At 71.5% G+C, this 109,445-nt stretch carries 111 protein-coding genes, 1 tRNA gene, 1 pseudogene and 1 riboswitch (1 of these 114 only partly in view); of the genes and pseudogenes, 53 read left to right on the forward strand and 60 right to left on the reverse strand.

From position 1 onward, the window contains the following. The 3 genes and pseudogenes from DI272_RS45415 to DI272_RS20845 all read left to right on the forward strand — a co-directional run. Positions 1–267, forward strand: a pseudogene (locus DI272_RS45415) (calcium-binding protein); the annotation flags it as partial. 558 nt (positions 268–825) lie between these two features. Next, positions 826–1,533: a helix-turn-helix domain-containing protein gene (locus tag DI272_RS20840; protein WP_109496826.1), complete on the forward strand. Its 708-nt coding sequence runs from the start codon at positions 826–828 to the stop codon at positions 1,531–1,533. 52 nt (positions 1,534–1,585) lie between these two features. Continuing rightward, positions 1,586–2,179, forward strand: a complete 594-nt coding sequence (locus tag DI272_RS20845) for a Uma2 family endonuclease (RefSeq protein ID WP_109496827.1) — start codon at positions 1,586–1,588, stop codon at positions 2,177–2,179. 10 nt (positions 2,180–2,189) lie between these two features. Here the strand turns inward: DI272_RS20845 and DI272_RS20850 are convergent, their stop codons facing one another. Beyond that, a complete protein-coding gene (locus DI272_RS20850; protein ID WP_109496828.1) occupies positions 2,190–3,116 on the reverse strand; it encodes a DUF3027 domain-containing protein in 927 nt (308 codons plus the stop codon). 304 nt (positions 3,117–3,420) lie between these two features. On the opposite strand from DI272_RS20850, the gene DI272_RS20855 reads away from it, so the two are divergent. The 4 genes from DI272_RS20855 to DI272_RS20870 all read left to right on the forward strand — a co-directional run bounded on the left by DI272_RS20855 (position 3,421) and on the right by DI272_RS20870 (position 6,875). Beyond that, complete coding sequence (locus tag DI272_RS20855) at positions 3,421–4,818, forward strand: MFS transporter (RefSeq protein ID WP_258314616.1); 1,398 nt, start codon at positions 3,421–3,423, stop codon at positions 4,816–4,818. Between the two features lie 62 nt (positions 4,819–4,880). Next, positions 4,881–5,384, forward strand: a complete 504-nt coding sequence (locus DI272_RS20860; protein ID WP_109496830.1) for a hypothetical protein — start codon at positions 4,881–4,883, stop codon at positions 5,382–5,384. 10 nt (positions 5,385–5,394) lie between these two features. Further along, positions 5,395–6,039, forward strand: a complete 645-nt coding sequence (locus DI272_RS20865) for a futalosine hydrolase (protein WP_109496831.1) — start codon at positions 5,395–5,397, stop codon at positions 6,037–6,039. After that, the gene (locus DI272_RS20870) at positions 6,036–6,875 is read left to right on the forward strand and encodes a 1,4-dihydroxy-6-naphthoate synthase (RefSeq protein WP_109496832.1); all 840 of its coding nucleotides are present in this window, start codon (positions 6,036–6,038) and stop codon (positions 6,873–6,875) included. Before DI272_RS20865 ends, DI272_RS20870 begins: the two co-directional genes overlap by 4 nt. Before the next feature lie 64 nt (positions 6,876–6,939). Here DI272_RS20870 and DI272_RS46010 read toward each other — a convergent pair whose 3' ends face one another. After that, a complete protein-coding gene (locus DI272_RS46010; protein ID WP_109496833.1) occupies positions 6,940–7,323 on the reverse strand; it encodes a cold-shock protein in 384 nt (127 codons plus the stop codon). A 164-nt stretch (positions 7,324–7,487) separates the two neighbouring features. On the opposite strand from DI272_RS46010, the gene DI272_RS20880 reads away from it, so the two are divergent. Further along, on the forward strand, positions 7,488–7,739 hold the full coding sequence (locus DI272_RS20880) for a hypothetical protein (RefSeq protein WP_109496834.1): 252 nt from the start codon (positions 7,488–7,490) through the stop codon (positions 7,737–7,739). Here DI272_RS20880 and DI272_RS20885 read toward each other — a convergent pair. Further along, positions 7,715–8,350, reverse strand: a complete 636-nt coding sequence (locus DI272_RS20885) for an HAD family hydrolase (protein ID WP_109496835.1) — start codon at positions 8,348–8,350, stop codon at positions 7,715–7,717. The two genes, DI272_RS20880 and DI272_RS20885, sit on opposite strands and share 25 nt — an antisense overlap. Positions 8,351–8,388: 38 nt before the next feature. Next, positions 8,389–9,366, reverse strand: coding sequence for a hypothetical protein (locus tag DI272_RS20890; RefSeq protein WP_109496836.1), 978 nt, complete (start codon positions 9,364–9,366; stop codon positions 8,389–8,391). Positions 9,367–9,520: 154 nt separating this feature from the next. On the opposite strand from DI272_RS20890, the gene DI272_RS20895 reads away from it, so the two are divergent. Beyond that, on the forward strand, positions 9,521–12,049 hold the full coding sequence (locus DI272_RS20895; protein ID WP_109496837.1) for a helicase C-terminal domain-containing protein: 2,529 nt from the start codon (positions 9,521–9,523) through the stop codon (positions 12,047–12,049). Between the two features lie 15 nt (positions 12,050–12,064). Here the strand turns inward: DI272_RS20895 and DI272_RS20900 are convergent, their stop codons facing one another. Beyond that, positions 12,065–12,610, reverse strand: coding sequence for a hypothetical protein (locus tag DI272_RS20900; RefSeq protein WP_109496838.1), 546 nt, complete (start codon positions 12,608–12,610; stop codon positions 12,065–12,067). 136 nt (positions 12,611–12,746) lie between these two features. On the opposite strand from DI272_RS20900, the gene DI272_RS20905 reads away from it, so the two are divergent. Next, a complete protein-coding gene (locus tag DI272_RS20905; RefSeq protein WP_109496839.1) occupies positions 12,747–14,390 on the forward strand; it encodes a DNA repair helicase XPB in 1,644 nt (547 codons plus the stop codon). A gap of 16 nt (positions 14,391–14,406) precedes the next feature. Here the strand turns inward: DI272_RS20905 and DI272_RS20910 are convergent, their stop codons facing one another. Continuing rightward, positions 14,407–14,592 carry a hypothetical protein gene (locus DI272_RS20910; protein WP_181387262.1) on the reverse strand — a complete coding sequence of 62 codons (186 nt, stop codon included), beginning with the start codon at positions 14,590–14,592 and terminating at the stop codon, positions 14,407–14,409. Positions 14,593–14,935: 343 nt separating this feature from the next. On the opposite strand from DI272_RS20910, the gene DI272_RS20915 reads away from it, so the two are divergent. Then, positions 14,936–16,996: an ATP-binding domain-containing protein gene (locus DI272_RS20915; protein WP_109496841.1), complete on the forward strand. Its 2,061-nt coding sequence runs from the start codon at positions 14,936–14,938 to the stop codon at positions 16,994–16,996. Positions 16,997–17,032: 36 nt separating this feature from the next. Here the strand turns inward: DI272_RS20915 and DI272_RS20920 are convergent, their stop codons facing one another. Further along, complete coding sequence (locus tag DI272_RS20920; RefSeq protein WP_109496842.1) at positions 17,033–17,758, reverse strand: copper homeostasis protein CutC; 726 nt, start codon at positions 17,756–17,758, stop codon at positions 17,033–17,035. Positions 17,759–17,894: 136 nt separating this feature from the next. After that, positions 17,895–18,560: a maleylpyruvate isomerase family mycothiol-dependent enzyme gene (locus DI272_RS20925; RefSeq protein ID WP_109496843.1), complete on the reverse strand. Its 666-nt coding sequence runs from the start codon at positions 18,558–18,560 to the stop codon at positions 17,895–17,897. Between the two features lie 34 nt (positions 18,561–18,594). On the opposite strand from DI272_RS20925, the gene DI272_RS20930 reads away from it, so the two are divergent. Then, positions 18,595–19,239, forward strand: coding sequence for a hypothetical protein (locus DI272_RS20930; RefSeq protein WP_109496844.1), 645 nt, complete (start codon positions 18,595–18,597; stop codon positions 19,237–19,239). Positions 19,240–19,274: 35 nt separating this feature from the next. After that, positions 19,275–20,405 (forward strand): GNAT family N-acetyltransferase, encoded by a 1,131-nt coding sequence (locus DI272_RS20935; protein WP_109496845.1) that lies wholly within the window; start codon positions 19,275–19,277, stop codon positions 20,403–20,405. Positions 20,406–20,471: 66 nt separating this feature from the next. On the opposite strand, the gene DI272_RS20940 is transcribed toward DI272_RS20935, so the two are convergent. Then, positions 20,472–20,741: a DUF4031 domain-containing protein gene (locus DI272_RS20940; protein ID WP_109496846.1), complete on the reverse strand. Its 270-nt coding sequence runs from the start codon at positions 20,739–20,741 to the stop codon at positions 20,472–20,474. Next, the gene (locus tag DI272_RS20945) at positions 20,738–21,133 is read right to left on the reverse strand and encodes a hypothetical protein (RefSeq protein ID WP_109496847.1); all 396 of its coding nucleotides are present in this window, start codon (positions 21,131–21,133) and stop codon (positions 20,738–20,740) included. The genes DI272_RS20940 and DI272_RS20945 overlap by 4 nt, the downstream gene beginning before the upstream one ends. A gap of 55 nt (positions 21,134–21,188) precedes the next feature. Between DI272_RS20945 and DI272_RS20950 the strand changes: the two genes are divergently transcribed. From DI272_RS20950 to DI272_RS20975, 6 genes are all read left to right on the forward strand, one after another. Then, positions 21,189–22,118 (forward strand): MurR/RpiR family transcriptional regulator, encoded by a 930-nt coding sequence (locus tag DI272_RS20950; RefSeq protein ID WP_109496848.1) that lies wholly within the window; start codon positions 21,189–21,191, stop codon positions 22,116–22,118. Positions 22,119–22,178: 60 nt separating this feature from the next. After that, a complete protein-coding gene (gene murQ, locus DI272_RS20955) occupies positions 22,179–23,114 on the forward strand; it encodes an N-acetylmuramic acid 6-phosphate etherase (RefSeq protein WP_109496849.1) in 936 nt (311 codons plus the stop codon). A 16-nt stretch (positions 23,115–23,130) separates the two neighbouring features. Further along, positions 23,131–24,453, forward strand: coding sequence for a PTS transporter subunit EIIC (locus DI272_RS20960; RefSeq protein ID WP_109500951.1), 1,323 nt, complete (start codon positions 23,131–23,133; stop codon positions 24,451–24,453). A gap of 29 nt (positions 24,454–24,482) precedes the next feature. Continuing rightward, the gene (locus DI272_RS20965) at positions 24,483–24,680 is read left to right on the forward strand and encodes a hypothetical protein (RefSeq protein ID WP_146238373.1); all 198 of its coding nucleotides are present in this window, start codon (positions 24,483–24,485) and stop codon (positions 24,678–24,680) included. 110 nt (positions 24,681–24,790) lie between these two features. Continuing rightward, on the forward strand, positions 24,791–25,321 hold the full coding sequence (locus tag DI272_RS20970) for a DinB family protein (RefSeq protein WP_109496851.1): 531 nt from the start codon (positions 24,791–24,793) through the stop codon (positions 25,319–25,321). 196 nt (positions 25,322–25,517) lie between these two features. Further along, positions 25,518–26,084 carry a hypothetical protein gene (locus tag DI272_RS20975; protein ID WP_109496852.1) on the forward strand — a complete coding sequence of 189 codons (567 nt, stop codon included), beginning with the start codon at positions 25,518–25,520 and terminating at the stop codon, positions 26,082–26,084. Positions 26,085–26,120: 36 nt separating this feature from the next. Here the strand turns inward: DI272_RS20975 and DI272_RS20980 are convergent, their stop codons facing one another. The 6 genes from DI272_RS20980 to thrC form a co-directional block, all read right to left on the reverse strand. Continuing rightward, positions 26,121–27,575, reverse strand: coding sequence for an MFS transporter (locus tag DI272_RS20980; protein ID WP_109496853.1), 1,455 nt, complete (start codon positions 27,573–27,575; stop codon positions 26,121–26,123). Positions 27,576–27,701: 126 nt separating this feature from the next. Beyond that, complete coding sequence (locus DI272_RS20985) at positions 27,702–28,826, reverse strand: NADH:flavin oxidoreductase (protein WP_109496854.1); 1,125 nt, start codon at positions 28,824–28,826, stop codon at positions 27,702–27,704. 189 nt (positions 28,827–29,015) lie between these two features. Continuing rightward, positions 29,016–30,638 (reverse strand): chaperonin GroEL, encoded by a 1,623-nt coding sequence (groL, locus tag DI272_RS20990; protein ID WP_059195844.1) that lies wholly within the window; start codon positions 30,636–30,638, stop codon positions 29,016–29,018. A 332-nt stretch (positions 30,639–30,970) separates the two neighbouring features. Beyond that, on the reverse strand, positions 30,971–31,174 hold the full coding sequence (locus DI272_RS20995; protein ID WP_004986573.1) for a cold-shock protein: 204 nt from the start codon (positions 31,172–31,174) through the stop codon (positions 30,971–30,973). A 452-nt stretch (positions 31,175–31,626) separates the two neighbouring features. Beyond that, the gene (locus DI272_RS21000) at positions 31,627–31,902 is read right to left on the reverse strand and encodes a ubiquitin-like small modifier protein 1 (protein ID WP_109496855.1); all 276 of its coding nucleotides are present in this window, start codon (positions 31,900–31,902) and stop codon (positions 31,627–31,629) included. Beyond that, positions 31,899–33,182: a threonine synthase gene (thrC, locus tag DI272_RS21005; RefSeq protein ID WP_109496856.1), complete on the reverse strand. Its 1,284-nt coding sequence runs from the start codon at positions 33,180–33,182 to the stop codon at positions 31,899–31,901. Before thrC ends, DI272_RS21000 begins: the two co-directional genes overlap by 4 nt. Positions 33,183–33,199: 17 nt before the next feature. Next, a riboswitch (SAM riboswitch) is annotated at positions 33,200–33,338 on the reverse strand. A gap of 135 nt (positions 33,339–33,473) precedes the next feature. On the opposite strand from thrC, the gene DI272_RS21010 reads away from it, so the two are divergent. Beyond that, positions 33,474–34,418 carry a glucosyl-3-phosphoglycerate synthase gene (locus DI272_RS21010; protein WP_109496857.1) on the forward strand — a complete coding sequence of 315 codons (945 nt, stop codon included), beginning with the start codon at positions 33,474–33,476 and terminating at the stop codon, positions 34,416–34,418. Between the two features lie 275 nt (positions 34,419–34,693). Then, positions 34,694–36,082 carry a trehalose-6-phosphate synthase gene (locus DI272_RS21015; protein WP_109496858.1) on the forward strand — a complete coding sequence of 463 codons (1,389 nt, stop codon included), beginning with the start codon at positions 34,694–34,696 and terminating at the stop codon, positions 36,080–36,082. Here the strand turns inward: DI272_RS21015 and otsB are convergent. The 3 genes from otsB to DI272_RS21030 form a co-directional block, all read right to left on the reverse strand. Further along, a complete protein-coding gene (gene otsB / locus DI272_RS21020) occupies positions 36,058–36,963 on the reverse strand; it encodes a trehalose-phosphatase (protein WP_109496859.1) in 906 nt (301 codons plus the stop codon). The two genes, DI272_RS21015 and otsB, sit on opposite strands and share 25 nt — an antisense overlap. A 73-nt stretch (positions 36,964–37,036) precedes the next feature. Further along, complete coding sequence (locus tag DI272_RS21025) at positions 37,037–37,264, reverse strand: DUF3263 domain-containing protein (protein ID WP_109496860.1); 228 nt, start codon at positions 37,262–37,264, stop codon at positions 37,037–37,039. 54 nt (positions 37,265–37,318) lie between these two features. Continuing rightward, the gene (locus DI272_RS21030; protein WP_375138116.1) at positions 37,319–38,536 is read right to left on the reverse strand and encodes an extracellular solute-binding protein; all 1,218 of its coding nucleotides are present in this window, start codon (positions 38,534–38,536) and stop codon (positions 37,319–37,321) included. A 171-nt stretch (positions 38,537–38,707) separates the two neighbouring features. Here DI272_RS21030 and DI272_RS21035 point away from each other — a divergent pair, with 171 nt between their 5' ends. From DI272_RS21035 to DI272_RS21045, 3 genes are all read left to right on the forward strand, one after another. Further along, a complete protein-coding gene (locus DI272_RS21035) occupies positions 38,708–39,652 on the forward strand; it encodes an ROK family protein (RefSeq protein ID WP_109496861.1) in 945 nt (314 codons plus the stop codon). Continuing rightward, complete coding sequence (gene nagA / locus DI272_RS21040) at positions 39,652–40,863, forward strand: N-acetylglucosamine-6-phosphate deacetylase (protein WP_109496862.1); 1,212 nt, start codon at positions 39,652–39,654, stop codon at positions 40,861–40,863. The genes DI272_RS21035 and nagA overlap by 1 nt, the downstream gene beginning before the upstream one ends. Before the next feature lie 116 nt (positions 40,864–40,979). Next, positions 40,980–41,909, forward strand: a complete 930-nt coding sequence (locus tag DI272_RS21045; protein ID WP_109496863.1) for a 1-phosphofructokinase family hexose kinase — start codon at positions 40,980–40,982, stop codon at positions 41,907–41,909. 7 nt (positions 41,910–41,916) lie between these two features. On the opposite strand, the gene DI272_RS21050 is transcribed toward DI272_RS21045, so the two are convergent. Both DI272_RS21050 and cdgB read right to left on the reverse strand, forming a co-directional pair. After that, on the reverse strand, positions 41,917–42,867 hold the full coding sequence (locus tag DI272_RS21050) for a CBM35 domain-containing protein (protein WP_109496864.1): 951 nt from the start codon (positions 42,865–42,867) through the stop codon (positions 41,917–41,919). Positions 42,868–42,985: 118 nt separating this feature from the next. Further along, positions 42,986–44,638: a diguanylate cyclase CdgB gene (gene cdgB, locus DI272_RS21055; protein ID WP_109496865.1), complete on the reverse strand. Its 1,653-nt coding sequence runs from the start codon at positions 44,636–44,638 to the stop codon at positions 42,986–42,988. 431 nt (positions 44,639–45,069) lie between these two features. On the opposite strand from cdgB, the gene DI272_RS21060 reads away from it, so the two are divergent. Further along, on the forward strand, positions 45,070–45,552 hold the full coding sequence (locus tag DI272_RS21060) for a flavin reductase family protein (RefSeq protein WP_309221696.1): 483 nt from the start codon (positions 45,070–45,072) through the stop codon (positions 45,550–45,552). A 78-nt stretch (positions 45,553–45,630) separates the two neighbouring features. Beyond that, on the forward strand, positions 45,631–46,104 hold the full coding sequence (locus DI272_RS21065) for a GNAT family N-acetyltransferase (protein ID WP_109496867.1): 474 nt from the start codon (positions 45,631–45,633) through the stop codon (positions 46,102–46,104). Positions 46,105–46,110: 6 nt separating this feature from the next. On the opposite strand, the gene DI272_RS21070 is transcribed toward DI272_RS21065, so the two are convergent. Together DI272_RS21070 and arfB are read right to left on the reverse strand one after the other, a co-directional pair. Beyond that, positions 46,111–46,959, reverse strand: a complete 849-nt coding sequence (locus DI272_RS21070) for a sigma-70 family RNA polymerase sigma factor (RefSeq protein ID WP_109496868.1) — start codon at positions 46,957–46,959, stop codon at positions 46,111–46,113. Between the two features lie 311 nt (positions 46,960–47,270). Next, the gene (gene arfB, locus DI272_RS21075) at positions 47,271–47,708 is read right to left on the reverse strand and encodes an alternative ribosome rescue aminoacyl-tRNA hydrolase ArfB (protein ID WP_109496869.1); all 438 of its coding nucleotides are present in this window, start codon (positions 47,706–47,708) and stop codon (positions 47,271–47,273) included. Positions 47,709–47,865: 157 nt separating this feature from the next. Between arfB and DI272_RS21080 the strand changes: the two genes are divergently transcribed. From DI272_RS21080 to DI272_RS21090, 3 genes are all read left to right on the forward strand, one after another. Continuing rightward, positions 47,866–48,441, forward strand: coding sequence for a TerD family protein (locus tag DI272_RS21080; protein WP_030829245.1), 576 nt, complete (start codon positions 47,866–47,868; stop codon positions 48,439–48,441). Positions 48,442–48,516: 75 nt separating this feature from the next. After that, positions 48,517–49,035: a GNAT family N-acetyltransferase gene (locus tag DI272_RS21085; RefSeq protein ID WP_109496870.1), complete on the forward strand. Its 519-nt coding sequence runs from the start codon at positions 48,517–48,519 to the stop codon at positions 49,033–49,035. A gap of 327 nt (positions 49,036–49,362) precedes the next feature. Continuing rightward, positions 49,363–50,913 (forward strand): M4 family metallopeptidase, encoded by a 1,551-nt coding sequence (locus DI272_RS21090; RefSeq protein WP_109500953.1) that lies wholly within the window; start codon positions 49,363–49,365, stop codon positions 50,911–50,913. A 275-nt stretch (positions 50,914–51,188) separates the two neighbouring features. Here DI272_RS21090 and DI272_RS21095 read toward each other — a convergent pair whose 3' ends face one another. Beyond that, on the reverse strand, positions 51,189–53,576 hold the full coding sequence (locus DI272_RS21095) for a LuxR C-terminal-related transcriptional regulator (protein WP_109496871.1): 2,388 nt from the start codon (positions 53,574–53,576) through the stop codon (positions 51,189–51,191). 143 nt (positions 53,577–53,719) lie between these two features. Continuing rightward, a complete protein-coding gene (locus DI272_RS21100; RefSeq protein WP_109496872.1) occupies positions 53,720–55,117 on the reverse strand; it encodes a M1 family metallopeptidase in 1,398 nt (465 codons plus the stop codon). A 59-nt stretch (positions 55,118–55,176) separates the two neighbouring features. On the opposite strand from DI272_RS21100, the gene DI272_RS21105 reads away from it, so the two are divergent. Then, positions 55,177–55,677, forward strand: a complete 501-nt coding sequence (locus DI272_RS21105; protein WP_109496873.1) for a hypothetical protein — start codon at positions 55,177–55,179, stop codon at positions 55,675–55,677. 65 nt (positions 55,678–55,742) lie between these two features. Then, entirely contained in the window at positions 55,743–56,204 is a 462-nt protein-coding gene (locus DI272_RS21110) for a hypothetical protein (RefSeq protein ID WP_109496874.1), read from the forward strand. A 54-nt stretch (positions 56,205–56,258) separates the two neighbouring features. On the opposite strand, the gene DI272_RS21115 is transcribed toward DI272_RS21110, so the two are convergent. After that, positions 56,259–56,954, reverse strand: a complete 696-nt coding sequence (locus DI272_RS21115) for a pentapeptide repeat-containing protein (protein WP_181387263.1) — start codon at positions 56,952–56,954, stop codon at positions 56,259–56,261. Positions 56,955–57,102: 148 nt separating this feature from the next. On the opposite strand from DI272_RS21115, the gene DI272_RS21120 reads away from it, so the two are divergent. Next, the gene (locus DI272_RS21120) at positions 57,103–58,263 is read left to right on the forward strand and encodes an NAD(P)-binding protein (RefSeq protein WP_109496876.1); all 1,161 of its coding nucleotides are present in this window, start codon (positions 57,103–57,105) and stop codon (positions 58,261–58,263) included. Positions 58,264–58,342: 79 nt separating this feature from the next. Further along, positions 58,343–59,323, forward strand: a complete 981-nt coding sequence (locus tag DI272_RS21125) for a zinc-binding dehydrogenase (protein WP_109496877.1) — start codon at positions 58,343–58,345, stop codon at positions 59,321–59,323. A 220-nt stretch (positions 59,324–59,543) separates the two neighbouring features. Here DI272_RS21125 and DI272_RS21130 read toward each other — a convergent pair whose 3' ends face one another. Both DI272_RS21130 and DI272_RS21135 read right to left on the reverse strand, forming a co-directional pair. After that, positions 59,544–60,032, reverse strand: a complete 489-nt coding sequence (locus DI272_RS21130; RefSeq protein ID WP_109496878.1) for a GNAT family N-acetyltransferase — start codon at positions 60,030–60,032, stop codon at positions 59,544–59,546. Continuing rightward, entirely contained in the window at positions 60,029–60,919 is an 891-nt protein-coding gene (locus DI272_RS21135) for an aminoglycoside phosphotransferase family protein (RefSeq protein ID WP_181387264.1), read from the reverse strand. Before DI272_RS21135 ends, DI272_RS21130 begins: the two co-directional genes overlap by 4 nt. A gap of 33 nt (positions 60,920–60,952) precedes the next feature. Here DI272_RS21135 and DI272_RS21140 point away from each other — a divergent pair, with 33 nt between their 5' ends. Both DI272_RS21140 and DI272_RS21145 read left to right on the forward strand, forming a co-directional pair. Further along, positions 60,953–61,606: a rhomboid-like protein gene (locus DI272_RS21140; RefSeq protein WP_109496879.1), complete on the forward strand. Its 654-nt coding sequence runs from the start codon at positions 60,953–60,955 to the stop codon at positions 61,604–61,606. A 9-nt stretch (positions 61,607–61,615) separates the two neighbouring features. Next, on the forward strand, positions 61,616–63,022 hold the full coding sequence (locus DI272_RS21145; protein ID WP_181387265.1) for an FAD-binding oxidoreductase: 1,407 nt from the start codon (positions 61,616–61,618) through the stop codon (positions 63,020–63,022). A 53-nt stretch (positions 63,023–63,075) separates the two neighbouring features. On the opposite strand, the gene DI272_RS21150 is transcribed toward DI272_RS21145, so the two are convergent. After that, positions 63,076–63,149: transfer RNA gene (locus DI272_RS21150), tRNA-Thr, on the reverse strand. A 220-nt stretch (positions 63,150–63,369) separates the two neighbouring features. Here DI272_RS21150 and DI272_RS21155 point away from each other — a divergent pair. The 3 genes from DI272_RS21155 (at position 63,370) to DI272_RS21165 (ending at position 65,927) form a co-directional block, all read left to right on the forward strand. Then, a complete protein-coding gene (locus tag DI272_RS21155) occupies positions 63,370–64,458 on the forward strand; it encodes an ABC transporter ATP-binding protein (RefSeq protein ID WP_109496880.1) in 1,089 nt (362 codons plus the stop codon). Positions 64,459–64,689: 231 nt separating this feature from the next. Next, entirely contained in the window at positions 64,690–65,133 is a 444-nt protein-coding gene (locus DI272_RS21160; protein ID WP_109496881.1) for a hypothetical protein, read from the forward strand. Positions 65,134–65,195: 62 nt separating this feature from the next. Continuing rightward, positions 65,196–65,927, forward strand: coding sequence for a nucleotidyltransferase family protein (locus DI272_RS21165; RefSeq protein ID WP_109496882.1), 732 nt, complete (start codon positions 65,196–65,198; stop codon positions 65,925–65,927). A gap of 107 nt (positions 65,928–66,034) precedes the next feature. Here DI272_RS21165 and DI272_RS21170 read toward each other — a convergent pair whose 3' ends face one another. The 6 genes from DI272_RS21170 to DI272_RS21195 all read right to left on the reverse strand — a co-directional run bounded on the left by DI272_RS21170 (position 66,035) and on the right by DI272_RS21195 (position 72,307). Continuing rightward, positions 66,035–67,660 (reverse strand): DoxX family protein, encoded by a 1,626-nt coding sequence (locus tag DI272_RS21170; RefSeq protein ID WP_181387266.1) that lies wholly within the window; start codon positions 67,658–67,660, stop codon positions 66,035–66,037. Positions 67,661–67,777: 117 nt separating this feature from the next. Then, positions 67,778–68,719 carry a 23S rRNA (guanosine(2251)-2'-O)-methyltransferase RlmB gene (rlmB, locus tag DI272_RS21175; protein ID WP_109496884.1) on the reverse strand — a complete coding sequence of 314 codons (942 nt, stop codon included), beginning with the start codon at positions 68,717–68,719 and terminating at the stop codon, positions 67,778–67,780. A 98-nt stretch (positions 68,720–68,817) separates the two neighbouring features. Beyond that, positions 68,818–70,215, reverse strand: coding sequence for a cysteine--tRNA ligase (gene cysS, locus DI272_RS21180; protein WP_109496885.1), 1,398 nt, complete (start codon positions 70,213–70,215; stop codon positions 68,818–68,820). A 52-nt stretch (positions 70,216–70,267) separates the two neighbouring features. Beyond that, positions 70,268–70,768, reverse strand: a complete 501-nt coding sequence (gene ispF, locus DI272_RS21185; RefSeq protein WP_109496886.1) for a 2-C-methyl-D-erythritol 2,4-cyclodiphosphate synthase — start codon at positions 70,766–70,768, stop codon at positions 70,268–70,270. Continuing rightward, on the reverse strand, positions 70,758–71,522 hold the full coding sequence (gene ispD / locus DI272_RS21190) for a 2-C-methyl-D-erythritol 4-phosphate cytidylyltransferase (RefSeq protein ID WP_109496887.1): 765 nt from the start codon (positions 71,520–71,522) through the stop codon (positions 70,758–70,760). Before ispD ends, ispF begins: the two co-directional genes overlap by 11 nt. A gap of 302 nt (positions 71,523–71,824) precedes the next feature. After that, positions 71,825–72,307: a CarD family transcriptional regulator gene (locus tag DI272_RS21195; RefSeq protein WP_003953493.1), complete on the reverse strand. Its 483-nt coding sequence runs from the start codon at positions 72,305–72,307 to the stop codon at positions 71,825–71,827. 649 nt (positions 72,308–72,956) lie between these two features. Here DI272_RS21195 and DI272_RS21205 point away from each other — a divergent pair. Next, on the forward strand, positions 72,957–73,586 hold the full coding sequence (locus DI272_RS21205; protein WP_109496889.1) for a copper chaperone PCu(A)C: 630 nt from the start codon (positions 72,957–72,959) through the stop codon (positions 73,584–73,586). Positions 73,587–73,674: 88 nt separating this feature from the next. On the opposite strand, the gene DI272_RS21210 is transcribed toward DI272_RS21205, so the two are convergent. Together DI272_RS21210 and DI272_RS21215 are read right to left on the reverse strand one after the other, a co-directional pair. Then, a complete protein-coding gene (locus DI272_RS21210) occupies positions 73,675–74,355 on the reverse strand; it encodes a response regulator transcription factor (protein ID WP_109496890.1) in 681 nt (226 codons plus the stop codon). After that, positions 74,352–75,605, reverse strand: coding sequence for a cell wall metabolism sensor histidine kinase WalK (locus tag DI272_RS21215; RefSeq protein ID WP_109496891.1), 1,254 nt, complete (start codon positions 75,603–75,605; stop codon positions 74,352–74,354). Before DI272_RS21215 ends, DI272_RS21210 begins: the two co-directional genes overlap by 4 nt. 247 nt (positions 75,606–75,852) lie before the next feature. On the opposite strand from DI272_RS21215, the gene phoU reads away from it, so the two are divergent. The 4 genes from phoU to DI272_RS21235 all read left to right on the forward strand — a co-directional run bounded on the left by phoU (position 75,853) and on the right by DI272_RS21235 (position 78,820). Then, the gene (gene phoU / locus DI272_RS21220; protein WP_109496892.1) at positions 75,853–76,542 is read left to right on the forward strand and encodes a phosphate signaling complex protein PhoU; all 690 of its coding nucleotides are present in this window, start codon (positions 75,853–75,855) and stop codon (positions 76,540–76,542) included. Between the two features lie 688 nt (positions 76,543–77,230). Next, entirely contained in the window at positions 77,231–77,779 is a 549-nt protein-coding gene (locus tag DI272_RS21225) for a SigE family RNA polymerase sigma factor (protein ID WP_109496893.1), read from the forward strand. Then, positions 77,776–78,486, forward strand: coding sequence for a hypothetical protein (locus DI272_RS21230; protein ID WP_109496894.1), 711 nt, complete (start codon positions 77,776–77,778; stop codon positions 78,484–78,486). Before DI272_RS21225 ends, DI272_RS21230 begins: the two co-directional genes overlap by 4 nt. Before the next feature lie 136 nt (positions 78,487–78,622). After that, positions 78,623–78,820: a hypothetical protein gene (locus tag DI272_RS21235; RefSeq protein ID WP_181387267.1), complete on the forward strand. Its 198-nt coding sequence runs from the start codon at positions 78,623–78,625 to the stop codon at positions 78,818–78,820. A 66-nt stretch (positions 78,821–78,886) separates the two neighbouring features. On the opposite strand, the gene DI272_RS21240 is transcribed toward DI272_RS21235, so the two are convergent. Beyond that, on the reverse strand, positions 78,887–79,648 hold the full coding sequence (locus DI272_RS21240; RefSeq protein WP_109496895.1) for a phosphoglyceromutase: 762 nt from the start codon (positions 79,646–79,648) through the stop codon (positions 78,887–78,889). A 188-nt stretch (positions 79,649–79,836) separates the two neighbouring features. On the opposite strand from DI272_RS21240, the gene DI272_RS21245 reads away from it, so the two are divergent. Further along, positions 79,837–81,096 carry an MFS transporter gene (locus tag DI272_RS21245; protein WP_109496896.1) on the forward strand — a complete coding sequence of 420 codons (1,260 nt, stop codon included), beginning with the start codon at positions 79,837–79,839 and terminating at the stop codon, positions 81,094–81,096. Between the two features lie 70 nt (positions 81,097–81,166). On the opposite strand, the gene DI272_RS21250 is transcribed toward DI272_RS21245, so the two are convergent. Next, the gene (locus DI272_RS21250; RefSeq protein WP_109496897.1) at positions 81,167–81,391 is read right to left on the reverse strand and encodes a hypothetical protein; all 225 of its coding nucleotides are present in this window, start codon (positions 81,389–81,391) and stop codon (positions 81,167–81,169) included. A 308-nt stretch (positions 81,392–81,699) separates the two neighbouring features. Further along, positions 81,700–82,125: a DUF2000 domain-containing protein gene (locus DI272_RS21255; protein ID WP_109500956.1), complete on the reverse strand. Its 426-nt coding sequence runs from the start codon at positions 82,123–82,125 to the stop codon at positions 81,700–81,702. A gap of 49 nt (positions 82,126–82,174) precedes the next feature. Here DI272_RS21255 and DI272_RS21260 point away from each other — a divergent pair, with 49 nt between their 5' ends. After that, on the forward strand, positions 82,175–82,969 hold the full coding sequence (locus tag DI272_RS21260; RefSeq protein ID WP_109496898.1) for an AraC family transcriptional regulator: 795 nt from the start codon (positions 82,175–82,177) through the stop codon (positions 82,967–82,969). A 167-nt stretch (positions 82,970–83,136) separates the two neighbouring features. Here DI272_RS21260 and DI272_RS21265 read toward each other — a convergent pair whose 3' ends face one another. Together DI272_RS21265 and mshA are read right to left on the reverse strand one after the other, a co-directional pair. Continuing rightward, positions 83,137–83,628: a YbjN domain-containing protein gene (locus tag DI272_RS21265; RefSeq protein WP_109496899.1), complete on the reverse strand. Its 492-nt coding sequence runs from the start codon at positions 83,626–83,628 to the stop codon at positions 83,137–83,139. Then, the gene (mshA, locus tag DI272_RS21270; protein ID WP_109496900.1) at positions 83,621–84,958 is read right to left on the reverse strand and encodes a D-inositol-3-phosphate glycosyltransferase; all 1,338 of its coding nucleotides are present in this window, start codon (positions 84,956–84,958) and stop codon (positions 83,621–83,623) included. The genes DI272_RS21265 and mshA overlap by 8 nt, the downstream gene beginning before the upstream one ends. A gap of 216 nt (positions 84,959–85,174) precedes the next feature. Between mshA and DI272_RS21275 the strand changes: the two genes are divergently transcribed. The 3 genes from DI272_RS21275 to DI272_RS21285 all read left to right on the forward strand — a co-directional run bounded on the left by DI272_RS21275 (position 85,175) and on the right by DI272_RS21285 (position 88,829). Further along, complete coding sequence (locus DI272_RS21275) at positions 85,175–85,972, forward strand: class I SAM-dependent methyltransferase (protein WP_109496901.1); 798 nt, start codon at positions 85,175–85,177, stop codon at positions 85,970–85,972. Between the two features lie 190 nt (positions 85,973–86,162). Further along, positions 86,163–87,236 carry a C40 family peptidase gene (locus tag DI272_RS21280; RefSeq protein ID WP_109496902.1) on the forward strand — a complete coding sequence of 358 codons (1,074 nt, stop codon included), beginning with the start codon at positions 86,163–86,165 and terminating at the stop codon, positions 87,234–87,236. Between the two features lie 276 nt (positions 87,237–87,512). Next, on the forward strand, positions 87,513–88,829 hold the full coding sequence (locus DI272_RS21285; protein ID WP_181387268.1) for a PP2C family protein-serine/threonine phosphatase: 1,317 nt from the start codon (positions 87,513–87,515) through the stop codon (positions 88,827–88,829). A 5-nt stretch (positions 88,830–88,834) separates the two neighbouring features. Here DI272_RS21285 and DI272_RS21290 read toward each other — a convergent pair whose 3' ends face one another. From DI272_RS21290 to DI272_RS21300, 3 genes are all read right to left on the reverse strand, one after another. Further along, on the reverse strand, positions 88,835–89,167 hold the full coding sequence (locus DI272_RS21290; RefSeq protein WP_375138054.1) for a DUF2516 family protein: 333 nt from the start codon (positions 89,165–89,167) through the stop codon (positions 88,835–88,837). 172 nt (positions 89,168–89,339) lie between these two features. Further along, positions 89,340–89,978 carry a hypothetical protein gene (locus DI272_RS21295; protein ID WP_109496903.1) on the reverse strand — a complete coding sequence of 213 codons (639 nt, stop codon included), beginning with the start codon at positions 89,976–89,978 and terminating at the stop codon, positions 89,340–89,342. 182 nt (positions 89,979–90,160) lie between these two features. Continuing rightward, a complete protein-coding gene (locus DI272_RS21300) occupies positions 90,161–90,685 on the reverse strand; it encodes a helix-turn-helix domain-containing protein (protein WP_109496904.1) in 525 nt (174 codons plus the stop codon). A 303-nt stretch (positions 90,686–90,988) separates the two neighbouring features. Here DI272_RS21300 and DI272_RS21305 point away from each other — a divergent pair, with 303 nt between their 5' ends. Continuing rightward, positions 90,989–91,828 (forward strand): nitroreductase/quinone reductase family protein, encoded by an 840-nt coding sequence (locus DI272_RS21305; RefSeq protein WP_109496905.1) that lies wholly within the window; start codon positions 90,989–90,991, stop codon positions 91,826–91,828. Between the two features lie 14 nt (positions 91,829–91,842). On the opposite strand, the gene DI272_RS21310 is transcribed toward DI272_RS21305, so the two are convergent. The 6 genes from DI272_RS21310 to DI272_RS21335 form a co-directional block, all read right to left on the reverse strand. Further along, entirely contained in the window at positions 91,843–93,864 is a 2,022-nt protein-coding gene (locus tag DI272_RS21310) for an AAA family ATPase (protein ID WP_109496906.1), read from the reverse strand. Positions 93,865–93,927: 63 nt separating this feature from the next. Continuing rightward, a complete protein-coding gene (locus DI272_RS21315; RefSeq protein ID WP_109496907.1) occupies positions 93,928–94,542 on the reverse strand; it encodes a TetR/AcrR family transcriptional regulator in 615 nt (204 codons plus the stop codon). After that, entirely contained in the window at positions 94,539–96,668 is a 2,130-nt protein-coding gene (locus tag DI272_RS21320) for a phosphotransferase family protein (RefSeq protein WP_375138055.1), read from the reverse strand. Before DI272_RS21320 ends, DI272_RS21315 begins: the two co-directional genes overlap by 4 nt. A gap of 295 nt (positions 96,669–96,963) precedes the next feature. Further along, entirely contained in the window at positions 96,964–97,839 is an 876-nt protein-coding gene (locus tag DI272_RS21325) for a GntR family transcriptional regulator (RefSeq protein WP_258314617.1), read from the reverse strand. 199 nt (positions 97,840–98,038) lie between these two features. Further along, complete coding sequence (locus DI272_RS21330) at positions 98,039–98,767, reverse strand: HAD family hydrolase (RefSeq protein ID WP_258314618.1); 729 nt, start codon at positions 98,765–98,767, stop codon at positions 98,039–98,041. A 29-nt stretch (positions 98,768–98,796) separates the two neighbouring features. Next, positions 98,797–99,675: a GntR family transcriptional regulator gene (locus DI272_RS21335; RefSeq protein WP_109496909.1), complete on the reverse strand. Its 879-nt coding sequence runs from the start codon at positions 99,673–99,675 to the stop codon at positions 98,797–98,799. A 190-nt stretch (positions 99,676–99,865) separates the two neighbouring features. Between DI272_RS21335 and DI272_RS21340 the strand changes: the two genes are divergently transcribed. Next, positions 99,866–100,054 carry a hypothetical protein gene (locus DI272_RS21340; RefSeq protein ID WP_109496910.1) on the forward strand — a complete coding sequence of 63 codons (189 nt, stop codon included), beginning with the start codon at positions 99,866–99,868 and terminating at the stop codon, positions 100,052–100,054. A gap of 35 nt (positions 100,055–100,089) precedes the next feature. Here DI272_RS21340 and DI272_RS21345 read toward each other — a convergent pair whose 3' ends face one another. Further along, positions 100,090–100,998, reverse strand: a complete 909-nt coding sequence (locus DI272_RS21345; RefSeq protein WP_109496911.1) for a GntR family transcriptional regulator — start codon at positions 100,996–100,998, stop codon at positions 100,090–100,092. 173 nt (positions 100,999–101,171) lie between these two features. On the opposite strand from DI272_RS21345, the gene DI272_RS21350 reads away from it, so the two are divergent. After that, entirely contained in the window at positions 101,172–101,354 is a 183-nt protein-coding gene (locus DI272_RS21350) for a hypothetical protein (RefSeq protein ID WP_109500961.1), read from the forward strand. Between the two features lie 189 nt (positions 101,355–101,543). Here the strand turns inward: DI272_RS21350 and DI272_RS21355 are convergent, their stop codons facing one another. Continuing rightward, positions 101,544–102,812 (reverse strand): GNAT family N-acetyltransferase, encoded by a 1,269-nt coding sequence (locus DI272_RS21355; RefSeq protein WP_109496912.1) that lies wholly within the window; start codon positions 102,810–102,812, stop codon positions 101,544–101,546. A 111-nt stretch (positions 102,813–102,923) separates the two neighbouring features. Next, entirely contained in the window at positions 102,924–103,472 is a 549-nt protein-coding gene (locus tag DI272_RS21360; protein WP_109496913.1) for an aerial mycelium formation protein, read from the reverse strand. Positions 103,473–103,654: 182 nt separating this feature from the next. Here DI272_RS21360 and dtd point away from each other — a divergent pair, with 182 nt between their 5' ends. After that, positions 103,655–104,080, forward strand: a complete 426-nt coding sequence (dtd, locus tag DI272_RS21365; protein ID WP_109496914.1) for a D-aminoacyl-tRNA deacylase — start codon at positions 103,655–103,657, stop codon at positions 104,078–104,080. Positions 104,081–104,554: 474 nt separating this feature from the next. Beyond that, on the forward strand, positions 104,555–104,776 hold the full coding sequence (locus tag DI272_RS44210; protein ID WP_146238374.1) for a hypothetical protein: 222 nt from the start codon (positions 104,555–104,557) through the stop codon (positions 104,774–104,776). 30 nt (positions 104,777–104,806) lie between these two features. Here DI272_RS44210 and DI272_RS21370 read toward each other — a convergent pair whose 3' ends face one another. The 6 genes from DI272_RS21370 to DI272_RS21400 all read right to left on the reverse strand — a co-directional run. Then, positions 104,807–105,772 (reverse strand): folate-binding protein YgfZ, encoded by a 966-nt coding sequence (locus DI272_RS21370; RefSeq protein WP_109496915.1) that lies wholly within the window; start codon positions 105,770–105,772, stop codon positions 104,807–104,809. 10 nt (positions 105,773–105,782) lie between these two features. Next, positions 105,783–106,220, reverse strand: coding sequence for a Fur family transcriptional regulator (locus DI272_RS21375; RefSeq protein WP_109496916.1), 438 nt, complete (start codon positions 106,218–106,220; stop codon positions 105,783–105,785). 16 nt (positions 106,221–106,236) lie between these two features. Further along, positions 106,237–106,812, reverse strand: coding sequence for an FABP family protein (locus DI272_RS21380; protein WP_109496917.1), 576 nt, complete (start codon positions 106,810–106,812; stop codon positions 106,237–106,239). 252 nt (positions 106,813–107,064) lie between these two features. Continuing rightward, a complete protein-coding gene (locus tag DI272_RS21390) occupies positions 107,065–107,922 on the reverse strand; it encodes a hypothetical protein (protein WP_375138056.1) in 858 nt (285 codons plus the stop codon). Beyond that, a complete protein-coding gene (locus DI272_RS21395) occupies positions 107,919–108,785 on the reverse strand; it encodes a hypothetical protein (protein WP_258314619.1) in 867 nt (288 codons plus the stop codon). The genes DI272_RS21390 and DI272_RS21395 overlap by 4 nt, the downstream gene beginning before the upstream one ends. Then, positions 108,782–109,445, reverse strand: partial view of a hypothetical protein gene (locus DI272_RS21400; RefSeq protein ID WP_181387269.1) — the 3' portion only. The gene runs 107 nt beyond the window's last position; the window shows 664 of its 771 coding nt (coding positions 108–771); its start codon lies beyond the right edge, outside the window; it ends in the stop codon at positions 108,782–108,784. The genes DI272_RS21395 and DI272_RS21400 overlap by 4 nt, the downstream gene beginning before the upstream one ends.

Genomic DNA, 109,445 nt, shown 5'->3' on the forward strand with positions numbered 1-109,445 from the left:
AAGACCATCACCGTCACCGGCAAGCTCTCCCGCGCCAACTGGGAGGACAACCAGTACCACGGGTACACCAACCAGCCGGTGAAGCTGCAGTTCCGCAAGAAGGGCTCCACCACCTACACCACGGTGAAGACGATCAAGACCAACTCGACGGGCAACCTCAAGACCACCGTCACCGCCGCCACCGACGGCTACTTCCGCTACGCCTTCGCGGGCACCACGACCACCCCGGCCGTCAACGCCGCGGGTGACTTCGTCGACGTGCAGTAAGCCCCACCAAGCACCATCCGTACGCCGGTCCCAGATGCCATCTGGGACCGGCGTTCGCGTTATCGCTCTTGACCGTCGAGGGCGAGGATCCATGCGAAAGCTTCTGCACTGCCCAACCCGCGCATCGAAGAATTCAACACGCCTTCCGGGAAGGCCCGTTGGCTCGAAGACCAGCATCCAGCCATCCATCACGACGTGGGCAAAACGACCAAGCAGCCCGACTCCATCGGAACACTTGATCGCCTCAAAGCCCACAAAGGTCACATAACTTCCCCCGCTCGTACCGGAACCCGGTTTCCCGCGCTGCGGTGAAAGGGGCGCCCTTTCCGAAGGACCACGACGGTGAAAGGACCCCACCAAGCCCCACCCCTCCCGCCCGCGGCAGCCGCTCACCCGCTCGGGTGAACATCACCAACTGGGCTGGATTTCGGGCCGGTTGCTTGCTCTACGCTCGCCGCAGCAGCACAGGGCAACACAACCGCAGACATGCAACGGCCCTCGCCGGGACTGGCATCCCGATGCGAGGGCCTGACCACCAAGGAAGAAGAGACCTTCCCGATGGACACCCGAAACCCTAGCGCGCCCTCCCGCGCCCAGTCCCGTACCACGGGCAAAAATCACCCCCATTCCGGCGGTCTCATCCACGAGAACACCCGCCACACCGCCCGCTTCACCGTGATCGGCAACCCCCTCGCCCAGCACCCGGACCTGTCACTGGTCGCGATCGGACTCGCCACCCACATCCAGTCGCTGCCCAAGGGCGCGCAGGTGTGCATCAAGAGCCTCACGGCCCGCTTCAAGGAGGGGTCGACCCGGATCGCCGGCGCGATGCGGGAGTTGAAGACCCACGGCTATCTGCGCCGCGAGGTGGAACGCGTCTCCGGCGGCCGGGTCATCAGCCGCACGATCTCCTGCAACCAGCCCGGTGCCCGACGCGACCGCACCCACACCGAGCCCGCCCCGCCGAAAAAGCCCCACCTGGCCCCGGGAGTCGCCGCCTGGCTGGAGCGTGAGGTCCCCGCCACGCTCGTACGGGAAGCCCTGACCCGGGACCTCCCACCCGAGCCCCTGCACCGCCCCGCGGCTCTCCTGGCGCACCGCCTGGCGGCCCAGCTACCGCCCCTGCCACCGCCGTACCGCGCCCCCGCACCGAAACCGGCCGGCCCGCACCCATGGCAGGAGTGCCCCGGCTGCCACCACCCGTTCCGCGCCCCCGCCCCAGGCCGCTGCCGCGGCTGCCGAACCGATCTCCCGGAAGCCACTTAGCATGAGAGCGACGATCCTTGCCCCTGGGCACAGACGACGAGGAGCGAGCGCCATGACCATCGCCCCGGACCACGCGCGGCAGGGCGCTTCCCACCTGTACCGGGCCATGCGGAACTTCCTACAGTCCGTGGACGACACGCTGCCCGGGAAGTTCGAGATCACCAAGGAAGGGATCGTCCACGACATGATGTCGCCGGGAGGGCCTCACGAGGTCACGGCTGCCCACATCAGCCGCCGCCTGGAAAAGATCATGCCGGACGAGCTGCTGGCCCACACCGGCGCACCTGACGTCGAGGACGAGCCCGAGGGCATCATGCGCCATCCCGACGTGATGGTGCTCGCATGGGCCGACCTGAACGTCCAGGGTTCGATCGACCCTCACACGCTCATCGCCGCCATCGAAGTGGTCTCCAAGTCCAACCCGAACAACGACTGGGTCACCAAGATGCGCGACTACCCCCTCATGGGCGTCCCCATCTACGTGATCTTCGACCCTCGTACGGGCGAGGGCGCCGTCCTCACCGACATCCACTCCACCCCCGACGGCCCGCGCTACGCGACCCGCAAGGACTTCGTCTACGGCGAGGACGTCACCATCGGCGACTGGACGATCCCGACCGAGGGCCTGCCCCGCTACGAGAGCTGAACCGACCTCCCTACGAGTGGCCCAGGTCCGCCGACGCCTCGTCGGAGACGTCCGGTACCGAGCCCGAGTCGGGCGCCGGGCGGAGCGGGAACGTGTCCACCTTCGTCTCGTCGATCACCGGGGGCGCCGGGCGGGGCGGCTTCGGCATGACCGCCGCCTCCGAGTGGCCGCCGCAGCCGTAGGCGAGGGACACCACCCTGCCGTCCGCGGGTGCGAACTCGTTGGCGCAGACGCCGAAGGCCTGGCCGAGGGAGCCGCCGATGGGGGTCAGGAAGCCGCAGCTGACGCAGGTCGCGGGGGCCGCCTGGGCCATGGGGGTCTTGGAGCCGAACGCCTCCTCCCAGCGGTCCGCGGCGCTGTGCAGGCCGTAGCGGGACAGGACCCGGGCGCGGCGCAGGCCCAGTTCCTCCGCGACCGCGGCGATCGTGCCGCGCGACGGGGCCATCGGGAGGTTCGACGGGGTGCCCGCGGTCATCTCCGCGTCCTCCGCCTCCACCAGCTCCGCCATCTCCTCGGAGACCGCCGAGCTCGGGACCGGCTCGTCCTCGCCCGAGTAGCCGGGCTCCAGGCGGAGGTCGTCGGCGTCGGTCGGGAGCAGGTCGCCCGGGCCCATGTCACCGGGGCGCAGGCGCTCGCTCCACGGGACCCACTCGGGGGCGAGGAGCGCGTCCGGACCGGGGAGCAGGACCACCTCGTCGAGGGTGACGATCTTCGCGCGTGACGCCCGCGCCACCGTGACCGCCCAGCGCCAGCCCCGGTAGCCGAGTTCCTTGCACTCGAAGAAGTGCGTCACGACGCGGTCGCCCTCGGAGACCATGCCCGCGTGCTCCCCGACCACGCCGGGAGCCGCCGCCTCCTCGGCTGCGGTGCGGGCGAGGTCGACGGCCTCGGCGCACAGGCGGTCGGGGGTGCGGCTTCGCGTGGTCGCTGCGCTCACAGGTATCGCTTCTCTCCTACGCCGTCTCTCTGGTGCGCCTGCCTGAAAGCGCGGTGGGGCGGACGGAGCGGACCAGGGGGCCGCGTCGACGTCCGCGCCCGCTCGCACTCGGGCGCACCTGTCCATCCATTCTGCGGGATGGCTGAGATACGCACGCTACCTGCTCGCGTGCGTCCGGCCTACACCGACGGGACGTTTACCCCCACCCGTCCGACTCGGCACACCGGGAAAGCACCTCACGAAAGCACGGACATACGCGCGGTAACCGCACTACGAGGGCCTCAGTCGGGGCACTATGAACGTCGTGGCAGCCGCTAAGACGCCCCAAGGGGCCACCGGGATCAAGGGCACCGGCAGAACGCGGGGTTCCCTGCGTTCCGTCGGGCGTGCCCTGCACTTCCCGGTGTCCGGTCCCGCCCGCGGTATCCGCAAGGCCACGCACGCGCACGGCGCCGGCGAGTCCGGCCTCGGCAAACTGATCGAGCTGCACGGCGTCAACGGCGCGGGCGATGTGATGATCACCGTCGCGCTCGCCTCCACCGTCTTCTTCTCCGTCCCCACCGACGAGGCCCGCGGCCGGGTCGCCCTCTACCTCGCCATCACGATGGCGCCCTTCACCGTCCTCGCCCCCGTCATCGGCCCCCTTCTCGACCGCCTGCCGCACGGCCGCCGCGCCGCGATGGCCGGCGCCATGCTCGCCCGGGCGCTCCTGGCCCTGGTGCTGTCCGGGGCCGTCGCCTCCGGCAGCCTGGAGATGTACCCGGCGGCGCTCGGCGTGCTCGTCGCCTCCAAGGCGTACGGGGTGGTGCGAAGCGCCGTCGTGCCCCGGCTGCTGCCGCCCCGGTTCTCCCTGGTCAAGGCCAACTCGCGGGTCACGCTCGGCGGGCTCCTGGCCACCGGTGTCGCCGCGCCGGTCGGCGCCGGGCTCCAGGCGATAGGGCCCCGCTGGCCGCTCTACGGCGCCTTTGTGATCTTCATCGCGGGCACCTTCCTGTCCTTCACGCTGCCGCCGAAGGTCGACTCCGCCAAGGGCGAGGACGTGGCGCTGCTCGCCGCCGACGAGGAGCACCTGCACGGCCCGCACCTCCGGCCGGTCAAGCGCCCGGGGCTGCGGACCGTCGGCATCGCCGTCACCCACGCCCTCGGCGCCAACGCCGCCCTGCGCTGGCTGTCGGGCTTCCTGACCTTCTTCCTCGCCTTCCTGCTGCGCGAGCACCCGCTGACCGGGGAGAGCGCGGCCGTCTCGCTGGGGATCGTGGCCGTCTCGGCCGGTGCGGGCAACGCGCTCGGCACGGCGGTCGGCGCCGGCCTGCGCTCCCGCGCGCCGGAGATCATCATCGTGACGGTGCTCGCGGTCGTGCTGGGCACGGCGGTCACGGCGGCTATCTTCTTCGGCGCGTTCCTCGTCGCCGTGCTCACCGCGATCGCCGGGTTCTCCCTGGCCCTCGCCAAGCTGTCCCTGGACGCGCTGATCCAGCGGGACGTGCCCGAACAAGTGCGCACCTCGGCGTTCGCCCGCTCGGAGACGATGCTCCAGATGTCCTGGGTGTTCGGCGGCGCGGTCGGCATCGTGATGCCCCTCAACGGCACGCTGGGCCTGGCGGTGGCCGCCGCGGTCATCGCCGTGGGGTGGCTGACGACGGTGAAGGGGCTCCTCGGGTCGGCCCGCCACGGGGGCGCTCCGCGCACGCGCGTGGCGTAACGAACAGGGCACGCCGTACCCCGCATAAAGAGACTGCTGCACCTGCCCGATAGCCTTCGGCCATGACCACGATGCAAGCCGCTGTGCGACGCCGCCGCGCCGTCGCTGTCGCCGGCGCCGTTTCCGCCGGACTGCTCGTCCTGTCGGCCTGTGACAAGCCGACGCCGCGCGCGACCGTGACGGTCGGCAAGAACTCCATCAGCGCCGAGGCCACCTGCTACGAGGACGGAGACAACCTCGGCCAGCAGAAGGCCACCAAGTGCGCCCTGAAGAAGGCGTCCGACTCGATCGACGTCGCCCAGAGCGAGACCCTCCGCATCGGCGTCGACCCGGAGATCGCGGACACCGGCTGGGCGCTGTGGATCAACGGCCAGCAGGTCACGACGGTCTACAAGAAGACGTACTACTCCTTCCAGGGCGTCGACCTCTTCGCCGACCAGCAGGGCCAGGCCGCGCCGAAGACGCTGTACATCAGCATCGTCGAGCAGGACAAGCCCGGGGCCGCGGGCACCAGCAAGGAGTTCAACGGCGTCTGGAACTTCAAGCTCGTCAACGCCGACGCGTGACGCTCCGCCGATGCGCATCCTCGTAGCCACCGCGGTCCCGGTCGAACGGGACGCGGTGGCTCGCGCGTTGTCGGGGACGGGCGTCGAGGCGGAGGTGATCGCCGCCGGGGTGGGCCCCGCCCTCGCCGCCGCGGCCACGGCCACGGCCCTCGCCGCGGCCCCGTACGGCCTCGTCGTCTCCGCGGGGATCGCCGGCGGGTTCCAGCCGGACGCGCCCGTGGGCTCGCTCGTCGTCGCCGACGAGATCACCGCGGCCGATCTGGGCGCCGAGACGGCCGACGGGTTCCTGCCGGTCACCGAGCTCGGCTTCGGGACCGTCACCCACCGTCCGCCGGAAACACTCGTACGAGATGCCGTCGGCGCCACCGGCGCCCGCGCCGGAGCGGTGCTCACCGTCTCGACCGTGACCGGCACCGCCGCCCGCGCCGCCCTCCTGAAGGGCCGTCACCCCACCGCGCTCGCCGAGGCAATGGAGGGCTTCGGGGTCGCCGAGGCCGCCGCGCTGCACGGGGTGCCCGTGCTGGAGGTCCGGGCCGTCTCCAATCCCGTCGGCCCGCGTGACCGTGCCGCCTGGCGGATCGGTGAGGCGCTGGCGGCCCTGACCGAGGGCTTCGGGAAGCTCGCACCCGTTCTGGAAGGCTGGAAGCCGGCATGAGGCTCGACATCGCTTACTCCCCCTGCCCCAACGACACCTTCGTCTTCGACGCCCTGGCGCACGGCCGGGTCGCGGACGCGCCCGAGCTCGACGTCACCTTCGCGGACATCGACCTCACCAACGGCATGGCCGAGCGCGGTGAGCTGGATGTCCTGAAAGTGTCGTACGCCGTGCTGCCGTACGTCCTCGACACGTATGCGCTGCTGCCCTGCGGGGGTGCGCTGGGGCGGGGCTGCGGGCCGCTGGTGCTGACCCGGGAGGCGGGGGCCGACCTCACGGGCCGGACCGTCGCCGTGCCCAGCGAGCGGTCGACGGCGTATCTGCTGTTCCGGCTGTGGGCGGCGGACGTCGTCCCGGGCGGGGTCGGCGAGATCGTCGTCATGCCGTTCCACGAGATCATGCCGGCCGTGCGGGACGGGAAGGTCGACGCCGGACTCGTCATCCACGAGGCGCGCTTCACGTACCAGAACTACGGGCTGCACAAGCTCGCCGACATGGGCGAGCACTGGGAGGACACCACCGGGCTGCCCATTCCGCTGGGCGCGATCATCGCCAAGCGGTCGCTGGGGGCGGAGACGCTGACGCGGCTCGCCGACTCCATCCGTGCCTCCGTGCGGGCCGCCTGGGACGAGCCCGAGGTGTCCCGTCCGTACGTCATGGAGCACGCCCAGGAGATGGACCCGGCCGTCGCCGACCAGCACATCGGGCTGTACGTCAACGAGTTCACGGCGGATCTCGGCGCGGACGGCTACGCCGCGGTCAGGGGCCTGCTGACCCGCGCGGCGGCCGAGGGACTGGTGCCGCCCCTCGGCCCGGGCGCGCTGGAATTCCCCTAGAAATCCAGGAGTTCTCTACAGGTTCCCGAACGCCCGGTTCCCGAACGCCCGGTTCCCGAACGTCCTAAACGTCGAGCTGGTCGGCGACCGCCCGCAGCAGACCGGCGATCTTCTTGCCGGCGGCCTTGTCGGGGTAACGGCCCCTTTCCAGCATCGGCGTGATGTTCTCCAGGAGGGTCGTCAAATCCTGGACGATGGAGGCCAGTTCGTCCGGCTTCTTCCGGGTGGCCGCCGCGACCGACGGGGTCGGATCGAGGACGACGACCGAAAGGGCCTGGTCACCGCGTTGTCCGGCGACCACTCCGAACTCCACTCGCTGGCCCGGCTTCAGTGTCTCGACTCCGGCGGGGAGGACCGAGGAATGGACGAAGACGTCACCGCCGTCGTCGCGGGAGAGGAAGCCGAAGCCCTTCTCGCTGTTGAACCACTTGACCTTGCCGGTAGGCACGTCTGTTCCTCGTCCTCGTACTCGTCGGAAAACTGCTTCTGAAACGGCTCTTGATAGCACTGGGGCGGGTCGTCGGGACCCGCCGGTACCAAGGCTAATGGTCTTCAGGCCGGTGACAAGACGTCGCCCGGTTGTTCCTTCGGGCAGGGAACTACCCTGGTCCGGTGCGTGACAAAACCCAAACGAATTCCGCCGCGCCCGGTGACCGACTGATCCGTGCCGGTGCCATCGTGTTCTTCGTCGGCGCGGTGGCCACACTCGTCACCGTGGCCCCGCTGTTTTTCGGTACGACGCCCTTTCCGACGTACATGTTCGGACTGAGCATGCTCATGGGCGTCGGCTTCCTGATCGCCGGGGCGGGCGTGCTCCAGTCGGTCGCGGCGGGGCGGCGTCAGGCGCGGGCGGCCGAGAGGTAACCGGCCAGCCACTCCGGGAACTCCGTGAGGTCGGCCAGGACCACGTCCGCACCGGCCGCGGTCAGCTCCGCCGCGCTGCACGGGCCCGTCGGCACCGCCACCGACAGCGCCTCGGCGGTACGGGCTCCGCGCACGTCCCCGACGTGGTCACCGACGTACACGCTCGCCCCGTGCTCGCGCAGGGCCACCGCCTTCTGCTCGGCCCACAGGTTGCCGATGACCGCGTCGGGCGCCATGCCCAGGTGCTCCATGTGCAGCTTGGCGTTGGGCTCCCACTTGGCGGTCACGACGACGGCCCGGCCGCCCGCCGCCCGCACGGCCGTGATCGCCTCCCGGGCGCCCGGCATCGCGAGGGTGCCGGCGATGGCGTACGCCGGGTAGAGCTCGCGGTAGAGATCGGCGACGGCCGGAACCTGCTCCGCGGGGAACCAGTGGGCCATCTCCTCCGTCAGCGGCGGCCCGAGCCGCGTCACCGCGAGGTCGGCGTCGATGTACGTCCCCGTCCGCTCGGCGAGCGCCACGTAGCAGGCGTGGATGCCCGGCCGGGAGTCGATGAGGGTCATGTCGAGGTCGAAGCCGACGGTCGGGGCGGAGACGCGTGTAGATGCCATATGGACCATTGTGCCCAGTCGCGGCGGTCGGCTCCCCGCTATTTCTGCCGCTGCGACCGCCACACCAGGAACAGCGCCGAAGCCACCGCCGCGCCCCGCACCACCCACGGCCAGGTGTCGGCGACCGCGTCGTTCATGTGCCCCTCGGCGATGGGGTCGCCCCAGCGGCCCTCGGTCCGGCCCCACAGCCAGACGACACCCGCGGCGAGGGAGAGGCCGGGCAGGAACATCACCGCCCACTTCGTCTCCGCGTCGGTCAGCCGGCGCGAGGCGTAGGCGATCAGCCAGCCGACCAGCAGCACGACGAGGTTGCCGATCACCGCGCCCACGACCAGGCAACCGGCGGCGAGCAGCAGCAGGGGGTTGGCCCACTTGCCCTTGGGGAGGGAAAGCAGCCGCCGCCTGCGCGGAGCGGCCTCCTCCGCCTCCTCCGGCTGCGCCGCCTTCTCGGCCGGGGGCCGCGGCGCGCTCGGGGCCTCCTTCGGCGGCGGGGGCTTGAGCAGTTCGGGGATCTCCACCCCGCCGACGAAACCGGGGACGCCCTCGCCGGGGCCGAACGGGGAGTCGTCCACCCGCCACCAGTCCGGCTGGAGCTCGCCGTCCCCGAGCTCGGCCGCGCCGGCCAGGTGCGGCGGGGCCGGGGTCCCGTCCGGTGCCTCCGGGGCCCCGGCGGGGCGGGGCTTGGGGATGATCCGGCGCAGCCCCCTGGGGCGCCGCTCCTCCACGTCCCGGTCGCGCTGCACGGGCACGGCGGTAGGGGTGGGCGCGGGCACCGTCACGGCCTGCGGGGCGCCGCCGGCCGCGGTGACGACCTCGTCGGGACTGCCAAGGCGGTCGATGATGCGGCGCACCGCCGCGGGGCTGTCCACGGGCGCCTTGGCGCGGCGGCGGTCGATCTCGTTGCGCAGTTCGGAGACCAGCCGCATGCGGGTGCCGGACGGCAACTGCCGCTGCTGCGCCATGTCGCCGACACGGCTCAGATACTCGTAGACGACCTGATCGCTCTCGATGCCCACGAAGTCCCTCCGGGGGGCGGCGGGTTGATGCTCCGTGGGTGACGGTATCGCGCGCGGGGCGGCCGACCTAGCCACGGACTGTCGTGCCGCCGGGGCGGGTTGCGACTCACCGAGCCGCACCTCGCCGTCGTACCCACCCGCTACCGTGGGTCGGATGAGCACCCCGGCCACCCCGCCCCGCTCCCTCGCCGAAGCCCTCCGGGCCAGGGACGACGTCTCCCTGGCCGCGCTGCTGCGGGCCCGCCCCGACCTCATCACCCCCGTCCCCACCGACCTCACCCAGCTGGCCACCCGTGCCGGGACGCGGGCGTCCGTCGTCCGTGCCCTGGAGCGGCTCGACCGCTTCGCGCTGCAGACCGCGGAGGCGCTGGCCGTGGCCGGGGACCCGGCCTCGTACGCGGAACTGCTCGGGCTGCTGGCCGGGGACGCCGGCGACCGCGCCGTCGCCGCCGCGCTGCCCCGGGCGCTGGGCACGCTGCGCGAGCAGGCACTGGTGTGGGGCGAGGACGCGCGGCTCAGGCTGGTGCGCACCGCGCGGGAGCTGCTCGCGCCCTCGCCGCAGCATCCGTCGCCGACGGGGCTCGGGCCGACCGTGCAGGAGGCATCCGCGGGGATGTCGCCGGGGCGGATCCAGGAGATCGTGACGGCGGCCGGGCTGCCGTCCACGCACGACTCCGTGTCGGCGGTGGCCGCGCTGACCGGGCTGTTCACCGACCGCAAGCGGATGACGAAGCTGCTCGCCGCTCTGCCGGAGGAGTCCCTGGACGTGCTGCGGCGGCTGGTGTGGGGGCCGCCGTACGGGCAGGTCACGGCCGATCCGGCACCCCGGCTGCGGCGGCTGCTGGACCTCGGGCTGCTGCTGCCGACCTCGCCGGGAACGGTCGTGCTGCCGCGTGAGGTCGCGCTGCATCTGCGCGGCGGGCTCGCGCACCGGGAGACCGAGCCGGTGCCGCCGGTCGTCGAGGCGGCGGCCTCCTACCGTCCACAGGTTGTGGACGCCACGGCGGCCGGGCAGGCGTACACCGCGCTGGCGACCGTCGAGGAGCTGCTGAAGGACTGGGACGAGGGCGGGCCCGCGGTGCTGCGGGCCGGCGGGCTGAGCGTGCGGGACCTGAAGCGGACCGCGGTCGCCCTCGACGTGCCCGAGCCCGCCGCCGCGTTCTGGATCGAACTGGCCTACGCCGCCGGCCTGCTGGCCTCCGACGGCGAGGCCGACGAGCGGTACGCGGCGACCCCGGCCTACGACGAGTGGCTGGAACGGCCCCCCGCCGAACGCTGGGTCCGGCTCGCGGAGGCGTGGCTGGCTGCGACCCGGACGGCGGGCCTGGTCGGCGGCCGGGACGCCAAGGAGCGGGCGCTGTCGGCCCTCGGCCCCGGGCTCGACCGCAGCGCCGCGTCGGAGGTGCGGCACCGGGTGCTGACCCTGCTGGCGGGACTGCCGGAGGGGGCGGCGCCGGTGGCGGAGTCGGTACTGGCGCGGCTGCGCTGGGAACGGCCGCAGCGCCGCGAGGACGACCTGCGCTCCCGGCTCGCCCGGTGGACGCTGGAGGAGGCCGAGCTGCTCGGCGTCACCGGGCGCGGCGCGCTGGCGGCGCACGGGCGGGCGCTGCTGGGGTCAGCCGCGGCCCCCGGCCCCGGCCGGACCGCGCAGGAGGAGCCGACGGGCCCCGGCGACAAGCTCCCCGTGCACCATCACCCCGTACCGGTGCCCCACCCGGAACCCCTCTCCGCCGCCGAGCAGGCCGTCGCCGCCGCGGCCGCCGGACGGCTGCTGGCGCCGCTGCTGCCCGAGCCGCTCGACCATGTGCTGCTCCAGGCCGACCTGACGGCGGTGGCGCCGGGGCCGTTGCAGCGCCCGCTCGCCGACATGCTGGGGGTGCTCGCGGACGTGGAGTCCAAGGGCGGGGCGACCGTCTACCGGTTCACGCCGGGCTCGGTACGGCGGGCACTGGACGCCGGGCAGTCCGCCTCCGACCTGCACGCCTTCCTGACCGCGCACTCCCGGACGCCGGTGCCGCAGCCGCTCGCCTACCTGATCGACGACGTGGCCCGCAAGCACGGGCATCTGCGGGTCGGGGCGGCCTCCGCGTACGTCCGCTGCGACGACGACGCCGTGCTGAACGAGATCCTCGCCGACAAGCGGGCCGCGAGCCTGGGACTGCGGCGCCTGGCGCCCACGGTCCTGGCCGCGCAGGCCGACCCGGCCGCCCTGCTGGACGGGCTGCGCTCGATGGGCTTCGCGCCGGCCGCCGAGTCCGCCGAGGGCGACGTCCTGATCGCCCGCGCCCACGCCCACCGCACCCCGCCGCGCACGGCCCCCGAGCCGGTCCCGGACGGCCCGCCGGTGCCGGACGCGACCCTGCTGACGGCGGCGATCCGCGCGATCCGGGCCGGCGACCTGGCCTCCACGACCCCGCGCAAGCAGGCCCCCTCGGCGGGCCCGGCCGGTGAACTCCCCCGCACCAGCTCCGCCGAGACCCTCGCCACCATGCAGGCCGCCGTCCTCACCGGCGAGGCCCTGTGGATCGGCTACGTCAACGCCGAGGGCGCCGCCAGCCAGCGCGTCATCGCCCCGGTCCGCGTCGAGGGCGGCTTCGTGACGGCGTACGACCACACGGCGGACGAGGTGCGGACGTACCCGCTGCACCGGATCACCGGGGTGGCGGAGCTCGCCGACGACTGAGGCCCTGGTCCGGCCCTAGCAGTCGCTCACGGGGGCGTCCGCGGCCAGGCCGAAGTGGGTGCGGGCGGCGGCTTCCAGGGGGGTGGCCGAGAGGGTGCCGTCGAGTTCGGCGCGGGCGAAGTGGCCGAAGTGGGCGTGGGTCCACTCCACGTAGCCCGCCCCTTCGGGCGGTTCCTCCTGGGACAGGACGCGGTAGCCGCCCGCCGCGTCCGCGTCCCGCTCCAGCCGCAGCACCTGGGGGACGTGGACGCCCGAGCACTCGACGAGGGAGTGGGCCTGCACCCCGTACTCCATGCAGAACGTGTCGACGCCCGCCCGTACGACTCCCCCGCGCTCGTCGAGCTCCAGCGCCTCCGCCCGGCAGAACCACCGCGCGCCGAGCTCCGGGTCGGCCTCCCCGTACCCGGTGCCGTGCGCGTCGGCCGCCAGCCGCGCCTCGATCGCGGGACGTATCTCGTGCCACAGGTCGGTGTCGATGTCCTGCGGCCACACCACCCACGCCCCCGTGGCCACCAGCACCGCCGTGGCCCCGACCCCGAACCCCCACCTGCCCACCGACACCGCGTGCTCCTCACTCCGCCGGTCCCCGCCCCGCTAGACAGCCGAGCCGGGCCCGGGGTTGCACAGGCGCCAGGATCGGTTGCCGCCGGTATGCGGCACACTGGACGTTTGGCCCGTGCGGAAGGGAAGTGCGTACGTGAACGGACCGCTGATCGTCCAGTCGGACAAGACCCTGCTCCTGGAGGTCGACCACGAGCAGGCCGACGAGTGCCGTCGGGCCATCGCGCCGTTCGCGGAGCTGGAGCGGGCGCCGGAGCACATCCACACCTACCGGGTCACCCCGCTGGGGCTGTGGAACGCGCGGGCGGCCGGGCATGACGCCGAGCAGGTCGTCGACGCGCTCGTGCAGTACAGCCGGTACCCGGTGCCGCACGCGCTGCTCGTCGACGTCGCCGAGACCATGGACCGGTACGGGCGGCTGACGCTCTCCAAGCACCCGGCGCACGGGCTCGTGCTGACCACCACCGACCGGCCGGTGCTGGAGGAGATCCTGCGGTCCAAGAAGGTCGCGCCGCTGGTCGGGGCGCGGATCGACCCGGACACCGTCGTCGTGCACCCCTCCGAGCGCGGGCAGATCAAGCAGACGCTGCTGAAGCTGGGGTGGCCCGCCGAGGACCTCGCCGGGTACGTGGACGGTGAGGCGCATCCGATCGAGCTGGCCGAGGACGGCTGGGCGCTCAGGCCGTACCAGAAGCAGGCCGTGGAGAACTTCTGGCACGGCGGCAGCGGCGTGGTCGTGCTGCCCTGCGGCGCCGGGAAGACCCTCGTCGGGGCCGGGTCCATGGCGCAGGCCAAGTCGACCACCCTCATCCTCGTCACCAACACCGTCTCCGCCCGGCAGTGGAAGCACGAGCTGGTGAAGCGGACCTCGCTGACCGAGGACGAGATCGGCGAGTACAGCGGGACGCGGAAGGAGATCCGGCCGGTCACCATCGCCACCTACCAGGTGCTGACGACCCGGCGTAAGGGTGTCTATCCGCACCTGGAGCTGTTCGACTCCCGGGACTGGGGGCTGATCGTCTACGACGAGGTGCATCTGCTGCCCGCCCCCGTCTTCAAGTTCACCGCCGATCTCCAGGCCCGGCGGCGGCTGGGGCTCACCGCGACCCTGGTGCGGGAGGACGGGCGGGAGTCGGACGTCTTCTCGCTCATCGGGCCCAAGCGGTTCGACGCGCCCTGGAAGGAGATCGAGGCGCAGGGGTACATCGCGCCCGCCGACTGTGTCGAGGTCCGGGTCAATCTGACCGACTCCGAGCGGCTCGCGTACGCCACCGCCGAGCAGGAGGAGAAGTACCGCTTCTGTGCGACCACCGCGACGAAGCGGAAGGTCACGGAGGCGCTGGTGCGGCGCTTCGCCGGGCAGCAGATCCTGGTCATCGGGCAGTACATCGACCAGCTCGACGAGCTCGGGGAGCACCTCGGGGCGCCGGTCATCAAGGGCGAGACGCCCAATGCCCAGCGCGAGAAGCTCTTCGACGCCTTCCGGGAGGGCGAGATCAGCGTCCTGGTGGTGTCGAAGGTGGCGAACTTCTCCATCGACCTGCCGGAGGCGACGGTCGCCATCCAGGTGTCGGGCACCTTCGGGTCGCGGCAGGAGGAGGCGCAGCGGCTCGGGCGGGTGCTGCGGCCCAAGGCGGACGGGCACCAGGCGCACTTCTACTCGGTGGTGGCCCGGGACACGATCGACCAGGACTTCGCCGCGCACCGGCAGCGGTTCCTGGCGGAGCAGGGGTACGCCTACCGGATCGTGGACGCCGACGAGCTGCTCGCGGAGGGCTGAGGGCCGGGCCGACGGCTCACTTCTTGCGGCGGACGCCGGCTTCCTCGCCGTACTCGCCGAGTACGACGACGTCGAAGGCGGCGCCCGCGAAGGTCTTCAGGGCGCGCAGGGCGCTGCCGAGACGGTGGGTGGGGTGGGTTCCGGACAGGGGGGTCGCGCCGGACGGGCGACCGGGGGCTGGGGTGAGGGTCGCTGCACTCATGTCTCCATGGTGGCTTTCGTGGCATAAGGAGGGCATCGGTCCCAGGGCCCCACTTCCTGTGCTACCTGGGTACAACCCGGGCCGGGCGCCTCCCCCGGCGGAGGGAGGGGTGATCCCCTAGGGGGCCTGTCCGGCGGGTCGTGCCGCGGACGGAAGGAACGGTGGGCAGCCGCGCCCCGCGCCGCTGCCGCGGACGGAAATCGGTTGGCAGCCGTGCCCCGCGCTCCCGTAGGATTCCCGCTCTTGCCCGCCTCCCTCGACGGAGCGCCGCCGCCCGGACGGAAACCGGTCGGTACTTCGCAGCAGCAGCGACCCACCCCGCAGCACCTTCGGAGGCACCGCCTTGTCCACGCCCGTCGACGACCCCGCGCCCCTGGACGACCCGCTCGGCCGTGAGCGCCGTCATCTCGCCGAGTCCCGTGCCGCCCTGCGCGCCATGCGCGAGGACGTCGAGTCCCTCGACATCAAGGACGTCACCGCGAACTGGGTCAACGCCGAGGTCCTCGCCCGCCAGATCGACGAGCGCATCAGGGCCCTCGCCGACCTCAGCGACACCCCGCTCTTCTTCGGCCGCCTCGACTATCTGCACGCCCCGGGCGCGGAGCAGGCGGAGGGCGCGGACGGGGAGCGCTTCTACATCGGGCGGCGGCATGTGCACGACCACGACGGCGATCCGATGGTCATCGACTGGCGTGCGCCGGTCTCGCAGCCGTTCTACCGGGCGTCCAAGAAGGACCCGATGGACGTGGGCCTGCGCCGCCGCTTCGGGTACACGCGCGGGGACATCACGGCGTACGAGGACGAGCACCTCTCCGACCCCGCCGAGGCGGCCACCACCAGCAAGCTCCTCCAGCAGGAGATCGAGCGGCCGCGTGTCGGTCCGATGCGGGACATCGTCGCCACCATCCAGCCCGAGCAGGACGAGATCGTGCGGTCGGGGCTGGGCGGGACGGTGTGCGTGCAGGGAGGGCCGGGGACCGGGAAGACGGCCGTCGGTCTGCACCGGGTGGCGTACCTGCTGTACGCCCACCGGGACCGGCTCGCCCGCACCGGCACCCTCGTCATCGGGCCGAACCGGTCCTTCCTGCACTACATCGAGCAAGTGCTGCCCGCGCTGGGCGAGTTGAGCGTGCAGCAGGCCACCGTCGACGATCTGGTGGCGAAGGGCGTCGAGGTGCGCGGCAGCGACGACGCGGCCGCCGCGGTCGTCAAGGGCGACGCGAGGATGGCGGAGGTGCTGCGCCGGGCCGTCTACGCGCACGTGACCATGCCGACCGAGCCGGTGGTCGTGGTGCGCGGCTCCCGGCGGTGGCGGGTCCCGGCGTACGAACTGGAGGGCATCGTCCGCGAGTTGCTGGACCGGGACATCCGCTACGGCGCCGCCCGCGACGCCCTTCCGCAGCGCATCGCGCACGCGGTGCTGGTGCAGATGGAGCGTTCGGGCGAGGCGCCGGACGACCGGGTGCAGGACGCGGTGGCCCGCAACGCGGCGGTGAAGGCGGCGGTGAAGCAGATCTGGCCGCCGGTCGACCCGGCGAAGCTGGTGCTGCGGCTGCTGACGGACGCGGACTTCCTCGCCGTCCACGCGGCCGGGGTCCTCGACGAGGACGAGCAGAAGACGATCCTGTGGGCGAAGCCCGTGCGGTCGGTGAAGTCGGCCAAGTGGTCGGCCGCGGACGCGGTGCTGATCGACGAGGCGGCGGACGTCGTCGAGCGCACGCACTCCCTCGGCCATGTGGTGCTGGACGAGGCGCAGGACCTGTCCCCCATGCAGTACCGGGCGGTGGGCCGGCGCTGCACCACCGGCTCCGCGACCGTCCTCGGCGACCTGGCGCAGGGCACCACGCCCTGGGCGACGCGGAGTTGGGACGAGGCGCTCGCCCACCTCGGCAAGGCGGACGGCGTGATCGAGGAGCTGACGGCCGGTTTCCGGGTGCCGACGGACGTCATCACGTACGCCTCCCGGCTGCTGCCGCACATCGCGCCGGGGCTGACGCCGGTCGCGTCGGTCCGTGAGAACCCCGGCTTCTTCGACCTGCGGGAGGTCTCGGGGACGTCCGAAGTCGTCGCCGCCTGCGAGGAGTTGCTGCGCAACGAGGGCTCGACGGGGCTGATCGCCGCGGACGCTCGCATCCCGGCGCTGGCGGTGGCCCTCGACGCGGCCGGCATCGGCTGCCTGGCCCCCGGCGAGGAGACGACCGAGGAGACCCGGCTGACGCTCGTCCCCGCCTCGCTGGCAAAGGGTCTGGAGTACGACTACGTCGTCCTCGACGAGCCGCAGGCGGTGGTCGACGGCGAGCCGGACGAGCGGACGGGGCTGCGGCGGTTGTACGTGGCGCTCACCCGTGCGGTGTCGGGCTTGATCGTCACTCACTCCGCGCAGCTGCCGCCGCAACTCGGCTGAGAAGGTGCCGCTCGCTGTCGGGTGCCGGGTGCGAGTTCACTGTGGCTCGGCGTGCGGTTCCCCGCGCCCCTGAAAGCCCTCCAGCAGCCGGCGCCACTCCGCCACCGCCTGGGCCGAGACCGGGTGCTCCCAGCCCCCCGGCCTCGCCGCTCCGCCGATGTGGAAGGCGTCGACCCCGGCCGCCAGCAGGTGCGGGACATGTTCCAGGGCCAGCCCGCCGCCCACCAGGATCTGCTGCTCGTAACCCGGGTCCCCGGCTCTCGCCGCCTCGGTGAGGAGGGTCGGCAGCCCTTCCGTCACTCCCGTCGACGCCCCCGCCGTGAGGTAGGTGTCCAGCCCCGGCAGGTCGGCGAGCTGCTTGCGCAGGGCGTCCCGGTCGGCAGCGTGGTCGATGGCGCGGTGGAAGGTCCAGGGGCAGCCGTCCAGTTCGGCGACCACGCGCTCCACGGCCGTCAGGTCCACGCCGCCCGCCGCGTCGAGGAAGCCGAGCACGAACTGGTCCGCACCGGCGGCGCGCAGCTCACCGGCGGTGCGGACCAGCCGGTCCGCCTCTCCCGCGGCGAAGCCGTCCGCCAGTCGCACCATCACGCGCAGGTCGATGTCGACGGCGGCCCGGATCGCGGTGAAGGTCGCCACGGACGGGGTCAGGCCGTCGGCCGCCATGTCGGTCACCAGCTCCAGCCGGTCCGCGCCGCCGGCCTGCGCCGCGATCGCGTCCTCGGCGTCGAGGGCGATGACCTCCAGGACTGCGCGGTTGCTCATGGGACCCCGTTCGTTGGCGTGGGCGGCAGGACGATGACTGGGCGACTAGAGGTCTAGTCCAATCCCAGGGTACGCCCGTGGCCGCCGCGCCCGCGACAGGATCGGCGCCGTACGGTCGCGGCCCGGCCGGAACGCGTCACCCGAAGATGTTCAGCTCCGCCGCCTCCGCCCCGGCCAGCTCGAAGGCCCGCCCCTGCACCGGGCGCCCCGCGTACAGCCGTACGAGGGTCGCGGCGTCGCCGATGTACCGGGCCGGCGTCCGCTCCCCCGACGCCGCGCCCAGCGTGAGCGGCTCGTCGACGTCGTCGAGGTCGGCGTGCAGGGGCAGCGTCCCCTTGTACCGGGTGATCCCGGCGAGCAGCCGGAGGGCGTGCGGCAGGCCGGGGCCCGCGTAGGCGCCCGGCTCGCCGAGCACGTCCCGTACGTCCCCGCCGTGCACCCACTCGCCCAGCGCCACCATGTCCAGCACCCCGCCCGCCTTGGCGATCACCGGCCCGGCCTCGGTCATCCCGCGCTCCAGCTCGTCCACGACCCGCGCGTTGCTCCAGTCGGCGCGCTCGGCGATGTCCCGGTCGTTCGCCTCCGGCGAGAAGACGCCCTTCTCGAAGCGGCTCTCCACCACCCGCATCAGCGCGGACGAACAGTGCGCCAGCACGTCCCGGACCGTCCAGCCGGGACACGCGGCGGTGGGGATCGCGAAATCGGCGTCCGCGCGGGACCGCAGGAGCGGGATCAGGCCGTCGCGCTCGGTGGTGAGGAGGAGGCCGGGCAGGTCGGGGTCGCGTAGGTCAGCAGTAGTCATGCCCACACGCTAGGGGCCGCGCGACAATCGGTACATGGTCGATCTCGACGCCCTCCGTGTCCGTTTCTCCCACGCCCTGACCGGGGCCCGCGGCACCGGTGACGGTCCCGACCCCGCCCCCTACGCCGACAATCTCCTCGCCCGCTGGCAGGAGCCGCAGCGCCGCTATCACACGCTCGCGCACCTCACCGCGGTCCTGGACCACGTCGACGTGCTGGAGAAGTACGCGGACGACCCGGACGTCGTCCGGCTCGCGGCCTGGTTCCACGACGCGGTCTATCTGCCCGAGCGGTCGGAGAACGAGGAGCGGTCGGCCCGGATCGCCGAGCGCGCCCTCCCCGAAGCCGGGGTCCCCGCGGCCAGAACCGCCGAGGTCGCCCGCCTCGTCCGCCTCACCGTCACCCACGACCCCGCCGACGACGACCGCGACGGCCAGGTGCTGTGCGACGCGGACCTCGCGACCCTGGCCGCCCCTCCGTCCGGGTACGCCGCCTATACCGTCGCCGTCCGCGAGGAGTACCACTTCGTCCCCGACGAGGCGTTCCGGGAGGGCCGTTCGGCGATCCTGCGACAGCTCCTCGACCTGCCACGGCTGTTCAGGACGCCGTACGGCGCCGAGCACTGGGAGGCCACCGCCCGCTACAACCTCGCCGCCGAGCTGGAAATGCTGTCGACCTGACGCCGCCCGCTGCCTAGCCTGCCCGCATGCGATTCATGGGTGCGCAATACGTGGAAGAGGCCGCCGAGAGCTGTGCGGCACTGCTTCGGACGGTGGTCGACGAGGACTGGGAGAACACCGACGCCGCCGGCCTGGAATGGAGTTGCCGTTTCACCGCGACCCACGTCGCCAGCGACTTCCTCGGCTACGCCGGCAACCTCGCCTCGCGTGCGCAGACGTCGTACGTGCCCTTCGACATCACCGTCGACGGCGACGAGAAGGGCAATTACCGCGCCGACAACGCGGGGCTGATCGACGTCGTCACGACGACCGGCGCGCTGTTCGCCGCGACCCTGCGCACCGCCCCGCGCGCCGCGCGCGCCTACCACCCCTACCCCTTCCGCAGCGCGAACCGTGACGGCTTCGCCGCGATGGGCATCGCCGAGGCGCTGCTGCACACCCATGACATCGCCCAGGGCTTCGGCGTGCCGTACGAGGCACCTGCCGAGCTCGCCGAGTACGTGCTGACCACGATCTTCCCGGGCGTCCGGCCCGGCCCGGCCCCCTGGCCGACCCTGCTGTGGGCGACCGGCCGCGGCGAACTGCCCGGCCGTGCGCGGGTGACTGAGTGGCGCTGGTGCAACAACCTCGTGCTGCCGACCGAGCGCCTCACCCTGGAGGGCGTCACCCCGGCCGCCGCGGCCGACCTCGCCGCGGGCGGCGACGGCGGCTTCGACTGGGTCGCCGACGGCCCCTTCGAGGGCACCCGGGCCGCCGCCGGGATGATGCTGAAGGCCTACGAATCCGGGGTGCACCGCCCCGAGTTCGGTGTGTTCGCCCTGGTCCGGCGCGAGGACGACCGGGCGATCGGCGGCATCGGCTTCCACGGCGCCCCGGACGAGGACGGCCGCGCGGAGGTCGGCTACGACCTGGCGGAGTCCGCCCGCGGCCAGGGCTACGCGACGGAGGCGCTGCGCGCGCTGAGCGCGTGGGCGCTGGACCGGGACGACGTGCGCCTGCTCATGGCGACGGTCGAGGAGACGAACCACGCCTCCCAGGCCGTGGTCACCCGCGCCGGATACGTCCGGGCGACCATCGAGGAGCAGCGCGAGGTGCACGCCCAGGAGCAGCACGAGCCGCTCGAGAAGGAAGCCGACCTCCGGCTGTACCTGCGCGGGCGCGACTAGCGCCGGTCACCGACGTCCCGGGACAGCACAACCAGGGCCGGTCACCGACGTCCCGGGACAGCACGCCTAGCCGGTCGCGCGCCCCTTCGGCCGCCGCAGTCCCGACTCCGTCAGCAGCCGCACCACCTCGCGGCTGCTGACCTCCACCGCCCCGGCGGCGACCACGTCCGCGTACCGGTGCGAGGGGATGTCGTAGTGGTCGCGTTCGAAGGCGCGGCGCGGTACGCCCAGGCCGTCGGCGAACGCGTGGAGTTCGTCGTACGACACGTCGCTCACCAGGTGGGACCACATCCGGCCGTGTCCCGGCCAGGCGGGCGGGTCTATGTAGACGGTCACGAGGAGGGCGTCCCGCCGTTCGCGGAGCCCAGCGAACCGACCGACGCGACCCGCACGCCCGCCTTGTGGCACACCCACTGCGGGTCCGGGCCGAGCTCCGGCTCGACCTCCAGGGCGTGCGGGTCGCCGGCCCCGCACACCGGGCACAGCGGCCAGCGGCCGTAGCGCTCCAGGAGCGCGTCCTGCACGTCCTGCGCGACCAGCCCGGCCACGAAGTCCGCGCCGTCCGGCCACTGCTCCACCCACCAGCGCCGCTGGACGACGGACTCCTCGACGAGGGAGACCACGTCCGCGTCGGCGACCTCGCCCGCGACCAGATCGGCGAGCACCAGGGCGCGTGCCGCGTGCAACGCCTGCTCCAGAGGGTTTACGGGGAGGCCGGAGGGGTCCATGCACCCATTGTGCGCACTCTTGACCCCGGGACCGAGCCGAAAATATCTTTCATACGTGACCCAGGATGTGAAGGAAATTTTCGGCAGCTCCTCGGGCGGACCGGCCGCGCCGCCCGCCCCCGCCGCCCTCGCCGCCAAAGTGCGCACCCTCGCCCCTTCCATGACCCGCTCCATGCAGCGTGTCGCCGAGGCCGTCGCCGGTGACCCGGCCGGCTGCGCGGCCCTGACGGTCACCGGCCTCGCGGAACTGACCGGCACCAGCGAGGCGACGGTCGTCCGCACCGCCCGCATCCTCGGCTACCCCGGCTACCGCGATCTGCGCCTCGCCCTCGCCGGTCTCGCCGCCCAGCAGCAGTCCGGGCGGGCGCCCGCGATCACGACGGACATCGCGGTGGACGACCCCATCGCCGACGTCGTCGCGAAACTCGCCTACGACGAGCAGCAGACCCTCGCCGACACCGCCGCCGGGCTGGACACCGTGCAACTGGCCGCGGCCGTCGCCGCCGCCGCGACCGCCCGCCGTATCGACGTCTACGGCGTCGGGGCGTCCGGGCTGGTCGCGCAGGACCTCACGCAGAAGCTGCTGCGGATAGGGCTGATAGCCCACGCACACAGCGATCCGCACCTCGCCGTCACGAACGCGGTGCAGCTGAGGGCGGGGGACGTCGCCATCGCGATCACGCACTCCGGGGCCACGGGGGACGTGATCGAGCCGCTGCGGGTCGCGTTCGAGCACGGGGCGACGACGGTGGCCATCACCGGGCGGCCGGACAGTTCGGTGACGCAGTACGCGGACCATGTGCTGACGACGTCGACGGCCCGGGAGAGCGAGCTGCGGCCGGCCGCGATGTCGTCGCGGACCAGTCAGCTGCTGGTCGTGGACTGCCTGTTTGTCGGAGTGGCGCAACGGACATACGAGACTGCGGCGCCTGCGCTCGCCTCGTCGTACGAGGCGCTGGCACACCGGCATCGCGGGCGAACGTAGCAGCCGACGCGCGCCCCCCACTCCGTGACGTGCAAGAACCACGTGAAAGAGCCGCCCCCCATGACCTCCACCTCCGACCCCCGCGCTCTGCGCGCCGAGTTGGAAGCCCTCACCACCGAGGCCTTCCGCCCCGAGCTCGCCGACATCGACCGCCTCCCCACCCTCGACATCGCCCGCCTCATGAACGGCGAGGACACCACCGTCCCCGCCGCCGTGGCCGAGCGGCTGCCCGAGATCGCCGCCGCCATCGACGCCGTGGCCGCCCGGATGGCCCAGGGCGGGCGGCTGGTGTACGCCGGTGCCGGTACCGCCGGACGGCTCGGCGTCCTGGACGCCTCCGAGTGCCCGCCGACCTTCAACACCGACCCCGCGCAGGTCGTCGGCCTGATCGCGGGCGGCCGGGAGGCCATGGTCACCTCGGTCGAGGGCGCCGAGGACTCCAAGGAGCTGGCCAGAGCGGATCTGGACGCGCTGAAGCTGACCCCGCTCGACACCGTGGTCGGCATCTCCGCCTCCGGCCGCACCCCCTACGCCATCGGCGCCGTCGAACACGCCCGCGCCCAGGGCGCGTTGACGATCGGCCTGGCCTGCAACGCGCACAGCGCGCTGGCCGCCGCCGCGGAACACGGCATCGAGGTCGTCGTGGGCCCCGAACTGGTCACCGGTTCCACCCGGCTGAAGGCGGGCACGGCCCAGAAGCTGGTGCTGAACATGCTGTCGACGATCACGATGATCCGGCTGGGCAAGACGTACGGGAACCTGATGGTCGACGTCCGCGCCTCCAACGACAAGCTGCGCGCCCGCTCCCGCCGGATCGTCGCCCTCGCCACGGGCGCGCCGGACGAGGAGATCGAGCGGGCCCTGGCGGAGACGGACGGCGAGGTGAAGCACGCGATCCTGGCGATCCTCACCGGCGTGGACGGCCGCACCGCCGCCCGCCTTCTGGAGGAGTCCGGCGGACATCTGCGTGCCGCGCTGGCGGCGGCGGGCGGCTGACCCGCACGCTCGTGCGGTGCCCACCACAGATCTGGCCCCGCAGCTCCTGCCGCTGGTCGGCGGCCCCGCGAACGTCCTCTCCGTCGCCCACTGCATGACCCGGCTGCGGCTGGGCCTCGCCGACCGCGACCTGGTGGACGGGGAGGCGCTGCGCGGGCTGCCCGGTGTCCTGGGGGTGGTCGAGGACGGCGACTCGTACCAGATCGTGCTCGGGCCGGGGGCGGTGACCCGGGTGACGGCGGACTTCGAGGCGCTGCTGCGGAAGGAGACGCAAAAGGCGCGCAACGCGACCCCGGTGAAGCTGGCCCTGCGCCGGGTCGCGAACGTCTTCGTCCCGCTGATCCCCGCGCTGATCGGCTGCGGGGTGCTGGCGGGCGTCAACGGCCTGCTGCTGAACCTGGGTTGGCTGCCGGGCCTGACCCCCGCCCTGGCCGCGATCGCGAGCGCCTTCATGTCGCTCATCGCGGTGTTCGTCGGGTACAACACGGCGAAGGAGTTCGGCGGCACGCCGGTGCTGGGCGGCGCGGTGGCGGCGATCGTCGTGTACCCGGGGGTGGCGAAGGTGACGGCGTTCGGGGTGACGCTGGCGCCGGGCCAGGGCGGCGTCCTGGGCGCGCTGGCGGCGGCGCTGCTGGGGACGTACGTGGAGAAGTGGTGCCGGGGCCGGGTCCCGGGGGCACTGGACGTGCTGGTGACCCCGACGGTCACCGTCCTCGTGTCCGGCCTGGCGACCCTGTACGTCCTCATGTACACCGCCGGCGCCGTCTCCACGGCGATCGGCACGGCGGCGAACTGGCTGCTGTCGACGACGGGCGCCTTCGCCGGCGCGGTCCTCGGCGGGCTCTTCCTCCCCCTGGTGATGCTGGGCCTGCACCAGGCCCTGATCCCGATCCACGCCACGCTCATCGAGCAACAGGGCTCCACCACGCTCCTCCCCCTGCTGGCCATGGCGGGGGCGGGGCAGGTGGGGGCGGCGGCCGCGGTGTACGTACGGCTGCGGCACGACACGGCCATGCGCACGACGATCAAGTCGGCCCTGCCCGCGGGGCTGTTGGGGGTGGGAGAGCCGCTGATCTACGGGGTGTCGCTGCCGTTGGGGAGACCGTTCCTGACCGCCTGCGCAGGCGGGGCGGCGGGCGGGGCGTTCGTCGGGCTGTTCGCGATGCTCGGGGAGCGGGTGGGGGCGACCGCGATCGGCCCGTCGGGGTGGGCGCTGTTTCCGCTGCTGGCCGGGGACGCGGGGTGGGCGACGGCAGCAGGGATCTACGGGGGCGGACTCCTGACGGCGTACGTGGTCGGGTTCGGGGCGACTTACACGTTCGGGTGGCCGCGGAGGTGACCGTCCCCGCGGCCGGTCGTTTCCCGATCATGAAGAAGATGCTCATGGCCGCCGTCCTGGCCGGCTCCGCCGTCGCCCTCGCCGCCCCCGCACACGCCGACCACGACCCCGGCGCCCATGCGGGCAACCACTGGGGTTCGGCCGCCCCGGTGATGTGCACCGCGGAGAACACCGTCAAGCCGGTGCTCGGCGACCTCGCCTCCGCCCCGACGCACGCCTGCCCTTGACCGGAGACCGCGGAGATTTACCGGCCACGGGCGACCGTCGGCATGGTCGACCTTCATCGAGACGGCCATAGAGGTCAGGATCTGACCTATACCGCTCCTAGCGTGCCCTCATGACCGACACCACGCAGGACATGGCCACCGAACGCACCGACCTGCTGGAAGTGCTGGCCCACCACCGGCACTTCCTGCGCTTCACCACCCGTGACCTCACCGACGAGCAGGCCGGGCAGCGGACCACGGCCAGTGAGCTGTGCCTGGGCGGCCTGATCAAGCACGTCACCTCGGTGGAACGGAACTGGGCGAACTTCATCCTCAACGGCCCGTCGCCGTCGGACGACTTCAGCAACAGGACCGAGGCCGACTTCGCCCGGCGCGCCGACGAGTTCCGGATGCAGCCCGGCGACACCCTGGCCGGTGTGCTGGCCGCCTACGAGGAGGCGGCCCGCCGGACCGACGAGATCGTCACGTCCCTGCCCGACCTGAACGCCGACCACCCGCTGCCCGAGGCTCCTTGGTTCAAGCCCGGGGCTCGATGGTCGGCGCGCAGGGTGCTGCTGCACATCGTCGGCGAGACGGCCCAGCACGCCGGGCACGCCGACATCATCCGGGAGTCCCTGGACGGCGCGAAGAGCATGGGCTGACGGCTCCCGAAGCTCAAGCGCCCCGCTCAGCCCTCCACCGTCCCGGATGACGCACAGCCCCCGTCAGGCGCTGCAACACCTGCGGGGGCCTGACCGCGACACCCGTACGGATCCCCCGTAGAACTCCCCGCTCCGGTGAACGCCACCCTGGACACCGACAAGCTCAAGGACGACGCGGACTGAGACACTGGCCGTCATGAACCACGCCCAGCTCACCGCCCTCGGCCGAGCCCTCCGCCTCCTCGGCGAGCACGGCGAGGCCCTCACCGCCGACACCCCGGACGCCAAGCTGCACGAGGTGAAGGCCGACATCAAGCGCGCCCTGGAGCTGCTCGACGAGAGCGTCACCGGCGCCGCCCCCAGCACCCGCTGCGCCGAGCACCCGAACGGGCCCGTCGACGAGAACGCCCCCGACCTGTGCCTGCTCTGCGAGACCCGGCGCCGCGCCGCCCGCCGCGCCTCCATCAACGGCCCCGCCCAGACCGGCCCCAACGCGACCGCCCCCTCTCGCTACGGCGTCCGGGACGACCGCCCCCAGCCGCAGCAGCGCTGGCTGCCCGAGCTGTGGAACGGGCAGGAGTGGCAGCTGTGCGGCACCCCGCGCCGGGACCGCCGGGAGGCCGAGCTGTACCTGGCGGCGGCCCGCAGGGGGCCGCGCGCCGCGATGGCGTACCGGCTCGTGCACGAGTTCACCGACTACGAGGTGCTGCGGGTGTGGGGGACGCCGGTGAAGGTGGACATCGAGCCGCTGGGGAACCTGTGAGCACGCCGAAGAGGTCCCCCAGCCGTCCTCCCGGGCCTACGACTTGGCCGCCACCTCCGGCGACCCCGCCGCCATGGGCGCTGCCACGCCCCCTGCCGGCTGCTGCCGCGGGATGAAGGAAGCGACCGCGAAGGCGAGCAGGGCCGCGCCGGCGCCCACCGCCAGGACCACCTTGAAGCCGTTCTCCGAGGGCAGCGCGTAGCCGCCGAAGTCCGTCGTCAGCTGGGCGAGGATGACGCCCGCGATGGCGCTCGCCGACGAGGTGCCGATCGATCGCATCAGGGTGTTGAGGCTGTTCGCCGCCGCCGTCTCCGATGCCGGGACGGCGCCCATGATGAGCGCGGGCATCGAGCCGTAGGTGAAGCCGATGCCGGCGCCGATGACGCAGGCGGTGAGCACGAAGTGCCAGACCTCCGACATCAGCACGATGTTGAGGCCGTAGCCCGCCGCCACGATCAGCGCGCCGATCATCAGCGTGACCTTCGGGCCCCGGGCCTTGGAGACGGCCGCCGAGAGCGGGGCCGTGGCCATCATGACCAGGCCGGACGGGGCCATCACCAGACCGGCGACCAGCATCGACCTGCCGAGGCCGTAACCCGTCTGTGCGGGCAGCTGGAGCAGCTGCGGCAGGACCAGCGACATGGCGAACATGGCGAACCCGACCGCGATCGAGGCCAGGTTGGTGACCAGGACCTGACGGCGGGCGGTGGTGCGGAGGTCGACCAGCGGCTGGTCGGTGCGCAGCTCGTACCAGCCCCAGGCGAGCAGGATCACGACGGCCGCGGCGAACAGGCCGAGGGTCGTGCCGCTGGTCCAGCCCCAGTCCGCGCCCTTGGAGATGCCGAGCAGCAGGCAGATCAGACCGGCCGCCATGCCGAGGCCGCCCAGCAGGTCGAAGCGGCCGCCGGTGCGCACCTCGGACTCGGGGACCAGCCCGAGGACCAGGCCGCCGGCGACGACGCCCAGCACCGCCGAGGTCCAGAACAGCACGTGCCAGCTGAAGTTGTCGGCGATGAGGGCCGCGGCGGGCAGACCCAGCGCGCCGCCGATGCCGAGGGAGGCGCTCATCAGGGCGGTGGCTCCGGCCAGCCGCTCCGCCGGGAGCTCGTCGCGCATGATGCTGATGCCGAGCGGGATCACACCGGAGGCCAGGCCCTGGAGGGCACGGCCGACGATCATCGGTATGAGGGAGTCGCTCAGCGCGCACACGACCGAGCCCGCCACCAGCATGACGACGCTGATCAGCAGCATCCGGCGCTTGCCGAACATGTCGCCGAGCCGCCCGACGACCGGCGTGGCGACCGCGGCGGCGAGCAGTGTGGCGGTGACCGCCCAGGCGGTGTCGGAGGCGGGGGCGTCGAGGAGCCTCGGCAGCTCCGGGACGATCGGGATCACCAGGGTCTGCATCAGCGAGACCACGATTCCGGCGAAGGCCAGCACCGCCACCACGGCGTTCGGCCGTGATGGTGCTGCGGCAGGGGCGTCGGACATGACTGGGGGCCTCCATCGGCTAGTACTTGACCGAGGCAACCTTAAGTCAGTTGATTGACTTAACCAAGTGACGCAGATCAGCGCGGGGGTCGCGGCAGCACGTACCGCGACCCCCGCGCCGTGGCATCAGCTCAGCGACTGCAGCGCCGCCGCGTCGTACGGCTTCAGCTCGTCGAAGCGGTCCGCGAGGACCTTCGCCGCCCACTCCGGGTCCTGGAGCAGCGCCCGGCCGACGGCGACGAGGTCGAACTCGTCGCGCTCCAGCCGGTCGAGGAGCTCGTCGAGGCCCTTGACCGGGGAGCCCTCGCCCACGAACGCCTTGATGAAGTCGCCGTCCAGGCCGACCGAGCCGACGGTGATGACCGGCTTGCCGGTGAGCTTCTTGGTCCAGCCCGCGAGGTTGAGGTCGGCGCCCTCGAACTCCGGGAGCCAGTAGCGGCGCGTGGAGGCGTGGAAGGCGTCGACGCCGGCGGCGGCGAGCGGGGTCAGGATGGCCTCCAGCTCCTCCGGGGTCTCGGCGAGCCGGGCGTCGTAGGCCTCCTGCTTCCACTGCGAGTAGCGGAAGATGATCGGGAAGTCGGCGGAGACGGTCTCGCGGACGGCGGCGACGATCTCGGCGGCGAACTTGGTGCGGGCGACCGGGTCACCGCCGTAGGCGTCCGTGCGGCGGTTGGTGCCCGCCCACAGGAACTGGTCGACCAGGTAGCCGTGCGCGCCGTGGATCTCCACGCCGTCCATGCCGATGCGCTCGGCGGCGGCAGCGGCCTCGGCGAAGGCGCCGATGACGTCGTCGATGTCGCGCTGGGTCATGGCCGTGCCGGTGGGCTCGGTCGCGCCGATGCGCAGGCCGGAGGGGCCGACCGCGGGGGCCTCGGGGACGGGGTTCTGCCCCTCCTTGCGGACCATGCCGATGTGCCACAGCTGCGGGACGATGGTGCCGCCCGCCGCGTGCACGTCCGCGGCGACCTGCCGCCAGCCCGCGAGCTGCTCCTCACCGTGGAAGCGCGGGACGCGGCTGCTCTGCCCGGCCGAGTCGTGGCCGACGTAGGTCCCCTCGGTGACGACCAGACCGACGCCCGCCGCCGCGCGCCGCGCGTAGTACGACGCGACGTCCGCGCCCGGGATGCCGCCCGGGGAGAACATGCGGGTCATCGGCGCCATCACGATGCGGTTCGGGACGGTCAGGCCGTTGATCGTGATCGGCCGCGACAGGATCTCGGCGGCACGGGAGGCGGGGGCGGAGGCGGTCACGCGGGGCTCCTTGGAGGTGACTCATCTGACCAGCTGGTATGTGCGTACGCATTGTTGCACCCCCTTAAGTAATTGGCTGTGTGGCGCCTCACACCCGGAAAAAGCCCGAGGGCGGCACCCCCTGCCTGCGCAGGAAGTGCCGCCCTCGGTAAGGACGTTGATCAACCGGAGCCGGAGCTCCTCGGTCGATCAGAAGTCCATGTCACCGCCCGGCATGCCGCCACCGGCGGGCGCGGCGGCCTTCTCCGGCTTGTCGGCGATGACGGCCTCGGTGGTGAGGAAGAGCGCGGCGATGGAGGCGGCGTTCTGCAGGGCAGAGCGGGTCACCTTCGCCGGGTCGATGATGCCTTCCTTGACCAGGTCGACGTACTCACCGGTCGCGGCGTTGAGGCCGTGACCCGGGGTGAGGTTGCGGACCTTCTCCACCACGACGCCGCCCTCGAGGCCGGCGTTCACGGCGATCTGCTTCAGCGGGGCCTCCAGGGCGAGCTTGACGGCGGCAGCGCCGGTCGCCTCGTCACCCTCCAGCTCCAGCTTCTCGAAGACACCGGAGGCCTGGAGCAGGGCCACGCCACCACCGGCGACGATGCCCTCCTCGACGGCCGCCTTGGCGTTGCGCACGGCGTCCTCGATGCGGTGCTTGCGCTCCTTGAGCTCGACCTCGGTCGCGGCACCGGCCTTGATGACGGCGACGCCACCGGCGAGCTTGGCCAGGCGCTCCTGGAGCTTCTCGCGGTCGTAGTCCGAGTCGCTGTTCTCGATCTCGGCGCGGATCTGGTTCACGCGACCGGCGACCTGGTCGGCGGAGCCGGCACCGTCGACGATGGTGGTCTCGTCCTTGGTGATGACGACCTTGCGGGCGCGGCCCAGGAGGTCCAGGGTCGCGTTCTCCAGCTTGAGGCCGACCTCCTCGGAGATGACCTCGCCGCCCGTGAGGATGGCGATGTCGCCGAGCATGGCCTTGCGGCGGTCGCCGAAGCCCGGGGCCTTGACGGCGACGGACTTGAAGGTGCCGCGGATCTTGTTGACGACCAGGGTCGACAGGGCCTCGCCCTCGACGTCCTCGGCGATGATCAGCAGCGGCTTGCCCGACTGCATGACCTTCTCCAGGAGCGGGAGCAGGTCCTTGACGGAGCCGATCTTGGAGTTGGCGATGAGGATGTACGGGTCGTCGAGCGACGCCTCCATCCGCTCCATGTCGGTGGCGAAGTACGCCGAGATGTAGCCCTTGTCGAAGCGCATACCCTCGGTGAGCTCCAGCTCCAGACCGAAGGTCTGGGACTCCTCGACGGTGATGACGCCTTCCTTGCCGACCTTGTCCATCGCCTCGGCGATGAGCTCGCCGATCTGGGTGTCGGCGGCGGAGATGGAGGCCGTGGAAGCGATCTGCTCCTTGGTCTCGACATCCTTCGCCTGCTCCAGCAGGGCACCGGAGACGGCCTCGACGGCCTTCTCGATACCGCGCTTCAGCGCCATCGGGTTGGCACCGGCGGCCACGTTGCGCAGACCCTCGCGGACCAGCGCCTGGGCGAGAACGGTCGCGGTGGTCGTACCGTCACCGGCGACGTCGTCCGTCTTCTTGGCGACTTCCTTGACCAGCTCGGCGCCGATCTTCTCGTACGGGTCCTCGAGCTCGATCTCCTTGGCGATGGAGACACCATCGTTGGTGATCGTGGGGGCGCCCCACTTCTTCTCGAGGACGACGTTGCGACCCTTGGGGCCGAGCGTCACCTTGACGGCGTCCGCGAGCTGGTTCATGCCGCGCTCGAGGCCGCGCCGCGCCTCCTCGTCGAACGCGATGATCTTGGCCATGTGAAGTGGTCCCTCCAGGACTGGGGGTGATTCCTTCGGACCGCGCCCGCGCCCGCGACGGACGGCCTGCCTGCCTCGTGGTTCCTTGCCCCACCCGGCCTGCGGCCTCACCGACCCGGTCCTTCTTTGTCACTCTCACCTTCAGAGTGCTAACGCCAATGATTAGCACTCGACCCCTGCGAGTGCAAGCGCCTCTCGGGATCGAGCGACCCTGCCCACGCCCCGCACCACCAGGCCCGTACCGGCTCCGGACAGGCCGAAGGGCCCGCACCCCTCACGAGGTGCGAGCCCTTCAGCAGAAGACGTCGCTTGCGGTTTGGTCGGTCGCGCGATCAGGCGGTGACGCGAACCATGTCGGCCTGCGGGCCCTTCTGGCCCTGCGAGATCTCGAACTCCACCCGCTGGCCTTCTTCCAGGGTGCGGTACCCGTCCATCTGGATCGCGCTGTAGTGGACGAAAACATCCGCACCACCGTCGACCGCGATGAAGCCGTACCCCTTCTCCGCGTTGAACCACTTGACGGTGCCCTGAGCCATGCCTAACTCCCCTATTACTGGCCCTTGCACAGATCCACACTTCGCGGATCCGGGTCAGACCTCACCCCCCACGGATTGGGGGCGTGCGCCGGAACGCGTCGACCGCGGCTGAATGTATCTGTCCAACTGCCGTCTGCAACAGGTCAATCGGACGAGAATTCTGGACGTGCGGGGTCCGGAATGTAGTGAGAATTCGCCCGAATTCAGGGCAAGTCGGGCCTCATAAAAGGCACAAAACTCGCAAAGGAACCACACACTTTGGCTGCTTCTCGTCGCAAGTGGAGCAGGTACTCATATGCGTGTGGCATGGAAGGCGCAGCAGCTTCCCCAACTGTACCGCGCTCAACCATAGAGAATTGCCCCCTCCGCTTCTCTCACGGAGGGGGCAATCCGATGAACTCTCGGTAATAGGCGTTACCGAAGGTAATGATCAGTCATTCGGTCAGCCGCGGTCAGCCGCCGGCGACGGCCGGAATGATCGAGACGCCCGCGCCGTCCGGGGTGGCGGTCTCCAGGCCCTGCTCGAAGCGGACGTCGTCGTCGTTCACGTACACGTTGACGAACCGGCGCAGCTTGCCCTGGTCGTCGAGGACGCGGGCGGCGATACCGGTGTGGTTCTTCTCCAGGTCGGCGATGACGTCGGCGAGGGTGGCACCCTCGGCGGCGACCTCGGCCCGACCGCCGGTGTAGGTACGCAGGATGGTGGGGATGCGGACGGTCACGCTCATGCGAGGCCAGCCTCTCGGAAGGAGTCCAGGTTCGGGCGGATGGTGGCGGTGAGGCCGGTGCCGGCCACCGCGTCGAGGGTCTTGAGGCCGTCGCCGGTGTTGAGGACGACGGTGGTGAGCGTCGGGTCGAGGAGACCGTTCTCGATCAGCTTGCGGGTCACGCCGACCGTCACGCCACCGGCGGTCTCCGCGAAGATGCCCTCCGTGCGGGCCAGCAGCTTGATCGCGTCGACGATCTGCTCGTCGGTCACGTCCTCCACCGCACCGCCGGTGCGCCGGGCGATGTCGAGGACGTACGGGCCGTCGGCCGGGTTGCCGATGGCGAGGGACTTGGCGATGGTGTCCGGCTTCTGCGGCCGCACCACGTCGTGGCCCGCCTTGTAGGCGACCGACACCGGCGAGCACCCCTCCGCCTGCGCACCGAAGATCTTGTACGGCTTGTCCTCGACGAGCCCGAGCTTGATCAGCTCCTGCAGCCCCTTGTCGATCTTCGTGAGCTGGGAGCCGGAGGCGATGGGCACCACGAGCTGGTCGGGGAGCTGCCAGCCGAGCTGCTCGCAGATCTCGTACGCCAGGGTCTTGGAGCCCTCCGCGTAGTACGGCCGCAGGTTGACGTTGACGAAGCCCCAGCCCTCGCCGGCCGGGTCGCCGATCAGCTCGGAACAGAAGCGGTTGACGTCGTCGTAGTTGCCCTCGATGCCGACGAGCTCACCGCCGTATACAGCGGCCATGACGACCTTGCCCTGCTCCAGGTCGTGCGGGATGAACACGCAGGACCGGAAGCCGGCGCGGGCGGCGGCGGCGCCGACGGCACCGGCGAGGTTGCCGGTGGAGGAGCAGGACAGGGTGGTGAAGCCGAAGGCACGGGCGGCCTCCAGGGCCTGGGCGACCACGCGGTCCTTGAAGGAGTGCGTCGGGTTGCCGGAGTCGTCCTTCACGAAGAGCTTGCCGGTGTCGACACCGAGCTCGCGGGCGAGGTTGTCGGCCTTGACGAGCTTGGTCCAGCCGGGGTTGATGTTCGGCTTGTCGGCCACGTCCGCGGGGACGGGCAGCAGGGGCGCGTAGCGCCAGATGTTCGCGGGTCCCGCCTCGATGCGCTTGCGGAGCTCCTCGGTGTCGTAGGCCGAGAAGTCGTAGGCGATCTCCAGCGGGCCGAAACACTCCTCGCAGGCGAAGACCGGGCCGAGCGGTACGCGGTGACCGCACTCGCGGCAGCTCAGCGCCGCGGCGGGACCCAGATCGACGGAGTTCGTGGTGCTTGCAACAGTCTGCGCAGCCATGGAGGCGAGGCCCTTTCTCCTCATCTTCCTCACGACGCATCTCGCCGTGAGACGGATTTGGCACCTTCCCTAGCCGGGAGCCTCGCGTGAACGAGACCGGCTGGAGGGTTGCCGGGGCTTCATCGGGCCGTATCCCTCTGCCCCTCTGGATGAGCGGTATGAAGTTGTGGTCGGCGGGTCTGCAGGACATGCGATGGTCACCCGCGTTGTTCAAGACTGTAACCGACGACCTGGACAGTTGAGATAGTCGTCCGAACCGCGAGATGGATCACATGTGAAGGAGCCGCCTACGTGCTGGAAGAAGTCGAGCGCTGGCTGAGCACCCGCTCCTGGTCGGTGTCCGATCGCCCGCTCCACCAGATCATGGCCGCCAAGCAGCGCACGGGGCAGACGGTCAGCGTGGTGCTGCCCGCGCTCAACGAGGAGGAGACGGTCGGTGACATCGTCTCCGTGATACGTCACGACCTGGTGCGCCAGGTCCCGCTGGTTGACGAGATCGTCGTCGTCGACTCGGGGTCGACCGACCGCACCTCGCAGGTGGCCGCCGCGGCCGGCGCCACGGTGGTGCACCGCGACGAGATCCTGCCCCGGCTGCCCGCGCTCCCCGGCAAGGGCGAGGTGCTGTGGCGCTCCCTGCTCGCCACCACCGGCGACATCGTCTGCTTCATCGACGCGGACCTGAAGGAGTTCTCCTCGGACTTCGTCACCGGCATCGTCGGTCCGCTGCTCACCGAACCCGGCGTCGACCTGGTCAAGGCCATGTACGACCGCCCGCTCGGCGGCGCCGCGGGCCAGGGCGGCCGGGTGACCGAGCTGATGGCCCGCCCGCTGCTGAACATGCACTGGCCGCAACTGGCCGGCTTCGTCCAGCCGCTGGGCGGCGAGTACGCGGCCCGCCGCTCCCTGCTGGAACAACTGCCGTTCCCCGTCGGCTACGGCGTCGAGCTCGGCATGCTGGTCGACGCCCTGCACCTGGTCGGCCTGGACGCGCTCGCCCAGGTCGACGTGGGTGTCCGCAAACACCGCCACCAGGACGGCCAGGCCCTCGGCCGGATGTCCGCCGCGATCTACCGCACGGCCCAGCTGCGCCTGGCCCGCGGCCACCTGATCCGCCCGTCCCTCACCCAGTTCGAACGCGGCGAGGACGGCTTCGAGCCGCGCACCTACTCCGTGGACACGGAGGAACGGCCCCCGATGGTGGAGATCACGGAGTACGCGGAACGGAAGGTGGCCTGAACCCAGGTACTCGCCGCCCTTGCCGTAGGTGTGCAGGCCGTGGTGCTTCTTGGCGCAGAACTGGCCGTCGGCGTAGCAGTTGCCCGCGGGACTCTTGATCTTGCAGGGCTTGGCGGCGGCGGTGGCGGCGTGGGCCTCGGCCTGGAACGAGGCAAGGCCGAGGGCGAGAACGGCCGTCAGGGCGGCGCTGGACAGTCTGGTGGCTCTTCTGGCGAGCGAACCGGACGAACGTTTGAGTAATCCGTCGTCGGGCTAGGTTGATCCGTATGGTCCGTATGGCTACAACGTTCGGCGCTGCGCAGGTACTGGTGGCCTCCAACCGGGGCCCTGTCTCGTACGACGTCCTGGCGGACGGCACACTGGCCGCCCGGCGTGGCGGTGGCGGGCTGGTCTCGGGGCTCTCGGCGATCGGGGCGGACGCGGACGCGCTGTGGGTGTGCTCGGCACTGAGCGACGGCGACCGCGAGGCGGTGCGGCGCGGAGTGGGCGAGGCGGGCGTGCGGATGCTCGACATCCCGGCCGACGTGCACGCGGACGCGTACAACGGCATCGCCAACTCGGTCCTGTGGTTCGTCCACCACATGCTGTACCAGACCCCGCTGGAGCCGGTCTTCGACGCGGAGTTCCGGCGGCAGTGGACGTCGTACGAGACGTACAACCGCGCCTTCGCCGAGGCGCTGGCGCAGGAGGCGGCCGAGGGTGCGGCCGTCGTGGTCCAGGACTACCACCTCACCCTGGTCCCGGGGATGCTCCGCGCGCTCCGGCCCGATCTGCGCATCGGCCACTTCTCGCACACCCCCTGGGCGCCGCCGGAGTACTTCCGGATACTGCCGGACGACGTGGCCGAGCAGGTGCTGCGGGGCATGCTGGGCGCCGACCGGCTGGGGTTCCTGACCCGCCGCTGGGCGTCGGCGTTCGAGGCGTGCGCGGCGGAGCTCGCCGGCGGGCTCGGGGACACCCGGATCGGCGTGCACGGGCTCGGCGCGGACGCGGACTTCCTGCGCAAGCGGTCGCACGAGGCGGACGTCGACGAGCGGATGGCCGCGCTGAAGGCGGAGATCGGCGCGGGCCGCAGGGCCGTCGTCCGGGTGGACCGCACCGAGCTGTCGAAGAACATCGTGCGGGGCCTGCGCGCCTACGAGCATCTGCTGGAGACCCGCCCGCAGTGGCGGGAGCGGGTCGTGCACGTGGCGTTCGCCTACCCGTCCCGGCAGGACCTGGCCGTCTACCGGGACTACACGGCCGAGGTGCAGCGGCTGGCGGAGGAGATCAACTCCCGCTACGGGACCGCGGGCTGGACCCCGGTGGTGCTGCACGTGAAGGACGACTTCGCCCGCTCCCTGGCCGCGTACCGGCTCGCCGACGTGGCCCTGGTCAACCCCATCCGCGACGGCATGAACCTGGTCGCGAAGGAGGTGCCGGTGGTCTCCGACGCGGGCTGCGCGCTGGTGCTGTCGCGGGAGGCGGGGGCCTACGAGGAGCTGGGCGAGGACGCGCTCGTGGTGAACCCGTACGACGTGATCGGCACGGCCGACGCCCTGCACGCGGCGCTGACGATGGCGCCGGAGGAGCGGGCGGAGCGCACGAAGCGGCTGGCCGCCGCGGCCACGGCGTTGCCGCCCACGCAGTGGTTCCTCGATCAGCTGGCCGCGTTGCGCTCCTGATCCGGGGCGGGCGGGAGCTGTCCCGCCAGCCAGGTCAGCAGCCGTACCAGTCCCGCCGGGCCGTCCACCACCAGGTCGGCCCGTTCCTTCAGCTCGGCCACCTCCTCGCTGCCCGTGCTGCACACCAGCAGCCCCGGCACGCCGTCGGAGCGGAGCTTGTCCACGGCGGCGAAGGCGGGGAGGTCTCCCAGGTCGTCACCGGCGTAGAGCACGGCCTCGGCGCCGAGCTCGCGGACGTACTCCGTCAGGGCCCGGCCCTTGTCCATGCCGGGCGGGCGGAGTTCCAGGACCAGGCGGCCGGGCTCGACGATCAGGCCGTGCCGGGTGGCCAGGTCGGTGAGGGGGGCGCGGAGGGCGTCGAAGGCGGCCTGCGGGTCCTTCGCCCTGCGGGTGTGGACGGCGACGGCACGGCCCTTCTCCTCGATCCAGGTGCCCTGCCAGGCGCCGATGCCGTCGAGGAAGCCGGGGAGCTCGGCGCGGACGGCGGCGACCCCGGGGTGCGGGGCGGGCGCGGTGACCTCGCCGCTGACGGCGTCCCAGCGTTCGGCGCCGTAGTGGCCGAGGACGGTGAGATGCGCGAGGCCGGGGGCCCCGGCGAAGCCCCCGAGGCGGACGGCGACCCCGGCGGGGCGGCCGGTGACGACGGCGACGGCGGCGATCCGCGGCGCGAGTGCGGCGAGCGCGGGAACGGCGTCGGGGTGGGCCCGCGCCTGCTCCGGGTCGGCGACGATCGGGGCGAGCGTGCCGTCGAAGTCGAGCGCGACGACCGTTTTCGCGGGGCGCGCGAGCATCGCGGCGAGGCCGTCCCGGCCGGCCTGGGTCACCGGGGTCGGCGTCGGCGTCGGCAGGGAGTCGTCCGTGGAGTCCTTGTGGCTGCCCATGGAAGGACCATATCCACGGCGGCGGATCGCACGCCTTTTTCTCGCCCCCGCCGTCCTTACCGGCTGACGGACCTCACCGCTCCGACCGCCGCGCCTCCCGCACCCGGCGCAGCCGGTTCACCGTCACCGGGTCGGCGGCCAGGGCCCTCGGGTCGTCCAGCAGGGCGTTCAGCAGCTGGTAGTAGCGGACCGGGGCCAGGCCCAGTTCCTCGCGTATCGCGCGCTCCTTCGCGCCGGGACCGGCGAAGCCGCGGCGTTCCAGCGCGAGGACGGCCAGTTCTCGGGGGGCCAGGTCGTTCATGTCAGCGACCGTAGCCCCCGCCACCGACAAGGCCCACCCCGAGGCCGTGGGCCGCTACTCCGCGCTCTCCGCCAGCAGCGCCTTCGACTGGATGTCGCCGAGGATCACCGACGGGCTGCCCCCGGCCGTCACCGCCTTGCCGATCCGCTGCTTCACCGCCGCGCTGACCGTCGCCCAGGAGACCTTGCCGACGGGGTAGAGCTCGGAGCCGGTGAGCTCCGTCAGGAAGGGCTTGAGGTCCTGGTCCTCCTTCGCCGTGCTCATCACATCGGAGGCCGACATGGTCACCGGCAGCAGGTCGTACTCGCGGGAGAAGGCCAGCACGTTCTTCTCGTCGTAGACGAAGTCGAGGAAGTCCCCGATCTGCTCGGCGTGCCCGTTCTTCTTGAACGCGGTCATCCAGTCGGCGACGCCCATGGAGTACTTGGTCGGGCCGTCGACGCCCGGCATCGGGACCATGCCGAACTTCACGCCCTTCGCGGCGGCCGTCTTCATCAGCGTGGGATGCCCGTTGAGCATGCCGACCCGGCCGTCCGCGAACGCGGCGAACGCGTCCGCCCGGTTCAGCTTGCCCGGCGCGACCGGACCGGTCAGCCCCTTGCCGACCAGGTCGTCCTTGAGCCAGGTGAGGGTGTCGACGTTCGCCGCGGAGTCGATGCCGTAGGTGCCGGTGTCCTCGGTGTAGCCGCCCCCGCCGCTGAGCAGCCACTGCATGGTCTCGGCCTGCGCCTCCTCGGAGCCGAGCGGCAGGGCGTAGGGGTACTGCACGCCCTCCGCCTTGAGCGCGGCGGCGTCCTCGGCGAGGTCGTCCCAGGTCTTGGGCGGGGTCAGCCCGGCCTTGGCGAAGAGGGTCTTGTTGTAGAAGAGCAGCCGGGTGGAGGCCGCGAACGGCATGCCGTACTGCGTGGAGTCCACCTCGCCCGCCGTGGCGAGCTGCGAGACGAAGTCGGCCTGCGTGGGGATGGAGAGCAGTTCGTCCGCGGAGTAGAGCAGACCGTCGTGGGCGTAGTCGGCGTACGCGCCGATCTGCGCCATGTCGGGCGCGTCCCCGTCCGCGACCATCTCCTTGACCTTGCGGTCGACGTCGTTCCAGGAGTAGACGCTGACGTCGATCTTCACGCCGGGGTGGTCGGACTCGTAGTCCGCCACCAGGTCGTCCCAGTACTTCTGGGAGCTGTTCGCCTTGCTGTCCCCGTAGTCGGCGGCGACCAGCCGCAGGGTGACGTCCCCCGACCCCCCGCCCAGGCCGCAGCCGCCGAGAACCGCCGTCATGCCCAGTGCGGACACCACCGCGATCGTTCCTGTCCTACGCCGCTGCACTGCTCTGCCCCACATCGTCGTCATCGTCGTCATCGTCTTCGAAACTTTCGAAAGGTCAGACATAAGGTCTACACCACGTGAGTGGACTAGACCTCTCACGGGTCGGCGGGCCACACTACCCCCGTGAGACATGTCATCGCCCTCGACGTGGGCGGCACCGGGATGAAGGCCGCTCTGGTCGGCACCGGCGGCGAGCTGCTGCACCAGGCCCGCCGCGCGACCGGCCGCGAACGCGGCCCGGACGCCGTCGTCGCGGGCATCCTCGACTTCGCCGCCGAGCTGCATGCGTACGGCGCCGAGCACCTCGGCGAGCCCGCGTCCGCCGCCGGCGTCGCCGTCCCCGGCATCGTCGACGCGCAGCAGGGTGTCGCCGTCTACGCCGCCAACCTCGGCTGGCGCGACGTCCCGCTGCGCGACCTGCTCACCGAGCGGCTCGGCGGCATCCCCGTCGCCCTCGGCCACGACGTCCGCACCGGCGGCCTCGCCGAGGGCCGGATCGGCGCCGGGCAGGGAGCCGACCGCTTCTTCTTCGTCCCCCTCGGCACCGGCATCGCGGGCGCCATCGGCATCGGCGGCCGGGTGGAGGCGGGCGCCCACGGCTTCGCGGGCGAGATCGGCCACATCGTCGTACGTCCGGGAGGGGTGCCCTGTCCGTGCGGCCAGGCCGGCTGCCTGGAGCGGTACGCCTCCGCGGCGGCGGTCAGCGAGGCATGGGCGGCGGCCTGCGGGGACCCGAACGCGGACGCGGCGGACTGCGCCAAGGCCGTCGAGTCCGGAGACCCCGAGGCCCAGGCCGTCTGGCAGAACGCCGTCGACGCCCTCGCCGACGGCCTGGTCACCGCCCTCACCCTCCTGGACCCCAGCACCCTGATCATCGGTGGCGGCCTGGCGGAGGCGGGGGAAACCTTGTTCACACCACTGCGGGACGCGGTCCGGCAGCGGATCACCTTCCAGAAGCTGCCGTCGGTGGTCCCGGCGGCCTTGGGCGACACGGCAGGTTGTCTGGGTGCCGGGCTACTGGCCTGGGATCTCCTCGACACGACGAACGGTATGGAGGTAACCCCCTGATGGCAGCCGACCAAGGGGCGCGGGGAACTGCGCGACCAGCCACAACGCACCCGCAGCCCGCAACGGCAGGCACCCCTGTGGTCCTCTCCGGCGCAACGGTCGTCCTCCCCACAGGAACCGTCCAGAACGGCCGAGTGATCATCGACGGCAACAAGATCATCGGCGCCGCGCCGGAGAACGCCCGGATCACCGACGTCACCGGCTACACCCTGGTCCCAGGATTCGTGGACATCCACAACCACGGCGGCGGCGGAGCCTCGTTCACCTCGGGCACCGTCGACGAGGTCCTCCAGGGCATCCACACCCACCGCCTCCACGGCACCACCACCCTGGTCGCCTCCACCGTCACCGGCGACATGGACTTCCTCGCCCAACGGGCCGGCCTGCTCAGCGAACTCGCCGAGCAGGGCGACATCGCCGGCATCCACTTCGAGGGCCCGTTCATCTCCCCGTGCCGCAAGGGCGCGCACTCGGAGGAGCTGCTGCGCGACCCCGACCCGGCCGAGGTCCGCAAGCTCATCGACGCGGCCAGGGGCAAGGCCAGGATGGTCACCCTCGCCACCGAACTCCCCGGCGGCGTGGACTCCGTACGGCTGCTCGCCGAGCACGGCGTCATCGCGGCGATCGGCCACACCGACGCGACGTACGAGCAGACGGTGGCGGCCATCGACGCGGGCGCGACCGTCGCGACCCACCTCTTCAACGCGATGCCCGCCCTCGGCCACCGCACCCCGGGTCCCATCGCGGCCCTGCTGGAGGACGAGCGGATCACGGTCGAGCTCATCAACGACGGCACGCATCTGCACCCGGCCGCCCTCCAGCTGGCGTTCCATCACAAGGGCCCGGACCGGGTCGCGTTCATCACCGACGCGATGGACGCGGCCGGTTTCGGCGACGGCCGCTACATGCTCGGCCCGCTGGAGGTCGAGGTGAGCGAGGGTGTGGCCCGGCTGGTGGAGGGCGGTTCGATCGCGGGGTCGACGCTGACCCTGGACCGTGCCTTCAAGCGGGCGGTGACCATCGACAAGCTGCCGGTGGAGGACGCCGTCGCGGCCCTGTCCGCCAACCCGGCCCGGCTGCTGGGCATGTCCGACAGCATCGGCTCCCTGGAACCCGGCCGGTACGCCGACCTGGTCCTGCTCGACGCCGACTTCGAGCTCAAGGGCGTCATGCGCCGGGGCGAATGGGTGGTCGATCCCCAACTGGGGTGATCTGTCCATCTGTTGAGGGCGGCGGTTGTCCTGGGAGACTGGGCCGACCGCCGTCCGTTTGGCATGATCACCCCACCAAACGGCTCAGCACACGTCTTCGGGGGAGGTCGGCCCAGGTGATCCTCACGGTCACGCTGAACACCGCTCTCGACATCACCTACCGCGTACGGGCCCTGAAGCCGCACGCCTCCCACCGGGTCTCCGAGGTCACGGAACGCCCCGGCGGCAAGGGCCTGAACGTGGCCCGGGTGCTGGCAGCCCTCGGCCACGAGGTGACGGTCACGGGTTTCACGGGCGGCGCCACCGGCCGCGTCCTCCAGGACCACCTCACCGCGACACCCGGCATCGTCGACGCCCTGCTCCCGGTCGCCGGCGCCACCCGCCGCACCATCGCCGTCGTCGACGAACAGACCGGCGACACCACCCAGCTCAACGAGCCCGGCCCGGCGGTCGCACCGCCGGAGTGGTCGGCCTTCCAGGAGGCGTACGAGGATCTGCTCGCGTCGGCGGACGCGGTGGCCCTGTGCGGCAGCCTGCCGCCGGGTGTGCCGGTGGGCGCGTACGCGGGGTTGGTACGGACGGCTCGCGCGGCCGGCGTCCCGGTCCTCCTCGACACCAGCGGGGAGCCGCTGCGCCGGGGGGTCGCCGCCCGCCCCGACATCATCAAGCCGAACGCCGAGGAACTGGCCGAGCTGACCGGCTCCCACGAGCCGCTGCGGGCCACGCAGGATGCCCGGCGCCGCGGCGCCCGCGCGGTCGTCGCCTCCCTCGGCACCGACGGCCTGCTCGCCACCGCCCCCGAGGGCCGCTGGCGGGCCGTCCCGCCGACCCGCGTCCACGGCAACCCGACGGGCGCCGGCGACTCGGCGGTCGCGGGCCTGCTGTCGGGACTCGTCGAGCACCTGCCGTGGCCGGACCGGCTGGCCCGCGCGGTCGCCCTGTCGGCGGCGACGGTCGCGGCGCCGGTGGCGGGCGAGTTCGACCGGGGGGCCTACGAGGAGCTGCTGGGGCGGGTCGCGGTGACGGGCGTCGCCCACGCGGCCTAGCCGGCTCCTACTCGACCCAGCCCTTGACCAGCCACAGCTGGTCGAGGAGGGCGTCGCACTGGTTGCCCTGCTCGCAGGAGATCTTGATGGTGTTGCTGCCCTTGTTGAGCTGCACGTAGTTGTAGGTCTGCGTCCAGCCCTTGGCGTAGTCGCCCTCGGCGGCCTTGGCGTAGTTCTTCATGCCGACCGGCGTGGTGGAGGCGGTGCCGTTGATCGAGAGGGTCGCGGTGGCGTCCTTGCCGGGCACGCTGTAGCCCGTGTAGAGCGTGTACTTGCCGCTCTTCGGGATGCCGCTGACGTTCCACGTGACCGAGGCGCCGACCTGGTTGAAGCCGTTGAGGTAGATGCCTCCGGCCGCCTTGGCGCCCTCGACGTCGGACGCGGTGGTGATGCCGGGGCCCAGCGACAGCGCCTTCGCGTCGATCTTCGGCAGGTCCTCCTCGGTCACCTGGTCGCTGCTCTGCGACGGGCTCGGCTCGCTGCTCTGCTGGGCGGACGGCGTGCTGGACGCGTCGCTGCCGCCGGCGTCCTTGTCGTCGTCGCCGCCGAGCATGGCCACGCCGATGCCGATGACGACCGCGGCGACCACCGCGATGGCGCCGATCAGCAGCCCCTTGGTGTTGGGGCCGCGGCCCCGGCCGCCGCCGTTGCCGCCGTACGGCTGCTGCTGTGTGGTGGGGGCGCCGCCCGGGAACGTCTCGGGCGCGGCGTAGTGCGCGCTCGGCTGGCCGTAGGCGCCCTGCTGCGGCGCCTGCTGCTGCGGCACCTGGCCGTACGGCGTGGTCTGCTGCTGGTTGTACTGGCGCTGTCCGACGGGGCGCACCCGGTTGACGGTGTTCGGGTAGCCGTAACCGCCGGAGGGCGGCTGGGCTCCGTTGGCCTGCCCGTCGGCATAGAGGTAGCCGAACGGGTCGTCGTCCTCGGGCGGCGTGTTCGCGCCGTTGGTGCCGGACGTCATCCAGGTACTCCTCAGCAGGTGCGGGGTGAATGCGGTACGAGGGGTAAGACTGCGAGCCTACCCGCTCCTGCTGCCCCAAACGGGTGACTCAGACCGCATCAGCCCACTGACCTGGGGATCATCCCGCACGTCTGTGCTGTTTGGGACGAGATCGTTTCTCTACGTACATCCGCTCGTCGGCGGACTTCAACACTTCGTCCGCCGTCATCCCGCAGTGCGCCCACCCGATGCCGAAGCTGGCGCCCACCCGGACGGCCCGGCCCTCGGCGCGGATGGGCTGGATGATCTCGTTGCGCAGGCGTACGGCGAGGTCGGCGGCGTCGGCGCGGCCGAGGCCGTCGGCGAGGATGACGAACTCGTCGCCACCGAGCCGGGCGACGGTGTCGCCGTCGCGGACCTGGCGGGTCAGCCGCCGGGCGACCTCGATGAGAACCGCGTCACCGGCGTTGTGCCCGAACCGGTCGTTGATCGACTTGAAGCCGTCGAGGTCGCAGAAGAGGACCGCGAGCCCCTTGGTGCCGTCGTCGTGGTCGCTCTCGGGGGCGACGGTGTGCACATGGTGGTCGTAGGCGTCGAGGGACTCGGCGCCGGGCCGGAAGTCGAAGCCGTGGCCGTGGGCGTCGAAGGCGGGGTGGCCGTAGGCCGCGTCCAGGGACTCCAGGGCGCCGGGGTGCGCGGGGCGCCGGCACAGGCGGGAGGAGAGGCGGGCGCGCAGCTCGGCGGAGTTCGGCAGGCCGGTGAGGGAGTCGTGGGAGGCGCGGTGGGCGAGCTGGAGCTCGCGGCGCTTGCGGTCCTCTATGTCCTCGACATGGGTGAGGAGGAAGCGGGGGCCGTCGGCGGCGTCGGCGACGACGGAGTTGCGGAGGCTGACCCATACGTACGTGCCGTCGCGGCGCCCGAGCCTGAGCTCCGCGCGTCCGCCCTCCGCGGAGGTCCGCAGCAGGGTGCCTATGTCCTCGGGGTGGACGAGGTCGGAGAAGGAGTAGCGGCGCATCGCGGACGCGGGGCGGCCCAGCAGACGGCACAGCGCGTCGTTGGTGCGCAGGATGCGGCCGTGCTGGTCGCCGCCCATTTCGGCGATGGCCATGCCGGAGGGGGCGTACTCGAAGGCCTGCCGGAAGCTCTCCTCGCTGGCGCGCAGGGCCTGCTGCTCCCTTTCGAGCCTGACCAGTGCGCGCTGCATGTTGGCCCGCAGGCGCGCGTTGCTGATCGCGATGGCGGCCTGGAACGCGTACATCTGGAGCGCTTCGCGGCCCCACGCGCCGGGCCTGCGGCCGTTGCGCGGCCGGTCCACCGACAGCACGCCGATCAGCTCGCCGCTCGAACCGCCCTGCACGCCCGGCGTGAACATCGGCGCGAAGAGCCGGTCGGAGGGGTGCCACTCGTCCTCGAAGCGGGGGGCGGGGCCGTCGGTGTACCACTGCGGCACGTCGTCGTCGTCGAGGACCCAGCCCTCGGTGTGGGGTATGAAGACCAGGTCGCCCCAGTTCTCGCCCATGCTCAGCCGGCGTTCCCAGGACTCGCGGGAGCCGACCCGGCCGGTGATCAGCGCCTCGGCGGCGGGATTGCCCGCGAAGGCCGCGACGACCAGGTCGCCGTCGGGGCGGACGAGGTTGACGCACGCCAGCTCGTAGCCGAGGCCGTTGACGACGCCGTCGGCGACCGTCTGCAGGGTGTCCGCAAGTGACCGGGCGGTGTTCATGTCCGCCATGACCTGATGCAGTTGCCGCAGGGTCGCAAGACGGACGTAGGGCTCCGACTCGGTCTCCATGCTCGCCCTCCCCCCGAGACCTCGCAGCGAATCAAGGGTTCTCATCGGCGTATCGTTCTGGCAGCTTCCCCGCCACTGAATCACAGCGCGCTGCCCACTCGGTACACAGGGTCAACAATTAATGCCCCTTGTGACTCAAGTCACAGCTAAAGATGAACAATTGAGTGGTGTTTCTGCGTTTTCGCTGTGCGTTTACTGAACGCAAACTTTGTCGGCATGTGCGGGGTTGCTATGCGGGGGTTCGCGCGGGTACCCGGCGCGATCGGTCCGCGATCGGTCGGGGGTCCTAGGTCCGGGTTCGGGCGGAGGACCGATGCGGGGCGCACCGGGCGGACACTAGCGTTCCGGACGTGCCGAACACAGCCCCCACCGCCACCGTCCTCCCCTCCGGGCATCCTGAGGGGGTGAGCAACGACGAGTTCCGCGCCGCCATGTCCCGGCTGGCCGCGGGTGTGGTCCTGGTGACCGCCTTCGAGCCGCCGCTGGCCCCGGAGGGACCCAAGGGCGAGGACGTCGGCATGACGGCGACCTCGTTCATGTCGGTCTCCCTGGACCCGCCGCTGGTGCTGGTCAGCCTGCGCGAGGGCTCCCGCATGGACGACCTCCTCGACGAACAGCCCCACTGGGCGGTCTCCGTGCTGGCCGAGAGCCAGCGGCACATCGCGGGCCGCTTCGCCATGAAGGGCCGCCTCAGCGACCGTCTGCTCTTCGAGGACATCCCCTACGTCCGCGGCGAGGCGACCGGCGCGGCACTCGTGGGCGGCGCCCTCGCCACCCTGGAGTGCCGCACGGAACAGCGCGTGCAGGCCGGCGACCACACGCTGGTGATCGGCCGCGTCCTGACGGCGCACGTGCCGAGCGCGGACGGGGGGCCGCTGGCGTACTTCCGGGGGCGCTACCGGCAGTTGGGGTGACGCCTCCCGCCGGGGCAGGTCAGCCGGGGCACGTAATCCGCGTGTGGCCGGCCGGCGGGCCCGCCTAAAGTGCCGCCCATGACCACCCCCGGCCCCGGCCCACGTCTTGAGGAAATAACCCCCCGCAATATCGACGCCGCGCTCGGCATTCGCGTCCGGCCGGAGCAGGAATTCGCGGTCTCCCCGGTGGTGAAGTCCCTCGCCGAGGCCTACGTCCATCCCACCGCCGCCTGGCCCCGCCTCATCGTCGACGGCGACCGCCCGGTCGGCTTCCTGATGGCCTTCTTCGACATCGACTGGCACGAGGACGGCACCGTGTTCCGCTCCGGCCTGTGGCGGCTGAACATCGCCGCGGACGCGCAGGGGCGCGGCTACGGGCGGTTCGCGGTGGAGTCGGTGGCGGCGGAGATCCGCCGCCGGGGCGGCACGGAGCTGTACGTCAGCTGGCACCAGGGCGAGCACGGGCCCGAGAACTTCTACCTCGGCCTCGGTTTCCGTCCCAACGGGGAGCTGGTGGAGGGGGAGACGGTGGGAGTGCTCGGACTGGGGTGAGGCGGGTCAGAGGAGCCTCACGTCGCTCTCCGCCACCCTCGCGGGCTCCGTCACGATGTCGATCACCGCGATGCGCTCCCGTACGAACGTGAACGCCAGGGTCCGCTCCACGCGTCCGTCGACCACCACCGCGATGCCGATCCGGCCGTCGACCAGGGCGGGCCGCGCGATCCGGGCCACGGAGGCGAAGCTCGTCGCGCCCTTCGCCACCGCGAGCGCGCCGGTCGTCACGCCGGCCTCGCTGCGGGCCACGACATCCGGGTCGAGGACGCCGACGAGGGCCTCGAAATCACCCTCGCGCGTGGCGGCCAGGAAGGCGTCGGCGACCTCCCTCCGGCGCCGCCGCACCTCGTCGGCGTCGGGCGCCGGAGCGCCCTGCACCCGGCGCCGGGCCCGGCTGGCGAGCTGCCTCGCGGCGGCCGGAGAACGTCCTACGATCTCGCCGACCTCCTCGAAGGGCACGGCGAACAGGTCGTGCAGCACGAACGCCAGCCGCTCGGCGGGCGTCAGGGTGTCGAGCACGACGAGCAGCGCGACCCCGACCGAGTCGGCGAGCAGGGCGTCCTGCTCGGGGTCGGGGGTGTCGGCGGCCGGGACGGGGGCGTCGGGTTCCAGGGGCTGTTCGGCGCGGGAGGTGCGGGTGCGCAGCATGTCGAGGCAGACCCGGCCCACCACGGTGGTCAGCCAGCCGCCGAGGTTGCCGATGTCCTCGGCGCCGGTCCGGTTCAGCCGGAACCACGCCTCCTGCACCGCGTCCTCCGCCTCCGCGGCCGACCCGAGCATCCGGTGCGCCACGGCCCTGAGGTGGGGCCGGTGGGTCTCGAAGCGGTGGGCGAGGAAGTCGTCGTCGGTCATCTGCTGTCACACCTTCTGGTCGCCGGGGCCGTGCCGTCGAGTAGTTGACGGATGGCGGGCGCGGGTTGTGACAGAGGCCCTGACGCTTGGGCGGGGGCGGGGCCGCGCCGGGGCGTGTCCGCCCTCGGAGCGGCGCGGAATCGGTCACCCGCAAAGGGCGCCCGTGTCGACGCGCCGACCGCTGCGGGCAGACATCCCCGACACGTCCCCTTCCCGCCGTTGCGCACCGCGGGTCCGTGGGGGTCAGCGTCCCCAAGGGCGCGGGGAACTGCGCGACCAGCCACGGCGCGCCCGCAGCCGGCCGGCTGCCGTCACCCCCAGTCCCGGCCCGTTCTGCCCCGCTTCGTCTCCGCCCGCTGCTTCTTCTCGCGCAGCCGGCGTTCGTTGATGCCGCGCGGGATGCGGGTCGGCTTGCGGGGCTTGGGCGGCGGGGCCGTCGCCTCGGCCAGGAGGGCCGCCAGGCGTACCGCCGCCGTCTCGCGGTTGCGCCACTGGGAACGGTGCTCGGAGGACCGTACCGTCACCACGCCGTCGACCAGGCGGGACGCCAGCCGTTCCAGCGCGCGGGCCTTCCAGACCTCGGGCAGTGCCTCGGTGCTCGCCAGGTCGAAGCGGAGCTCCACCTGGGAGTCGCTGGTGTTGACGTGCTGGCCGCCGGGTCCGGAGGAGCGCGAGAAACGCCACTGGAGCTCGGCCTCGGGCAGGGAGACGGAGCCGCGGATGACGTAGGGACCGGACATGTCGTCCATAGTCCCCCGGCTGACCGGCGCACGTCACGCGAATATCGTCCTTCGCCGGTTCGGTAAAGAAAGTAAAGACACCTGGAACCTTCGCTACCCCTCTCGGCGTTCATACGGGTAGATGTAGCTTCAGGCAGTACATAAACGAGGGAAAGGACTCCCAACCATGGCTGTAAGCCTGTCCAAGGGTGGCAACGTCTCGCTCACCAAGGAGGCTCCGGGCCTGACCGCCGTCACCGTGGGCCTCGGCTGGGACGTCCGCACCACCACCGGCACGGACTTCGACCTCGACGCCTCGGCGATCGCGGTGAACACGCAGGGCAAGGTCTACTCCGACGCCCACTTCGTGTTCTTCAACAACAAGCAGACCCCGGACAACACCATCGTCCACACCGGTGACAACCGCACCGGCGAGGGCGCGGGCGACGACGAGGCGATCAACGTCAACCTCGCCGCCCTCCCGGCCGACATCGACAAGATCGTCTTCCCGGTCTCGATCTACGACGCCGAGAACCGCTCGCAGAACTTCGGCCAGGTGCGCAACGCCTACATCCGCATCGTCAACCAGGCCGGCGGCGCCGAGATCGCCCGCTACGACCTGTCCGAGGACGCGGCCACCGAGACCGCCATGGTCTTCGGCGAGCTCTACCGCAACGGCGCCGAGTGGAAGTTCCGCGCCGTCGGCCAGGGCTACGCCTCGGGCCTGGTGGGTATCGCGCAGGACTTCGGCGTCAACGTCTGACGTTCACCGGATCACTGCGGAAACCCCCGGCCCCGGCCGGGGGTTTCCGGCGTACGGAGGCGGTAGCGTCCCCGCGTGCGCCTCGAATCCCTCCCCCTGACGGCCGACCACGACATCCCGGCCGCCGTCCTCACCGAACTCACCGCGCTCTACGCCTCCAACCGTGAGTTCCACGCCCTCAGCGGCGACTTCCCCGACCCGGACCGCATCCGTCCCGAGCAGGTGGCGGCCGCGCTGGCCGACGAGTTGGCGAACCCGGACGTGGAGGTGCTGCTGGCCCGCAGCGAGGGGCGGCTCGTCGGACTGGTCATCACCCTCGCGCACCATCCCGACCCGGCCGATCCCGACCCGTGGATCGGGCTGCTGATGGTCGACGCGACCGCGCACCGGAAGGGGTACGGCAAGCAGGTCGCCGCCCTGGTGGAGCAGCGGTTCCGCGATGCCGGCCGCACCGCCGTGCGGCTGGCCGTGCTCGACGCCAACCCCGCAGGCCTCGCCTTCTGGACCGCCCTCGGGTACGAGGTGATCGGCCACCGCACCGATCTCCAGGCCGCCCGCCCCTGCGCCGTGCTGCGCAGGTCCCTGCAGGAGTGACGGATTCGGCTGCAACTCCGCTGTAGAAGCGGAGAGTTGACCATGCATCACACGTTCGCATAGCGGATTGTGAAAACTGACTTTCGGACAAGAACACGTAAAGTCTTGACGGCGGACTGTCAAACAAGCCGCTTCAGATGTCACCCTCTCCTCGCTCGCCGCAACTCTGTGCCCCACCTGTGCCAGCCATGTGCCTCGCCTGCGCCTCGACAACCCCGAGGCCGGCCCGAAGGAGACCGAGTGAGACTGCAGTCCCGCACCCCCAACGCCTCCCGCACTCCCCGCACCACCCGCCTGCGCGCCGCCGCCCTGATCGGCTCGGCGGCGATGGTCGTGCTCGCGCTGCAGAACGGCGCCGCCACCGCGGCCCCCGAGCACACCAGCGGCGCCACCGCCCTCCCCCTGAGCGCCTCCGCCCGCGCCGACGCCCTCAAGTCGGCCCAGGACGCGGCCGGTTCGACCGCCCGTGAGCTCGGCCTCGGCACCCGTGAGGCGCTGGTCGTCCGGGACGTGATCAAGGACGCGAACGGCACCGTCCACACCCGCTACGAGCGCACCTACGCCGGGCTGCCCGTCCTGGGCGGCGACCTGGTCACGCACGTGGCCAAGGGCGGGGCCCTCAAGGGCGTCAGCAAGGCGACCAGTGCCCGGATAGCCGTGGCGTCGACGGACGCCACGATCTCCGCCGCCACCGCGAAGAAGTCGGCCCTCGCGGGCACCGACTCCGCCACCGCCTCCGCCCGCAAGGTGATCTGGGCCGCCGGCACCAAGCCGGTCCTCGCCTACGAGTCCGTCGTCAAGGGCCTCCAGCACGACGGCACCCCGAGCGAGCTGCACGTCATCACCGACGCCACCACCGGCAAGAAGATCTACGAGTACCAGGCCATCGACACCGGTACGGGCACCAGCGAGTACAGCGGCACGGTCGCCCTGGGCACCACCGCCGCCGCCTCCTCCGGCGGCTTCGACCTGATCGACGGCGGTCGCGGCGGCCACAAGACGTACGACCTCAACGGCGGTACGACCGGCACCGGCACCCTCTTCCACGACGCCGACGACGCCTGGGGCGACGGCACCCCGGCCAACCGCCAGACCGCCGCCGTCGACGCGGCCTACGGTGCCGCCGTCACCTGGGACTTCTACAAGTCCGCCTTCAACCGCAACGGCATCGCCGGTGACGGCAAGGCCGCCTACTCCCGCGTCCACTACGGCAACGCGTACGTCAACGCCTTCTGGAACGACAGCTGCTTCTGCATGACGTACGGCGACGGCTCGGGCAACTCCCACCCGCTGACCTCGCTCGACGTGGCCGGCCACGAGATGAGCCACGGTCTGACGGCGGCCACGGCCGGGCTGAAGTACAGCCGTGAGTCGGGCGGCCTGAACGAGGCGACCTCCGACATCTTCGGCACCTCGGTGGAGTTCTTCGCCAACAACTCGGCCGACGCCGGCGACTACCTCATCGGCGAGAAGATCGACATCAATGGCGACGGCACCCCGCTGCGCTACATGGACCAGCCCAGCAAGGACGGCGGCTCGGCCGACTACTGGTCCCGCAACGTCGGCCGCCTCGACGTGCACTACTCGTCCGGCGTCGCCAACCACTTCTTCTACCTGCTCAGCGAGGGCAGCGGCGCGAAGACCATCAACGGGGTGAGCTACAACTCCCCGACGTACGACGGCTCCACGGTCACCGGCATCGGCCGCGCCAAGGCCGACCAGATCTGGTACAAGGCCCTGACGACGTACTTCACCTCCTCGACCGACTACGCGGGCGCCCGCACCGGCACCCTCCAGGCGGCGAGCGACCTGTACGGCGCGGGCAGCGCCGAGTACAACGCCGTGGCGGCGGCCTGGAACGCGGTCAACGTCCGGTAACCCGGCCCGCCTCCGCACGTACCGATGCCGTCCGTGCCGGCACCCTCCGTATCCCTACCGGGACTTGACTGGGTGATGTTGCCGATGCGGGCGGCCGGCGCACTGCGCAGAATGTGCGAGGTGCGACCACACAGCCCGCTCGTCATGGTGATCGGCGACGACGGCATCGCCCTGTCCGGCGGTGCCGCCGGAGGGTCCCGGGGCCGTCCGGTGCGCACGGTGGTCTGTCGGCGGATCATCACCACACGCCGGACGGCCCTCCGGGCGGCGCCGCCTCAGCCTTCCGTGACGGGCGGCTGGGAGGCCGCGAGAGTGGCGATCTGGGTGCGGGACGCATAGCCGAGCTTGCCCATGATGTGCTCCACGTGCGAGTCCACGGTCCGCTTGGAGATGGTGAGCTGTTCGGCGATACGACGGTTCGACAGCCCCTCGGCGACCAGCGCTGCGATCTCCCGCTCCCGTACCGTCAGCGCCCCCCAACCCCCATGCCCTGCCGCCCGTTTGGCGCCCGCCTTCGCGCCGGCCGCCTGGCTGTGGTTGTCACCGACGGCCCGGTCGACGGCCTCCTGGAGCGACAGCGCGGCCCCGGCGGCGTACAGCTCCTCATGGCGGCGCTCGCCCAGGGCGCTGCGCGTGACGGCGATCGCCTCGGCGTGGGCCCGGTGCATGGCGGGGATGCCGAGCCGCGGGTCGTGGAACCTCTCCCACAACCGGTCCGCCGCGCCCAGCAGCGCCGCCGCCCGCTCGGGGCGGCCCTCGGCGGCGGCGATCCAGCCGAGGGTGTCGAGGGAGAAGGCGAGGCCCTGGGCGTGGTTGATCTCCAGGCACATCGCGAGCGCGGAGCGCAGCACGGTCGCCGACTCCTCGTGCCGGCCGAGCCCCCACAGCGCGCAGCCCTGGATCCAGCCGACCCAGCCCTGCACCCACCGCTCCCCCAGCGGTTCCAGGACCGGGCGGGTCTCCTCGCAGACGGCGAGCGCCTTGTCGTACTCGCCCGCGCACACGTGCGCCCCGCACATCGTGCCCAGCATCCACGCCTCGCCGCCCTGCTCGCCGAGTCCGGCGAACCGCTCGCGGGCGTCCTTGAGCCGCTCCAGCGCCCAGTCGACCTCGCCGACCAGGGTGTGCGCGAGACCGCGGTTGAAGACGACGTAGGCCGCGTCGACGCGTCCGCCGCCCTCGTGCGCGGCGTCCTCGGCGCGTTCGGTCAGCTCCAGGCCGCGGCCGTGGGCGCCGGACATCAGGCTGAGGTGACCGGCGACCCGCAGGGCGGTCACCCGGGCGGGGTGCGGTTCGGGGCACAGCGGCAGCAGCCGCTCCAGCCAGTACAGGCCCTCGACGGTGCGTCCGGTGCAGAGCCACAGTCCCCACAGCGCCGCGGCGAGGCGGAGACCCGTGGTGGCCTCGCGGGGCTCGGTGCAGCAGAACTCCAGCGCCGAGCGCAGACTGGCCCGTTCCCGCCAGGCCCTGCGCATCAGCAGCACCTGGTCGCGGGTGAGCCAGCGGGCGTCGAAGTCCTCGGCGAGCGCCAGGCAGTGGTCGCGGTGCCGGGTGCGGTACTCCAGCTCGGCGCCGCTCTCGGCGAGACGCTCGCGGCCGTACTCGCGGATGGTGTCGAGCATGCGGTAGCGGGCGTCGCTGCCGTCGCCCTCGTCGTCGAGGCGGAGCACGATCGCCTTGTCGACCAGGCCGATCAGGCACTCCAGGATCTCCTCCGGGGGCAGCCTCGGCCCCGAGCACACCTCCTCGGCGGCGGTCAGCTCGAACTCCCCGGCGAACACCGACAGCCGCACCCACAGCAACTGCTCCTGCTCGGTGCACAGGCCATGGCTCCAGTCGATGGCGGTACGCAGCGTCTGGTGCCGGGGCAGCACCCCGCGGCTGCCGCCGGACAGCAGCCGGAAGCGGTGGTCGAGCCGGGAGAGCAGCTGCTCCAGGGAGAGCGCCCGCAGCCGTACGGCGGCCAGTTCGATGGCCAGCGGGATGCCGTCGAGGCGGTGGCAGAGCCGGGCGACCAGGCCGCGGTTGGCGTCGGTGAGCCCGAAGCCGCGCACCACGGCCGCCGCGCGTTCGGCGAACAGCAGCATCGCGTCGCTGGGTTCGGCGCCGGGCCGGGCGTCGTCGTCCGGGTCGATCACGGGCAGTGGCATCACCTGCAGCACCCGCTCACCGGGCGCGTCCAGCGGCTGCCGGCTGGTCGCGAGGACCCGTACCTGGGGGCAGTAGCGCAGCACCGACTGGGCGAACACCGCGCAGGCGTCGACGAGATGCTCGCAGGTGTCCAGGACGAGCAGCAGCCTGCGGCCCCCGAAGTAGGCGATGAGCGCCTCCAGCGGGGTGCGGGCCGCCCGCTCGGACTGCTCGGGCAGTTCCACGACCGCCGCCACGGCGTTGGCCAGCAGCTCCGGGTCGCGCAGCTCGGAGAGCTCCACGAAGTACACGCCGTCCGGGCAGCGTTCCCGCATCCGCCGGGCGGTGCGCAGGGCCAGCCGGGTCTTGCCGACGCCGCCCGCACCCATCAGCGTCACCAGCCGCTCCCGGTGCAAGGCCTCCTGGATCTCCGCGAGTTCGGCCTCGCGCCCGATGAAGCGGGTGAGCTCGGCGGGCAGTCCGACGTCGTCGGTGTCGTGGGCCGACAGGGCGGGCTGTACGAAGCTGTCCATGGCGCCCTCTCGGCAGCGGGTCCGGATACGTAGGGGCGCTCACCCTAGGTATACCGATGCGTGCACGAGGGCTTCCCTGCGCAAGCTGCCCGTTTACGACCGCCCGGAGCCGCCTGCGACCGCCTGACGTGCATTGCCGACCGTTACGGCCGCGCAGGCTTGCCCTCTCCGTACAACCACTCCTCCCAGATCGCGCCGAAGTCCTCATCGGGCGCCTGCCGTTCGACGTAGGCCGTGAAGTCGTCGGTGCCGGCGTTGCCGTGCCGGTGCGCGGCCGTCCACCCCTGGACGATGTCGTAGAAGGTGTCGTCCCCGACGGTCTGCCGGATCTTGTGGATCACCATCGCGCCCCGCTGGTAGACGGGATCGTCGGAGATGTGCGCGGCGCTCGTGGGCCTGCCCGGCGGGAAGGCCCACAGGTCCGGATACTCGTCCTCGCCGTCCTCGTACAGCCGCTCGAAGGTGTCCTGCGCGCTGTCACCGCCCTCGTCCTCCTCCCACAGCCACTCCGCGTAGGTCGCGAACCCCTCGTTGAGCCACATGTCCCGCCAGCTCTCCGGCGTGACCGAGTCGCCGAACCACTGGTGGGCGAGCTCGTGGACGAGGAGCCCGGTGTCGGGGGCGCCCGGGAAGAAGGGCCGGTTCTGCGTCTCCAGCGCGTACTCGGCGTCGTCCTCGCCGCCGATGATCGCGCCGGTGGAGGAGAAGGGATACGGGCCGAAGTTGGTCTGCGCCCACTCCATGACCTCGGGCAGCCGGGCCAGGACCTTCGCGCTCTCCCCCTCCTGGACGGCGCTGTAGGCGGGCACGCCGGCGGCGTCGGACCGCCGGATGCCGTAGTCGCCGATGGCAAGGGTGGCGAGGTAGCCCGCCATCGGCTCGGCGGCGTGCCAGGAGAAGGCGGTACGTCCGTCGCGGGTCTCCTTGCCGCGCAACTCCCCGTTGGAGACGGCCTCCAGGCCCTCCGGGACGGTGACCGTGATGTCGTACGACGCCTTGTCCGAGGGGTGGTGGTTGCCGGGGAACCATGTCATCGACCCGATCGGCTCGCCCAGCGCCACGGCTCCGCCGGCGGTGCGCAGCCAGCCCTCCTCGGAGCCGTCGGCGTCGGTGAGGGTCAGGGGGCTGCCGGAGTAGCGGACCTCGACCTCGAAGGTCTCGCCGTCGTCGAGGTCGTCGTGGGGGCGGACGGTCAGTTCCTGCCCGGTGCGGTTCCAGCGGGCGGCCCGGCCCTCGACGGTGACCTTCTCGACGTCCAGCCCCTTCAGGTCCAGGTCGAAGGCGGAGAGGTCCTGGGTGGCCTCGGCGGTGAGGCGGGCGGTGCCGGACAGGCGGTGCGGGCCGGGGTCGTAGGACAGCCGCAGGTCGTAGTGGCCGACGTCGTAGCCGCCGTTGCCCGCCTCGGGGAAGTACGGGTCCCGCACCCCCGCCCCGCCCGGGGTCCCGTGCACCCCGCCGCCACCGCCGCACGCCGTGAGGGTGAGAGCGAGGGCGCTCAGGACGGAGACACAGGCCGGGACAAGCCGCGCGGATCTGGACATGTCAGAGATCCTAGGGCGCGCAGCGGCCCTGTCCCCGGCGGCGTGACACCATCACCTACGTGCTCGACATCGGCTACGCCCTCTCCAACCGCTTCCCCGACCCGCCCCAGACCGACTACCGCCGCGTGGACGTCCACGCGCTGCGGCACGACCTGTTCTGCGGCGACGTCTACCTCGCCGACACCAAGGCGGACCGGGAGCTGTCCACAGCCTGGGGATGGGTGCCGGTGCTCGACTTCGCGTGGGCCCTGTGCGACATCGTGGAGCACCTCGACCGGGACCCGGCCGGCTCCCGCGCCTCGCGCCCCCAGTACGCCGAACTCGACTTCACCGAGTCGACCGACCGCATGCTCTTCGAGCGCCGCTTCGGCTGGGTGGACATCGAGTCGGACTGGATGCCGGCCGAGGAGCCCCCGCTGACCTTCTCCCACTCCGAACTCCGCCGCGAGGCCCGCGACTTCCTCCACGACCTGCTCGCCGACCTGATCGACCTCCACGAGGACCTGGCCGACAACCCGGCGATCTGGAGCCTGCAGGCCAAGTTTCCCCGGGTGAGCTGAGACCGGCCCGGTAGGGGGCGGGCCCCCGGTGCCCGGTGCGTACACCCCCGGTACGATCGCGCCTCGTGTCCGAACCTGTCATCTCCCTCAACGAGCGCTCCGCACGCAGCGGACTTGCCGCCGGCGAGCAGCTCCAGACATACGGCATCGTCGTCCCGGCCAAGGACGCCAAGGGCGTCAAGATGAAGATCCACGGGCACGGACGGCTCGGAGGTGAACTCGGCGACCACCTGATGCACACCGTCGGCGCCGCCTCCGGCGGGGCCGGCAGCATCGCCGCGGGCATGCCGCAGACCTCCGGCGGCGCTCTCGTCCTGCGGATCACCGACCAGCGCGTCGGGCTGGTCGGGCAGCGGGACGGCGTCCCCGTGTGGGAAGTGCCGCGCGCCTGGGTGGTACGGGTCGAACGGCGTCCCCGCCTCCAGCTGCTGGCCCGCTTCCGGCTGCACTACGCCGACGGCTCATGGCTCGCCTTCATGACCGCGCGCCGCCGCACCGTCGAGGGTTTCCAGGCCCTCATCGGCTGACGGCTCCGGACCCCCGGCCCCCGCCGCCGTCCGGTCCCGCCGGCGGGTCCTCCCTCACCCCTCCACCCGAATCCCCATCTGCACCGCCAGCACCGGCGCCAGATCCATCAGTTGCGCCGTGCTGATCACCGCGCCCGCCAGTCGCTCCACCCCCCGCGCGATCCCGATCTCGGTCGCCGCCCTCAGGTCCACGTCCTTCAGGACCGCGGACGTCAGATCCGCCCCCTTCAGCGCGCAGTCCACGAACTCCACCCGCTCCAGACGGGCACCCCCGAAATCCGGCTCCACCAGCACGCAGCCCTCGAAGACGACGTCTCTGAGGCGGGCCGTCCGCAGGTTCAGGTAGTCGATCTTGCCGCCGCGGATCACCACCCGCTCCAGCACCGCCCCGTGCAACTGCGTCCCGCCCAGCCGGGCGTCGACCACCTCCACGTCACACAGGGTCGCCTCGGCCAGATCGGTGCCCACCCCGCGCGGCGCCGTCAGGACCGCGTCCAGGAGACGGGCGTGCCGCAACCGCGTCTCGTCCAGCGCGCACCCCGTCACCGCGCAGTCCATGAACCGGGCGCCCGCGCCGTCCTGCCCCGCGAAGTCCAGCTCCCGGAACTCCAGCCCGTCGTAGTCCCCGTCCGGCTCCAGCTCCCCGCCGCCGAACGGCTCCAGCTCCGGCAACCGCACCTCCGGCCGCCGCGCGCCCTTCACCCCGGCCCCGCCCGCCGCACCCGTACCGCCCGCCGCTCTCCTCGCCATGCCCCCATGCTGCACCCCACCACTGACAACACCCCGGACCACCGCCCTGACCTGCGAAAACCACCGCCATGTCACATTCCGGGGCGCCGGATCCGTCGTACTCACACAAGGGCGACGCACACCGAAGCAACCGAGGGAGACCCCAGCCATGCACCGCATCACCGTCATCGGCGGCGGCTTCGCCGGACTCACCGCGGCCATCACCGCCGCCGAGGCGGGCGCCAAGGTCACCATCCACGAGGCCCATCACACCCTCGGCGGGCGGGCGCGGACCGCCGAGGGGCCGTACCGGACGAACGAGGGCCCGCACGCCCTCTACAGCGGCGGCCCGCACTGGGCCTGGCTCAAGCAGCGCGATCTCATCGGCGCCCTGGCCCCGCTGCCGCCCCTGGAAGCGGCGCGGCTCCGCCTCCACCACAAGGGCGTCCTGCGCCGCACCCCGCCCTTCGCCCTGCTCAAGCTGCTGCGCCCCGGCCTGCCCCAGGCGCCCGTCGACACCGACTTCTTGACCTGGGCCACCGGCATCGCCGGCGAGGAGGGTGCCCGCGCCGCCGCCCACTACTCCGCCGTCGCCCTCTTCCACCACGACCCCGGCGCCCTGTCCGCGGCCTTCGTGCAGGAACGCCTGCGCCGCGCCACCAAGCTGCCGCCCGAGGCGCACTACCCGGTCGGCGGCTGGGCCACGGTGATCGACCGCATGGCCGCCCGCGCCTGGAATCTGGGGGTGCGGATGGAGACCCTGTCCCGCGTCGACCGCCTCCCCACCGACACCCCCGTCGTCGTCGCCACCTCCCTCGACGCCGCCCGCCGCCTCCTCGCCGACCCCACCCTGACCTGGACCGGCGGCCGTACCGCCCTCATCGACCTCGCCGTGCGCACCCGGCGCGGCGACGCCTTCGCCGTCTCCGACCTCGACGCCCCCGGCTGGATCGAGCGCTTCACCGCCCAGGACCGCACCCTCGCCCCCGCGGGCGAACAGCTGATCCAGGGGCAGATCCCCATCGCCCCGCACGAGTCCAGGGCCGACGGCGTCGCCCGCGCCGAGCACCTCCTCGACCTGGCCTTCCACGGCTGGCGGGACCGCCTCACCTGGCGCAGCGAAGCGCTGGCGAACGGCCGTACCGGCGCCGTCGACCTGCCCGGCACCAGCTGGCGCGACCGCCCCGCCATCGACCGCGGCGAGGGCGTCTACCTCGCCGGCGACCAGGTCGCCGCCCCCGGCGTCCTGTCCGAGGTCTCCTTCAACAGCGCCCTCACCGCGGTCTCGCTGGCCCTGGGCCGCCACGCCCTTGACCTGAAGCGCGCTTGAGGTTGGAGGCTGATGACCCGCCCCACGAGCACCGACCGCACCGGGGCCCGCCCCGCCCGCACCTCCCCAGGGAGCCTCCATGCACGCCATCCGCCTGCACGCCTTCGGCCCGGCCGAGAACCTCACCTACGAGGAGGTCGAGGACCCCCGCCCCGGCCCCGGCCAGGTCCGCATCGCCGTACGGGCGTCCGGCGTGCACCTGCTGGACACCGCCCTCCGCGAGGGCGCCCAGGGCCCCCTGCCCGAGCTGCCCCACCTGCCCACCGTGCCCGGCCGCGAGGTCGCCGGCGTCGTCGAGTCCCTCGGTGAGGGCGTGGCCGCCCTGTGGCTCGGCAAACGCGTCGTCGCCCACCTCGGCTTCGCGCCCGGCGGCTACGCCGAACTCGCCGTCACCGACGTCGACCGCGTCCACGAGATCCCCGCCAACCTCGACTTCGCCCAGGCCGTCGCCATGATCGGAACGGGCCGTACGACCATGGGCATCCTCCAGTTCGCCGACCTCGGCCCCGGCTCCGTCGCCCTCGTCCCGGCCGCCGCCGGCGGCATCGGCACGCTGCTCGTGCAGTACGCCAAGCACGCCGGAGCCACCGTGATCGGCCTGGCGGGCGGGCCGGAGAAGACCGCCCGCGTCGAGGCGAACGGCGCCGACCTCGCCGTCGACTACAAGGACCCCGCCTGGCCCGGCAAGGTCCGCGCCCACCTCGGCGGCGACAAGGTCACCGTCGTCTTCGACGGCGTCGGCGGGACCGTCGCCCGCGAGGCCGTCGCCCTCCTCGCCCCCGGCGGCAGGCACCTCGTCTTCGGCTGGTCCGCCGAAGGCATCCAGGGCGGCGCGCCCTACCTCGTCGACGGCGTCTCGGAACAGGTCCTCGGCCCCGTGATGATGCGGAAGGCCGGCGGCCCCGACCCCGTCCGCACGCTGGAACTGCGCGCCCTCACCGAGGCCGCCGCGGGCCGCCTCACCCCGGCCGTGCAGCGTTTCCCCCTCGCTCGGGCAGCCGCCGCGCACCGGGCGCTGGAGACCCGCGGGACCACGGGAAAGGTCGTACTCGAACCATAGGCATCGGCGCCTCCCCAGTCCGAACCACAGGCATGGGGGCCTGTCCAAGACTCCGACGTCACCTCGGCCACCGGCACCACCTCCCGGCAGGCCGGCAGGTCGGCAGGCCGGCGGCTCGATCGGCACGGCCCTCCTGGACGCCGCCCCCACCAGCGGGCGGAGACGACGACACCGGCGCCGGAACCGGCGGCCTGATGCCCGAGACGCCGCCCGCGCCGGCCTAACGCCCCTGCCGCCCGGCCCCCAGCTCCGCCAACGCCCCGTCCGTGAGCCGATACACCGTCCACTCGTCCTGCGGCCGGGCCCCCAGCGCCTCGTAGAAGGCGATGGACGGGGCGTTCCAGTCCAGCACCGACCACTCCAGCCGCTGGTAGCCGCGCTCCACGCAGATCCGCGCGAGCTCGGTCAGCAGCGCCTTGCCGTGCCCGGCGCCCCGGGCCGTCGGGCGGACGTACAGGTCCTCCAGGTAGATGCCGTGCACGCCCCGCCAGGTGGAGAAGTTCAGGAACCACAGCGCGAAGCCGACCGGTTCGCCGGTGGTGTCGTCCTCGGCGATGTGGGCGTAGGCGGCCGGCCGCTCACCGAAGAGGGCCTCGTGCAACTGCTCCGGGGTGGCCTTCGCCTCCTCCGGCGCCTTCTCGTACTCGGCGAGCTCGCGGACGAGGGTGTGGATGACGGGGACGTCGGCGGGGGTGGCGGTGCGGATCATGTGCGGTGGGCTGCTCTCAGTCGTCGGGCGATGTCCAGTTGTTGCGCGTCCACGGGGCGGCCGTCCTCGATCTCCCACAAGGAGGTCTGCAACACGCGTCCCAGTGTCCACGCACGCGCGCGTGCCCGGTCGAGCCCGAGGACGTCCGTCATGGCGTCGAACCGCCAGCGGATGTCGTCGGCGTCGAAGCGGTTCCACAGTGCGGGCAGCAGGTCGAAGCCGGGGTCGCCGGCGAGGGGTTTGGGATCGATGGCGAGCCAGTCGGCGCGGTCGGCGGCGAGGACGTTGTCGTAGTGCAGGTCCCAGTGCAGGAGGCGGTCGCCGGGCTCGTCGACGACTTCCCGCAGGGCCGCCGCGCAGTCGGCGACCAGCGCCCGCGTCTCCGGGTCCGGGACGCGTTCGACGGCGTCCGGTGTCCGGTCCAACATCGCCTGCGCGATGTCGCCGAGTCCGCGCATGCCGTCCGGCGCCGGTCCGGAGGTCAGGTGCGCGAGGAGGCGGGCGATGACGAGGACGGCCTCGTGGACGTCGGGGACGTGGGACAGCATGCGGGTGGGGTCGAGGCGTTCCAGGAGGAGCGTGCCCGTGGGTGCGTCGTGGGCCAGCAGGCGTACGGCCCCGTCGCCGTTCCAGACGCGCAGGGCGGCCGGTTCCCCCTCGGTCTCCTCGTCGAGGAGTTGCAGCTTGAGGACGGCCCGGGTGGCGTCGGCCCGCAGGACGGGCAGCACCAGGGCCGCGACGCCGTGCATGGCGGGGCCGTCCAGCCGGAGTTCCCAGCGGTCGAGGAATCCGGCCGCCAGCTCCGGCAGCTGGGCGATGAACGCCCGCCCCGCGTCTCCGTTGAACTTTGCCTGCGCCGCCGCCAGTCCATCCGGAATGTCGATCACGGTCCGAGCGTATCGGCGTGGGTGAATCGGCTCATGCGAATTACCCGGGGCCCGCGCAGGGTGTGGCGGTACGTGCGCGGCGCGCCCGGCACGTACGTCTGGCTGACGGTCCTGTTCGTGACCACGGTCGCGCTGCACCACATGTCGCCGGATTTCGAGGCGGAGTTCCTGCGGCAGCGGTCGACGAACATCCGTGAGCTGTCGAGCAATCCGGTGCGGGTGCTGGTGTCCAGCGCGATGTGGATCGACGGCGGGGTCTGGCTGCCGTACGCCGTCCTGTACTCCGTCTTCCACGCGCCGGTCGAGCGGTGGCTGGGGACGGCGCGCTGGCTGGCGGTGTGCGGGGCGGCGCACGTGCTGGCGACGCTGATCAGCGAGGGCGCGCTGCTGTGGGCGATCCGGCACGGGATGGCGCCGGAGTCGGCCGTCAACACCCTGGACATCGGGGTGAGTTACGCGCTGGCGGGGGTGGTGGCGGTGCTGGCGTACCGGATTCCGGCGCTCTGGCGGGCGCCGTACGCCGCCGCCGTGCTGATCCTCTACGGCGTGCCGCTGGTGACCGGGCGGACCTTCACGGACCTGGGCCACTTCACTTCCGCGCTGATCGGTTTCGCCTGCCGTCCGCTGGTCAGAGGCCGTACGGGACAACGAGATCCGAAGGAGACAGCGGTGGCCGCCGAGGGTTAACGTCCCGGCATGAGCAGCTCGACCAGCGCTGTCGTGAACGGCGGCATCTCGTTCTGGTTCGCCGACGACGGTCTCCCGGCGGTGCGGGAGCCGCTGACCGGGGACGCCACGGCGGACGTGGTGATCGTCGGCGGTGGCTACACCGGTCTGTGGACGGCGTACTACCTGAAGAAGGCGGCGCCCTTCCTCCGCGTCACGGTCCTGGAGCAGAAGTTCTGCGGCTACGGCGCCTCCGGCCGCAACGGCGGCTGGCTCTACAACGGCATCGCGGGCCGCGACCGCTACGCGAAGCTGCACGGCCACGAGGCGGCGGTGCGGTTGCAGCGGGCGATGAACGACACCGTCGACGAGGTCGTCCGGGTCGCGGCGGAGGAGGGCGTCGAGGCGGACATCCACCGCGGCGGGGTACTGGAAGTCGCCCGTACGCCCGCCCAGTTGGCCCGCCTGAAGGACTTCCACGCGCATGAGCTGTCGTACGGCGAGAAGGACCGTGAGCTGTACGACGCCCGGGAGACGGCGGAGCGGATCCGGGTGGCGGACGCCGTCGGCTCGACGTGGACGCCGCACGGGGCCCGGCTGCACCCGGTGAAGCTGGTGAAGGGGCTGGCGGCGGCCGTCGAGGCGCTGGGCGTGGTCGTCCACGAGGCGACGCCGGTGACGGAGATCCGGCCCAAGCACGCGGTGACGCCGTACGGCACGGTCCGCGCCCCGTACGTGCTGCGCTGCACCGAGGGCTTCACGGCGAACCTGAAGGGCCAGCGGCGCACCTGGCTGCCGATGAACTCGTCGATGGTGGTGACCGAGCCGCTCACCGACGAGCAGTGGGCGTCGGTCGGCTGGGACGGGCGGGAGGCGCTCGGGGACATGGCGCACGCGTACATGTACGCGCAGCGCACGGCGGACGGGCGGATCGCGCTGGGCGGGCGCGGGGTGCCGTACCGCTTCGGGTCGCGGACGGACAACGACGGGCGGACGCAGGAGGCGACCGTCGAGGCGCTGCGGGAGATCCTGGTGGGCTTCTTCCCGGCGCTGGCCGGCGTCGCCGTCGAGCACGCCTGGTCGGGCGTGCTGGGCGTGCCGCGCGACTGGTGCGCGACGGTCACCCTGGACCGGTCGACGGGCCTCGGCTGGGCGGGCGGGTACGTCGGCTCGGGGGTGGCGACGACGAACCTCGCCGCGCGCACGCTGCGGGACCTGGTGCAGCTGGACTCGGGGCAGGGCGGCAGGACGGAGCTGACGGACCTGCCGTGGGTCGGGCACAAGGTGCGCCGGTGGGAGCCGGAGCCGTTCCGCTGGCTGGGTGTGCAGGGCATGTACGCCACGTACCGGGCCGCCGACCGCCGGGAGACGGCGTCGCACAGGGCGGGGTCCTCGCGGCTGGCGCGGGCCGCGGACTGGGTGGCGGGGCGGCACTGAGCAAACGGAAAGCCCAGGTCGGCAAGGCGCTGACCTGGGCTTTTCCTGTCGAGAGCCCCCTGTCGGATTCGAACCGACGACCTACGCATTACAAGTGCGTTGCTCTGGCCATCTGAGCTAAGGAGGCCCGCCACGCGCGCGTGTGCGGCGGCGTGCCCGTGCAGTGTACCCAGGTCCCGGCCACGGCCTGTCGAAAATTTCCGCGAAGTTCACAGTGGCTCAGGTACTGACATACGGGTGAACGCCAGGTACCGTCCTGTGCCAGTTCACCTGTGTGGACTACACCACCACCTTCCTACAACGGATCGTCCGGCACGTTCCTGCCGGTAGAAGGGGGCCCATTCACCATGGCCACTGTCTCGTTCGACAAGGCGACCCGGATCTACCCGGGTTCCGAGAAGCCCGCCGTAGACGCGCTCGACATCCAGATCGAGGACGGGGAGTTCCTCGTCCTGGTCGGCCCGTCCGGCTGCGGCAAGTCCACCTCGCTCCGCATGCTGGCGGGGCTCGAGGACGTCAACGGCGGTGCGATCCGCATCGGTGACCGTGACGTCACGCACCTGCCGCCGAAGGACCGGGACATCGCCATGGTGTTCCAGAACTACGCGCTGTACCCGCACATGACGGTCGCCGACAACATGGGCTTCGCGCTCAAGATCGCCGGCGTGCCGAAGGCCGAGATCAAGCAGAAGGTCGAGGACGCGGCGAAGATCCTCGACCTCACCGAGTACCTCGGCCGCAAGCCGAAGGCGCTCTCCGGCGGTCAGCGCCAGCGTGTCGCCATGGGTCGCGCCATCGTGCGTGAGCCGCAGGTCTTCCTCATGGACGAGCCGCTGTCGAACCTCGACGCCAAGCTCCGCGTCTCGACGCGTACGCAGATCGCGTCGCTGCAGCGCCGTCTGGGCATCACCACCGTCTACGTCACCCACGACCAGGTCGAGGCCATGACGATGGGCGACCGCGTGGCGGTCCTCAAGGACGGTCTGCTCCAGCAGGTCGACACCCCGCGCAACATGTACGACCGTCCGGCGAACCTGTTCGTCGCCGGCTTCATCGGCTCCCCGGCGATGAACCTGGTCGAGGTCCCGATCGCCGACGGCGGTGTGAAGTTCGGCAAGTCGGTCGTCCCGGTGGACCGTGACGCGCTCGGCGCCACCACCGACAAGACCGTGACCGTCGGCGTCCGCCCGGAGCACTTCGACGTGGCCGGCCCCGACGCGGACCAGGGTCTCGCGGTCACCGTGAACGTCGTCGAGGAGCTCGGCGCCGACGCCTACGTCTACGGCACCGCGAAGGTCGGCGACGACGCCAAGGACCTCGTCGTCCGCGTCAGCGGCCGTGACGTCCCGGAGAAGGGCAGCACGCTGAACGTCGTCCCGCGCGCGGGCGAGACCCACGTGTTCTCGACCTCCACGGGCGCCCGCCTGTCGGACTGAGCAGAATCCCGGGTGAATCACCCAGGTTGACGAAGAGGGCCCCGCAGGCTGCTGCGGGGCCCTTCTCGTGTCGGGCCTTCTCGTGTCGGGGAGGCCGTAACCGAATACCCCGGCAGAACGGGCATTTCGAGCCGTGTGCGTCAACGCCTTACCCAATTCGAGGCACCACTTCATCCCCCGAACCGGTGACTAAATGTCGCCAAATCATCACCCCGCGCTACCCTCACACGCGTGAAGCACTCCACTAACCAACAGACGCGACGCGGCCGGGGCCCCGCCCGCCGTATCGGCCGCACGCTCGCCCTTGTCCTGCCCGTCTTCCTGGTGCTCTCCGGAACCCTCGCGGTCACCCGGGTCAACTGGACGGGGAGCCCCTCGGACTCGGTGCTCACCGCCTCCGACATCTCGGCGGCCCGGGCGAAGGCCCGTGCCCCGCAGGACGTGCTGCGTGACAAGCTCCTGACGGAACTCCAGGAGGAGAACCCCGGGGTCGTGCTCACCCACCTCCAGGAGGCCGTCAACGACCGCCCGTCGCTGGCGAAGCACTGCGCGTCGATCGCACGGGCGCTGGGCCGCGCGGCGGTGCGGGTGTACGGCCCGACGCGGGCGCAGTCGTACGCCCGGCCGGTCTGCGACACCTCCTTCGCCACGGGCGTGGCGGCCTCGCACGGCTGAGGCCGGCCAAGGCCGCAGGGCCTTCCGGAAGCCGCGGGCGGGACGCCCCGTACAGTTCGGTCATGACCGATCCGAACGCCGCGTCCCGCCCCGTTCAAGCCGTCGTCCTGGCCGGTGGCCAGGGTTCACGGCTGCGCCCCTACACCGACGACCGGCCCAAGCCGATGGTCGAGATCCCCGGTACGGGGACGCCGATCATCGGCCATCAGCTTGCCTGGCTCGCCGAGGAGGGCGTGACCGATGTGGTGGTCAGCTGCGGCCACCTCGCCGACGTCCTGCAGAGCTGGCTGGACTCCGCCGATCTGCCGGTGAACGTGAAGACCGTCGTCGAGACGGAGCCGCTGGGCCGCGGTGGCGGCCTCAAGTACGCGGCGGCGCATCTCCCGCACCCCGACCGGCCCTGGTTCGCGACCAACGGTGACATCTGGACCCGGTTCTCGCTGCGCGAGATGGCCGACTTCCACACCGAGCGCGACGCGGTGGCGACGCTGGCGCTGGCGCGCCCTCGGATTCCGTGGGGTGCCGTGCAGACCGACGGGTTCGGTCACATCACCGACTTCATCGAGTCGCCGCCGTCGACGTTCGAGATCAATGCCGGCGTCTACGTCTTCTCCCCCGAGTTCGCCGGGTTGCTGCCGGAGCGCGGGGACCACGAGCGGACCACGTTCCCGCATCTGGCGCGGGAACTGCGGCTGGCCGGATACCCGATCCCGCAGGGCGCGTACTGGCGGGCCATCGACACCGCGAAGGACCTGACGGAGGCGGCGAAGGAGCTGGCCGCGCTGGGGCGGTAGCTCCCTCCGTACGGACATCACGAAGGGCCCCGCTTCCGCGGGGCCCTTCGTCGTCGGGCGCGGGGTTCAGCCGGTGGGTTGCCCGAGGATGCCTCCCACCGGCCCCTCTACCCCAACAGGCCGCCCACCAGGCCCGGTTCGCCGGAGGAGGTGCCTCCGGTGTCCGAGCCGCCGCTGGAACCGGTGGAGCCGGTGGAGCCGGTCGGTCCCGAGCTGGTGCTGGGGGCCTGCTGGGCCGGGGAGGACTGCTGGGGCGGGGCCTGGCCGGTGCCCTGGGTCTGGCTGGGGGTGCCGGCCGTGCTGGTGTCCCGGGTGGCGCCCGGGGTGGTCGCGGCACCGGTGGGGGTGGAACCGGCCGTGGCGCCCTGGGTGGGGGACGTGGAGGCCGACGGGCGCTTCTTGCGCTTCGCCGGGTCCTGCGGGAGCGGGGAGCCCGGGAGTTCGTTGCGCGGGGCCTCGCCGGGGCCGGGGACGACGACCCGGTCGGCGTCGCGGACGGCACCGCCGAGGAGGGACCCGATGAGCAGGGTGAGGCCGACGACGATGGCGGTGACGAGGGCGCCGCGGCGCAGGACGTAGCGGCGCAGGTCCCAGATGTCGGAGCGGGGTCCGAGGCGGCGCCAGGCGCTGCCGGCGAGGCGGCCGTCGATGGAGTAGACGGGGGCACCCGCGATGATCAGCGGCGACCAGGCGGCGAGGTAGATGATGTCGGGCGCGTCGTAGGCGGGGACGCTCTTCCAGCTGACCGTGAGGAGCAGGGCCGCGGAGAGCATCGCGCCGACGGCGGCGGCGACCCGCTGCCAGCAGCCGAGGATGGTCAGGACGCCGACGACGACCTGGAGGAAGGCGATGACGAGGCCGGAGCCGACGGGGTGGTGCAGGGCGAACTGGCGCAGCGGCTCGGCGACTTCCCAGGGGTGCAGGGTGTTGAGCCACTTGACCATGGAGCCGCGCTTGCCGCCGTCGAAGTAGACGGGGTCGCAGAGCTTGCCCATGCCGGCGTAGATGGAGATGAAGCCGAGGAAGATGCGCAGCGGCAGGAGGACGACGCCGAGGTTCATGCGGCGGCCCGGGTAGTAGGCGTGCCGGGCGGGGTCGTCGCCGTGGCGCCTGCCGGGGGTGCCGGTCTCCTCGTCGACGGCCTCGGCGAACTGCTCGTCCGCGTAGGTGAGTTCCTCGTCGTAGGCGCTGCCGACCGGGCGCATACCGGGGAGCAGGGGCTCGTGGGTGCGCTGGGCGCCGACGACCGGGGTCTCGACGGTCTGGGTCAACTCGTCGTCGTACCCCGGGCCGTAGCCGCCGTCGGTCTCGATGCGCGGGATGACCTGGGTGGCTCCGGTGTCCGCGGCCGGCTCCTCGACCTGGCGGACGCCGCCTCGCACGGCCTGGAGCAGGCGGTGGGCGCCGGTGTCGTCGGGGGCGGACTTGCCGCTCCAGACGACGGGTCGGCGGCGCGCCGCGCCGGTGCCGGTGGCGCCGACGGCGGGCATCCGGGCGGTGTCCTCGGTGGCGCTCAAGTGCCGGGCGATCCGCGCGGATTGGGCGGTGCGTCTCGTCGTCGCGCCCAACTGCACGCGGAAGCTGGCGTGATTGACGATGATCTGCGCCGGATCGCTCGGCACCTTCACCATGCTCAGCGCGGGAGCGTCGTCGAGTCCGGAGGCGAATCCGGAGTTGAATCCCGACGAGCGGTCCCCCGTGGGTGTGCGGGGTGTTCTGGTGTCCACACTCATCTAACCGAGTGACGTGTGTTTAGGACACTGCTTTGACTGCCCGGATCTGTCCGGACCGCGTCAAGCTTGCGCAGAACACCCCCTTTACCCCGTACAGGTGAGCAGGGGCACGCATGTTCAGCCGCGTCGGCGCGCCGCCTCGTACAGCACGATCCCGGCGGCCACGCCGGCGTTGAGCGACTCGGCGCCGCCCGGCATCGGGATGCGCACCCGGAAGTCGCACGTCTCGCCGACCAGCCGGGACAGGCCCTTGCCCTCGCTGCCGACCACGATGACGACCGGGCCGTCCAGGGCCTCCAGGTCACCCACCGTGTGCTCGCCGTCGGCGGCGAGGCCGACGACGACGATGCCGGCCTTCTTGTAGCCCTCCAGGGCGCGCGTGAGGTTGGTGGCGCGGGCGACCGGCGTCCGGGCGGCCGTACCGGCGGAGGTCTTCCAGGCACCGGCGGTCATGCCGGCGGCGCGGCGCTCGGGCACGACGACGCCGTGGCCGCCGAAGGCGGAGACGGAACGGACGACGGCGCCGAGGTTGCGCGGGTCGGTGACGCCGTCGAGCGCGACGATGAGCGGGTCCTCGCCGTCGTCGTAGGCGGCGCTCGCCAGGTCCTCGGGGTGCGCGTACTCGTACGGCGGGACCTGGAGGACCAGGCCCTGGTGGTTGAGGCCGTTGGTCATGCGGTCGAGCTCGGGGCGCGGGGCTTCCATGAGGTTGATGCCGCCGCGCTCGGCGGCCAGCTGCAGCGCCTCGCGCACCCGCTCGTCATTGTCGATGAACTGCTGGACGTAGAGCGTCGTCGCGGGCACGCCCTCGCGCAGCGCCTCGACGACGGGGTTGCGGCCGACGACCATCTCGGACGTGCCCTTGCCGCCCCGGCCGCGCGGCACGGGACGGCGCGCGGCCTGCTTGGCCTTGGCCGTCGCGATGCGGTTCTTCTTGTGCTTCTTGCGCATCTCGGCGGGCGGGGTCGGCCCCTTGCCCTCAAGACCCTTGCGCCGCTGGCCGCCACTGCCGACCTGCGCGCCCTTCTTGCCGGACATGCGGCGGTTGTTGGCTGCCATGACCTACCTGTCCTACGTCGTCGAAATGTTCGTACGTCTATGAAGTGTGCCGCCCGGAGAGCCGGACGGCACAATCGATCTTCGGGATCGGGGTGGACTCAGCGTGGACCGAGGGTCCAGCGCGGGCCCTGCGGGCTGTCCTCGATGGCCAGTCCGGACTGGTTGAGCTGGTCGCGGATGGCGTCCGCGGTGGCCCAGTCCTTGCGGCCGCGGGCGGCCTCGCGCTGGTCGAGGACGAGGCGGACGAGGCTGTCGACCACGCCGTGCAGGTCTTCGCCGCGGTCGGTCTCGCCCGCCCAGTGCGGGTCGAGCGGATCCAGGCCGAGGACGCCGAGCATGGCGCGGACCTCGGCGAGGCGGGCCACGGCGGCTTCCTTGTCGTCGGCGGCCAGGGCGGAGTTGCCCTGCCGGACCGTCGTGTGCACGATCGCGAGCGCCTGCGGGACGCCCAGGTCGTCGTCCATGGCCTCGGCGAAGGCGGGCGGCACCTCGGCGGACGGCTCGACATGGCCGGCCTTCTCCACCACGCGCTGCACGAAGCCCTCGATCCGCGCGAACGCCGACTCGGCCTCGCGCAGCGACTCCTCGCTGTACTCGATCATCGAGCGGTAGTGCGGGGTGCCGAGGTAGTAGCGCAGCACGATCGGGCGCCAGGTCTTGACCATCTCGCTGACCAGCACGGAGTTGCCCAGCGACTTGGACATCTTGTCACCCGCCATGGTGACCCAGGCGTTGTGCACCCAGTACCGGGCGAAGTCGTCGCCGAAGGCCTTGGCCTGGGCGATCTCGTTCTCGTGGTGCGGGAAGATCAGGTCGAGGCCGCCGCCGTGGATGTCGAAGGCGCTGCCCAGGTACTTGTGGGCCATGGCCGAGCACTCCAGGTGCCAGCCGGGACGGCCCGGGCCCCACGGCGTGGACCAGGTCGGCTCGCCCGGCTTGGCGGACTTCCACATCGCGAAGTCGCGCGGGTCCCGCTTGCCGGTCTCGCCCTCGCCGGACGGCTGGAGCAGGTTGTCCAGCTCCTGCCGGGACAGCTCCAGGTAGCCGGGGAAGGAGCGCACGTCGAAGTAGACGTTGCCGTCGGACTCGTAGGCGTGGCCGCGCTCGATGAGGCCCTGCATCATCTCGACCATCTCGGTCACATGGCCGGTGGCCCGCGGCTCGTAGGTGGGCGGGAGGCAGCCGAGGGCGGCGTAGCCCTCGTTGAAGGCGCGCTCGTTCTCGTACCCGATCGACCACCAGGGGCGGCCCTGCTCGGCCGCCTTGGTGATGATCTTGTCGTCGATGTCCGTGACGTTCCTGATGAAGGTCACGTCGTAGCCGCGGTACTCGAACCACCGGCGCATGATGTCGAAGTTGAGCCCCGACCGGATGTGCCCGATGTGCGGTGCGGCCTGCACGGTGGCACCACAGAGGTAGATCGAGACGCAGCCCGGCGTGAGCGGGGTGAAGTCACGGATCTGCCGGGCGTTGGTGTCGTACAGGCGAATAGTCACGGGTCCAGGGTAGTGGGCGATCCCTTGTGCATCGGACGGATGTGGATAACAGTCACCCCGCGGTGCGCACGACGAGCGCGGTCGCCACCGCCATCAGCCCCTCGCCGCGTCCGGGGAAGCCCAGCCCGTCCGTCGTCGCCCCGGACACCGACACCGGTGCCCCGGCCGCCTCGGACAGGATCTTCTGCGCCTCGTCCCGGCGCTTGCCGATCTTCGGGCGGGGTCCTACGACCTGGACGGCGATGTTCCCGATCCGGAACCCGGCGTCCCGCACGATCCGCGCGGCCTCCGTGAGCAAGGTGACTCCGGACGCGCCCGACCACTCGGGCCGGCCGGTGCCGAAGTGCTGCCCCAGGTCTCCGAGCCCCGCCGCGGAGAACAGCGCGTTGCAGGCGGCGTGGGCGACGACGTCGGCGTCGGAGTGACCGGCGAGGCCGGGTCCCTCACCCTCCCACTTCAGTCCCGCGCACCACAGGTCGCGGCCTTCCTCGAAGGCGTGGATGTCGGTGCCGATGCCGACCTGGGGCAGCGGCGGGGGCGTCTCAGAAGCCATCGTTGAGCCTCCTGCGGGCCAGGACCGCCTCGGCGAGGACGAGGTCGAGGGGGCGGGTCACCTTGAAGGCCTCCTCGTGGCCGGGGACGACCACGACGGTCAGGCCGAGCCGCTCGACCATGCCGGCGTCGTCGGTGACGGCGTCGGTCACGGCCTCGTGGGCGCGGACCAGGGTCGCGCGGTCGAAGCCCTGCGGCGTCTGGACCGCTCGGAGGCGGGCGCGGGCGGGCGTCGCCACGACCGGCTCGGGGTCGCCGGCGACCGCCGCCGGCTCGACCTCCTTGACGGTGTCGGCGAGGGGCAGCGCGGGGACGACGGCCGGCGCGCCGTCCCGTACGGCCTCGATGACGGCGTCGACGGTGTCCACCGGGACCAGGGGGCGGGCGGCGTCATGGACGAGGACGATGTCGTAGTCCGGCGGCAGGGCGTCGAGCCCCAGCTTCACCGAGTCCTGGCGCTCGGCGCCGCCGGGGACGACGAGGAAGTCCGTGCGCTCGGGCAGGGCGTGGGCGTCGAGGAGGCTCTTGACCTCGGCGGCGCCGTCGGGCGGGGCCACGACGACGACCAGGGAGACCGCGCGGGAGGCGGCCATCGCGCGGACCGCGTGGATCAGCATGGGGGTGCCGTTCAGCGCGCGGAGCGCCTTGGGGGCGCCCGGACCGAGGCGCACGCCCCGGCCGGCGGCGGGAATCACGACCGCCGTACGGGCTTCGGCACGGGCCGTCGTGGGCGAAGGGCGCGAATCGTCAGACATCGGTTCCTGTCAGGTTTGTGTGCTCGGCCAACGTGGGTACGACAGACAGCGTGCCGGGCGCGACGCCTTGACCGGACCCTTCCGTGACGCGCCGGTCGAGCCAGCTGCCCGGGCCCGGCACGCCAAGTATCGGGGGCTTCACCCCTGTGATCGGACGTACGGTCGCGTGGTCACACGCACCGCTAGCGTCCGGACGTACGGCGTCCGGGCACGGACATGCCGCAGCGCCCGGCGACGGGATTCGTCATCGGGCACCGCGGCATTTCAGAGTGCGCGAGCCGGCCTGGCGGCAGCGGGCGTCGTCAGGACGCGAGGACCTCGTCGAGCAGGGCCTCGGCCTTGTCCTCGTTCGTGTTCTCCGCGAGGGCGAGCTCGCTCACCAGGATCTGGCGGGCCTTGGCGAGCATGCGCTTCTCACCGGCGGAGAGTCCACGCTCGCGCTCACGACGCCACAGGTCACGCACCACTTCTGCGACCTTGATGACATCGCCGGAGGCGAGCTTCTCCAGATTTGCCTTGTAACGACGAGACCAGTTCGTGGGCTCCTCGGCGTACGGCGCGCGCAGCACCTCGAAGACCCGGTCCAGCCCGTCCTGACCGACCACATCACGCACGCCGACGAACTCCGCATTGTCCGCTGGCACACGTACCGTCAGGTCACCCTGGGCGACCTTCAGCACCAAGTAGGTCTTGTCCACGCCTTTGATCTGGCGAGTTTCGATGGCCTCGATCAGCGCGGCCCCGTGATGGGGATAGACCACGGTGTCGCCAACCTTGAACGTCATGTGACAGGTACCCCTTCCGTGGCTATCCAGGGTAACACGGAAACTGCGCGTTCTGAATGGCGTTTTCGCAGGTCAGGGCATATCTCGGGGCTTGACAACAGCAACAGGAACGTGCTGCGGAGGCCGAGCGGAAGAAGGTATTCGCAGGTCGGAGCGGCTCTCCGGGGGAGGTGAAACGCGTACGTTACACACATCCGGAGGCCCTCAGAGGAGGACGAACGTCCCCATATGTCTGGTTCCATGTGTGCGACTTCCGCTACTCCGTTCGGTGCGCGGAGTCGCTTCCGGGCCGAATCCGGAATTGATCACGCACAATCACCCGCAATCACGAGCAGCCACCGGATCACCCCGTGATCAATTCCGTGGGTGATCGCGGAATCCTTCACGGAAGATTTGCGGAGGGGGTCCCGAGCTCTTATGTGAATGCGGGACGAGAACGGTGCCAAAGTGACTTGGGAGTCACTTGTGAAGACAGCGGCCCTACCGCCGGTGATCGGCGCCGATCACCGCCTGCCGGGGGAAGCCGACCGCCCGAGGGGAGGGTCGGGTGCGGCGACGCGGGAACGGCTCGGTAACCTAAGGCCGCTGACAGACACTTAGGGCGGCTTTATGCAGCGCCCCCCGTTCGAGTCAAGGAGTTGCCGCCGCCGTGAGCAGCAGCCTTCGACGCGGCGCCCTCGCCGCCGCCGCCATCGCGTTCTCGATCGCCTCGCTCGCCGCGTGCGGTGCCGGCAACAACGCCCAGACGCTACAGATCAAGCCGGACAACGCGGCCACCAGCGTCGGCGACATCAAGATCCAGAACGCCGTGGTCATCACCCAGCCCGACCTGGAGTCCACCGGCCCGGCCGTGATCTCCGCGACCCTGTTCAACAACGGCTCCAGCGCGCAGACGCTGGACAGCGTCACCGTGTCCGGCGCCGGCACGTCCGCCGAGCTCACCCCCGCCAAGGGCAAGGGCAAGCTGACCATCCCGGCCGGCGGCTCCCTGGTCCTCGGCGGCAAGGGCAACGCCTCCGCGGTGCTGGCCAGCGGCCGTGAGGCCATCAAGGACGGCGACGCGCAGAAGGTCACCTTCTCCTTCAGCAAGACCGGTGACGTGAGCCTCCAGGCCTTCGTCGTCCCGGCCAAGAGCTACTTCGAGACGTGGGGCCCGACCGAGATGCCGTCGGCGCCCGCGGAGACGTCCCCCGCCCCGACGGAGTCGGCCACGGGCTCGGCGACCCCGTCCGGCGAGGCGTCCGCGTCGGTGTCGGCGAGCGAGAGCGCGGCCGAGTAGCCGCACGCAGACGGCAGACAGCAGACAAGGGCGGGACCTCCTGGAGAGGTCCCGCCCTTCGTTCGTCGTATGTCCGTCGTACGACGGTTTACGGCTCGAACTTGTAGCCGAGCCCTCGCACGGTGACCAGGTACCGCGGCGCTCCCGGGTCCGGTTCGATCTTCGCGCGCAGGCGCTTGACGTGGACGTCGAGGGTCTTGGTGTCGCCCACGTAGTCGGCGCCCCAGACGCGGTCGATGAGCTGCATGCGCGTCAGGACGCGGCCCGCGTTGCGCAGCAGCATCTCGAGCAGGTCGAACTCCTTGAGCGGGAGATCGACCTTCGAGCCGGCGACCGTGACCACGTGACGGTCCACGTCCATCCGGACCGGGCCCGCCTCCAGGGCGGCCGGGGTGACCTCCTCGGGCTCGCCGCGGCGGCGCAGTACGGCGCGGATGCGGGCGACCAGCTCGCGCGAGGAGAACGGCTTGGTGACATAGTCGTCGGCTCCTATCTCCAGGCCGACAACCTTGTCGATCTCGCTGTCCTTGGCCGTCACCATGATGACCGGGACGTTGGAACGGCCGCGCAGCTGGCGGCAGACCTCGGTACCCGGCAGGCCGGGCAGCATCAGGTCGAGGAGGACGAGGTCGGCGCCGTTGCGCTCGAACTCGTCGAGTCCGTCGGGGCCCGTGGTCGCCACTGCGACCTCGAAGCCCTCCTTGCGGAGCATGTACGACAGGGCGTCGGAGAAGGACTCCTCGTCCTCGACGACAAGCACTCGGGTCACGGAAGGACCTCCGGGGCGGGAAGCGGTTCGTACGGGGATGAGTCGGTGGGCCCGCCGGCCTCGTCGTCGAGGCCGGAGTGATGTGGTGCGCGGTCGCGGGCGGCCCCCGCCTCCGGCAGTCGCAGGGTGAAGGTGGAGCCCTGACCCTCGGAGCTCCACACCGTGACCTCCCCGCCGTGCGAGGCGGCCACGTGTTTGACGATCGCGAGACCCAGGCCGGTGCCGCCCGTCTGGCGGGAGCGGGCCGGGTCGACGCGGTAGAAGCGCTCGAAGATGCGCTCCTTGTCCTTGTCGGAGATGCCGATGCCCTGGTCGGTCACGGCGATCTCGATGAGGTCCCCGCCGGGCGCGGTCACCCGGCGGGCGGCTATGCCGACGCGGGTGCGGGCCGGGGAGTAGTTCACGGCGTTCTCGACGAGGTTGCCGAGGGCGGCGGCGAGCTGGCCGCGGTTGCCCCAGATCCTCAGGTCGGCGGTGCCTCCGGAGGCCATGGTGATCTGCTTGGTGCCGGCCTGGTGGCGGCAGCGGTCGATGGCCTCGGCGACGAGTTCCTCGACGCGGACGGGTTCGGCGTCCTCCAGAGGGTCGTCGTTCTGGACCCTCGACAGGTCGATGAGCTCCTGGACCAGGTTGGTCAGTCGGGTCGCCTCTATCTGCATCCGGCCGGCGAAGCGGGTGACGGCCTCCGGGTCGTCGCTGGCGTCCATGACGGCCTCGGAGAGCAGGGAGAGCGCGCCGACCGGTGTCTTGAGCTCGTGGCTGACGTTCGCGACGAAGTCGCGGCGCACCGCCTCGATGCGGCGGGCCTCGGTGAGGTCCTCCACGAGGAGGAGCACCAGCCGGGACCCGAGGGGCGCCACGCGGGCCGAAACCGCGAGGGCCTCCCCGCGTCCGGTGCCACGCCTGGGGAGGTCCAGTTCGACCTGTCGTATCTCCCCGTCCCGTCTGGTGTCCCGGGCCATCTGCAGCATCGGCTCGACGGCCAGCTTTCCGCCGCGGACCAGGCCGAGGGCGTAGGCGGCCGAGCTGGCCTTGACGACCGAGTCGGCCTCGTCGAGGACGACCGCGGAGGAGCGGAGCACGGACAGGACGGTGTCCACGCCGGGCGGGAGCACCGCGTCGGTGTGCAGGGAGGTGCGCGCGGGGCGCTTCTGTTCCCGTTCGCTGACGCGGAACGCCAGCATGGCGATCACACCGGTGAGCACTCCGGCGATCGCTGCCGCTGCGGCGACCGCCGCGTTCACGTCCATGCATCCAGGTTAGGCACGGGATCGGTCCTGGCCACAGCCATCCGGGTGCGAGCTCGAACACTCGTCGCCCAGAGTTCACCTTGGAGCCAGTGTTGGTTCATTTGGGGTGGCGGAAAACGACGCGTACGGGGCCGAACGTGGGAGCGTGGGGTTCACAGCGCCGGTCTCCCGGAGCCTTCCCGGGCTCCCCGACGGCCGGTTCTGGCCCCCCGGAACCCCCGAGGCAGACACAAGAGAGGGACCCCTGATGCGGGACGCGTACCACGAGGAACTGGACTCGATCGGCGACGGTCTGGTGGAGATGGCCCGGCTGGTCGGGTCGGCGATCGGGCGCGCCACGACGGCCATCCTCGACTCCGACCTGAAGCTGGCCGAGAGCGTCATCGAGGCCGACCAGAAGGTGGACGACCTCCAGCACGACCTGGAGGCGCGGGCCATAGCCCTGCTGGCCCGGCAGCAGCCGGTGGCCACGGACCTCCGGATCGTCGTCACGTCGCTCCGCATGTCGGCGGACCTGGAGCGCTCGGGCGACCTCGCCCAGCACGTCGCGAAGCTCGCCCGCCTCCGCTTCCCGGAACGGGCGATCCCCCAGGACCTGCACGCGACCATCCTGGAGATGGGCCAGCTCGCGCAGCGCCTGATGGCGAAGGCGGCGGAGGTCATCATCACCAAGGACGTCGACCTGGCGCTCCAGCTGGAGCAGGACGACGACGAGATGGACCTGCTGCACCGCACGCTCTTCCAGCACCTGCTGGACGACAAGTGGAAGCACGGCATCGAGACGGCCGTCGACGTCACCCTGCTGGGCCGCTACTACGAGCGGTTCGCCGACCACGCGGTGTCGGTGGCGAAGCGGGTGGTGTACCTGGTGACGGGCGAGCACGCGGACGAGATCCAGGCGGACATCCAGCCGGTGACGGGGGTCGAGGGGGCCTGACCGGGCGCGACGGGGTCCGTCCGGGGCGCGCGCAAGCCTCTGTGCGCCGTTGATGCGACCTGCTGGGCGGGCATGCAATGGGCGGAGGGTCTGATCCGAGGGCCGAGAGTTCAGACCCCTGCCTCGAGGAGGACCCATGGCCGAGACCCCCAGCAAGACACCCGACCCCACCCAGGAACGCGAGACCGACCAGCCCGCAGAGGTCAGGAACCTGATGCTGATAGGCGCGTGCGGCTGCGGCTCGGGCTGCGGGTGCGGGTGCCAGTCGGGCAATCCCTGCCAGTGCGGCTGAGGACACCCTGTTCGTCGTACGACAGCGAGGGCCCCGGTGTGCGTAGCGTCGCGCGCCGGGGCCCTTGGCTGTGCGGTCGCGTGGGTGGGGGCCGGGTGCAGCAGGGAAGAGAGGGAAGAGAAGGGGCACCACCTGCGCGAGGCACACCAGGCCGGCCTCGCCGTAGCGGCCGAGAGCGTGCATCCATCCGCCGACTGGCGGACGACGAGAAGCCGCCGTACTCCACCGTCGTCGTCGCTCCGCCCATGCGGGGACGGATGCGGGGACGGATGCGGGGTCGGGTCCATCGGGCGGTGCTCCCGCCTGCCGCGCATGGGCGGGGCGAGAAAGTCGGAAAGGCAGGGCAGTCGAACCGCCTTCCGTTCCCGTCTCTAAAGGGGAACGAGGGAGGGCGCTTTGAATGCCGACGAGGAACGCCAGTTCCGCGAGTTCGTGGCGGCGCGGTCGAGATCGCTGCTGCACACGGCATACCTGCTGACCGGGGATTGGGAGCAGGGCCGGGACCTGCTCCAGACCGCGCTTGCCTCCACCGCTCGGCGCTGGTCGAAGCTGCGCAACCGGGAACAGCCGGAGATCTACGTGCGCCGGGCGCTCTACCACGCCCAGGTGGATCGCTTCCGACTCCTCAGCTGGGGGCGGGAGACGGTCACGGACACCCTGCCGGACCAGCCGTCCGGGCAGGTCGCCGACTGGGCCGACACCGTGGTCCAGCGGCAGGACATCATGGCCGCGCTGCGGCGGCTGCCCAAGCGCCAGCGTGCGGTGATCGTGCTGCGTTACTTCGAGGACCGGCCGGACCATGAGATCGCCGCGATTCTGGGCGTTGCTCAGGGCACGGTCCGCAGCCAGACCCACAAGGCCCTCGCCTCTCTGCGCACCACCCTGGCCGGGGCAGGCCCGTCGACCTCCTCTTCCGCTGCCTCCGGAAGGGGCGTCATCGCATGAACGGCTCGACCGAACACCCGCTGCACGAAACGCTGCTGCACGATGCCCTGCACGCGCAGGTCCGGGAGGGCGGCGACGCCGCCGGCGCCTGTCTGGCCGGCCTGGCCGACGGGGCGTTGCGGGTCGCCCGGCGGCGGCAGCGGCTGGCCCGCACCGGGGTCGGCGTCGCCGCCGTCGCCGTGGTCGCCACCGCCTGGGTGGCCGTCGCGGACGGCGCGGCTCCCCGCGCACAGGTGGTTCAGCCCGCGGCAGGGGACCACACCGGGAAGGCGACCCCGGTCTCCCTCCTGCCGGTCACCTCGACCACGGAGCAGGCCTGCACCCATGGCAACGGCGGCTACACCGTGCACGCCACCGCGACCCAGCCGGCGCTGTGCGTCCGCGCCGACCGGGCCGGGGGCATGACCGACGTCCGTGTCACCTCCGCCAAGGCGGAGAAGAGCACCGCCGACGGCACCTGGCACGTCGAGGTGACCCTCAGCCCCGCCGACCGAACCCGCTTCGCCGCCCTCACCGGCTCCATCGCGGGGAACCCGGCCCCACGCAACGAGTTCGCCGTCGTCATCGACGGCAAACTCTGGGGCAGGCCCTCCGTGACCGCCTCGATCACCGGCGGCCGTCTGGAGATCGTCGGGGCCTACGTCGGAGACCTCACCAGCACCACCGCCCACGCTCTCGCCCACCGGCTGGATCCGGCGGGCAAGTAGTCAACTCCTGCTACGGCGTCACCCACTCGCCCCCTCCAACCCCCTGAGCGGTCCCGGACGACGTACGGATCACCTCCGGCCCCGGCCTGACTCTGCGGGTCCTCGCCCACCTCATGCTCCGAGGCAGGAGGGCGAGATGCCCGACGAAGAGTCCACCGAGTACTGCACGCTGCTCTGCGACGACCCGTCCCACGAGGTGGTGCTCGTCGACTGCGGGCCCCGCGAGATGGATGTGATCCTGGCAGTGCGCATGGTGACCGGGCAGAGCCTGCGGCACAGCCGGGTCCTGGCGCGCCGAGCGCATGGCCCCATCGCCCTGAGCGCCCAGGGGTGACCCAGGGCAACAGAAAAGCCCCCTGCCGACGGAGAAGCCGCTGGCAGGGGGCTCATTCGTGGGCGTCTACTTCTTCTTGCCCTGATTCTTGACCGCCTCGATGGCCGCCGCCGCGGCCTCCGGGTCGAGGTACTTGCCGCCGGGGGTGACCGGCTTGAAGTCGGCGTCGAGCTCGTAGTAGAGGGGGATGCCCGTGGGGATGTTCAGGCCCGCGATGTCGGCGTCCGAGATGCCGTCCAGGTGCTTGACCAGGGCGCGGAGGCTGTTGCCGTGGGCGGCGACGAGGACCGTGCGGCCGGTCAGGAGGTCGGGGACGATGCCGTCGTACCAGTACGGGAGCATGCGGACGACGACGTCCTTCAGGCACTCCGTGCGGGGGCGCAGCTCCGGCGGGATGGAGGCGTAGCGGGGGTCCGCCGACTGGGAGAACTCCGTGCCGTCCTCGAGGGGCGGGGGCGGGGTGTCGTAGGAGCGGCGCCACAGCATGAACTGCTCCTCGCCGAACTCGGCGAGCGTCTGGGCCTTGTCCTTGCCCTGGAGGGCGCCGTAGTGGCGCTCGTTCAGGCGCCAGCTGCGGTGGACCGGGATCCAGTGGCGGTCCGCGGACTCCAGGGCGAGCTGCGCCGTGCGGATGGCGCGCTTCTGGAGGGACGTGTGGACCACGTCGGGCAGGAGTCCGGCGTCCTTCAGGAGCTCGCCACCGCGGACCGCCTCCTTCTCGCCCTTCTCGTTGAGGTTGACGTCCACCCAGCCGGTGAACAGGTTCTTCGCGTTCCACTCGCTCTCGCCGTGGCGGAGGAGGATCAGCTTGTACGGTGCGTCGGCCATGCGTATGAGCGTAATCCAAGGGCTCCGGCCCTCGCGCCCGTGCTCGATGGGCGGGACGGGGCGCGGAGCGCAGGGCTGGTCACCGGGTGGACTGTTGACGGGATCTGTTAATTGAGTGGCTTCGCCGGGGGCCTTCCTCGTAAGTTCTGATCGCCGCTTGGGACGCTTACATCACCGGGGGATCCGCCATGCCACTCGTCACCATGAGACGCGCCCTGCGGGAGACCGTCTCCGGGCTCCCCCGCGAGTTCTGGTGGCTGTGGACCAGCACCCTCGTCAACCGGCTCGGCGCCTTCGTCGCCACCTTCATGGCGCTCTATCTGACGCTCGACCGGGGATACAGCGCCGCCTACGCCGGACTCGTCGCCTCGCTGCACGGGCTGGGCGGTGTCGTCTCCTCCGTCGGGGCCGGCGTCATGACCGACCGGCTGGGGCGGCGGCCCACCCTCCTCGTCGCCCAGGCCTCCACCGCCGCATCCGTCGCCCTGCTCGGCTTCATGCACCACCCCGTCGCCATCGCCGCCGTCGCCTTCCTCGTCGGCATGACCAGCAACGCCTCACGGCCCGCCGTGCAGGCGATGATGGCCGACATCGTGCGGCCGGAGGACCGGGTGCGGGCCTTCTCGCTGAACTACTGGGCCATCAACCTCGGGTTCGCCGTCTCCTCCATGGCCGCCGGCTTCATCGCCGAGTTCAGCTACCTCGCCGGCTTCCTCATCGAGGCCGGCATGACCGCGGTGTGCGCGGTCGTCGTCTTCCTGAAGCTGCCCGAGTCGCGGCCCGAGCGGACCGCCACAGAGCAGGCGGCGGAGACCGAGGTCGGCCTCGGGACGGTGCTGCGCGACGGGCGGTACATGAGTGTCGTCGGGCTGTCCTTCCTCGTCGCCCTGGTCTTCCAGCAGGGTTCCGTCGGACTGCCCGTCGCCATGGGCGAGGCCGGGTTCACGCCCGCCGACTACGGCATGGCCATCGCCGTCAACGGTGTGCTGATCGTGGCGCTGCAGATCCCCGTCACCCGGTTCATCCAGGACCGCGACCCGCGCCGGCTGCTCGTCGTCTCGTCCCTGCTCGCCGGGTACGGCTTCGGACTGACCGCCTTCGCCGGGTCCATCGGCGTCTTCGCCCTCACCGTCTGCGTGTGGACCCTCGCCGAGATCGTCAACGCCCCCACCCAGACCAGCCTCGTCGTCCGTCTCTCCCCCGTGCACGGCCGCGGGCGCTACCAGGGCATGTACACCCTGTCCTGGGCGGTCGCCTCCCTCATCGCCCCGCTGATGTCCGGCCTGGTCATCGACCACTACGGCGCCGAGTGGCTGTGGGGGCTGTGCGCCGTCGTCGGGACCGTGGCCGGGGTCGGGTACGCGGTCCTCATGCGGCGGCTGCCTACCGAGGAGCCGGTCGCCGCGGCACCGGCCGTCGCCGCGAAGCCCGAGGTCAGCGCCGCCTGACGGGACACGACGAGCCCCCGCCCGCGCAAGAACGCGGACGGGGGCTCGTACGGCCGTCACGGGCCGGAGGTCAGATACCGACCGTCACGCCCACCTCGTGCGGAAGCGCGCCGAGCGTGCCGCCGAGGCTGCCCAGGGCCGTGGCCTTGGCCGAGTCGAGCTGGGCCAGGACGTCCGCGCTGCTGAGCGTGGTGTCGCCGGCGGTGACGGTGATCTGGGGGGCCAGGCCACCGGAGACGGTGTCGAGGTCGGCGTCGGAGAGCTCGGCGGTCTGAACCTGGGGAGCGGAGTTCATGAGGAAACAACCCTTCGCATGAGTGCACGTGGGGAGGGACGGCCCCGCAGGGGACAGTGGCGGAGCGCGGTGCGCAGGATCAAACCACGGAGCGCGCCCGGCATCCAGTGCGACGCCGCTCGTCGCAGGGCAGTTGAGGGCATCGGTGACCCAACCATGGCGGCCCGTCCACGAATTGCGGGCAGGTTCTCTACACCGGCCGCCACACAGGAGACCGGCAGGTCCCGTGCTTGCGCCCGCGAACGGGACAACTCCGCACCAACGGCGCCCGCCCACGGCACGGTTGCGGATGCGCTGTGCAGATTCCGTCACGGATGCATCCTGGCCCCTTTCATGACCTTGTCCACGGCGTTGCGGGGGCCGTGGACCGCGATCCCCACCAGGTCGAGATCGGCGGTCCGCACGGCGCGCACCGCCGCCCGGTTGTCGCGGTCGTTGCCGGTGGCGAACAGATCGCTCGTGAACACCGCGCGCGGCAGCGCACGGGACAGCACGCGCGCGTGGGCCGCCGTCAGCGTCTCCTTGGTGCCCTCGAAGACCAGCACCGGCTGCCGGAACATCGGCAGCGACCGCACCCCGTCCGCGTCCTCGTAGGGCTCGCCGATCACCTCGGGGGCCTCCGTGCCGAGGCCGCTGACGAGGAACGCGGTGACGTTCAGGCGCTGCCAGGTCTCCAGGTCCTCGCGCAGCAGGACCGCGATCTTGGTGTCAAAACGGATGGGTTCAGTGCTCATGTGCTGAGACTGTCCGACCTGGTCCGACGCGGTCTTGTACGTTCTTTGCATGGCCACCGGACGGGAAGTCACCGCCTGGCGCCCGGCCGTCCCGGGTGTCGTGGAGGTCTTCCACGCGCACTTCACCGGGTACGCCTATCCGATGCACGTCCACGAGGCGTGGACGCTGCTCATCGTGGACGACGGGGCCGTACGGTACGACCTCGACCGGCACGAGCACGGCACCCCGCACGACACCGTGACGCTGCTGCCGCCGCATGTCCCGCACAACGGTTCCCCCGCCGGTCCGGGCGGCTTCCGCAAGCGGGTCGTCTATCTCGACACCTCGCTCCTCGGCGCGGAGCTCGTCGGGTCCGCCGTCGACACCCCCGATCTGCGGGACCCGCTGCTGCGGCGGCGCGTCGGGCAGCTGCACCACGCCCTCGACCATCCCGGCGACGAGCTGGAGGCGGCCGGCAGGCTGACGTTCATCGGGGAGCGGCTCACCGCCCATCTGCGGCCCCGCCGCACCCCCGACGTCCGCCGCGCCGATCCCGGACTCGCCCGGCAACTGCGCGAGTTGCTGGACGCGCGGGTCGTCGAAGGGGTCTCCCTGGAGGCGGCGGCCACACTGCTGCACGCCCATCCCGCCCATCTCGTAAGGGCGTTCAGCACCGCGTACGGCATCGCCCCGCACCAGTACCTCAACTCCCGCCGCGTCGACCGCGCCCGCCGACTGCTGCTGGAGGGACACCGCCCCGGCGAGGTCGCCGCGGCGACCGGCTTCTTCGACCAGTCCCACCTGACGCGGCACTTCCGCAAGTTGGTGGGGGTCACGCCGGGGCGGTACGCCAAGACGGCATAAGGACTGGAAGAAGAAGGAGGAGGAGAAGAAGGAGAAGGAGGCTCGACGACACTCCGCACGGGCCGCTCTCCGCCGGCAGCCCGAGCGGACGTGAGTGACCGGCCGGCGGATGTTCGACTTCGCCGGGTACGACGCCCTGCGGGACCGGTGACGCCGACGCCCCGGGGTCAGCCCTCGGAGCGCTGGGTGAGGTGTGCGAACGCGTCCAGGTTGCGGGTCGACTCGCCCCGGGCGACGCGCCACTCGTACTCCTTGCGGATGGCGCTCGCGAAGCCCAGCTCCAGGAGGGTGTTGAAGCTGCCGTCGGCCGCTTCCAGGACCTGGCCGAGGAGGCGGTCGATCTCGTCGGGGGTGACGGCGGCGAGCGGGAGCTTGGCGGTGACGTAGATGTCGCCGAGCTGGTCGACGGCGTAACTCACGCCGTACAGCTTGAGGTTGCGCTCCAGGAGCCAGCGGTGGACGCCGGGCTCGTTCTCGTCGGGGTGGCGGATGACGAAGGCGTTGACCGACAGGGAGTGGCGGCCCACCAGCAGGGACACCGTCGTCTTCAGCTTGCGGGTGCCGGGCAGCTGGACGACGTAGTTGCCGGGGGCGGGGCTCTCCCAGTCGAGTTCGTTGTCCTTGAGGACGGCCTCGATGACCTTCTGCGCGTCAGCCATGGTGGGAGCGTACGCGACGGCGGTGGGCCTGCAGCGCGGCCGTGTAGACGTCCGCCGTCGCGGCGGCAGCGGTGTCCCAGCCGAAGGACTGCGCGTGCCGGGCCGCCGCGGCGCCCGCGCGGGCGGTGAGCTGGGGGTCGTCGGCGAAACGCGCGAGCACGCGCGCGTAGTCGGCGGGATTGTGGCCGCGTACCAGGAAACCGGTCTCGCCGTCGCGGACGGCCACCGGCAGACCGCCCACGGAGGCGGCGAGGACCGGGGTGCCGGTGGCCTGCGCCTCTATGGCGACCAGGCCGAAGGACTCGCTGTACGACGGCATGACCAGCAGCGATGCCGCCCGGAACCAGTCCGCGAGCTGGTCCTGGCCGACGGGCGGGCGGAACCGTACGACGTCCGCGATGCCCAGCCGGGCGGCCAGCTTCTGCAGGCCCTCGGGCTTGGCCAGGCCGCTGCCGCTGGGCCCGCCGACGATCGGGACGACGATGCGGGAGCGCAGCTCGGGGCGTTCGTCGAGGAGGACGGCCACCGCGCGGAGCAGGATGTCCGGGGCCTTCAGGGGCTGGATGCGGCCCGCGAAGAGGGCGATCAGGGCGTCCTGCGGCAGGTTGAGGCGGGCGCGGGCCGCGGCGCGGCCGTCGGCGGGGCTGAAGCGGTCGAGGTTGACGCCGGGGTGGACGACGGCGACCCGGGCGGGGTCGGCGTCGTAGTGGTGGACGAGTTCGTCGCGTTCCTCGGTGGTGTTCGCGATGAGACGGTCCGCGGCCTGCACGATCTGGGTCTCGCCGATGACCCGGGCGGCGGGCTCGGGGGTGTCGCCGTCGGCGAGGTTGGCGTTCTTGACCTTGGCCATCGTGTGCATGGCGTGCACGAGGGGGACGCCCCAGCGCTGGGCGGCGAGCCAGCCGACGTGGCCGGAGAGCCAGTAGTGGGTGTGGACGAGGTCGTAGTAGCCGGGGCGGTGGCCGGCCCAGGCCTGCATCACACCGTGCGTGAAGGCGCACAGCTGGGCGGGGAGGTCCTCCTTGGCAAGGCCCTCGTAAGGGCCCGCGTCGACATGGCGGACCAGGACGCCGGGCGCGAGTTCGACGCTGGGGGGCAGGGAGGCCGTGGTCGCGCGCGTGAAGATCTCGACCTCGATGTTGATCGCGGCGAGGCGCTGCGCGAGCTCGACGATGTAGACGTTCATGCCGCCCGCGTCGCCGGTGCCGGGCTGGTGCAGGGGGGAGGTGTGCACGGAGAGCATCGCGACGCGGCGGGGTCGGCGGTGCAGCCTCAGCCGGGTCGACGTGGCCGAGGAGCGACGCCCGAGCCTGCTGACGTATTGGCTCACGTGGCGTTTCCTCCTTGTGCGGGCATGCCGGACGGAGGGTGTGGGGCGCCCTCCAAGGGGGTGCAACGTCGGAACGGCGGGTTCCCATTCCGGCAGCGGGGATTTTTGCCCTCGCATTACCGCCGCTCGCTCAACCGTTCGAGGCCGCGATGCGTCCGGTCGGATGGGATGCGCCCGCGGCGGGCGGGGCCCGCCGGGCGGAATACCCTCGTAGACATGACATCCCGCGCCGCCACCCGCCCTGTGGGCACGGTCACGCGCGGGACCACCAACCCCAATCGGCTGCGGCGCATGGACCGCTGGATCGCCGCCGTCCACGGCGCCGGGTTGCGGCGGGCCGACGACCCCGTCGCCGTGGACCTCGGGTACGGGGCCGCTCCCTGGACCGCCGTCGAGCTGCTGCTGCGGCTGCGTACCGTCGCGCCGCGGGTGCGGGTGGTCGGGGTGGAGATCGAGCCCGCCCGGGTCGCGGCGGCGCGGCCGTACGAGCGGGAGGGGCTGGCGTTCCGGCACGGCGGGTTCGAGATCCCGATTCCGCAGCGGCCGGTGCTGGTGCGGGCGGCGAACGTGCTGCGGCAGTACGACGAGGACCAGGTCGCCGAGGTCTGGGCGCGGCTGTGCGCGCGGCTGGCGCCGGGCGGGCTGCTGGTCGAGGGGACCTGTGACGAGATCGGGCGGCGGCATGTGTGGGTGGCGCTCGGGCCGGAAGGGGCGCGGACCGTCACCTTCGCTACCCGGCTGGGGTCGCTGGAGCGGCCGTCGGATCTCGCCGAGCGGCTGCCGAAGGCGCTGATCCACCGCAATGTGCCGGGTGAGCCGGTGCACGCCTTCCTGCGGGACTTCGACCGCGCCTGGGCCGCCGCCGCGCCCTACGCCTCGTACGGGGCCCGGCAGCGGTGGCAGCGGGCCGTGCGGGACCTGCGGGCCGACTGGCCCGTGATGGACGGCCCGGTGCGGTGGCGGCAGGGTGAAGTGACGGTGGCCTGGGAGGCGTTGGCCCCGCGGGCCCGCTGAGCTGTCAGCGCCTCTGACCTGCGGGGAACGAACGCCGTGAGTCGTTCGTCACAAGAGCGGGGAGATCGTCATGGGACGGGTGGATCAAGGGGAGGGATGCACTGCCTCTGTCGTTTTCTGTCACGACATGGCACGATCCCCCAGGCGTCCGTAAGTTACTGACGGTAAATCAGATGTGGGGGGCTGGGGTATGGGTGCGGGCAAGCGCGGGCTGCTGACGGCCGCCGTGACCGTGGTCTGTGCGGTCACTGTGCTGGCGGCGCCCGGAACGGCGTTCGCGGCGCCGACTCCCCCTCCGACACCCTCGGCGTCCGCCACCCCGGTGACCACCAAGGACCTCGAGGCCGTACGCAAGAAGCTCGACGACCTCTATCACGACGCCGCCGTGGCCACGGACGAGTACAACGCCGCCGAGGAGGCCGCCGACCAGCAGTCGGCCGCGATCGTGGCGTTGGCGAAGAAGATCGTCAAGGGGCAGGAGAGGCTCGCCGAGTTGAAGAAGCGGGCGGGTGCGGCGGCCGCCGCCCAGTACCGCACCGGCGGACTGCCCGACGAGGCCCAGCTGATGCTCAGCGACGACCCGGAGGGCTTCCTCGACGGCGCCGGGCGGGTCATCCAGGGGCAGCGCGCCACCAAGGGGCTCCTCGCGGAAATGACCCGCACCCAGGAGGACTTGAAGCAGTACGCCGAGGACGCCTCCGCGCAGTGGGGCAAGCTGGAGGCCAACCGCAAGGCCAAGGCCGCCGCGAAGAAGAAGGTCAAGAAGCAGATCGCCGCCGCCGAGGAACTCGAGTCCAAGCTGGAGAAGGAGGAGAAGGAGCGGCTGGCGCGACTGGAGCAGGAGGCCGCCTACAAGGCGCAGACCACCTGGCTCGACTCCGGCATTCTCGACGAGATCAACGGCAAGGCGTCCGCGCAGGGCAAGAAGGCCGTGGAGTACGCGACCGCGCAGATCGGCAAGCCGTACGAATGGGGCGCCGAGGGGCCGAAGACGTACGACTGCTCGGGGCTGACCTCGCAGGCCTGGGCCGCCGCCGGACAGCCCATTCCGCGCACCTCGCAGGAGCAGTGGAAGCAGCTGAAGAAAATCGACATCAAGGACATGCGGCCCGGCGACCTCATCATCTACAACTCCGATGCCAGCCACGTCGCGATGTACATAGGCAAGGGCGCGATCGTGCACGCCCCGCGCCCGGGGCGGACGGTGACGATCGCGGGGGCGGGTTCCATGCCGATCCTGGCGGTCGTACGGCCGGACGCCTGAGGCCGTTCGCCGGCCCGGCGGTTGAGACCGGGGTCACGTGACGCAGGGCACGCCGGCCTGCGTACAAACCCGGCGGGGACGTGACGTTCGTCATTCCCGCACCTCGGGCGGGGTGTCCAACTGCGGTAGGGAACGCGGCATATGACAGTGGCCGCCTGCCGAACCACGTGCCGTGCACCATTCCGTTGCGGCGCCGACTACCGCTATGGTCCCCGTCGGTGGGTCGAGGTCCCTCGCCCCGCCATGCCCTCGGGGGGAGGGAAGGAACCCAAGACGATGCCCGTACCCGTACCGCGGCAGAGAGCGATCCCGGCCGTGGAAGGTGGTCAGGCGCAGGCCGCGACAGCAGTCGGCGGCCCCGTCGGCGGCCCTCTGAAGGACGAGGCCCCGCGTAAGGACGGCACGGTCGACAAGAGCAGCGGCACCCATCTGACGCTGCTGGTGATCGAGGACGATCCCGGCGGCTCCACGATCGTGCCCGAGCTCCTGGACGCCGCCGGCAACCCCATCCGCGTCCGTACGGCCCGCAACCTCACCGAGGCCGAACGGCTGCTCACCGACGACGTCCACTGCATCCTGCTCGACCTCGCGCTGCCCGCCCCGGTGCGCGGCGGTGACGACGACGAGCTCGCCGTGCTCAAGCACGTGCTCCAGCTCGCGCCACGGCACGCCGTGCTCGCCCTCACCGCGTCCGGCGACGCCGAGCGCGGCGCCGAGGCGGTACGGGTGGGCGCCCAGGACTACCTCTTCCGGGACGAGCTGGACAGCCGGCTGCTGAGCCGCGCCATCCGGTACGCGGTGGAGCGGAAACGTTCCGACACCGCCGAGCGGCGGCTCGCGGAGGGCCGGGTACGGGCGCAGGAGAACCGGCGCCTGGAGCGCGGGCTGCTGCCCACCCCCCTCCTGGAGGGCTCCTCGCTGCGCTTCGCCGCGCGCTACCGTCCGGGGCGTTCGCGCGCCCTGCTCGGCGGTGACTTCTACGACGTCGTACGGACCTCCGACGGCACTGTCCACGCCATGATCGGCGACGTCTGCGGGCACGGCCCCGACGAGGCGGCCCTCGGTGTGGAGCTGCGGATCGCGTGGCGGGCGCTGACCCTGGCCGGGCTGTGCGGGGACGAGCTGCTGGGCACGCTTCAGCAGGTGCTGGAGCATGAGCGGGCCGACGACGAGATCTTCGCGACGCTCTGCACGGTGGACATCGCGCCGGACGGACGCCGGGCCGGGCTGTGCCTCGCCGGGCATCCGGCGCCGCTGGTCGCCCGGCCGGGACGACCGGCACAGCTGCTGCCGTACGACAACAACGGCCCGGCTCTCGGGCTGCTGCCGGGGGCCCGGTGGCCGCGGATGCAGGTGGAGCTGGGCCGGGAGTGGAGCCTGATGCTCTACACCGACGGCCTCATCGAGGGACACATCGGCGCGGGCCGGGAGCGGCTCGGGCAGGACGGCATGGTGGAGATGGTGCGGCGCCAGCTGGGCGAGGGGCTGCGCGGAGAGGCGCTGCTGCGGGCCGCCGTCAATGAGGTGCGGGAGCTCAACGGGGGCGAGTTGGCCGACGACGTGGCGGTGGTACTGCTGGACCGGGCGGCCTGAGGGTCCTACCTGCCGCCGTTCCAGGGGCCGTACGGGCCGTCGCTGCTGGAACCGCCGCCCCGGCGGCCCCCGCCCCCGGACACCTGACGCAGGGCCGGGCGGACGTCGACGAAGAACACGATGGACGCGACCAGGCCGGCGAGCTGGAGGAAGAGCATCGGGACCAGCAGGTTCACGGCCACCGCGATGCCGAGGATGATCAGCCAGAAGCCCTTGCCCTGCTTGTCGGCCGCGCGATACGCGTCCTCGCGGAAGAAGGCGGCCATCACGAACGCCACCACCGCGAAGGCCAGCATCGCGAGGTAGAGCAGCCACATCAATCCCGCGAAACCCTGCATCAGCACAACGTCCACCACCTGACTCGGCTCGTCATTACGCGGTCACCGTACCCGTACAACGGGCCGGACACCCCCGAGGTGCCCGGCCCGTTGCACTGCTGCCCGTCGAATACGCCTTCTACTGCTTCTACTGCTTCAACTGCTTCTACTGCCTTTACCGCTGCGGCTGCTTCTACTTCGCGGGCGGCGTCGTCTTCTTGGCGGTGGTCTTCTTGGCCGGAGCCTTCTTGGCCGCGGTCTTCTTCGCGGGGGCCTGGGCGGCGGCGGCCGGCTTCGGCTCCTCCTTGACCTCGACGGGCTCGGCCTTCGGCTCGACGGCCACGGCCAGCTCCTCGATCTCCTCGGCGGCCTCGCCGCGCCAGGTCTTCACGGCCTGCTCGCCGTGCTCGGCGACCTTCTCGTAGGTCTCACGCGCCTTCACGGCGTACTCGGCGGCGACGCCGACGCTGCGCAGGGCGAAGTCCTGGGCGCTCTCGCCGAACTTCTTCAGGTCGGCGTCCAGGGTGGAACCGAGCTTCTTGAGGTCGCCGTCGAGGGTCGCGATGAACTCGCCGACCTTGGCCTGGAGAGCCTCCTGGGCCTCCTTGGCCTTGGCGCCGGCCTCCTTGGCGCGGGCGGCGGCCTTCTCCTGCACGGCCTTGGGGTCGGTGCCGCGCACGGCCTCGATACGGGCCGGGGCCTCGGCGCGCAGCTGCTCGACGATGCCGGGGACCTTCTTGGCCTCCTGGTAGGCCAGGTCGCCGGCGCCGGCGAGGAAGTAGAGCGGGGTCGGGTCGGTGACGGCCTTGCGGATGTCGTCGGTGATGGCCATGGTGATGGTCCTCCCGGGTCGCTTTCGGGTGAGGGTTTTGGTTCCCGCGGTCAGCCGGCCGTGTCGTCTGTCGCTGCGTCCGCTGTCCTGCGTTCGCTGTCCTGCGTTCGCTGTCCTGCGTCTGCTTTCTTGCGTCTGCTTTCTTGCGTTCGCTGTCCTGCGTTCGCTGTCCTGCGTCTGCCTCAACTGGCCGTCTGCTGCGGGTCGGCGTCGCCGCCGTCGGCCGTGCGGGTGGCCGTCGTGCCGGTGTCCGTCGTGCGGGTGCCAGGGGCGGCGTCGTCGCCGCGGTCCTGTGCGTCGGTGGTGCCCTCGGCCTCGGCGGCCGGGGCGACCTCGGTGTCGGTGTCGGTGTCGATCCCGAACCCGTTCTCCTTGCGGAAGGACTCGTAGATCTGGAGCAGCACCTGCTTCTGCTGCCCGTTCAGCGTGGGATCGGCGAGGATGACGGCGCGCGTCTCCACCTCGTCCCGGTCCCGTTCCGCGTCGAGGATGCCGGCCCGGACGTACAGCGTCTCGGCGGAGATCCGCAGCGCCTTGGCGACCTGCTGGAGCACCTCCGCGCTCGGCTTGCGCAGCCCGCGCTCGATCTGGCTCAGATACGGATTGGACACCCCGGCGGCATCGGCGAGCTGCCTGAGCGAGAGCTGAGCGTTTCGCCTCTGCTCGCGCAGGTACTCACCGAGATTGCCGACGTTGAGTGATGCCATGCCTCTACTGTGCCTCACCCACGCTAACTATTGCAAGCGCCCGCTTGCAAAAGTGCGCCACGCCACGTGCGGGGTCAGAAATGGGAGGCGGCAGGGGGGATCAGGGGCGGCAGGAAAACCAGTGGCGTCCCCCGCGGCGGCGCGACTAGCGTCCGGGACATGACTGCCGGGTTGGCGGCTGTGCGCCGCGCGACGGTTGGGTACCCGGCCTCCGAGTGAGGCCGTCGCGGGCCAGAGGTCCGCCGTTTCTCTTCGCTTTCGACTCCCCTTCCGACGAGGCCGACGACGAAGAGAAAGACCAGAATGCCCAACGACTTCAATCAACAGGTCATCGACGAGTTCCGTGCCGGCAACGGCCGTGTCGGCGGCTGGTTCGAGGGTGCCCGGCTGCTTCTGCTGACCACCACCGGGGCACGCACCGGGACCCGCCACACCACTCCCCTCGGCTACCTCCCCGACGGCGGCGACCGGGTCCTCGTCATCGCCTCGGCGGGTGGCTCGCCCAGACATCCGGACTGGTACCGCAACATCCTCGCGCACCCCCGAGTGACGGTGGAGAGCGGCGCGTTCACCTACGAGGCGGATGCCGTCGTACTGGAGGGCGAGGAGCGCGACCGGTCGTTCGCGCGTGCCGTGGAGGCGGACCCGGGCTGGGCGAAGTACCAGGAGAAGGCCGGTGACCGGGTGATCCCCGTGGTCGCCCTGTACGAGATCGCCGCACCCGGCCCGCCGGACATCCGGGCCGGTTCCATGGGCGAGGCGATCAGGCTCGTCCACGACACCTTCCGCCAGGAACTCGCCCTGCTCCGCACGGAGATGGCGAAGAACGCCGGCCCGTCCCTCGGCGCCCAGCTCCGCGTCAACTGCCTCACCTTCTGCCAGGGCCTGCACAACCACCACACCGGCGAGGACACGGCCCTGTTCCCCTTCGTCGCCGACCGGCACCCCGCCGCCGCCTCCGCGCTGGCTCGCCTGCGCGCGGAGCACGAGCGGATCGCCGAACTCGTGCTGGAGATGAGGCAGGTGGTGTGGACGGCCGGCGAACCCAGCGCGGTGCAGGCCGAGTTCGAGCGGCTCGCCGCCGAGCTGGAGGCGCATCTGACCTACGAGGAGGAGCAGTTGATCCCCCTGCTCGACGGCTGACACGGCAGGGGCCGCTAGAACGGCAGCGGCCGGCCGTGCACCACCTCCAGCCCCGACACCGCCCGCGTGAGCACCACGTACAGCCGGTGCAGCCCCCGTTCCTCCGCCTCGGCGATCGCCGCGGGCTCGACGGCGACGACATGGTCGTACTCGAGCCCCTTCACGAGGGTCGCCGGGACGAGGGTCACGCGGGCGGCCAGGTCGTCGGGCCCTGCCGCCGGGATGCCGGCCGCATCGAGGGCGTCCCGCACCCGGGGGAGGTCCGCGTCGGCCGTGATCACGCCCACCGAACCCTCCCGCCCGAGGGCCTCGCGCACCGCGGCCACGACCGCGTCGAGCAGGTCCGTGCCCGCCTCCCGCACCCGCAGCTCCCCGTCCCCGCGCAGGGACCTGGCCTCCGGCACGTCGACACCGAGACGCCGCAGCAGCCGGTTGGCGAGCCCCACGACGGCCTGCGGCACCCGGAACCCGGTGGTCAGCGGTACCACCGCCGCGTCCGGCCGGCCGAGGTGGCCGAGGGACCCGGCCCAGGTCCGGGCGGCCCACGGCGTGGTCCCCTGCGCCAGGTCCCCCAGCACGGTCAGCGAACCGAAAGAGGCCCGCCGGGCGATGGCCCGGCACTCCATCGGGGAGAGGTCCTGCGCCTCGTCGACGACGACATGGCCGTACTGCTCGGGATGTTCGATCAGCCCGCCGACCTCGTCGAGGAGCACGAGGTCGGCGGCCGACCAGCGCGCCGACCGCCACGACCGCGGCGGCTTCGCCCACAGCAGCGCCTTCTGCTCGTCGGCGTCCAGCAGCCCGTCGGCGGCGGTCGCCAGCACCCGTTGCTCCGTGAGCAGTTCGGCGACGACCTCCTCCGCCCGCACCCGCGGCCAGACGGCGTCGACGTACGGCCGGACCGCCGACGACATCTTCCGCACCCACGCGTGCGGTGGCGGCCCGGCCCGCCGCTCGGCCAGTGCCTGGAGGTACGCGACCGTCCGCGTCCGCACCCGCTCCCGTCCGACGGCGTACGGCGGTTCCTCGCTGCGTACGTCGGACACGATCCGCGCGAACACCTCCCCCGGCACCCGCCACCGGTACGCCCCTTCGGGAATCGCGATCTCCTCGGCCCCGTCGGCGCGCACGCGCGCGTACAGCGCCCGCCGCAGCACCTCCGCCATGCGCACGTCGTGCTTGACCGCGGCGGCGCGCTCGTCGTCGAGACCGGTGACCGGATGCCGGCCGATCTCCTCCGGCAGCGTGGACTGCCGTACGCCGGTCTCGCCGAGGGCGGGCAGGACCTCGGCGATGTAGGTGAGGAAGGTGCGGTTGGGGCCGAGGATCAGCATGCCGCCGCGCTGGATGCGCTGGGGGTGGGTGTAGAGGAGGTAGGCGGCCCGGTGCAGCCCGACGGCGGTCTTCCCGGTGCCCGGGGCGCCCTGCACGCACACGGAGACGCCGACCTCACCTCGTACGAGATCGTCCTGCTCCGGCTGGATGGTCGCGGCGATGTCCCGCATGGGACCGACGCGGGGCCGTTCGATCTCGCGGACGAGGAGGTCGCTCGCGCGGTCCTCGCCTCGGCTCAGGTGCTCGTCCTCCAGACCGGTGAGGTCCGCGGCGGCCCCGGTGCTCCCCGGCGCCCACCCGAACCGCCGCCGCACGGCGACGCCCTGCGGATCGTGGGCGCTCGCCTGGTAGAAGGCGCGGGAGACGGGGGCACGCCAGTCGACGACGAGGGGCGGGGCGGCGGGGTGCTCGCTGATCCGGAGGCGGCCGACGTGGTAGCACTGGCCCGCGTGCTCGCCGCCGTCGAAGTCCAGGCGCCCGAAGAACGCGGGCCCCGCGGGCAGCTCCCGCATCTCCTTGGCCCTGCTGCGCAGCCGGCGTCCGAGGACTTCGGCGTCGGCCCCGGAGGCGGAGACGTCCACACCGACGACGACCTGCTCCTGGGCGCCGTCGACCATGGCGGCGAGGGCGGCGCGGCAGGCTTCGTGGTGGGCGCGTTCGAGATGGAGGGCGTGGTGGAGAGCGGGGTCGGGTGACGTCATGACAGTGAGCCTACCGCCATAACGTAACCGAGTTAAATTTTTTACCCAGCCTCACTCGGTGGGCTAGGAGTACCGCGGCAGTGCGGCCTCCAGCAGATCGAAGGCCCGCTCGGCATCACCGAGAGCCGCCGCCCGCACCTCGGCGACGGGCTCCCCCGCCCCGATCCGCCGCCAGTTCTCCTGAGCGAGGATGCGCCGTACGGCGATGATCTGCCCGGCGGCCAGCCGCGCGTCCAGGTCACCGCCGAGGGCCGCGGCGAGCGCCTCCTCGGAACGTTCGAGGTGGACGTGCAGACGGGCGACGAGCGCGGGCGTGCCGTAGAGCAGCTCGTAGAACGCGCGGACGGCGGGATGGTCGCTGACCCCGGTGATGGGATCGCCCCCCTCGATCCCCTCCAGGAAGTTCCGCCGCAACGCCTCCAACGGCGCCCTCGGCGCCTCCCGCACCACCCGCGCGGCCTCGTCCTCGTGGTCGGCGATCCGGTGCAGGACGAGGTCCTCCTTCGCCGGGAAGTACCGGAAGAGGGTCGGCTTGGAGATCTCGGCGGCGGCGGCGATCTCCGCGACCGGGACGGCGTCGTAGCCCTTCTCCAGGAAGAGCCGGATCGCGATCTCCGACACCGTCTCGTACATCCGCTGTTTCTTGCGTTCGCGCAGACCTGGGGCGGGGGTGCTCATGGGGTGAGGGTACGGGGGCCACGCTCCGCGAGTGCGAGCGCGAGATAGGGGTTGTGCATCCGGCGTTCGCGCAGGCCGAGCGACGCCGTCGCCGCCTTCAGGGTCATCGAGTAGGAGTCGAGGGCCCGGCGGACGTTGGGGGCGTCCAGGCTGGCGCCGGTGACCAGGCGGTCGAGGTCGATGTACGCCGAGCGCACGATCTCGATCCAGCGGTAGACGCCCCAGTCGCGCCGCCAGCCCTCGGTGTACTCGGGGGCCAGCCGGAGGGACCAGCGGTTGAACATGCGATCGCGGATCTCCGGCCGCGTGGGGGTCAGATGCATGTGCCGGACCAGGTCGTAGAGCGGGTCGCCCACAACGGCCATCTCCCAGTCGATGATGGTCAGGGCCAACCGGTCAGGGCGGCGCACCAGATTCCACGGGTTCAGGTCACCGTGCAGCAGGGCCTGCTTGCGCTCGCCCACCTGATGGCGGGCGAGGATCTGGCGGAGCCGCTCGGCGTCCGGGAGGCCCAGGACGCGGGCGAGCTGCTGGGATTCCTTCGGCAACTCATGGACGAGCTGCACGAGTTGCTCGCTCAGAACGGTGTAGAAGGAACCTTCCGCCGCAGTCGGGTCCAGCACCTCGTAGTTCACCCGCGTCAGGGCGCACAGCTGGTCGACGAGCGCGTTCGCCTCGTGCGGCAGCAAGCCGTGCGAAGGGTGGCTGGGCGGCCGGTTGGGGCCGAGCGAACCCTCGTAGGTGTGGATGGCGAACGGTTCCCCCTGGTAGCTCGTCCCCAGAGCCAGGAACCTCGGCGCCGCCACCTCGACCCGGGACTCCTCGATGGTGCGCAGCACGGCGTGCTCGCTGAGGTATCCGCGCTCACGCCGGTCGACATTCGGCACCTTGCGCCGGACCACCACCGGGAAGCTGATGCCCGGCACATGCACGATGGTGTTCAGGTGTCCGGTGCCCTTGAGCACCCGGCTGGCCGGCGCCGCGCCTTCCGCGCGCAGCGCCTGGACCACGGCCGTGTGGGGAAAGTCGGGGCGCTCGGGGTGGCGGGGGTCCCAGGTCCAGCTGTCGATCTTGGCGATCAGGCCACGGCCGCCGTTCCGCGCGGCCAGCCACCTGAAGAGGATCCGCTCGATCTCCTGTCCGTCCGGAACGCTGCCGAGTCCCAGCGGGCCCGCCGCGACCGACAGCGCCCGCGCCACCTCCCCCTTGGCCGCGTCCAGCGTCTTCTGGTTCGGTGAGTTCTGCAGCGACTGCGCCGCCCGCATCACGTCCGGATACACCGACTGCGCCCGCTCGAAGTCGATGTAGTGCGCCAGGTCCGTCGTGAGGCCCCGCACTGCCGCGGGGCGGACCCGGCGCATGGCGGCGGCCCAGGCGCCGATGACCTCGTCCCACTGGCGTGCCGGGTACTGCATGCGCACCAGGTGGGTGGCCAGGTCGTGCAGGGGGTCGCCGTAGGTCGCCAGCTCCCAGTCGACGCAGATGAGCGGCGAGTCGCCGGCGTACGACATGATCACGTTGTCGCGGTGGAGATCGGCGTGGAGCAGGCTGAACGGGCGGCGGGACATGGCCGGCACCCGGTCCGCCAGCCGCAGCAAGGCGTCCTCGGGAATGCCCAGGGCCGCGAACAGGCCGCCGAAATCACTCCAATTGGGCTGCCGGATCTGCTGGTCCGCCATCAGTACCAGCGTCCGCAGGAAGGCCTGGCTGTCCGTGCGGCTGCCCGGCCAGCCGGAGGGCAGGGCCGGCAGCGCCCCGCTGCGCACCTGGGTCATCTGGGCCAGCAGGTCGGCCAGTGCGCGGATGATCAGGGTGTCGACGGACTTGCCGTTGCTGCACGCCTTGGACAGCGGCACGCCCTCCACATAGCTGTGGATCGCGTAGTTCTCGCCCTTGTAGAGACATTGCGGCACATGGGGCAGCACGCCCTGGATGGCGTCGAGGATCTCCGCCTCGTCCGCCCAGGTCCGGATCACCACCGGCAGCGCCCTGCGCCGGATGCGCACCGTCACGGGGGTCCCGGTGTCGCGCCTGACCACCCGGGCCATCTGCTCCGTCAGGGGCAGGACGAAGTTCTTGTTGTGATGCCCGCTGGTCGCCTGCCCCTGCCGCTCCGCCAGGCTCACGAACGCCTCGACCGTGTGCTCCTCGAGAGAGCCTGAAAGAGGCGGTGCGCCCACGGGCCACACTCCGGATCGATCGCGCGAGAGACGACAGGCAGGGCAACACTAGGTGCCGGTTGTAGCAGGCACGACCAGAGCCCGGCTGGAGTAGCCATAACGAGTGGTTTTGCCACTGTTTGTTCGTCAGGTCGTGCGAGATTGGCTCTTTGCCACGTCCATACGCGCGGAACAGAGCGATTGCTCAGCGGTGCCGGAATGCTAGCGCACCGGACGAGGCGCTCCGGTCACCGTTCGGAGGCTATTCGGAGAGCCGGGCCCAGACCGAGTCGAACCAGGTCTGCATGTTGTCCACGAAGACGGATCCCGGGGCGTTGGGGTCCTCCTCGTCCTTCACCTGGTGGGTCAGCGTCGCGCCCAGTCCCAGGACGTCGAGCGCGGTGACCACCTCGCCGTCGTCCAGCTCGATCTGACGCTCGATCACGTCGTACATGCCGTGCAGCGCCTCGGTGCGGTTGATCAGATAGAGCTTGAACGGCGGGACCAGCGGAGTGTGCCGGATCTCGAAGCCGACGGACGGCACCTTCCCCTCGGTCCGCAGATCCTTCAGCGACCCGTGCAGCGACTCGGTGTGCCGGCTGCTGATGGCACGCAGTCGCTCCTGGAGGCGCAGGTCCTCCTTGTCGCCCTTCACCCGCGGGTACGGCAGCGGCTGCGTGGTGTCCGGCAGGAGCAGCCGCATGGCGATGCGCTCGGGGGCGATCTCGCGGGCGTGGATGCGTTCGACCTGGACGCGGATGTGCGCGTCCAGCGACTCGGCCGTCAACGTGTAGACGTCCAGGGTGACTTCGGGTTCCTCGAAGGCGGCGCTGATGATGTGCCCCAGTGTCGCCCCGTGCCGCGATCTGACCGCCTTGGGCGCCGACGACTGGATGCGCTGGGTCTTGATCACCCGGGAGCCGCTGCCCTGGCGCGACTGGATCCAGCCCTCGTCCGCCAGCTCCCGCAGTGCCCGCTGAATGGTGTCCCGCGAGACCCCGAACTCCGTCACGAGCTCCCGCTGCGGCGGAAGGAAGGACCCGACCCCGTACGTCCCGTCGGTCATCCTGGTGCGCAGATACTCGGCGACGCGCTGGAACTCCTTGCTGCGCTTGTCGTCGTTCCCCCATGCATCCACGCCTCGACCGTACCGCCTGCCGTCCACCGGCAAACCAATCTCCGGCCAATTCCCCCAGTGGGCTGGGTGGTTGGTTAAGGGATCAGCCAGACCGGGCAGACCACCCACAAGTCAACCAGTCCAATTGGCCCGAGAGTTGTGGCCTTGACGGTGGAGTGGAAGGGAGGGGCCGAGATGCGCCTGTTGCGGCAGCACCCCCTCAGCCCCGCCCCAGCAGCACATCCCGCACCACATCCAGCGATCCGACCACCACCGAGGCCCCGGCCTCCCGCAACAACCGCTCCTTGCGCCCGTTACGCGCGTAGCCCAGGAACGGAACACCGGCGCTGCGCGCGGCCACGTAGTCGGACGGGGTGTCTCCGATCATGAGGGCCGCCGACGGTGCCGCGCCCATCGCGTTCAGGGCGTGGTTGAGGCAGTGCGGGTGGGGTTTGAGGTGGTGGAGGTTCTGGGTGCGGCCGTAGATGTGGGGGTGGAAGCAGGAGGTCAGACCGCGGCCGGCCAGGTACTTGCGGACCACCCTCGGGGAGTTGTTGGTCGCTATCGCCAGCCGTGAGCCCACCGCCGCCCACGTCCGTATCAGCGGGTCGGCGTACATGGTCGGCATCGCCGAGCTCGCGGCGTGCAGTTCCTCCTGGGTGAGACGTTCCTCCAGCTCCGCGACCAGGTCGCTGCCGGGATGCCGGAGGTCGACGGCGCGCAGGACGACGTGGGGGTCGAGGGACTTCTGCTCCTCCTCCGTCACCAGGCCGTGCAGTCCGCGGCTCTCCAGCCACTCGACCAGCTCCGCGGCCACGCGGTCCGCCGAGTGCCCGGCGAACAGGCGGCAGATCGGGCCGTCGAAGTCCCACAGCACGACTTGGGCATGCCTGACGAGCTCCCGGAGGTCTTCCAGTGCTTCAGGATCGTTCTCTGTCTCTGCTGTCACCGAACCAGTCTGCGCCGTATCAGAAGTCACTAGGAGAGTGTCAGGTCCGTCGTGATGGTTTCCCAGAGGGCGTCGAACCACTTCTGGGATTCCTCCACAAAGGCGGCGTCCCGCCGGCTGGCCGCCTTCACGAAGGAGAACAGGACGGACTGGGAGCCCAGGGCGTCGTACATCTCCAGGGTCTGGCTCTCGTACTCCTCCTCGCGCTTTTCGAGCATGTAGTAGCCGAGCAGCACTTCCTCGCCGTTGAGCAGGTACATCTTCACCGGCGGGGTGAAGGGCAGGGCGCGGAAGGTGATGCGGACGTCGATGCCGTGGGTGGAGCGGACGGCGTTGAGGTTGTACTTCAGGACGTGCGCCTGGGCGTTGCGCATCTCCAGCCAGCGCTGGTGGACCGGGTCGTCCTCGCCGTCGCGTTCGACCAGGACCGGGAAGGCGAGGTTGATGTCCCGGGACGGCAGCAGGACGCGGAACTCGATGGACTCGGGGCGGATCGTGCCCTCGTGGATGCGGCGGAGGGAGTCGCCGAGCGCCAGCATCAGGGTCTCGGAGGTGTGGCTGACCACGTCCACCCGCACGTGCCGCGCCGCGAACGCCTCCGTCAGCCGCGGGGCCAGCCCGACCATCGTGGGCCGGGGCGCGTCGCGGACCGGTGTCGGCTCCGCGATCCGCGGCGGGCTGCCCTTGCTCACATTGCTGAGGAGGCCGTCCTCCTGGAGGGCGCGCAGGGCCTGGCGGACGGTGCCGCGTTCGACGTTGAACTCCTCGGCCAGCTCGGCCTGGGTGGGAAGGCGGTCGCCCGCCTTCAGCTCTCCGGAGCGTATGCGTTCCCGCAGGGCGTCGGCGATTTCCTGCGGCGAGAGTCTTCTGCTGCCGTTCACTGCCACGTTCTCCTGGGTCACGACCAAACGGTACAACTCTGATCCATCTAAGGGGAGTTGTTTAGAAGTTGTTTCCGAGTAACAACCAAGTGGGTACAAGTACAGCAGAGTTGGTTGCCAACTTATCCAAGTTGGCGGAAGTTTTGCCTCCTCATCACCCAACCCCCCACATCCGCCTGCCCCGGATGCCCGCCTCACGCCCTAAGGGGGAATCACCGTGCCTGCCATCTATCTCCTCTCCGCCCTCTTCGTCGTCGGCGTCGAGCAGACCGTCCAGTGGAAGTACGGCGCTGCCGGCATCCTCGGACTGCTGCTGCTCAGCGTCGGCGTGAAGGCCAAGAGCCCGGCCCTGAGCTCCATCGGCGCCGTGATGCTCGCCCTCCTCGTCGCGGGGCCCGCCCTATGAAGAGGAACAGCCCGGATCCACCCCTGTGGGAGACCTCAGCCCGTGAGCGTCAGCTCCGAACTGATCGTCTCCCACAGTGCGTTGAACCACAGGTGGGACTGCTCGACGAAGGTGGTGTCCCGCAGCCCCGCACCCTGGTCGAAGGCGAACAGCATCGACTGGGTGCCCTCCGCGTCGTACATCACCAGGTGCTCGTGGTCGATCTCCTCCTCACGCCTGGCGAGCGTGTAGTAGGCGAAGAGGGCCTCGGTGTTGTTGAGCAGGTACAGCTTCACCGGCGGGGTGAAGGGCAGGGCGCGGAAGGTGACCTTGACGTCGATGCCGTGGGTGGCGCGCAGGGCGAGGAGATTGTGCCGGAGCACCTGGCCCTGGGCGTTGCGCTGGGACAGCCAGCGGCGCTGCACCCTGCCGTCCGCCGAGGGGTCCACGGGGGCCGGGAAGGCGAGGTCGATCTCCCGGCTCGGCAGCAGGATGCGGACGTCGACCTTGGCCGGTTTCAGCCGTCCGGCGTGAATCTGGCGCAGCGGTTCGCCGAGGGCGAGGTTGAAGGAGACCGATGTCAGGCACAGCGCGTCTATCTCGACGTGCGGGGCGGCGAAGGCGGCGGCGACGCGCGGCGCGAGGGCGACCATCGTCGGCAGCGGCGGGGCTCCGGGGCCGGTCAGCGCCCTGCCCAGGTCGGGGGCGACCGTGGCCGGGCTGCCCTTGGACACGTTGGTGAGCAGCTGCTCCGACTGCAGGATGCGCAGGGCCTGCCGTACGGCCCCGCGCTCCACGCCGAACTCGAACGCCAGCCTGGCCTGCGTGGGCATGCGCTGCCCCGGCCGCAGTTCACCGGACCGGATGCGGGAACGCAGCTCGTCCGCCACCTCACGTGGAGACTTCTGTGACCGCTGCGCCTTCTCCAGCCCATTGACGGAGGCGGGTTTCGGGTCCACAACCAAACACTACAACTTCCCGCCATCTTTGGGCAGTTCGAAGAAAGGTGGTTATGAGCCGCTTCCAAGCGGAGATAAGTACAGTGAAGTTGGTCGCCAACTTGCACAACATGGTCAGGCTTCAGGGGGGTTGGCGCCAGCAGGCCGAGCACGACATTGCTTCACCCAGGGGGATCGTCATGCCGTTCGCCATCGCCGTCGCCGCCCTCGCCATCGGATTCGAGCAGCTCATCCAGTGGAGGTGGGGGCCGATGGGCATCATCGCCTTCGGCCTTCTCACGGTCGGCGTCAAGGCCAAGAGCACCATGGTCGGCGGCCTCGGAGCGGCGATCCTCGTGATGCTGCTCGCCCAGTCCGGCTGACCGGACCGCCCACGTCCCAGGTCAGTCCGGCCGATCGGGCTCCCTTCCGGAGGGGAGCCGGGAGCCCGTTCGGTCAGCAGAAGACAGCACAGCCACAACCGAACACCGACAACTCAACATCGCCGTGCACAGCCACAACTGAAGAGCTACAGCTACGGATTCGTCCTCGTCGTCCACCGAAGGGAGTTCTCAGAACATGTCCGGGCACCACGGTCGCCTGGATGTGCGGAGCAGGGCGTCGGCCACGTGGGCGGCGCCCTCTCGTTCTTCCCGGACCCGGCCCAGCGCGGCAAGCCGTACGGCCGACTCGTCCCCCAGCCACAGGGTCGCCAAGTCGGCGATGTCCAGGGTGAGTTCCGCGCTCTCGCCGGTCGGCGTGCAGGACGCACCGTCCGCCGCCGCCTCCAGCCGGTAGCGCCCGCCGGCCAGTCCGGCCGCGTCGGCCACCTCCAGGACCAGGGCGCCCTCCCCGTCGTACGCACGCGCCTCCAGAGCCCGTACGACGTCCAGGATGCGCACCCACAACCAGTCCGCGTGCGTGGTGGCCTTCGCGGCGCGCGGGTTGGGGAGGTGGAGGGGGACGAGGTCGTCGGGGGCCCGCCGGCCCGTCCTGACCCGCGTGACCCAGTCGATGGAGCACAGATGGTGCCACAGGGCGCGTTCGGCGTCCGGGGTGGTCGCGATCAGCCACTGCACCTGGGCCGTGTCGTGCGGCTGCTTGTCGTGCCAGGTGTCGTCGCAGAGGTACGCCACCAGGCCCTCGGGTTCACCGGACGGAGAGCGGTACAGGGCGTAGAAGGGCTCGGCCCAGGGGGTGGGATCCAGGTGGATGACGCCCGTGTTGACCTGCCACCAGCGCTCGTCGCGGCTGACCGCGCCGGGCTGGACGCGGCGGAGGCGCTCGTGCAGCTCGGGGCCGGTCTTGCGGACGTCCGCGCCGTCGACGAGGTCGATACGGCCGCCGTCCTCCGGGGCGGACCAGCGGGGGTCCAGGCCGGCGCGGGGCACGTCGATCGTCCACTCGGTCGTCCAGGTGGCGGGGCCGAAGCCGTAGCGGCCGTAGATCTGGTACTCGGCGGCGATGAGGGTGGCGGCGACGTCTCCGCGGTCCCTCGCGGCGGTGAGGTCCGCGGTCATCATGCGGGTCAGGAGGCCGCGGCGGCGGTGGGTGGCGGTGACGGCGACGTTCGAGATGGCGTCGGCGGGGACCTGGGTGCCGCCGGGGACGGTGAGCCGCTGGTCGAAGGAGCGGAACGTCGCCACGCAGCGGCCGGCGTCGAAGGCGCCCTGGGTGCGGTGGGCGAGGAGGTAGCCGGTGCGGGAGTCGATCTCCTCCTGGGTGGGGGCGGGGCTGCGGAGGAAGCCGGTGTGCAGGGCGCGGGTCCAGTCGGGGACGTCCGCCTCGGTGATGGGGCGGACGTCGATGTCGGGGTGGCGAGGGGCGGGGCGGGTGGTCATGGGGTCACGGTAGGGGGACGGTGGGTGCAACCCACACCGGTTTTCGCCCCCGCCGCCCCCTGCCCGTGTGTCCCCCCGGAAGGGGGCGAAGCAAGGTGCCCCGCCCTCTCCTCACATCAGCAGGTCGTCCACCTGCGCCTCACCCTCCCGGTACCGCCGTGCGATCTCGCCGCTGCACTCGTCCGTCGTGCGCTGCAGGCGCTGGCGGCGGCGGGACACCTGCTGTTCGTACCGGACGAGGCGGCCCATCGCGTCGTTCAGCTCGGTGTCCGTGCGGGCCGCGAGGTCGGACAGTTCGACCTCGCCGAGCATGTCGGCGGCCAGGCGGCGGTACTCCTCGCTGTGCGGGGTGCCCAGGGTGACGTGGCGGGCGGAGGAACGCTGGCGGGCCGGGGCGTCCGTGAGGATCTCCGGGAGGCGTTCCACCACCGAGCCCTCGCCCGCCGGGGAGCGCCGTGCCAGCTCCGCGCGCAGGATGTCGATACGGCCCTGCAGCAGGCGCCGCACATAACTGAGGTCGGCCTCGTCGCGCTGGGCGTCCCGGCGCAGCGTGCGCAGCTCGGGCAGGCTCAGGACGGCCAGGTCGGGCTCGGGCGGGTCCGCGGGCAGCCGGGGCGCCGGTGCCTGCACCTGTGGCTGCTCGGTACTCGGTGTGCTCATGTGTGCCTCAACCGTCCCCTCGACCGGCGTGTGTGAGCATCGTGCCACCCCAAGTGGCCGCTATGTGACCGAGTGCCCCCGAACGGCCCAGATGGGGGGTTGAGGATCATTGGGAAGCCACCGGCCCGAACCCGGCAAACCCCCGGCCCGTCCCCTTCCCCGCGCACGGCATCATGGTCGTCATGCGTGCAGTGGTGCAGAGGGTCGACGGCGCGAGTGTCGTGGTCGACGGTGAGACGGTCGGGGAGATCAGCGGCGAAGGGCTCTGCGTCCTCGTCGGGGTGACGCACGAGGACACCAAGGAGAAGGCGGCCCAACTCGCCCGCAAGCTCTGGTCGATCCGCATGCTGCACGACGAGCGCTCGTGCAGCGACATCGACGCGCCCCTGCTGGTCATCAGCCAGTTCACGCTGTACGGCGACGCCCGCAAGGGCCGCCGCCCCACCTGGAACGCCGCCGCCCCCGGCGATGTCGCCGAGCCCCTCGTCGAGGAGGTCGTCGCCCGACTCCGCGCCCTCGGCGCGACGGTGGCCACCGGCCGGTTCGGCGCCCGGATGAGGGTGTCCCTGACGAACGACGGCCCGTTCACCGTGCTGCTGGAGATCTGAGCCGCCAACCAGTCCAGCAGCGCGCACCGCAAGCCAGTCGGGTTGCAGGGAAGGTGTCTGTTCGTTGTTTACGAGTAGGGGCCAGGTGGGGACAACTCAGGAGAGTTGGCAGTCCAATTGGTAGACATGACAGCCACCGGACACCCTTCTCCCTGTCAGCCCAGGTGAGCCTGGTTATCGGGGCAGCGGACACCGACTCGCGGGGCTCGTGACAGCGGGCCCCCTCGACAGCGGCGGACCCCGCCGGGCGGCAGACCCCGGCGGGGCCCCCGGCGTACTTTCCGTACCGCAGACGACGGAGTCGCATCTCCCGCGTCTTCCTGTCCCAAATCCCGTATGTCCGCAACGTGTTGGCCCGCCCGGCCGCTGGGCATCTCTCGGAGCACGGAACATCACGGAATATGCGGCTGTCACCGCGTCGTCCGTGGTTCTCCCCTCACCTGGGCTGACGTGATCGACGGAGGGAGAAGCGGCATGGCACACCAACCGCCCACAGGACAGGACCCCGGCGGCACCGGAATCGCACGGATTCCGATGTCCAACGCCATCACGGCGGTGATCATCGCGGTCGCGGCGCTGGCGGCCGGCATCACCGTGCTGATGCTGACGCCGGGGGTGTTGGAGGGTCTCGGCAGCGCCGTGACGATCACCGGCGGGGGTTTCACGCTCGCGGCGAAGATCGCCGTGCCGCGCTGACCCCACGCCCTTGGCCGGCGCCGAGTCCTGCTACGGCTCGACCACCACTTCCTGCGCCGCCGCCGTTTCCCCCGCCACCAGCGGCGCGTCCACCGGCACGTTCCGCTTCACCAGTGCCAGGGCCACCGGCCCCAGTTCGTGGTGTCGTACCGACGTCGTGACGAAACCGATCTTGCGGCCGTCCGGGCCGTCGGCCGCCAGGCGGATGTCGGTGCCGGCCGGCGGGAGGTGGACCTCGCTGCCGTCCAGGTGCAGGAAGACCAGGCGGCGCGGGGGCTTGCCCAGGTTCTGGACCCGGGCGACCGTCTCCTGGCCGCGGTAGCAGCCCTTCTGGAGGTGCACCGCGGTGCCGATCCAGCCCAGCTCGTGCGGGATGGTGCGGTGGTCGGTCTCGAAGCCGAGTCGGGGGCGGTGCTGCTCGACGCGGAGGGCCTCGTAGGCGAGGAGGCCGGCCGCCGGGCCGTTCTTCGCCGCGTACGACTCCAGGTCCTCGCGGGGCAGGAAGAGATCGCGGCCGTACGCCGTCTCGCGGACCACCACGCCCTCCGGGACCTCGGCGATGGAGCCCGCCGGGAGGTGGACCACCGCGATGTCCGCGGTGCGGTCCGTGACCTCGACGCGGTAGAAGAACTTCATCGACTCCAGGTACGCCAGCAGCGCCTCCTGGGTGCCGGGCTCGACATGGGCCCAGACCGTCGTGCCGTCGTCGACCAGGTACAGGGCGTGCTCGATGTGGCCGTTGGCGGAGAGGATCAGCGCCTCGGTGGCCTCGCCCGCCGGCAGTTCGCTGACGTGCTGGGTGAGCAGCAGGTGCAGCCAGCTCAGACGGTCGTCGCCGGTGACGGCGACGACCCCGCGGTGCGAGAGGTCGACGAATCCGGTGCCCTCGGCGAGGGCGCGCTGCTCGCGGAACAGGTCGCCGTAGTGGGCGGCGACTTCTTCGTCCACGCCCTCGCCGGGGACGGCGCCGGGCAGGGACAGCAGAGGGCTCTTCATGTGTACAAGCCTACGACTCGGTAGTTGAAGCCTTGAGGGAACAGTCCTTGCAGCGGCCGAAGATCGCGAAGTGCTTCATGTCAGTCTCGAAACCGAAGGTCGAGCGCAGCTTCGCGGTGAACTCGGCCGCCACCTCGATGTCCGCCTCGATGACGTTCTGGCAGTCGCGGCAGACCAGGTGGATGTGGTGGTGACGGTCGGCGAGGTGGTACGTCGGCGCGCCGTGCCCGAGGTGGGCGTGGCTGACCAGACCCAGCTCCTCCAGGAGCTCAAGAGTCCGGTACACGGTGGAAATGTTGACCCCCGACGCCGTCTTCTTCACTTCCGTGAGGATGTCGTCGGGGGTCGCGTGCTCCAGGGTGTCCACGGCTTCGAGCACGAGTTGCCGCTGCGGCGTCAGCCGGTAGCCGCGCTGCCTGAGGTCGCTCTTCCAGTCGGTGCTCACCACACCGACGAGTGTATGACTACTTGAAGAAGGCGATGCCGTCGTCCGGCATGTCGTCCGGCAGGGCCTTCGCCCAGCGCTCGACGTCCTCCGGGGTGACGACCTTCTTCAGGTGCGCGGACATGTAGGGGCGCAGCTCGACCTCGGGGGTCTGCTTCTCGCCGACCCACATCAGGTCGCTGTTGACGTAGCCGTAGAGGCGCTTGCCGCCGCTGTACGGGCCGGAGGCCGCCGTGCGGGCGACCGCGTCCGTGACCAGGTCGATCTGGGGCTTCTGCTTCGCCAGCTCGCCGTACCAGATCTCGACGACACCGTCGTCGCGGACCATCGTGACCTCGACCTTGCGGTCGGCGTCGACGCGCCAGAAGCCGTGCTCGGACTCCAGCGGGCGGACCTTGTTCCCGTCGTTGTCCAGGACCCAGGTGCGGGACTGGTACTCCAGGAAGTCACGGCCGTCGTGGCTGAAGGTGACCTCCTGCCCGAAGTTGCACTTCTCGGAGCCGGGGAAGTCGTGCACACCCGCGCCCGCCCAGTTGCCGAGCAGGAAGACGAGGGGGACGAGGTCCTTGTGGAGGTCGGACGGGATCTCGATCATGAGCTTCTACAGTTCCTAGCTTCGGATCAGCGCTGGCCCTGGTACAGCTTCTTCACGGTCAGCCCGGCGAAGGCGAGGACGCCGACGCAGACCAGGACGAGCAGGGCTTCGAAGAATGCCTCAAGCACGAGGTGCTCCTTGATGAGCGAGGGTGGAGGTCCCCTCTGGGGGCGGTACACGGGCCGGGCCCCAGCTTAGTCGGCCGGGGCCCGCCCTTCTCTGCGAGGTACGCCTCAACGGGGCGGACGCCGCTCACTCCAGCAGCTGGCTCTGGAGCATCACCGTCTGCTGGAACGGCACGGCCGCCGCCCCGCCCTTCCTCGACTGCACGACCAGCCCGAAGACGTCCCCGGCGACGAGATAGGCCTCCCGCACCTGCTCCGCCCCGTACGGCTTGGCCTCCTCGTACGTGTAGTGCCGTACGTCCTCCAGCTCGGCCTTCGCCGGGAACTGCTCGTCGAGGTGCATCTCGGAGGCGCCCTTCAAGGCGAACTGGGGGGAGTCGTAGCCGGTGAAGCTGTCCCCCTGGAGGGAGTCGACCACCGTCGCCGTCTCGAACTGAAGCAGGTAGATCCGGGTGCGCGTGCCGTCCGCCGTGGTCCAGCCGCGGGCGGCGACATGCCGCAGCCCCTGGTCGGTCAGGAGCCGGCCGATGGTGTCCCGTTCGTCCTCGTCCTCGTACGCGGCGAGGAAGTCCTTCGTCGCCAGCCAGCCGTCCTCGCCGCTGAGCGCCTTGTCGGCCTTGGCGCCCTCGGGCGCGGGCAGGAGCAGCTCGCGCAGATCGGCGTAGTGGGAGTTGGCCGTGTTCGCCTTGTCGAAGGGTCCCGGGCTGCCGGCGGGCAGCGGCGGCTTCACGATCTGCGGATACTCCCAGCGGCCGTCCGACTCGGTCTGCAGTCCCGGTACGTCCGTGCGCTCCATCCGCGTGATCCCGTACGCCGTCCCGGCCCCGGCCGCGGCGAACACCAGGACGGCGGCGGTCCAGCGCAGGGCGGCCCGCAGGACGCGGCGGTCCTTCCTGACGGCCGACTGCGGGGCGGGCGGCACCTCGGGCATCGGGGCAGGGCCGGCCACGGTCGCCGTCGTCTCGGGCTGCTGCTCGGTGGTCATACGGCCTTCCCCGGGTCGTCGATGCGGTCGAGCTGGGCGGCGACGAAGGTGGAGACGCCGCGCTTGTCCATGGGGGCGACCCCGGACGCGTTGACGGCGACCAGGACGTCACCCACGTAGGCGGAGCAGAACATCCAGTCGATCTTCTCGTCCTTGTCCTCGGGCGACAGGAAGCACTTGGCGTTCTTGTGGCCCTCGATCTTCGGGCCCTTGCGGAAGAGGTCCAAGGTCTCGAAGAACTCGATCTGGGACGTCGAGCTGTTCCGTACGGCGGCCTGGCTCTCCATCTGCGTCAGCGTGACGTTGACCGCGGACACCTTGTCGTCGTAGGCCGCGTAGCCGTCGGCGTCGAGGTAGCTGCGCATCACGACGCCCTTGATGCGCTGCTTGTCGATCAGCTTCTCCAGCTTCCGCCGGTCGGCGGGCGGGAGTCCCCTGAGCGACTCCTTGCGCAGGGCGGTGGCCTGCCGGCCGCTGAGCTCGGCGTCGGCGCCGAACTCGTCGATGTCGGGGCCCTGGGCGAAGCCGTCCTCCTCGTACGGCATCAGCATCCCGCGCAGCCCCTTCGCCTCCGGGCTGTCCTGGTCCGCGGCGGCCTTCGGGAACTTCCAGCTCGGCTTCCCGGGGTCCCGGTCGGCGTCCTGGACGGCCACGACGGTGTAGCCGGTGCCACCGACGACGGCGCCGAGCAGGAGCACGGAGCCGGCGAGGGCGGCGACGCGGCGAACGGGGAAACGCTTCTTCCTGACGGGCGCGGAGTCGAGCGGGGCTTCGGGCGCGGGGTCGAGCGACGCCACGGGCGCGGGCACCTGCTCCTCGTCCGGTGTGGGGCTCTGGAGGACCTCGGGATTGTCGGTGCTCACAGCCGCTCCATCTGCCGCTTGGCCAGGTCCATGATCTTCTTCTTGGGAATGGGCTTGGTGTCGTAGACCCAGACGGTCATGGCGATGTCGCCCCGCGTGGCCATCGCCTCGGCCGAGTACAGGGGCAGGTAGCCGGGCTCACGGTCAGGCGTGTGGTGGACGTACGCCCAGCCGTCGCCCGTCCCGGGGATCGGCCAGCTGTCGGTGTCGTCCTCGTCGTCGGCGAAGCCCTGCTCGTTCGCGGTGTATTCGGCGGCCGCCAGGCCCCGCTCCTGGCGGAACTGCGTCAGCACGATCTCGACGCTGTACGTGCGGCCCACCAGCCAGTCGGTGACAGCGGCCCGGCGGAACTCGTCGCTCGCGAGGTTGCCGAAGGCGTTCTGCGGCTTCTCGTAGAGGTCCGCGTACTCGGCGATGTCCATCCAGCCGTCGACGCCCGCCGCGTAGTCGGGCTCCCGGGCCCCCTTGGGCTTCTTGAGCAGCAGCTTCCGCAGATCGCCGTCGACCTTGACGTGCCGGTCCTGTGCCGCCGACAGCGGCTCGACCTCGCCCTCGGCCTGCTTGACGACGGGCTGGGACAGCGGCGGCAGCACGGTGGGCTCGCGGTTCGCCTGTACGACGAACCCCGTGCAGGTGCCGGCGACGACACCGAGCACGGCG

This window comes from Streptomyces sp. Act143, from assembly GCF_003143935.1.
Lineage (GTDB): Bacteria > Actinomycetota > Actinomycetes > Streptomycetales > Streptomycetaceae > Streptomyces.

Bases quoted from the DNA above. Each gene is read 5' to 3' on its own strand.
- rlmB (WP_109496884.1), bottom strand. From the start codon at position 68,719: ATGGCAGCCAACAACCGCCGCATGTCCGGCAAGAAGGGCGCGCAGGTC.
- DI272_RS20995 (WP_004986573.1), bottom strand. From the start codon at position 31,174: ATGGCTCAGGGCACCGTCAAGTGGTTCAACGCGGAGAAGGGGTACGGC.
- DI272_RS20840 (WP_109496826.1), top strand. From the start codon at position 826: ATGGACACCCGAAACCCTAGCGCGCCCTCCCGCGCCCAGTCCCGTACC.
- DI272_RS20860 (WP_109496830.1), top strand. From the start codon at position 4,881: ATGACCACGATGCAAGCCGCTGTGCGACGCCGCCGCGCCGTCGCTGTC.
- DI272_RS44210 (WP_146238374.1), top strand. From the start codon at position 104,555: ATGGCACACCAACCGCCCACAGGACAGGACCCCGGCGGCACCGGAATC.
- DI272_RS21080 (WP_030829245.1), top strand. From the start codon at position 47,866: ATGGCTGTAAGCCTGTCCAAGGGTGGCAACGTCTCGCTCACCAAGGAG.
- murQ (WP_109496849.1), top strand. From the start codon at position 22,179: ATGACCTCCACCTCCGACCCCCGCGCTCTGCGCGCCGAGTTGGAAGCC.
- DI272_RS21100 (WP_109496872.1), bottom strand. From the start codon at position 55,117: ATGTCCAGATCCGCGCGGCTTGTCCCGGCCTGTGTCTCCGTCCTGAGC.
- DI272_RS21145 (WP_181387265.1), top strand. From the start codon at position 61,616: ATGAGCAGCTCGACCAGCGCTGTCGTGAACGGCGGCATCTCGTTCTGG.
- ispF (WP_109496886.1), bottom strand. From the start codon at position 70,768: ATGGCTTCTGAGACGCCCCCGCCGCTGCCCCAGGTCGGCATCGGCACC.
- DI272_RS21070 (WP_109496868.1), bottom strand. From the start codon at position 46,959: ATGACCGACGACGACTTCCTCGCCCACCGCTTCGAGACCCACCGGCCC.
- DI272_RS20885 (WP_109496835.1), bottom strand. From the start codon at position 8,350: ATGGCATCTACACGCGTCTCCGCCCCGACCGTCGGCTTCGACCTCGAC.
- dtd (WP_109496914.1), top strand. From the start codon at position 103,655: ATGCGTGCAGTGGTGCAGAGGGTCGACGGCGCGAGTGTCGTGGTCGAC.
- ispD (WP_109496887.1), bottom strand. From the start codon at position 71,522: ATGTCTGACGATTCGCGCCCTTCGCCCACGACGGCCCGTGCCGAAGCC.
- DI272_RS21285 (WP_181387268.1), top strand. From the start codon at position 87,513: ATGCCCGTACCCGTACCGCGGCAGAGAGCGATCCCGGCCGTGGAAGGT.
- DI272_RS20865 (WP_109496831.1), top strand. From the start codon at position 5,395: ATGCGCATCCTCGTAGCCACCGCGGTCCCGGTCGAACGGGACGCGGTG.
- DI272_RS20910 (WP_181387262.1), bottom strand. From the start codon at position 14,592: ATGAGTGCAGCGACCCTCACCCCAGCCCCCGGTCGCCCGTCCGGCGCG.
- DI272_RS21115 (WP_181387263.1), bottom strand. From the start codon at position 56,954: ATGGCGAGGAGAGCGGCGGGCGGTACGGGTGCGGCGGGCGGGGCCGGG.
- DI272_RS21170 (WP_181387266.1), bottom strand. From the start codon at position 67,660: ATGAGTGTGGACACCAGAACACCCCGCACACCCACGGGGGACCGCTCG.
- DI272_RS21260 (WP_109496898.1), top strand. From the start codon at position 82,175: ATGGCCACCGGACGGGAAGTCACCGCCTGGCGCCCGGCCGTCCCGGGT.
- DI272_RS20870 (WP_109496832.1), top strand. From the start codon at position 6,036: ATGAGGCTCGACATCGCTTACTCCCCCTGCCCCAACGACACCTTCGTC.
- DI272_RS21245 (WP_109496896.1), top strand. From the start codon at position 79,837: ATGCCACTCGTCACCATGAGACGCGCCCTGCGGGAGACCGTCTCCGGG.
- DI272_RS21240 (WP_109496895.1), bottom strand. From the start codon at position 79,648: ATGGCCGACGCACCGTACAAGCTGATCCTCCTCCGCCACGGCGAGAGC.
- DI272_RS21275 (WP_109496901.1), top strand. From the start codon at position 85,175: ATGACATCCCGCGCCGCCACCCGCCCTGTGGGCACGGTCACGCGCGGG.
- DI272_RS21290 (WP_375138054.1), bottom strand. From the start codon at position 89,167: ATGCAGGGTTTCGCGGGATTGATGTGGCTGCTCTACCTCGCGATGCTG.
- nagA (WP_109496862.1), top strand. From the start codon at position 39,652: ATGGCAGCCGACCAAGGGGCGCGGGGAACTGCGCGACCAGCCACAACG.
- DI272_RS20895 (WP_109496837.1), top strand. From the start codon at position 9,521: ATGAGCACCCCGGCCACCCCGCCCCGCTCCCTCGCCGAAGCCCTCCGG.
- DI272_RS21215 (WP_109496891.1), bottom strand. From the start codon at position 75,605: ATGGACGTGAACGCGGCGGTCGCCGCAGCGGCAGCGATCGCCGGAGTG.
- DI272_RS21355 (WP_109496912.1), bottom strand. From the start codon at position 102,812: ATGACCACCCGCCCCGCCCCTCGCCACCCCGACATCGACGTCCGCCCC.
- DI272_RS21295 (WP_109496903.1), bottom strand. From the start codon at position 89,978: ATGGCCATCACCGACGACATCCGCAAGGCCGTCACCGACCCGACCCCG.
- groL (WP_059195844.1), bottom strand. From the start codon at position 30,638: ATGGCCAAGATCATCGCGTTCGACGAGGAGGCGCGGCGCGGCCTCGAG.
- DI272_RS21250 (WP_109496897.1), bottom strand. From the start codon at position 81,391: ATGAACTCCGCTCCCCAGGTTCAGACCGCCGAGCTCTCCGACGCCGAC.
- DI272_RS21390 (WP_375138056.1), bottom strand. From the start codon at position 107,922: ATGACCACCGAGCAGCAGCCCGAGACGACGGCGACCGTGGCCGGCCCT.
- DI272_RS21300 (WP_109496904.1), bottom strand. From the start codon at position 90,685: ATGGCATCACTCAACGTCGGCAATCTCGGTGAGTACCTGCGCGAGCAG.
- DI272_RS20975 (WP_109496852.1), top strand. From the start codon at position 25,518: ATGAACCACGCCCAGCTCACCGCCCTCGGCCGAGCCCTCCGCCTCCTC.
- DI272_RS20920 (WP_109496842.1), bottom strand. From the start codon at position 17,758: ATGAGCAACCGCGCAGTCCTGGAGGTCATCGCCCTCGACGCCGAGGAC.
- DI272_RS21315 (WP_109496907.1), bottom strand. From the start codon at position 94,542: ATGAGCACCCCCGCCCCAGGTCTGCGCGAACGCAAGAAACAGCGGATG.
- DI272_RS21095 (WP_109496871.1), bottom strand. From the start codon at position 53,576: ATGGACAGCTTCGTACAGCCCGCCCTGTCGGCCCACGACACCGACGAC.
- DI272_RS21155 (WP_109496880.1), top strand. From the start codon at position 63,370: ATGGCCACTGTCTCGTTCGACAAGGCGACCCGGATCTACCCGGGTTCC.
- DI272_RS21090 (WP_109500953.1), top strand. From the start codon at position 49,363: ATGGTCGTGCTCGCGCTGCAGAACGGCGCCGCCACCGCGGCCCCCGAG.
- DI272_RS20965 (WP_146238373.1), top strand. From the start codon at position 24,483: ATGAAGAAGATGCTCATGGCCGCCGTCCTGGCCGGCTCCGCCGTCGCC.
- DI272_RS21120 (WP_109496876.1), top strand. From the start codon at position 57,103: ATGCACCGCATCACCGTCATCGGCGGCGGCTTCGCCGGACTCACCGCG.
- DI272_RS20925 (WP_109496843.1), bottom strand. From the start codon at position 18,560: ATGACTACTGCTGACCTACGCGACCCCGACCTGCCCGGCCTCCTCCTC.
- DI272_RS21280 (WP_109496902.1), top strand. From the start codon at position 86,163: ATGGGTGCGGGCAAGCGCGGGCTGCTGACGGCCGCCGTGACCGTGGTC.
- DI272_RS21125 (WP_109496877.1), top strand. From the start codon at position 58,343: ATGCACGCCATCCGCCTGCACGCCTTCGGCCCGGCCGAGAACCTCACC.
- DI272_RS21000 (WP_109496855.1), bottom strand. From the start codon at position 31,902: ATGAGCGTGACCGTCCGCATCCCCACCATCCTGCGTACCTACACCGGC.
- DI272_RS20980 (WP_109496853.1), bottom strand. From the start codon at position 27,575: ATGTCCGACGCCCCTGCCGCAGCACCATCACGGCCGAACGCCGTGGTG.
- thrC (WP_109496856.1), bottom strand. From the start codon at position 33,182: ATGGCTGCGCAGACTGTTGCAAGCACCACGAACTCCGTCGATCTGGGT.
- DI272_RS21255 (WP_109500956.1), bottom strand. From the start codon at position 82,125: ATGAGCACTGAACCCATCCGTTTTGACACCAAGATCGCGGTCCTGCTG.
- DI272_RS21235 (WP_181387267.1), top strand. From the start codon at position 78,623: ATGCCCGACGAAGAGTCCACCGAGTACTGCACGCTGCTCTGCGACGAC.
- DI272_RS21380 (WP_109496917.1), bottom strand. From the start codon at position 106,812: ATGATCGAGATCCCGTCCGACCTCCACAAGGACCTCGTCCCCCTCGTC.
- DI272_RS21230 (WP_109496894.1), top strand. From the start codon at position 77,776: ATGAACGGCTCGACCGAACACCCGCTGCACGAAACGCTGCTGCACGAT.
- DI272_RS21140 (WP_109496879.1), top strand. From the start codon at position 60,953: ATGCGAATTACCCGGGGCCCGCGCAGGGTGTGGCGGTACGTGCGCGGC.
- otsB (WP_109496859.1), bottom strand. From the start codon at position 36,963: ATGGGCAGCCACAAGGACTCCACGGACGACTCCCTGCCGACGCCGACG.
- DI272_RS20930 (WP_109496844.1), top strand. From the start codon at position 18,595: ATGGTCGATCTCGACGCCCTCCGTGTCCGTTTCTCCCACGCCCTGACC.
- DI272_RS21370 (WP_109496915.1), bottom strand. From the start codon at position 105,772: ATGAAGAGCCCTCTGCTGTCCCTGCCCGGCGCCGTCCCCGGCGAGGGC.
- DI272_RS20970 (WP_109496851.1), top strand. From the start codon at position 24,791: ATGACCGACACCACGCAGGACATGGCCACCGAACGCACCGACCTGCTG.
- DI272_RS21030 (WP_375138116.1), bottom strand. From the start codon at position 38,536: ATGACGGCGGTTCTCGGCGGCTGCGGCCTGGGCGGGGGGTCGGGGGAC.
- DI272_RS21360 (WP_109496913.1), bottom strand. From the start codon at position 103,472: ATGAGCACACCGAGTACCGAGCAGCCACAGGTGCAGGCACCGGCGCCC.
- DI272_RS21350 (WP_109500961.1), top strand. From the start codon at position 101,172: ATGCCGTTCGCCATCGCCGTCGCCGCCCTCGCCATCGGATTCGAGCAG.
- arfB (WP_109496869.1), bottom strand. From the start codon at position 47,708: ATGGACGACATGTCCGGTCCCTACGTCATCCGCGGCTCCGTCTCCCTG.
- phoU (WP_109496892.1), top strand. From the start codon at position 75,853: ATGCGGGACGCGTACCACGAGGAACTGGACTCGATCGGCGACGGTCTG.
- cdgB (WP_109496865.1), bottom strand. From the start codon at position 44,638: ATGGAGACCGAGTCGGAGCCCTACGTCCGTCTTGCGACCCTGCGGCAA.
- DI272_RS20845 (WP_109496827.1), top strand. From the start codon at position 1,586: ATGACCATCGCCCCGGACCACGCGCGGCAGGGCGCTTCCCACCTGTAC.
- DI272_RS21305 (WP_109496905.1), top strand. From the start codon at position 90,989: ATGCCCAACGACTTCAATCAACAGGTCATCGACGAGTTCCGTGCCGGC.
- DI272_RS21050 (WP_109496864.1), bottom strand. From the start codon at position 42,867: ATGACGTCCGGCACCAACGGCGCGAACACGCCGCCCGAGGACGACGAC.
- DI272_RS21310 (WP_109496906.1), bottom strand. From the start codon at position 93,864: ATGACGTCACCCGACCCCGCTCTCCACCACGCCCTCCATCTCGAACGC.
- DI272_RS21130 (WP_109496878.1), bottom strand. From the start codon at position 60,032: ATGATCCGCACCGCCACCCCCGCCGACGTCCCCGTCATCCACACCCTC.
- DI272_RS21025 (WP_109496860.1), bottom strand. From the start codon at position 37,264: ATGAACGACCTGGCCCCCCGAGAACTGGCCGTCCTCGCGCTGGAACGC.
- DI272_RS21265 (WP_109496899.1), bottom strand. From the start codon at position 83,628: ATGGCTGACGCGCAGAAGGTCATCGAGGCCGTCCTCAAGGACAACGAA.
- DI272_RS21015 (WP_109496858.1), top strand. From the start codon at position 34,694: ATGGCTACAACGTTCGGCGCTGCGCAGGTACTGGTGGCCTCCAACCGG.
- DI272_RS21165 (WP_109496882.1), top strand. From the start codon at position 65,196: ATGACCGATCCGAACGCCGCGTCCCGCCCCGTTCAAGCCGTCGTCCTG.
- DI272_RS20935 (WP_109496845.1), top strand. From the start codon at position 19,275: ATGGGTGCGCAATACGTGGAAGAGGCCGCCGAGAGCTGTGCGGCACTG.
- DI272_RS21060 (WP_309221696.1), top strand. From the start codon at position 45,070: ATGTCCCGGCTGGCCGCGGGTGTGGTCCTGGTGACCGCCTTCGAGCCG.
- DI272_RS20945 (WP_109496847.1), bottom strand. From the start codon at position 21,133: ATGGACCCCTCCGGCCTCCCCGTAAACCCTCTGGAGCAGGCGTTGCAC.
- DI272_RS21065 (WP_109496867.1), top strand. From the start codon at position 45,631: ATGACCACCCCCGGCCCCGGCCCACGTCTTGAGGAAATAACCCCCCGC.
- DI272_RS21195 (WP_003953493.1), bottom strand. From the start codon at position 72,307: ATGACGTTCAAGGTTGGCGACACCGTGGTCTATCCCCATCACGGGGCC.